This window comes from Enterococcus sp. AZ156 (genome assembly GCF_051714165.1).
GTDB lineage: Bacteria > Bacillota > Bacilli > Lactobacillales > Enterococcaceae > Enterococcus_B > Enterococcus_B pernyi.
The window spans coordinates 2,750,001-2,865,343 of the sequence record NZ_JBIORI010000001.1 but is presented as its reverse complement, the minus strand read 5'-3'; the positions used below and the strand labels follow the sequence as shown (position 1 = coordinate 2,865,343).

The 115,343-nt window shown below is 39.8% G+C and carries 78 protein-coding genes, 25 tRNA genes, 4 rRNA genes, 4 pseudogenes, 1 riboswitch and 1 other annotated feature (2 of these 113 cut by a window edge); of the genes and pseudogenes, 95 read left to right on the top strand and 16 right to left on the bottom strand.

The genetic code is table 11. The features are described from left to right. Nucleotides 1-112, top strand: the end of a protein-coding gene (gene mreD / locus IGJ95_RS13585) for a rod shape-determining protein MreD (protein ID WP_010734108.1). It extends 413 nt beyond the left edge of the window; the window shows 112 of its 525 coding nt (coding positions 414-525); its start codon lies off the left edge, out of view; it ends in the stop codon at nt 110-112. A gap of 362 nt (nt 113-474) precedes the next feature. After that, on the top strand, nt 475-1,977 hold the full coding sequence (locus IGJ95_RS13580; RefSeq protein WP_438762118.1) for a PcsB-like coiled-coil domain-containing protein: 1,503 nt from the start codon (nt 475-477) through the stop codon (nt 1,975-1,977). A gap of 123 nt (nt 1,978-2,100) precedes the next feature. Here IGJ95_RS13580 and IGJ95_RS13575 read toward each other — a convergent pair whose 3' ends face one another. After that, the gene (locus IGJ95_RS13575) at nt 2,101-3,900 is read right to left on the bottom strand and encodes a M3 family oligoendopeptidase (RefSeq protein ID WP_438762116.1); all 1,800 of its coding nucleotides are present in this window, start codon (nt 3,898-3,900) and stop codon (nt 2,101-2,103) included. A gap of 122 nt (nt 3,901-4,022) precedes the next feature. Between IGJ95_RS13575 and IGJ95_RS13570 the strand changes: the two genes are divergently transcribed. Beyond that, entirely contained in the window at nt 4,023-4,529 is a 507-nt protein-coding gene (locus IGJ95_RS13570) for a VanZ family protein (protein WP_066026615.1), read from the top strand. Nucleotides 4,530-4,577: 48 nt separating this feature from the next. Here IGJ95_RS13570 and IGJ95_RS13565 read toward each other — a convergent pair whose 3' ends face one another. After that, the gene (locus IGJ95_RS13565; protein ID WP_062806046.1) at nt 4,578-5,978 is read right to left on the bottom strand and encodes a L,D-transpeptidase family protein; all 1,401 of its coding nucleotides are present in this window, start codon (nt 5,976-5,978) and stop codon (nt 4,578-4,580) included. Nucleotides 5,979-6,275: 297 nt separating this feature from the next. Continuing rightward, nucleotides 6,276-7,250: an L-lactate dehydrogenase gene (locus tag IGJ95_RS13560; protein WP_019722338.1), complete on the bottom strand. Its 975-nt coding sequence runs from the start codon at nt 7,248-7,250 to the stop codon at nt 6,276-6,278. A gap of 346 nt (nt 7,251-7,596) precedes the next feature. Here IGJ95_RS13560 and pth point away from each other — a divergent pair, with 346 nt between their 5' ends. From pth to IGJ95_RS13325, 47 genes are all read left to right on the top strand, one after another. Then, nucleotides 7,597-8,157: an aminoacyl-tRNA hydrolase gene (gene pth, locus IGJ95_RS13555; protein WP_010734115.1), complete on the top strand. Its 561-nt coding sequence runs from the start codon at nt 7,597-7,599 to the stop codon at nt 8,155-8,157. A 17-nt stretch (nt 8,158-8,174) separates the two neighbouring features. Beyond that, on the top strand, nt 8,175-11,696 hold the full coding sequence (mfd, locus tag IGJ95_RS13550) for a transcription-repair coupling factor (RefSeq protein ID WP_438762113.1): 3,522 nt from the start codon (nt 8,175-8,177) through the stop codon (nt 11,694-11,696). Between the two features lie 15 nt (nt 11,697-11,711). Then, the gene (locus IGJ95_RS13545; RefSeq protein ID WP_169058313.1) at nt 11,712-13,310 is read left to right on the top strand and encodes a putative polysaccharide biosynthesis protein; all 1,599 of its coding nucleotides are present in this window, start codon (nt 11,712-11,714) and stop codon (nt 13,308-13,310) included. 9 nt (nt 13,311-13,319) lie between these two features. Then, nucleotides 13,320-13,595, top strand: a complete 276-nt coding sequence (locus tag IGJ95_RS13540) for an RNA-binding S4 domain-containing protein (RefSeq protein WP_019722335.1) — start codon at nt 13,320-13,322, stop codon at nt 13,593-13,595. 63 nt (nt 13,596-13,658) lie between these two features. After that, nucleotides 13,659-14,084: an FtsB family cell division protein gene (locus IGJ95_RS13535; RefSeq protein WP_169058314.1), complete on the top strand. Its 426-nt coding sequence runs from the start codon at nt 13,659-13,661 to the stop codon at nt 14,082-14,084. 46 nt (nt 14,085-14,130) lie between these two features. After that, on the top strand, nt 14,131-14,601 hold the full coding sequence (locus IGJ95_RS13530; RefSeq protein ID WP_010734120.1) for a S1 domain-containing RNA-binding protein: 471 nt from the start codon (nt 14,131-14,133) through the stop codon (nt 14,599-14,601). 78 nt (nt 14,602-14,679) lie between these two features. Then, complete coding sequence (tilS, locus tag IGJ95_RS13525; RefSeq protein WP_438762110.1) at nt 14,680-16,110, top strand: tRNA lysidine(34) synthetase TilS; 1,431 nt, start codon at nt 14,680-14,682, stop codon at nt 16,108-16,110. After that, entirely contained in the window at nt 16,110-16,655 is a 546-nt protein-coding gene (gene hpt, locus IGJ95_RS13520) for a hypoxanthine phosphoribosyltransferase (RefSeq protein ID WP_010734122.1), read from the top strand. Before tilS ends, hpt begins: the two co-directional genes overlap by 1 nt. A 90-nt stretch (nt 16,656-16,745) precedes the next feature. Next, on the top strand, nt 16,746-18,842 hold the full coding sequence (gene ftsH / locus IGJ95_RS13515) for an ATP-dependent zinc metalloprotease FtsH (RefSeq protein ID WP_010734123.1): 2,097 nt from the start codon (nt 16,746-16,748) through the stop codon (nt 18,840-18,842). Between the two features lie 153 nt (nt 18,843-18,995). Continuing rightward, entirely contained in the window at nt 18,996-19,883 is an 888-nt protein-coding gene (gene hslO, locus IGJ95_RS13510) for an Hsp33 family molecular chaperone HslO (protein ID WP_010734124.1), read from the top strand. After that, nucleotides 19,884-20,882 carry a tRNA dihydrouridine synthase DusB gene (dusB, locus tag IGJ95_RS13505; RefSeq protein WP_010734125.1) on the top strand — a complete coding sequence of 333 codons (999 nt, stop codon included), beginning with the start codon at nt 19,884-19,886 and terminating at the stop codon, nt 20,880-20,882. It abuts the gene before it with no gap. A gap of 115 nt (nt 20,883-20,997) precedes the next feature. Then, nucleotides 20,998-22,494 carry a lysine--tRNA ligase gene (gene lysS, locus IGJ95_RS13500; protein ID WP_010734126.1) on the top strand — a complete coding sequence of 499 codons (1,497 nt, stop codon included), beginning with the start codon at nt 20,998-21,000 and terminating at the stop codon, nt 22,492-22,494. A 965-nt stretch (nt 22,495-23,459) separates the two neighbouring features. Next, nucleotides 23,460-25,020: ribosomal RNA gene (locus tag IGJ95_RS13495) — 16S ribosomal RNA — on the top strand. A gap of 230 nt (nt 25,021-25,250) precedes the next feature. Next, nucleotides 25,251-28,165 (top strand): 23S ribosomal RNA (locus tag IGJ95_RS13490). Nucleotides 28,166-28,254: 89 nt separating this feature from the next. After that, a 5S ribosomal RNA gene (gene rrf, locus IGJ95_RS13485) occupies nt 28,255-28,370 on the top strand. Together the 16S, 23S and 5S rRNA genes with 25 tRNA genes alongside form the textbook arrangement of a ribosomal RNA operon. A gap of 12 nt (nt 28,371-28,382) precedes the next feature. Then, nucleotides 28,383-28,455, top strand: a tRNA-Val gene (locus IGJ95_RS13480). Nucleotides 28,456-28,458: 3 nt separating this feature from the next. After that, a tRNA-Lys gene (locus IGJ95_RS13475) sits at nt 28,459-28,531 on the top strand. Nucleotides 28,532-28,538: 7 nt separating this feature from the next. Continuing rightward, nucleotides 28,539-28,620: transfer RNA gene (locus IGJ95_RS13470), tRNA-Leu, on the top strand. Nucleotides 28,621-28,646: 26 nt separating this feature from the next. Then, a tRNA-Thr gene (locus IGJ95_RS13465) sits at nt 28,647-28,719 on the top strand. A gap of 10 nt (nt 28,720-28,729) precedes the next feature. After that, nucleotides 28,730-28,801: transfer RNA gene (locus tag IGJ95_RS13460), tRNA-Gly, on the top strand. A 17-nt stretch (nt 28,802-28,818) separates the two neighbouring features. Then, a tRNA-Leu gene (locus IGJ95_RS13455) sits at nt 28,819-28,904 on the top strand. 10 nt (nt 28,905-28,914) lie between these two features. Beyond that, nucleotides 28,915-28,988: transfer RNA gene (locus tag IGJ95_RS13450), tRNA-Arg, on the top strand. Between the two features lie 9 nt (nt 28,989-28,997). Further along, nucleotides 28,998-29,071 (top strand) — tRNA-Pro (locus tag IGJ95_RS13445). A 17-nt stretch (nt 29,072-29,088) separates the two neighbouring features. Next, nucleotides 29,089-29,161 (top strand) — tRNA-Ala (locus IGJ95_RS13440). 28 nt (nt 29,162-29,189) lie between these two features. Next, nucleotides 29,190-29,263, top strand: a tRNA-Met gene (locus IGJ95_RS13435). A 14-nt stretch (nt 29,264-29,277) separates the two neighbouring features. Beyond that, nucleotides 29,278-29,351, top strand: a tRNA-Ile gene (locus IGJ95_RS13430). A gap of 22 nt (nt 29,352-29,373) precedes the next feature. After that, nucleotides 29,374-29,463 (top strand) — tRNA-Ser (locus tag IGJ95_RS13425). 11 nt (nt 29,464-29,474) lie between these two features. Continuing rightward, a tRNA-Met gene (locus IGJ95_RS13420) sits at nt 29,475-29,548 on the top strand. A gap of 18 nt (nt 29,549-29,566) precedes the next feature. Continuing rightward, nucleotides 29,567-29,642, top strand: a tRNA-Asp gene (locus IGJ95_RS13415). A gap of 1 nt (nt 29,643) precedes the next feature. Further along, nucleotides 29,644-29,714 (top strand) — tRNA-Gly (locus IGJ95_RS13410). 12 nt (nt 29,715-29,726) lie between these two features. Continuing rightward, nucleotides 29,727-29,800: transfer RNA gene (locus IGJ95_RS13405), tRNA-Ile, on the top strand. Nucleotides 29,801-29,824: 24 nt separating this feature from the next. Beyond that, nucleotides 29,825-29,912: transfer RNA gene (locus IGJ95_RS13400), tRNA-Ser, on the top strand. 14 nt (nt 29,913-29,926) lie between these two features. Beyond that, nucleotides 29,927-29,998 (top strand) — tRNA-Glu (locus IGJ95_RS13395). Nucleotides 29,999-30,011: 13 nt separating this feature from the next. Next, nucleotides 30,012-30,101, top strand: a tRNA-Ser gene (locus IGJ95_RS13390). Between the two features lie 12 nt (nt 30,102-30,113). Beyond that, a tRNA-Met gene (locus tag IGJ95_RS13385) sits at nt 30,114-30,187 on the top strand. 18 nt (nt 30,188-30,205) lie between these two features. Beyond that, nucleotides 30,206-30,278: transfer RNA gene (locus tag IGJ95_RS13380), tRNA-Asp, on the top strand. 3 nt (nt 30,279-30,281) lie between these two features. Next, nucleotides 30,282-30,354 (top strand) — tRNA-Phe (locus IGJ95_RS13375). Between the two features lie 4 nt (nt 30,355-30,358). Then, nucleotides 30,359-30,429: transfer RNA gene (locus tag IGJ95_RS13370), tRNA-Gly, on the top strand. Between the two features lie 11 nt (nt 30,430-30,440). Then, nucleotides 30,441-30,514 (top strand) — tRNA-Ile (locus IGJ95_RS13365). Between the two features lie 20 nt (nt 30,515-30,534). Then, nucleotides 30,535-30,606: transfer RNA gene (locus tag IGJ95_RS13360), tRNA-Glu, on the top strand. Nucleotides 30,607-31,046: 440 nt separating this feature from the next. Beyond that, the gene (locus IGJ95_RS13355) at nt 31,047-33,836 is read left to right on the top strand and encodes a hypothetical protein (protein ID WP_153830589.1); all 2,790 of its coding nucleotides are present in this window, start codon (nt 31,047-31,049) and stop codon (nt 33,834-33,836) included. A 164-nt stretch (nt 33,837-34,000) separates the two neighbouring features. Continuing rightward, nucleotides 34,001-34,081: riboswitch (SMK box riboswitch) on the top strand. Further along, nucleotides 34,079-35,272, top strand: a complete 1,194-nt coding sequence (gene metK / locus IGJ95_RS13350; RefSeq protein WP_010734128.1) for a methionine adenosyltransferase — start codon at nt 34,079-34,081, stop codon at nt 35,270-35,272. It overlaps the preceding riboswitch by 3 nt. Nucleotides 35,273-35,457: 185 nt before the next feature. Then, nucleotides 35,458-36,936 carry an MDR family MFS transporter gene (locus IGJ95_RS13345; protein ID WP_065096702.1) on the top strand — a complete coding sequence of 493 codons (1,479 nt, stop codon included), beginning with the start codon at nt 35,458-35,460 and terminating at the stop codon, nt 36,934-36,936. A 57-nt stretch (nt 36,937-36,993) separates the two neighbouring features. Continuing rightward, a complete protein-coding gene (locus IGJ95_RS13340) occupies nt 36,994-37,785 on the top strand; it encodes an alpha/beta hydrolase (RefSeq protein WP_034689792.1) in 792 nt (263 codons plus the stop codon). 6 nt (nt 37,786-37,791) lie between these two features. Further along, nucleotides 37,792-38,328 (top strand): acyl-CoA thioesterase, encoded by a 537-nt coding sequence (locus IGJ95_RS13335; RefSeq protein ID WP_438762107.1) that lies wholly within the window; start codon nt 37,792-37,794, stop codon nt 38,326-38,328. 344 nt (nt 38,329-38,672) lie between these two features. After that, on the top strand, nt 38,673-40,385 hold the full coding sequence (locus IGJ95_RS13330) for an ABC transporter ATP-binding protein (protein ID WP_062806054.1): 1,713 nt from the start codon (nt 38,673-38,675) through the stop codon (nt 40,383-40,385). A gap of 2 nt (nt 40,386-40,387) precedes the next feature. Then, nucleotides 40,388-42,157, top strand: coding sequence for an ABC transporter ATP-binding protein (locus IGJ95_RS13325; protein WP_023520486.1), 1,770 nt, complete (start codon nt 40,388-40,390; stop codon nt 42,155-42,157). Between the two features lie 733 nt (nt 42,158-42,890). Here IGJ95_RS13325 and IGJ95_RS13320 read toward each other — a convergent pair. From IGJ95_RS13320 to IGJ95_RS13310, 3 genes are read right to left on the bottom strand one after another with little or no spacing between them, the layout of a single operon-like run. After that, nucleotides 42,891-43,466 carry a tRNA (mnm(5)s(2)U34)-methyltransferase gene (locus tag IGJ95_RS13320; RefSeq protein WP_034689785.1) on the bottom strand — a complete coding sequence of 192 codons (576 nt, stop codon included), beginning with the start codon at nt 43,464-43,466 and terminating at the stop codon, nt 42,891-42,893. Further along, nucleotides 43,460-44,422: a TIGR01212 family radical SAM protein gene (locus IGJ95_RS13315; protein ID WP_438762105.1), complete on the bottom strand. Its 963-nt coding sequence runs from the start codon at nt 44,420-44,422 to the stop codon at nt 43,460-43,462. Before IGJ95_RS13315 ends, IGJ95_RS13320 begins: the two co-directional genes overlap by 7 nt. After that, the gene (locus IGJ95_RS13310; protein ID WP_034689781.1) at nt 44,422-45,078 is read right to left on the bottom strand and encodes a phosphatase PAP2 family protein; all 657 of its coding nucleotides are present in this window, start codon (nt 45,076-45,078) and stop codon (nt 44,422-44,424) included. Before IGJ95_RS13310 ends, IGJ95_RS13315 begins: the two co-directional genes overlap by 1 nt. A 365-nt stretch (nt 45,079-45,443) precedes the next feature. Here IGJ95_RS13310 and IGJ95_RS13305 point away from each other — a divergent pair, with 365 nt between their 5' ends. The 13 genes from IGJ95_RS13305 (at nt 45,444) to IGJ95_RS13245 (ending at nt 64,579) form a co-directional block, all read left to right on the top strand. Then, entirely contained in the window at nt 45,444-47,471 is a 2,028-nt protein-coding gene (locus IGJ95_RS13305; protein ID WP_438762103.1) for a LysM peptidoglycan-binding domain-containing protein, read from the top strand. Between the two features lie 70 nt (nt 47,472-47,541). Then, nucleotides 47,542-47,754, top strand: a binding site (T-box leader). Between the two features lie 90 nt (nt 47,755-47,844). Next, a complete protein-coding gene (leuS, locus tag IGJ95_RS13300) occupies nt 47,845-50,259 on the top strand; it encodes a leucine--tRNA ligase (protein ID WP_438762101.1) in 2,415 nt (804 codons plus the stop codon). Between the two features lie 585 nt (nt 50,260-50,844). Then, entirely contained in the window at nt 50,845-53,697 is a 2,853-nt protein-coding gene (locus IGJ95_RS13295; protein WP_438762099.1) for a hypothetical protein, read from the top strand. Between the two features lie 159 nt (nt 53,698-53,856). Then, nucleotides 53,857-54,171, top strand: coding sequence for a PTS cellobiose transporter subunit IIB (locus IGJ95_RS13290; protein ID WP_010734143.1), 315 nt, complete (start codon nt 53,857-53,859; stop codon nt 54,169-54,171). A gap of 20 nt (nt 54,172-54,191) precedes the next feature. Beyond that, entirely contained in the window at nt 54,192-56,171 is a 1,980-nt protein-coding gene (locus tag IGJ95_RS13285; RefSeq protein WP_062806060.1) for a BglG family transcription antiterminator, read from the top strand. 12 nt (nt 56,172-56,183) lie between these two features. Beyond that, nucleotides 56,184-56,504 carry a PTS cellobiose transporter subunit IIA gene (locus IGJ95_RS13280; RefSeq protein WP_010734145.1) on the top strand — a complete coding sequence of 107 codons (321 nt, stop codon included), beginning with the start codon at nt 56,184-56,186 and terminating at the stop codon, nt 56,502-56,504. Between the two features lie 20 nt (nt 56,505-56,524). After that, on the top strand, nt 56,525-57,043 hold the full coding sequence (locus tag IGJ95_RS13275; RefSeq protein ID WP_010734146.1) for a hypothetical protein: 519 nt from the start codon (nt 56,525-56,527) through the stop codon (nt 57,041-57,043). Continuing rightward, a complete protein-coding gene (celB, locus tag IGJ95_RS13270) occupies nt 57,044-58,399 on the top strand; it encodes a PTS cellobiose transporter subunit IIC (RefSeq protein ID WP_010734147.1) in 1,356 nt (451 codons plus the stop codon). It begins immediately after the preceding gene. A gap of 488 nt (nt 58,400-58,887) precedes the next feature. After that, nucleotides 58,888-59,667 carry a cyclase family protein gene (locus IGJ95_RS13265; protein WP_062806061.1) on the top strand — a complete coding sequence of 260 codons (780 nt, stop codon included), beginning with the start codon at nt 58,888-58,890 and terminating at the stop codon, nt 59,665-59,667. A gap of 305 nt (nt 59,668-59,972) precedes the next feature. Then, nucleotides 59,973-60,419 (top strand): hypothetical protein, encoded by a 447-nt coding sequence (locus IGJ95_RS13260; protein ID WP_438762097.1) that lies wholly within the window; start codon nt 59,973-59,975, stop codon nt 60,417-60,419. 833 nt (nt 60,420-61,252) lie between these two features. Then, nucleotides 61,253-62,533 (top strand): hypothetical protein, encoded by a 1,281-nt coding sequence (locus IGJ95_RS13255; protein WP_438762095.1) that lies wholly within the window; start codon nt 61,253-61,255, stop codon nt 62,531-62,533. Nucleotides 62,534-62,597: 64 nt separating this feature from the next. Beyond that, nucleotides 62,598-63,509: a hypothetical protein gene (locus IGJ95_RS13250; RefSeq protein ID WP_438762093.1), complete on the top strand. Its 912-nt coding sequence runs from the start codon at nt 62,598-62,600 to the stop codon at nt 63,507-63,509. Between the two features lie 125 nt (nt 63,510-63,634). After that, complete coding sequence (locus IGJ95_RS13245; RefSeq protein ID WP_438762091.1) at nt 63,635-64,579, top strand: hypothetical protein; 945 nt, start codon at nt 63,635-63,637, stop codon at nt 64,577-64,579. A 181-nt stretch (nt 64,580-64,760) separates the two neighbouring features. On the opposite strand, the gene IGJ95_RS13240 is transcribed toward IGJ95_RS13245, so the two are convergent. Next, complete coding sequence (locus IGJ95_RS13240; RefSeq protein ID WP_438762089.1) at nt 64,761-66,263, bottom strand: UDP-N-acetylmuramoyl-L-alanyl-D-glutamate--L-lysine ligase; 1,503 nt, start codon at nt 66,261-66,263, stop codon at nt 64,761-64,763. 103 nt (nt 66,264-66,366) lie between these two features. Here IGJ95_RS13240 and IGJ95_RS13235 point away from each other — a divergent pair, with 103 nt between their 5' ends. From IGJ95_RS13235 to IGJ95_RS13175, 13 genes are all read left to right on the top strand, one after another. Beyond that, complete coding sequence (locus tag IGJ95_RS13235) at nt 66,367-67,527, top strand: hypothetical protein (protein ID WP_062806067.1); 1,161 nt, start codon at nt 66,367-66,369, stop codon at nt 67,525-67,527. 64 nt (nt 67,528-67,591) lie between these two features. Next, complete coding sequence (locus tag IGJ95_RS13230; protein ID WP_062806068.1) at nt 67,592-68,329, top strand: hypothetical protein; 738 nt, start codon at nt 67,592-67,594, stop codon at nt 68,327-68,329. A 122-nt stretch (nt 68,330-68,451) separates the two neighbouring features. Continuing rightward, complete coding sequence (locus tag IGJ95_RS13225; RefSeq protein WP_062806069.1) at nt 68,452-68,763, top strand: hypothetical protein; 312 nt, start codon at nt 68,452-68,454, stop codon at nt 68,761-68,763. 411 nt (nt 68,764-69,174) lie between these two features. Beyond that, on the top strand, nt 69,175-70,401 hold the full coding sequence (locus tag IGJ95_RS13220; RefSeq protein WP_438762087.1) for a hypothetical protein: 1,227 nt from the start codon (nt 69,175-69,177) through the stop codon (nt 70,399-70,401). 151 nt (nt 70,402-70,552) lie between these two features. Beyond that, entirely contained in the window at nt 70,553-72,202 is a 1,650-nt protein-coding gene (locus tag IGJ95_RS13215) for a putative polysaccharide biosynthesis protein (protein ID WP_010734149.1), read from the top strand. Nucleotides 72,203-72,233: 31 nt separating this feature from the next. Beyond that, nucleotides 72,234-72,953: a pseudouridine synthase gene (locus IGJ95_RS13210; RefSeq protein ID WP_023520477.1), complete on the top strand. Its 720-nt coding sequence runs from the start codon at nt 72,234-72,236 to the stop codon at nt 72,951-72,953. A 253-nt stretch (nt 72,954-73,206) separates the two neighbouring features. Further along, nucleotides 73,207-74,154, top strand: coding sequence for an ABC transporter permease (locus IGJ95_RS13205; RefSeq protein WP_010734151.1), 948 nt, complete (start codon nt 73,207-73,209; stop codon nt 74,152-74,154). A gap of 11 nt (nt 74,155-74,165) precedes the next feature. Then, nucleotides 74,166-75,086 (top strand): carbohydrate ABC transporter permease, encoded by a 921-nt coding sequence (locus IGJ95_RS13200; RefSeq protein ID WP_023520476.1) that lies wholly within the window; start codon nt 74,166-74,168, stop codon nt 75,084-75,086. Between the two features lie 25 nt (nt 75,087-75,111). Then, nucleotides 75,112-76,572, top strand: coding sequence for an ABC transporter substrate-binding protein (locus tag IGJ95_RS13195; RefSeq protein WP_010734153.1), 1,461 nt, complete (start codon nt 75,112-75,114; stop codon nt 76,570-76,572). A 254-nt stretch (nt 76,573-76,826) separates the two neighbouring features. Beyond that, a complete protein-coding gene (locus IGJ95_RS13190; RefSeq protein WP_062806072.1) occupies nt 76,827-77,441 on the top strand; it encodes a YesL family protein in 615 nt (204 codons plus the stop codon). Beyond that, nucleotides 77,434-79,179, top strand: coding sequence for a sensor histidine kinase (locus IGJ95_RS13185; RefSeq protein ID WP_169058574.1), 1,746 nt, complete (start codon nt 77,434-77,436; stop codon nt 79,177-79,179). Before IGJ95_RS13190 ends, IGJ95_RS13185 begins: the two co-directional genes overlap by 8 nt. Then, on the top strand, nt 79,169-80,623 hold the full coding sequence (locus tag IGJ95_RS13180) for a response regulator transcription factor (protein ID WP_077151944.1): 1,455 nt from the start codon (nt 79,169-79,171) through the stop codon (nt 80,621-80,623). Before IGJ95_RS13185 ends, IGJ95_RS13180 begins: the two co-directional genes overlap by 11 nt. A gap of 234 nt (nt 80,624-80,857) precedes the next feature. After that, complete coding sequence (locus IGJ95_RS13175; protein ID WP_248299565.1) at nt 80,858-80,932, top strand: putative holin-like toxin; 75 nt, start codon at nt 80,858-80,860, stop codon at nt 80,930-80,932. Nucleotides 80,933-81,217: 285 nt separating this feature from the next. Here the strand turns inward: IGJ95_RS13175 and IGJ95_RS13170 are convergent, their stop codons facing one another. Continuing rightward, nucleotides 81,218-83,371 (bottom strand): GH92 family glycosyl hydrolase, encoded by a 2,154-nt coding sequence (locus tag IGJ95_RS13170; protein ID WP_438762083.1) that lies wholly within the window; start codon nt 83,369-83,371, stop codon nt 81,218-81,220. Further along, nucleotides 83,352-84,419 (bottom strand): GntR family transcriptional regulator, encoded by a 1,068-nt coding sequence (locus IGJ95_RS13165; RefSeq protein ID WP_010734158.1) that lies wholly within the window; start codon nt 84,417-84,419, stop codon nt 83,352-83,354. Before IGJ95_RS13165 ends, IGJ95_RS13170 begins: the two co-directional genes overlap by 20 nt. 150 nt (nt 84,420-84,569) lie before the next feature. Here IGJ95_RS13165 and IGJ95_RS13160 point away from each other — a divergent pair, with 150 nt between their 5' ends. From IGJ95_RS13160 to IGJ95_RS13140, 5 genes and pseudogenes are all read left to right on the top strand, one after another. Further along, a complete protein-coding gene (locus IGJ95_RS13160) occupies nt 84,570-85,859 on the top strand; it encodes a glycoside hydrolase family 125 protein (RefSeq protein ID WP_438762081.1) in 1,290 nt (429 codons plus the stop codon). 14 nt (nt 85,860-85,873) lie between these two features. After that, on the top strand, nt 85,874-88,555 hold the full coding sequence (locus tag IGJ95_RS13155) for an alpha-mannosidase (protein WP_023520470.1): 2,682 nt from the start codon (nt 85,874-85,876) through the stop codon (nt 88,553-88,555). 3 nt (nt 88,556-88,558) lie between these two features. Then, entirely contained in the window at nt 88,559-89,431 is an 873-nt protein-coding gene (locus tag IGJ95_RS13150) for an ROK family protein (protein ID WP_153830602.1), read from the top strand. A gap of 186 nt (nt 89,432-89,617) precedes the next feature. Continuing rightward, on the top strand, nt 89,618-89,851 hold the full coding sequence (gene relB / locus IGJ95_RS13145) for a type II toxin-antitoxin system RelB family antitoxin (RefSeq protein WP_010734162.1): 234 nt from the start codon (nt 89,618-89,620) through the stop codon (nt 89,849-89,851). Then, nucleotides 89,841-90,111: pseudogene (locus tag IGJ95_RS13140) on the top strand (type II toxin-antitoxin system RelE family toxin). The gene relB and the pseudogene IGJ95_RS13140 overlap by 11 nt, the downstream one beginning before the upstream one ends. 42 nt (nt 90,112-90,153) lie before the next feature. On the opposite strand, the gene IGJ95_RS13135 reads toward IGJ95_RS13140, so the two are convergent. After that, entirely contained in the window at nt 90,154-90,615 is a 462-nt protein-coding gene (locus IGJ95_RS13135; protein ID WP_062806079.1) for a GyrI-like domain-containing protein, read from the bottom strand. 164 nt (nt 90,616-90,779) lie between these two features. Further along, complete coding sequence (locus IGJ95_RS13130; protein ID WP_023520467.1) at nt 90,780-91,634, bottom strand: RluA family pseudouridine synthase; 855 nt, start codon at nt 91,632-91,634, stop codon at nt 90,780-90,782. Nucleotides 91,635-91,843: 209 nt separating this feature from the next. On the opposite strand from IGJ95_RS13130, the gene IGJ95_RS13125 reads away from it, so the two are divergent. The 3 genes from IGJ95_RS13125 (at nt 91,844) to IGJ95_RS13115 (ending at nt 95,130) form a co-directional block, all read left to right on the top strand. Further along, nucleotides 91,844-94,018, top strand: coding sequence for a PBP1A family penicillin-binding protein (locus IGJ95_RS13125; RefSeq protein ID WP_023520466.1), 2,175 nt, complete (start codon nt 91,844-91,846; stop codon nt 94,016-94,018). 67 nt (nt 94,019-94,085) lie between these two features. Then, nucleotides 94,086-94,427, top strand: coding sequence for a YlbF family regulator (locus IGJ95_RS13120; RefSeq protein WP_010734167.1), 342 nt, complete (start codon nt 94,086-94,088; stop codon nt 94,425-94,427). A 172-nt stretch (nt 94,428-94,599) separates the two neighbouring features. Further along, nucleotides 94,600-95,130 carry a hypothetical protein gene (locus tag IGJ95_RS13115; RefSeq protein ID WP_023520465.1) on the top strand — a complete coding sequence of 177 codons (531 nt, stop codon included), beginning with the start codon at nt 94,600-94,602 and terminating at the stop codon, nt 95,128-95,130. Nucleotides 95,131-95,239: 109 nt separating this feature from the next. On the opposite strand, the gene IGJ95_RS13110 is transcribed toward IGJ95_RS13115, so the two are convergent. From IGJ95_RS13110 to IGJ95_RS13095, 4 genes are read right to left on the bottom strand one after another with little or no spacing between them, the layout of a single operon-like run. Then, nucleotides 95,240-95,926, bottom strand: a complete 687-nt coding sequence (locus IGJ95_RS13110; RefSeq protein WP_438762207.1) for a rhamnogalacturonan acetylesterase — start codon at nt 95,924-95,926, stop codon at nt 95,240-95,242. A 2-nt stretch (nt 95,927-95,928) separates the two neighbouring features. Beyond that, on the bottom strand, nt 95,929-97,332 hold the full coding sequence (gene uxaC / locus IGJ95_RS13105; RefSeq protein WP_010734170.1) for a glucuronate isomerase: 1,404 nt from the start codon (nt 97,330-97,332) through the stop codon (nt 95,929-95,931). 45 nt (nt 97,333-97,377) lie between these two features. Continuing rightward, the gene (locus IGJ95_RS13100; RefSeq protein ID WP_023520463.1) at nt 97,378-98,883 is read right to left on the bottom strand and encodes a UxaA family hydrolase; all 1,506 of its coding nucleotides are present in this window, start codon (nt 98,881-98,883) and stop codon (nt 97,378-97,380) included. A 5-nt stretch (nt 98,884-98,888) separates the two neighbouring features. Continuing rightward, complete coding sequence (locus IGJ95_RS13095; protein ID WP_041684313.1) at nt 98,889-100,301, bottom strand: tagaturonate reductase; 1,413 nt, start codon at nt 100,299-100,301, stop codon at nt 98,889-98,891. A 371-nt stretch (nt 100,302-100,672) separates the two neighbouring features. Here IGJ95_RS13095 and IGJ95_RS13090 point away from each other — a divergent pair, with 371 nt between their 5' ends. Beyond that, nucleotides 100,673-102,862: a helix-turn-helix domain-containing protein gene (locus IGJ95_RS13090; protein WP_010734173.1), complete on the top strand. Its 2,190-nt coding sequence runs from the start codon at nt 100,673-100,675 to the stop codon at nt 102,860-102,862. 165 nt (nt 102,863-103,027) lie between these two features. On the opposite strand, the gene IGJ95_RS13085 is transcribed toward IGJ95_RS13090, so the two are convergent. After that, the gene (locus IGJ95_RS13085) at nt 103,028-103,900 is read right to left on the bottom strand and encodes a carbohydrate ABC transporter permease (RefSeq protein WP_023520460.1); all 873 of its coding nucleotides are present in this window, start codon (nt 103,898-103,900) and stop codon (nt 103,028-103,030) included. 285 nt (nt 103,901-104,185) lie between these two features. Between IGJ95_RS13085 and IGJ95_RS13080 the strand changes: the two genes are divergently transcribed. The 10 genes and pseudogenes from IGJ95_RS13080 to IGJ95_RS13035 form a co-directional block, all read left to right on the top strand. Continuing rightward, entirely contained in the window at nt 104,186-105,157 is a 972-nt protein-coding gene (locus tag IGJ95_RS13080; RefSeq protein ID WP_062806086.1) for an ABC transporter permease, read from the top strand. Between the two features lie 15 nt (nt 105,158-105,172). Beyond that, nucleotides 105,173-105,736, top strand: a pseudogene (locus IGJ95_RS13075) (YesL family protein); the annotation flags it as partial. Between the two features lie 74 nt (nt 105,737-105,810). Beyond that, on the top strand, nt 105,811-107,319 hold the full coding sequence (locus IGJ95_RS13070; protein WP_062806088.1) for an extracellular solute-binding protein: 1,509 nt from the start codon (nt 105,811-105,813) through the stop codon (nt 107,317-107,319). A gap of 111 nt (nt 107,320-107,430) precedes the next feature. Further along, nucleotides 107,431-108,500: pseudogene (locus tag IGJ95_RS13065) on the top strand (glycoside hydrolase family 88/105 protein). After that, entirely contained in the window at nt 108,497-109,816 is a 1,320-nt protein-coding gene (locus IGJ95_RS13060) for a glycoside hydrolase family 28 protein (protein WP_324186897.1), read from the top strand. Before IGJ95_RS13065 ends, IGJ95_RS13060 begins: the two are co-directional and overlap by 4 nt. 5 nt (nt 109,817-109,821) lie before the next feature. Further along, nucleotides 109,822-110,703 carry an alpha/beta hydrolase family protein gene (locus tag IGJ95_RS13055; RefSeq protein WP_438762078.1) on the top strand — a complete coding sequence of 294 codons (882 nt, stop codon included), beginning with the start codon at nt 109,822-109,824 and terminating at the stop codon, nt 110,701-110,703. Continuing rightward, a complete protein-coding gene (locus IGJ95_RS13050) occupies nt 110,703-111,608 on the top strand; it encodes a pectinesterase family protein (protein WP_438762076.1) in 906 nt (301 codons plus the stop codon). Before IGJ95_RS13055 ends, IGJ95_RS13050 begins: the two co-directional genes overlap by 1 nt. Continuing rightward, complete coding sequence (locus IGJ95_RS13045) at nt 111,609-112,034, top strand: DUF4064 domain-containing protein (protein WP_153830608.1); 426 nt, start codon at nt 111,609-111,611, stop codon at nt 112,032-112,034. It begins immediately after the preceding gene. Then, nucleotides 112,021-113,583: pseudogene (locus tag IGJ95_RS13040) on the top strand (glycoside hydrolase family 43 protein). The gene IGJ95_RS13045 and the pseudogene IGJ95_RS13040 overlap by 14 nt, the downstream one beginning before the upstream one ends. A 595-nt stretch (nt 113,584-114,178) precedes the next feature. After that, nucleotides 114,179-115,343, top strand: a 16S ribosomal RNA gene (locus tag IGJ95_RS13035) (it continues 396 nt past the right edge of the window).

Here is a 115,343-nt window from a genome sequence, read left to right as displayed (position 1 = left end):
CTTTATCACTAAATATTTAGGCCCAACATTATTATTGAATATGGTATTGTTCGCTCTACTTGTATTCCCATTAAAGAAGCTATTCAAAGAAGGTCGGGACAGAGGTGTTTAGTCTCGAGAAATAAGGCGCCATCCACGGAAATTGTTTTTCAAATTTTTGTGGATGGCGCCTTATTGCCGAAGAAGTTACTTCTGTGCCCGCCATTTAATCTGTTTTAGGTGGTGCGAGAGGCCCAATGTCTCAGCCTTTTTTTATTTAATTTAAAACGGACATTATTTAATTGTTGAAAAATGTATTATGAAAATAACCATGTCATCTTACATTTCTGTCATTATAATCAGTTGTTTTGAAATGTTTTTGTAACATAACTATTATCTCATTGACATACAGCTATGGTACAATTTTGTTATCGTTAAGAAAGACTTAAATATTTTTAGATATTTATTAAATTAAGCCAGTCGGAGGAATGAAGAGTGAAAAAGAGTTTAATATCAGCAGTAATGGTAAGTTCAATGGCCTTGACTGCCGTAGCATCACCGATCGCAGCCGCGGCGGAAGATTTTGATTCTCAAATACAACAACAAGATCAAAAAATTGCGGAATTACAAAACCAACAAGCAAGTGCCCAATCTCAAATCGAGGCATTAGAAGGTCAAGTCGCTGACATCAATACAAAAGCTGAAACTTTATTAGCTAATCAAGCAACATTACGTCAAGAGTCTTCTCAATTGACACAAGAAATTGCTGATCTACAAGAACGTATCGAAAAACGTGAAGCAACGATCCAAGAGCAAGCACGTGAAACACAAGTTAAAGGTACAAGCTCTAACTACATCGATGCAGTATTGAATGCTGAGTCATTCTCAGATGCTATCGGACGCGTTCAAGCAATGTCATCAATTGTACGTGCGAACCAAGACTTAGTGAAACAACAAAAAGAAGACAAACAGGCAGTTGAAGATAAAAAAGCTGAAAATGAAGCGAAGCTACAAGAGTTAGCAGAAAACCAAGCGGCTTTAGAATCACAAAAAGGCGACTTACTATCAAAACAAGCTGATTTAAATGTCCTAAAAACTACTTTAGCGGCTGAACAAGCAACAGCAGAAGATAAAAAAGAAGACTTGAACCGCCAAAAAGCAGAAGCTGAAGCAGAGCAAGCACGTATTCGTGAACAAGCTCGTTTAGCAGAGCAAGCGCGTCAACAAGCAGCACAAGAACAAGCTGAAAGAGAAGCACGTGAACAAGCAGCAGTTGCCGCTGCAGCAGCACAAGAGCAAGAACAAGCTTCTTCTTCATCAGTACAAGAATCAACAGAAGTTTCTGAATCAGCTACTTCAGAATCATCATCAAGTGCTGAATCTTCAACAGAACAATCTTCAGTTCCTGAATCATCTACATCAACAGAAGATTCAACAACTGAAAGCAGTGTACCAGAATCTTCAACAGAAGAATCTACTACTACACCATCTGTTCCAGAAACAACAACACCATCAACGCCGGAGCCATCAACGCCGGAGCCATCAACACCAGCTCCATCAACGCCAGCTCCATCAACACCAGCTCCATCAACGCCGGAGCCATCAACACCGGCACCCTCAATTCCAGCGCCAACGGCTCCATCTACTAATGGAGCAGCGATTGTAGCTGAAGCGATGAAATACATTGGGACTCCTTATGTATGGGGTGGAAAAGATCCAAGTGGATTTGATTGTTCTGGATTTACACGCTATGTGTACCTACAAGTAACTGGTCGTGACATCGGTGGTTGGACTGTACCTCAAGAATCAGCAGGAGCTAGAATCTCAGTTTCTCAAGCAAAAGCTGGAGACTTATTATTCTGGGGAGCAGCTGGTGGCACCTACCACGTAGCAATTTCTTTAGGTGGCGGACAATACATCCACGCACCACAACCGGGCGAAAGTGTTAAAATTGGCTCAGTTCAATGGTATGCACCTGACTTTGCTGTAAGTATGTAATTTATGAAGAACTAACTCTAAAGTGAGTTAGTTCTTTTTTTACGAAACTAAAAAGGATCGAACAAACAGTTTTTGGTAACTGTCTGTTCGATCCTTTAAAATTTTCTTGCTTAGAAAGCATGATCAAATAAATTCTTCCGTCAATTCCATGAAGTTTTGGATATCTTCTAAGACCATGTTGATACCTGCTTGCCAAAAATCTGGTTTCGTTAAGTCTACACCTAAGTGTTTTTGAGCCAATTCTTCCGTTGTCATCGAAGCAGTATCGCGTAGTAAGTCGATATACTCTTGTTCAAAACTTGAACCTTGCTCGTTAGCATAGGCGTAAATACCTAAACTGAACAGGTAACCAAAGGTATAAGGGAAATTATAAAACGGTACATCATCAATAAAGAAATGTAGTTTTGCTGCCCAGAAATAAGGATGATAAGTAGATAATGCATTTGCATATCCTTCTTTTTGCGCTTCGATCATCATATCAGTGATCTCTTGTTCTGCGACTAGTCCTTTTTGTCGAGCAGTATAGAATTGATTTTCAAAGATAAAACGAGAATGGATATTCATGAACATAGCCAGAGCATTTTGTAGTTTCGTATCCAACAAATTGATTTTTTCTTCTTTTGTTGATGCCGCTTTAAGTGTTGCATCAGCTACGATCAATTCTGCAAAGGTACTTGCTGTTTCAGCAACATTCATCGCGTATTCACGATTCCACGCTGGAAGATCCCACATCGTACTACTATGGAAAGCGTGACCTAACTCATGGGCTAAAGTAGCGACTTCGTTGACTGAATTACTATAAGTCATGAAGATTCTAGATTCTTGTGTTTCAGGCAATTCGGTGCAGTAACCACCAGGTCGTTTGCCAGGACGATCCTCTGCTTCAATCCAACTTTTGTTAAAAGCGTCTTGAGCAAATTCAGCCATTTTAGGACTGAATTTATTGAAATTCTCAATGATAAATGCTGCCGCTTCATCAAAGGTAAAGGTTTTTTCTTTCATATCACCTAGAATGATCGGTGCATCTTGGTCTTGCCATTCCATTTTTTCTTTACCGAAAAGATTGGCTTTTCTTGTTAAGTAATCGACAAGGGGTTGTTTATTTTTTTGGATCGTCTCCCACATTATATCTAATGTTTCTTTTTTCAAGCGATTATATTCTAAAGGCTTTTGTAAGAAATCTGTTGTACCGTGTAGTTTATAGGTGGATAGACGGAACCCATCTAAATGATTCAAAGTGTCTGTAAATAAAGGTGCTTTTTCTTGCCAAGCAGTTTCCCAAGCTATAAATAATTGTTTGCGGACTTCTGGATCAGGATCACCCATCATTTTATTGAATGCTTGACCAGCAGATAATTCAATGATTTCTCCCTCTTGTTCAAATGGTACAGTCACGCTAGCGACAATCGTATCATAATGACTACTCCAGGCATTCAAACCATCCAAAGATAATGTATTGATAATGTGCTCCTCGTTTTCAGATAACAAGCGTGCGCCATCGCGACGAATTTCGTTCATGCGAAAAGCAATCGGAGCTAATTGATCTTGAGCAATCAAGTGTGTCCATTCATTGTCAGATATTTCTGCAAATTTTTTCGATAAGATCGTATCTGCTGCTTGCCAACGTGGTAATGAAGCATAGAGTTTACCAGACAAAATCTTTGCATCGGAATCTTTTACATTAGCAGATAATAAAGCAGTAATATAACTATTACATTGGCTGAAGCCATTGGTTACTTTTTCTTGAAGTGCCAAAATCGTCACAAGAGAATCGATATCTTCGGATGAAAATGACCATTGATTGATTTGTTCGTAATATGTTTCTATTTGTCGTTCTAATTGAGCCAAACGTTCATTTAATTCAGTTGAAGCACTTCCTCCAGGAAAGATAGAATCTAAATCCCAGTTAAGCGAATAAGTCATCAAAAAACCCCTCTCATATTTATGGTACTATCTCTAGTATAGCATTTAAAGAAGGAATAAGTCTTGGAGAAATTATTGTTGTTTTATGAAAAAAAAGCTATCATAGAAAGAAGAGGTGACTTATGGAGTTTTTAAAAAAACAAAGAAAAAATGGAAATTTTTATTTAGTGTTTGCATTAATGATCATGGCTATTTTATTTTATAGCTCCTCGCAAACCTATGGACAACAATCGCAACTTTCAAGAATTGATGCGTGGTTCCCAAACCAACCCTTTAAAGAAGCATTATCAGGTATCCAGTTTACTTATGGAGAAAGTGTTATCAGTATCGACCATTCTGGATACAGCAAATTCATTGAATTCTTTTTAAGAAAAGGCGCCCATTTTGGTACCTATTTTCTATTAGGAGGTAGTCTGTATCTAGGTGTATTCCCGAAAATGAAAATCTGGTGGTTAACGGGGGTTCTTGCTTGGTTATCTGCGACAGGATACGCCGGTCTAGATGAGTTCCATCAAATGTTGACAGGCGATCGTTCACCAATGTTCCAAGATGTCATGCTTGATTCGATGGGGGCATTGACTGCAGTTGTTATATGTATTTTATTTACTTTTATAAAGAAGAGAAAGTAAAAAAGAGAGCACAGTTGCGTGTCTGCAACTGTGCTCTAGTAGTTACGATTAAAAAATCAAAACAGGCGTACCTTTTTCAACCATTCCAAATAATTCTTTCATGACACCTGGTGGCGTATTGACACAACCATGAGAACCGCGAGTTCGCCATAAGTCGCCGCCATATTCTGGTTGCCAATCCGAATCGTGGATACCGATACCTGTCCAATCGACTGGCATCCAATAGTTCACTGGACTTTCATATGGTGTACCATCATCGTTCGTTCCTCTTAATACTGCATTTTCTTCTTTATTCCAGACATAAAAGACACCAGGAGGAGTAGGGGTAGAAGGTTTTCCTGAAACGATATCTGTTTCAAGTGCTACTTTCCCATCTTTGTAGAACCACATATGTTGATTCTCTAAATCGACTTCGATATACGTATCCTCAATCAATGGGTGGTCGGCAGTTGTACTACCTTGAACAATTGGTGAACGTGTGAAATCTTGTCCTGCTAAAATCGCTTCTGTTAATGCTGTTACTTCGCTATCTGTTTGGATCGTCCAACTGAACGTGCCAGCAGGAACAGTTACTTCGCCACGTTTGGTACTTTTGAATTTAGTATCATTCGTACTTGTATTGTATTTTTCGCCAAGTTCACTAACATATTGACGAACTTTTTCTGAATCAAGCGCAGGTTTTCCATCTTCATAGGTGAGCCATTCAACGATGAGTGAAGAAGGGATCGTAACTGTTTCACCATTGATACTGTAAGTTCCTTTTACTTTAGCGATATTATTCATTGTCGTTAACTGCTCAGTCAACTTTTTATCTGTAGATGTGACCGTTGGTTCTTTTTGGAACTCAGTCAGATCAATTGTATCTTTTCCATCATTGACAACAGTTGTCAATTCCTTCGTAACGGCTTCGACATCGACCGTGTTCCCTTTCACTTCAGGCTTGATTTTAAATGAGTCACCAGACTTTTCAATCGTTGCATCGGCAGTAGGCGTACGGTCTTTATTCAATTCAGTCAATTCCGTAGACAATGTCTCGATCGTTTGATCCAGTTGTTCCCGTTCCGCACTTAGTGGATCGATTTCTTGTTTTTCGGCCGCAGCTACATAGTTCATTCCCCAAGTCCAAGCATTTTGGTTTTTCAAGATGGAAGCTAGATCAGTTGAAAAATCCTTTTTATAACCAAGATCGGACTTTGCAATCTCTTTCCAAACCGTTCCGTTTTCTTTGATTGAAATCGTCTTATTGGAATAAGCTTCTTTTAGCTTGTCATTTGCTTGGTCGATAGTCAGGTTACTTACATTGATCGAATTGACTTCCGTTTTAGGAAGAAAACGATTCGTGTAATATGTACTACGGTAGGTGTAAAAGCCGATTAATACTAGAATCACACCGAGAACAGAAAGCAAACCAATACGCATTGATTTTTTTCGATGAGAAGATCTTGTCATATCTGCAACTCCTTAATAATAATAGTTATAGGGTGTAACGACTCTATCATAGCATAATTTACAGTAAAAGACGAAATGATGTCCCTCTTTATATAAAAATTAACATACTGCTTAGAAAAATAACGATAGTTAGGCAAGGATTTTATATACGGAAGTGTATAAAAAAACAGGAAATCCTAGAAAATGGAAGGTCGATTTTCAGGATTCCCTGTGAAGATGAGGTTGTTTTCGAAGACATTACTTCTGGAACAACGTGTATTCTTTTTTAGTGAGAACGATAGCGTCTCAAGTAATTAATTATTCAGCATCCAATTTAGCAAAAGCTTCATCTAAGATATCTTTTAATTGTTTTGCTGAAGCGGCCATACGATCTTGTTCGCTGTCGCTTAATGGAATTTCAATGACTTTTTGGATACCTTGACGGTTGATGACAGCAGGTGCACCGATATAGATATCGTTTAGTCCATATTCACCATTCATATAAACAGATAATGGAAGAACTGCATTTTCATCGTCTAAGATCGCGCGAGTGATACGTGCTAAAGCTACAGCGATACCGTAGAATGTTGCGCCTTTTTTCTCGATGATCGTATAAGCAGCGTCACGTACACCGAAGAATAAGTTGACCATTGCTTCTTCATCCACGTCTGGATTATTTTTCACCCATTCATAGATTTGTAAACCAGCAACATTGGCATGTGACCAAACTGGGAACTCAGAATCTCCATGTTCACCTAAAATATACGCATGGACGTTACGTGCATCAACGTCAACTAATTCAGCAAGTGCTTGACGGAAACGAGCAGAGTCAAGTGAAGTTCCTGAACCGATTACGCGCTCTTTAGGGAAACCTGAGAATTTCCAAGTAGAGTAAGTTAAAATATCAACTGGGTTAGCAGCAACTAAGAAAATACCATTGAAACCTGAGTCAACGATTTGTGTAACAACTTCACGGTTGATTTTTAAGTTTTTATTTACTAAATCTAAACGTGTTTCACCTGGTTTTTGTGGTGCACCAGCTGTGATAACGACTAAGTCTGCATCATGTGCATCTGCATAAGAAGCTGAGTAGATTTTTTTAGGTGAAGTAAATGCTAGAGCGTGTGATAAGTCGATCGCATCTCCTTCAGTTTTTGCTGTATTGATATCGATGATACCAACTTCTTGAGCGATATTTTGTGTAACTAAAGCGAAGGCATAGCTAGAACCTACAGCACCGTCTCCAACAAGTATTACTTTTTGATGATCTTTTTTTTCTGCGTTTGCAGTCATTTATATCAATCCTTCCATTGATTTGTTTTTCCCATGCCTATGCTAACATGGAAAAAGCCTGCTGTCACGCTATTTGGTTACAAAATATAACAGATAACAAGGTTGTACCATATGTAAAAGCTTACATGTGCGTTATTTCACTATTTAGCAAAACCAATGATTTCATTAGTTTTGAATTATAATTTTAATCATTTTTTCATTTATTAAGTTTCTCTTTTTAGCTGTAACAAAGGATTGTGTGTTATACTAATAGGAGCTAAAATAATAAAAAAATCGAGTCAAAGACTGGACCGCCTATGAGCAGTCCAGCCTTTTGTGCTGTTTATAAGATTGGATGAGCGCAGAAATGAAAATGATCGTAGGGCTTGGAAACCCAGGAACGAAATATGAACATACAAAGCATAACGTTGGATTTATGGTGGTGGATCGTTTGGCTGAAAAACACCAAGCGACCTTTAAGAAAAACACATTTGAAGCAGAAGTAGCTGAATTTTTCCACAAAGGTGAGAAAATTTTATTAGTCAAACCCCAAACATTTATGAATGAATCTGGCCGAGCGGTTGGTCCATTGATGACTTACTTTGGGATTTATCCAGAAGAGTTGGTGGTTGTTTATGATGACCTAGATTTAGCAATCGGTAAAATCCGTTTACGACAAAAAGGAAGTGCAGGGGGACATAATGGGATCAAGAGTATTATCTCTCATTTGGATAGTACGATCTTTGATCGAATAAAAGTTGGTATTGGTCGACCAGAAGGTAAAAAAACAGTCGTCCAACATGTTCTCAGTCCCTTTAGTAAAGAGACGCAACCCTTGATCGAACAAAGCATCGATCAATCAGTCGCTGCTGTTGAATTTCTATTGGATGGCCATTCTTTTATAGATACAATGAATCAATTTAATTAAGAAAGGAGAATGAAACGATGGATATGATCCAATTGATTGGCAAAGATGCTCAAGTGGCTGAATGGTCCATGAATCTTGAACAACGGATGTCTAGACAGTTGATTACAGGTTTAGCTGGATCTGCTAAGACGTTGTTGTTTGCACATGCGTTTAAAAAACTGGATAAAAATCTGATTATCCTGATGCCAAATTTATATTACGTCAACCAATTGGCAGAGGATCTGCAACACGTTCTGCCAGCTGAAAGTATCCACTTATTTCCAGTAGATGAAGTGCTTTCCGCAGAAATGGCTTTTTCTTCTCCTGAAGCTCGGGCTGAACGTGTAGCGACGTTGAATCGTTTGCAACAAGATGAGCCAGGAATCTATCTTCTTCCAGTGGCAGCATTGCACAAACGTCTTCCTGATAAAGAAACATGGAGCAATGCCCAATTACATTGGCAGATTGGCGACGAGATCGCCGTGGAATCATTACCGCAACAACTCGTCTTGATGGGGTATGAGCGGACAGAGATGGTCGCAAAACCTGGGGAATTTAGTATGCGAGGGAGTATTGTCGATATCTATCCTTTGACATTTGAATACCCTGTTCGTGTGGAATTATTTGATGTCGAAATTGATTCCATGAGATACTTCGAAGCCGATACGCAACGATCGATTGAAAAGATCGAAGAAGTGTGGTTGCCACCAACAAGTGAACAAATTTATTCTCAAGAGAATCTGCTTGACGGTATCAACAAAATAGAAAACCTCTTAGAAAAGAAATTAGCAACGACCGCAGAACCTACTGAACGACAATTTTTGCATGACTATTTCGGTCAGTTGATCTCGGAGTGGCAACGTAATGTCCCGACAGACCAAGCGAAGTTCTATGCGGATCTTTTGTATCCTGAACATTTATCGATTTTGGATTATTTTCCCCAAGATAGCTTGCTGATTGTGGACGATTACCAACGAATCATGGAAACGAATCGCGAAATGGAGAGAGAAGCAGCGGAATGGCATACACAAAAAATCAGTGAGTTACGCGTATTCTCTGAACAACAATTTGTGGCAGATGTACATGGGATCATCCAAAAAGAAAAATTTGCGACCACTTTTTTCTCTTTATTCCAAAAAGGAATGGGAAATCTCAGGTTCCAAGCACTTTACCAGTTCCAGTATCGCACGATGCAACAGTTCTTTGGACAAATGCCATTGCTGAAAACGGAAATGGATCGTTGGCGCAAACAAGAGCAGACAGTCGTCATCTTCATTCCAACGAAAGAACGTATCCGTAAGGCGGAACAAATGTTGCGTGACGAAGACATATTAGTGGTAGAAACAGAAGCAGACCAACTGATCAAAGGACAAGTCCAATTAGTCGAAGGCGCATTGATGACAGGTTTTGAGTTGCCGCAAGAAAAAATCGTAACGATCACGGAAAAAGAGATTTTTCAAAAGACAACAAAAAAACAGACACGTCGTCAAACGGTAACGAATGCAGAACGACTAAAAAGCTACAACGAATTAAAAGCTGGAGATTACGTTGTCCATGCGAATCATGGGATCGGGAAATATATCGGTATGGAAACCTTAGAGGTCGACGGTGTCCACCAAGATTATATGACGATCATTTATCAAAATGATGATAAGCTATTTATTCCTGTCACGCAGTTGAATTTGATCCAAAAATATGTAGCTTCGGAATCGAAAACACCACGAATCAACAAACTCGGTGGTAGTGAATGGACGAAAACGAAACGTAAGATCTCCTCAAAAATCGAAGATATTGCGGATGACTTGATCCAATTGTATGCGGTCAGAGAAGCAGAAAAAGGATACGCATTTGGTCCGGATGACTCTTATCAAAAAGAATTTGAGAATGCTTTTCCATATTCGGAAACAGATGACCAACTCCGAAGTGCGGCGGAAATCAAACGAGATATGGAAAAAGAAAAACCAATGGATCGTTTACTTGTGGGGGACGTCGGCTATGGGAAAACAGAAGTTGCGCTACGTGCCGCTTTTAAAGCAGTCAAAGAAAGTAAACAAGTGGCATTTCTTGTGCCGACAACAATCTTGGCGCAACAACATTACGAAACGATGTTGGAACGATTTGAGGGATTCCCAGTGAATGTTGGTTTGCTGAGTCGTTTCCGAACAAAGAAACAACAAAAAGAAACGATCGAAGAATTACGAACAGGACAACTAGATATTGTTGTGGGTACTCATCGTGTATTGTCAAAAGATATTGAATTTAGTGATTTAGGACTATTAATCGTTGATGAAGAACAACGTTTCGGTGTAAAACACAAAGAACGTTTGAAACAATTGCGTGCGCAAGTGGATGTGCTGACTTTGACAGCGACACCTATTCCGCGAACGCTGCATATGTCGATGCTAGGCGTACGGGATCTATCGGTGATTGAAACACCACCGGCGAATCGGTATCCGATCCAAACATATGTGATGGAAAAAAATCCAGGTGCGATCCGAGAAGCGATTCAGCGAGAGATGGGACGTGGGGGACAAGTTTTCTACTTATATAATCGTGTAGAAACGATTGAACGTAAAGTAGAAGAAATCCAAGCATTAGTTCCCGAAGCGAGAATCGCCTATGCGCATGGACAGATGACGGAAGTCCAACTAGAAAACACATTATTCGACTTTATCGAGGGACAGTATGATGTCTTAGTGACGACGACGATCATCGAAACTGGTGTGGATATTCCAAATGCAAACACACTCTTCGTAGAAAATGCCGATTATATGGGACTCTCTACGCTTTACCAATTACGAGGACGTGTCGGACGAAGCAATCGTGTCGCCTATGCTTATTTTATGTACGAACAGCAAAAAATCCTTAATGAAGTCAGCGAAAAGCGTCTTCAAGCAATCAAAGACTTTACGGAATTGGGTTCAGGATTTAAAATCGCGATGCGAGATTTATCGATCCGTGGTGCTGGTAACTTGCTAGGGGCGCAACAACATGGATTTATCGATGCTGTTGGTTTTGATATGTACTCTCAAATGTTGAGTGAGGCAGTCGCTCGTAAACAAGGTAAAAATCAGCAAATAGAAAAAACTTCTGTGGAGATCGATCTAGGCGTCGATGCCTATCTACCAGAAAGTTATGTGTCAGATCAACGCCAAAAAATCGAAATCTATAAACGGATTCGCGAATTGGATTCACAAGAGATGTTGGAAGAATTAGAAGCAGATCTACTGGATCGTTTTGGTGAATATCCTGAAGAAGTCGCGCATTTGTTGACGATTGGACAAATCAAAATGGATGGCGATCGTGCATTGCTAGAGATGATTTGTAAGCAACAACAAACCATCGTGTTCAAGTTGAGCAAAGTGGGAACAAAACGCTACACGGTTGAACAATTATTTGAAGCGCTGACTGCCACAAAATTAAAAGCAGGACTTGGTGTGGAAAAAGAACAAATGATGATTCGTTTGACCTTGCCACCTCAAACAACGACTGCTGTTTGGTTGCAAGAAATCCAACAATTTGTCAAAGCATTGCGCGAACAGAAATATGCGACTGCATAGGAAGGGGCTGAACCTTTGGATCATAAAGAAATGCGTCAAGTGATGCATGGGGCCTTTGTGTTGACGCTTGCCTCCTTTATAGCAAAAGTCCTCAGCGCACTCTATCGGATTCCATTGCAAAACTTAGTGGGCGATGAAGGTTTTTATGTTTATCAACAAGTTTATCCTATTTATGGTATTGCGATGACACTCGCTTTGTCGGGGCTACCCCAGTTTATCTCTAAATATGTAGCAGAAAAAAAAGACCCTTTCGAACAAAGACAAGCATTGAAAAATCTTTATCCCCTTGTTTTTTGGTCAGGCTTTTTACTCTGGCTCTTCGTATTTTCATTTAGTCACTGGATCGCTCTTATGATGGGGGATCAACAACTGATGCCGTTGATTCGGATCGTCTCCTTCACGTTTTTGTTGATGCCAGGACTATCTTATTATCGTGGGAATTTTCAAGGTCGATTTTTAATGGAGCCCACAGCGGTTTCGCAAGTCGTGGAACAAATTGTTCGTGTAGCAATCATTGTTTTTAGCGCAATTGCCTTTAAGCGATTAGGCTGGACAGTCTATCAAACAGGCACAGCGGCAATGAGTGGCGCAGTATTTGGTGGCGTATGTGCATATGGTGTACTGTACTATTATGAACAAAAAATCCATGGTGGTGCATTGAGCTTCCGCCACTTTCCGATTTTAAGAAGGCCAGCGAAATCACTCGTGCGCCGTTTCTTGATTGAAGGGGGATTAGTCTCCATTTATAGTGGTCTATTGATCTTCTTCCAATTGATTGATTCTTTTTTTGTTAAGAATGCGTTACAAATCTATGGTTTATCTGAGCAAGCATCTAAAATAGCTAAAGGAGTATATGATCGTGGGCAACCGTTAGTTCAATTAGGATTAGTTATTGCTACAGCTTTAAGTGCTACGTTCTTACCCGCATTGACACGCTACCTAACGAGTGCAGTCAAAGGACAATTTTATTCCACAGCAAAAATTTACTTGCGTCTGACGACTGCATTAGCATTGGCAGCTTCAGTAGGATTAGCTGTATTGTTGCCTTATATCAATTACGCATTGTTTAAAGATTATGCTGGGAATATGACACTAGTTCTATTTGTTTTTTCCATTGGACTAACTGCAATTATTCAAGCGTACCAAAGCATTGCTCAAAGTAAAAACTCTTTCCGCCCCTCACTAAAGGGTGCTGGTTTGGGCTTGCTTGCTAAAGCTTTAGCTACACCGCTTCTCACGAGTTATTTAGGAACAGTCGGTGCTAGTTTATCGACATTACTTGGACTATCAGTGACTTTATGGTATTTTGTCCGTACTGAAACTCCAGCAATCAATAGTTTTTGGCACGAACGAAAATTTGGTAAGAAGTTGATCCAATGTTTAGGTTGGATGGTCTTAGCGTTGTTTGTGTATTATGGCTTCTTAAACTTATTGTTTGGTCCAGTGAGCCATCGCTCGACTGCTCTTTTTGCCAGCCTAGGCGGTGTCATTATAGGCGTAGTCACATTTGTATATGCAGTGATCTGGACAAAATTATTTACGATCCGTGAATGGCTGTTACTGCCATTTGGTAAGAAAATCTTACGTTTGAAAAAAATAAAAAAAGAAAAGTGAGGACATGAGATGCGACTAGATAAATTTTTAAAAATCTCGCGAATCATCAAGCGCCGATCTGTCGCTAAGGAAGTGGCGGATAAAGGACGAATCAAAATCAATGGCAAACTAGCGAAATCTTCCAGTGATGTCAAGGTTGGAGACCAATTGGACATCCAATTTGGCAACAAGACGATGGAAATCAAGGTAGCAGAGTTGCATGAGTCAACAAAAAAAGAAGATGCACAAAAAATGTATGAAGTCTTGTCAGAAACACGAGTACAAAACACAAGCGAAATAGATTAGACAAGCATTCAGGATGTTGGTATAATAAAGAATGACAATCAAAAAAGATTGGAGCGAATACAGGTGGCAAACAAAAGCAATAAAATCGCTGCACTAGACACAGAGTATGCAAAGAAAAAATATGTCGAATTTCAACAACAACAACGCCAATTGATTTTTCGTAGACGCAGGTTAACAGCCATCTTTTTAGGTGCTTTGGTCATTTTCGCTGTAATAGGTTTCCAAATTTTTAATGATATGCAACGAATGAATCATTTAAATGAATTAAAAGTCGAAGCAGATACAGAGTTACAACAAATCAATAAAGATGTAGACCAACTCACAGAAGACGTGAAATTGCTTAAAGATGAAGATTACGTAGCAAAACTTGCTAGAAGCAAATTTTTCTATTCAAAAGAAGGGGAGCAAGTCTACCCGATACTTGAATCTACGACAGATAATTCAGCAGACACCGATGAACAAACAACGAGTTCAACAACTGCCCAATAAGCAGTAATATAAAAAAAGGGAAATAATTAGGAGGAACATTTTTTTTATGTCAATCGAGGTAGGAGCAAAACTGCAAGGAAAAGTTTCAGGAATCACAAATTTTGGCGCATTTATTGATTTAGGAGCTGGCAAAACAGGGTTAGTTCATATCAGTGAAGTATCAAACGGTTATATCAAGGATATTCATGATGTATTGAGCGTTGGTGATGAGGTAACAGTCAAAGTCATTACAGTCAATGATGATGGGAAAATCGGTTTATCTATCCGCAAAGCACAAGAGCAACCAGTAGAAACTAATGATGAAAATCGTCAAAAGAGATATCCACAAAAAGAAACTCGAGATAATCGAGGACGCGCACCGCAGAAAAAATCTTTTTCTCGCAGCCAACCTTCCAATACAAAAGAAGACTTCGATTCATTGATGAGCTCATTTTTAAAAGATAGCGATGATCGATTGACTTCCTTAAAACGCAACACAGAAGGAAAACGCGGAGGCCGTGGCGGTCGCCGTAGCTAAGCTAAGCGAAATTGAAGGGCAGGCAATTGTCACAGACTTTTGTCCGCTCTTTTTATTTTGTAAAAGGATGTGACACCAATGGATAAAAGAGCAAGTCAGTTTAAACAAGCATTTATAAAAAGAGGCTTACGCCGTCGCTATCTGTCTGAACATGCGAAAATACTAGTTGCTGTTTCCGGTGGGGTAGACTCGATGGTTTTACTCGATTGCTTAATGACCGCCCAAAAACAAATTGGCTTTCGGTTAGGGGTTGTCCATATCGATCATCGCTTACGGAGCGTTTCTGCGGATGAAGCAGCCTATCTTGCTGACTTTTGCGATAAAAACAATCTTACTTTCCACTTAAAAGTATGGGAGAATCCCGCGGAACAAGGAATTGAAACGGCTGCTCGAGCTTTTCGGTATGAGAAATTTGATGAGATCGTACGAGATTATCATTATGATACATTGATGACAGCGCATCATGGGGATGATCAAATGGAAACGATTTTGATGAAAATCATTCGTGGTGGGCAGCTAGGTACGTATGCGGGAATCAAGGAAACGCAACCTTTTGCTGGTGGGCGACTTATTCGACCGTTGTTGTCATTTAGTAAAGAACAATTGTATGCGTATGCGGAAGCAGAAGATTTACCTTTTTTTGAGGACCATACCAATCAGGAACTAACTGTCCAACGTAATCGACTGCGTCATTTAGTCGTACCACAATTGAAAAAAGAAAATACCCAAGCGATGGCTCATTTCCAAAAATTCTCGCAACAAATCCAATGGGCAGAACAATTTATCCGAAAAAATACTCATCAGATGATCACGGAACATCTTACGTATAGAGAAGAGCGCTTATCTATTCCGTGGAAGGTGATCGAAAGTTTGGAATCTTTTGAACGTTACTTCTTCTTTTACACGTTCTTTGATTACGTTTTTCCAATTACGAAAGTGACGATCAAAGAAAAACAGATTGACACGTTGTTACAACAATGTGAACAAGCCGCAGGACAATGGCAGATTGATCTGGGCAAACGCTGGGTGATCGAACGTTCCTATGAAGTACTTTATCTTTATGAAAGAAAAAAGGAACGATCAACCAACCACCAAAATACTCCGTTAAAAATCATACCGAATCAATCCATTCAGTTAGGAGAGTCGGAATGGTTAGGGATCTACACACCCGACCAACTTCCAGATTGGAAATTGGATGAAACAGGTGAAATCTTCACTCATGATCTATGGTTATCCGCCGAACAATCGCTTTGGGTCGATCGGCGAAAACCGGGAGATCGTATCCAATTGACGGAGACGTTGAACAAAAGAGTGTCAAGATATTTTATCGATAAAAAAATATCTGTTGCACAACGAAAAAATTCATGGGTTATTATAGATGAAGGGAGAAATCTATGGAGTCTAGTCCCTTTTGTCCATTCTTATTTGAGTATTGGTGTAGAAACTGATAAAATACACTACATACTTCTTTACAAATATCAAAAAGAAGCAATTGGAAGGAGAACCTGATGTTAGAAAAAGATATCGAGAGAGTATTGATCACGCAAGAAGAGATACAAGTTCGTTGTAAAGAACTAGGAAAAGAGTTAACTGAAAATTATCAAGATAAAAATCCGTTGGTTGTTGGTGTATTGAAAGGTGCTGTCCCATTCATGGCAGACATTATCCGTTCGATCGATGCTTACCTAGAATTGGATTTTATGGATGTTTCAAGTTACGGTAACGCAACTGTTTCATCAGGTGAAGTAAAAATCGTAAAAGACTTGGATACGAATGTGGAAGGCCGTGATTTATTGATCGTCGAAGACATCATTGATAGCGGAAGAACACTTGCTTATTTAGTCGATCTATTCAAATACCGTAAAGCAAACTCAGTCAAAATCGTGACACTCCTTGATAAGCCCGAAGGCAGAGTCGTAGATATCGAAGCGGATTACATTGGTTTCAATGTGCCAAACGAGTTTGTGGTAGGTTATGGATTAGATTATGCAGAAGCCTATCGAAATCTTCCATACATCGGTGTACTAAAACCGAGCGTTTATCAATCAAATTAATCATCTATCTCTCATAAATTATGTTACAATAGTATGGTCAGGATTGATAAAATATTTATCAAGTAAAAATAACGCATAGGGAGGACAACTATGAACAAAAAAAACAATGGCATGATGAAAAATGCCTTGTATTATGTCCTCGTAATCTTAGCGATGGTAATGGTCGTCTACTTTATTTTTGGTAACAATGGCCAACGGTCGTCAGATATCGAGTACTCAAAATTCACTGAACAATTACAAGAAGGCAAAATCAAAAACTTTGAGGTGCAACCTGCTAATGGTGTGTATAAGATCTCAGGTGAATACAAAGAACAACAGACAGTTGCAAATAGTGGTGGTCTATCGATTCTAGGTACTACTGAGACATCAACTACGCACTTCACTACGATTATTTTGCCAAACGATACAACATTGAGCCAAGTCACAGAGTTGGCAAAAGACAACAACGTAGCAACTACGATCAGAGAAGAATCAAGTAGCGGCGTATGGGTATCACTCCTATTAAGCTTCTTGCCAATCGTGATCATCGTCTTCTTCTTCTATATGATGATGGGACAACAAGGTGGTGGCGGAGGCGGCGGAGGCCGTGTGATGAACTTTGGGAAATCCAAAGCAAAAGAAGCCGACAAAAAAGCAAATCGCGTTCGTTTCTCTGATGTAGCGGGTGCGGAAGAAGAAAAACAAGAACTTGTCGAAGTCGTTGAGTTCCTAAAAGATCCAAGACGCTTCATTGAATTAGGCGCACGTATTCCAGCCGGAGTTCTCTTAGAAGGACCTCCAGGAACTGGTAAAACGTTGCTTGCCAAAGCAGTTGCTGGTGAAGCTGGCGTACCATTCTACTCTATTTCGGGTTCAGACTTTGTTGAAATGTTTGTTGGGGTCGGTGCAAGCCGAGTTCGTGACTTATTTGAAACTGCGAAAAAGAATGCTCCAGCAATCATCTTTATTGATGAAATCGATGCTGTCGGTCGTCAACGTGGCGCTGGTATGGGTGGCGGACACGATGAACGTGAACAAACACTGAACCAATTGCTTGTTGAAATGGATGGATTCGATGGAAATGAAGGCGTGATCGTGATTGCAGCGACAAACCGTTCAGACGTATTAGATCCAGCCTTGCTTCGTCCAGGACGTTTTGACCGTCAAATTTTAGTTGGTCGTCCAGATGTCAAAGGCCGTGAAGCGATTTTACGAGTTCACGCAAGAAACAAACCAATTGCTGACGATGTTGATTTGAAAGTCGTAGCACAACAAACACCAGGTTTTGCTGGTGCGGATTTAGAAAACGTCTTAAACGAAGCAGCATTAGTAGCTGCTCGTCGAAACAAGAAAAAAATCGATGCTTCTGATATCGATGAAGCAGAAGACCGCGTGATTGCTGGACCAGCCAAGAAAGACCGTGTCATCAGCAAACGCGAACGCGAAATGGTCGCTTACCATGAAGCAGGTCATACGATCGTTGGGCTTGTCTTGAGTCGTGCCCGTGTCGTTCATAAAGTAACAATCATCCCGCGTGGACGTGCTGGTGGATATATGATCGCTTTACCAAAAGAAGATCAATTCTTAATGACAAAAGAAGATATGTTTGAACAAATCGTTGGATTACTAGGTGGACGTACCGCAGAAGAAATCATCTTCAACGTTCAATCTACTGGTGCATCAAATGACTTTGAACAAGCAACAGCACTAGCAAGAAGTATGGTTACAGAGTATGGGATGAGTGATCGCTTAGGTCCTGTCCAATATGAAGGAAACCACCAAGTATTCGTAGGCCGTGACTATGGTCAAACGAAAGCATACTCAGAACAAGTTGCTTTTGAAATCGACCAAGAAGTACGCAAGATCTTGATGGAAGCACATCAAAAAGCACATGAAATCATCGAAGCACACCGTGCGCAACACAAACTGATCGCAGAAAAACTGCTTGAATTTGAAACATTGGATGCCAAAGCAATCAAATCTCTCTTTGAAAAAGGTGTAATGCCTGAAGGAGCAGAATCGGCAGACTTCCCTAGTGAAAAAGAAGCGCAAACGTTTGAAGAAGCAAAACGTGCACTAGAAGAAAAAGATGCGGAAAAACAAGCAGAAGAAAAACATGAGTTTGATGAAGCGAAAAAAGAGTTGAATGATGAGAATCAATCGACTTCAACGGATGAACAAAATCATTCAGATGATCAAAATAGATAAAGAAAGCAGCTGTGACGAAAGTCGCAGCTCTTTTTTTGTGTCTGACAATTAAAATAGAAACTTAGAATTTACAAATTCAAAAGTTGAAAAATTTGGAAGTTACTAGTATGATTCACTATGAGTTTTAAAATCGGGAAATGAGGTTACATACAAATGGAAGATTATTTAGTAAAGGCATTAGCCAATGACGGGTTTGTTCGAGCATATGCTGTTCGTGCAACCAATACTGTCGCAGAAGCGCAGCAACGCCATGATACTTGGCATACATCATCAGCAGCATTAGGCCGTGCATTAGTTGGCAGTCTGCTGCTAGGTGCGACAGTTAAAGGAGAAGACAAATTAACAGTACGCATCCAAGGCGATGGCCCTGCAGGTGGGATCGTTGTTGATGCGAATGGTAAAGGTGATGTCAAAGGGTACATCAAAAATCCACACCTGAGTTTACCGCTGAACGCAGAAGGAAAAATCGATGTACGTGGAGCAGTAGGGACACAAGGGATGTTCAGTGTGACAAAAGATCTAGGGTTAAAAGAACCTTTTTCAGGACAAACACCGATTGTATCTGGTGAACTAGCTGAAGATTTCACGTACTATTTAGCGATTTCAGAACAAATCCCTTCAGCTGTAGGGCTAAGCGTCTTAGTCAATACGGATGATACCATCAAAACAGCGGGTGGTTTTATGATCCAGATCATGCCAGGAGCAGACGAAGAAACGATTGTGAAAATCGAAGAGCAACTGAAAACAACACCACGTATTTCTACACTCTTAGATGAAGGGTTGACACCTGAAGAAATCTTGCATGGATTGTTAGGAACAGACGAATTGCAAGTACTAGAAAAAATGCCTGTGCAGTTTAAATGTGATTGTTCGAAAGAAAAGTTTGGCGAAGCAATCATTGCTTTAGGCGCAGCAGAAATCCAAGCAATGATCGATGAAGACCATGGCGCAGAAGCAGTTTGCTCATTTTGTAATAGTAAGTATACCTACACAGAAGATGACCTAGCAGCATTGAAGACAGAAGCCTTGGGAGGATTATAAGTGGATCACACATGGAAAATCGGGAACGTTGAAATACCGAATCGCGTTGTTGTAGCACCAATGGCAGGGATCACGAACGCCGCATTTCGTGTAACCGTCAAAGAATTTGGTGCAGGAATGGTCGTTTGCGAGATGATCAGTGACCAAGGTATTCATTTCCGCAACAAAAAAACATTGGAAATGCTGCATATCGACGAAACGGAGCATCCATTAAGTTTGCAAATATTTGGTGGGAACAAAGACACACTAGTAGAAGCAGCACAGTTTGTTGAGAAACATACTACAGCAGATATCATTGATATCAATATGGGATGCCCAGTCAATAAAATCATCAAAGCTGAAGCAGGTGCAAAATGGTTATTAGATCCTGATAAAGTCTATGAAATGGTTCATGCAGTTGCATCGGCAGTTGATGTGCCAGTTACTGTGAAAATGCGTATTGGTTGGGACGAAGAACATGTTTTTGCTGTCGAAAACGCATTAGCCGCTCAAGCAGCTGGAGCCGGTGCAGTAGCCATGCACGGACGAACACGTGTGCAAATGTATGAAGGAAAAGCCAATTGGGAAGTGTTAAAGGAAGTCAAAAAACATCTAACGATCCCTTTTATGGGGAACGGGGACGTCAAAACGCCAGAAGATGCAAAACGCATGTTGGAATACGTGGGTGCCGATGGCGTCATGATCGGCCGCGCTGCTTTAGGGAATCCTTGGATGATCCATCGGACACAACATTATTTAGAAACTGGAGAGCTGATTCCGGAACCAACCGCACGCGAAAAAATCGCTACTGCAAAATTACATCTAGAACGTTTAGTTGATTTAAAAGGAGAAACCATCGCCTGTCGTGAGTTTCGGACTCACGCTTCCTACTATCTAAAAGGTATCTCACGTGCAGCCAAGATCAAATTAGCGATCAATAAGACTGAGAAACAGCATGAAATCAATGAACTGCTTGACCAATTGGTTGAAAAAAGTGAAAAATTATCACTTCAATCTTAGGAAGTTATTCTAAGTTTTTTGCGAAATTCAAGCCGAAACACTAAGTTCGGCTTGCTTTTTTTGCGTTTCATTGGCATTATAAGGAAGAGAATAAGATGAGAATGGAGGAACTTTTGTGACTGAGGAACAACAAAATCAATTAGAAGATTTAAACGATCAAATGATTGTTCGTCGTGAAAAAATGGAGCAATTGAGAGAAAATGGGATCGATCCATTTGGTAAGCGATTTGAGCGTACACATAATTCCCAAGAATTGCACGAATTATTTGATCCACGTACAAAAGAAGAATTGGCGGAGATGGCATTGACAGCGAGTGTTGCTGGCCGTATGATGACACGCCGTGGAAAAGGTAAAGCTGGATTTGCCCATCTGCAAGACAGAGAAGGCCAAATCCAAATCTACGTACGCAAAGACCGAGTAGGTGAAGAAGCTTATGAAGTATTCAAACATGCTGACTTAGGAGATTTCTTTGGCGTAACTGGAGAAATCATGAAAACTGATACAGGTGAGGTATCGATCAAAGCCTCTGAAATCGTCATCTTATCAAAAGCACTTCGTCCATTACCAGATAAATATCATGGATTAACGAACATCGAGCAACGATACAGACAGCGTTACCTTGATTTAGTAAGTAATAGAGATAGTTTTGACCGCTTCATGAAACGCAGTCAAATCATTAGTGAGATCCGTCGCTATTTAGATGGGAACGGCTATATCGAAGTTGAAACACCAGTCTTGCATAATGAAGCCGGTGGAGCAGCAGCACGTCCGTTTATCACACATCACAATGCGTTAGATATGGATCTATATCTACGTATTGCGCTAGAACTTCATTTGAAACGTCTGATCGTTGGTGGTATGGAAAAAGTTTATGAGATCGGCCGTGTATTCCGTAATGAAGGAATCGATACGACCCATAACCCTGAGTTCACGATGCTTGAAGCATACACTGCATATACTGATTTTCAAGATGTGATGAACTTGACAGAAGGTATCATCCGTAATGCAGCTGAAAAAGTATTAGGAACAGCTAAAATCACTTATGCAGGTCAAGCAGTTGACTTAGAGAGTGATTTCAAACGTGTGCATATGGTCGATGCAATCAAAGAGCATACAGGTGTTGATTTCTGGAAAGAAATGACCTTAGAAGAAGCACTAGCGATTGCAAAAGAACACCAAGTTGAAGTGACAGAAGCAATGGGTGTTGGTCACGTCATCAATGAATTCTTTGAAGCGTTTGTGGAAGAAACCTTAGTGCAACCTACTTTTGTCTATGGACATCCAGTAGAAGTTTCTCCATTGGCGAAGAAAAATCCTGAAGACCCACGTTTTACTGACCGTTTCGAATTGTTCATCACAGGTAAAGAATTTGCTAATGCCTTTACTGAGCTGAATGATCCAATCGATCAAAGAGAACGTTTTGAAGCGCAAGAAAAAGAACGCGAGCTTGGAAACGATGAAGCACATGGTTTAGACGAAGACTTCTTAGAAGCGCTAGAATATGGTATGCCACCAACTGGCGGACTAGGTATCGGAATCGACCGTCTAGTCATGCTATTGACCGATGCTCAATCGATCCGTGACGTATTACTGTTCCCAACCATGCGTTAAATCTGAGACATAAATAGAAACAACCTGTTCAGGGAACCAAACCGACAATAGCCAGAAATGATTTTTATTTCTAGCTGCTGTCGGTTTATTTTTTAGAGAAAAAATAAGATAACTTTGCTTGAAATCTGGTTCTATATTTAAGACTTTATTGAAACTAATTTTTAAGTAAATGCGTATCAATGAACCAATTCAGAGAAAGTTATGGCAAGGGATAAGATAGCTATAAAAAAAGAAAACGGAACCATTAGAAATGGGTCTGCTTTATAGAAGTTTCAGCACAGTTGCAATGGCGAATGATTTATATAGATAAAGGTTTTCAATCTCTTTATACCATGTAAAAAACGAATGTTTATATCGCTTTTTATCATATTAATCGTATAACTAAAAAACTTGAAAAAACACAAAAAAATTCGTTGACCAATAAGATTTTAGTTGGTATATTATTATTTGTTCAAAAGTTAAGTTTCATAACTTCTGAATGATCATAAAAAAGTTCTTGACGTGTGGGGCAACACATGATAAGATAACCAAGTCGCTTGTGAACGACAATAGATAAACGTTGATTTCGCAAAGAAAAAAACAAAATTAACTGTTGACAAATAACAAACGATGAGTTATGATAAGTGAGTTGCTAAAACGACCTCGTGAAAAACGAGTTCAAAAAAACTTTTAAAAAATAGTTGACAATCATCCGAGAGTTTGCTAAGATATAAAAGTTGCTACGGCAATCACAAACGATAAGTTGAGGCAGTTGTGTTTCAATTATCACGTAGACCTTTGAAAACTGAACAAAGTAAGACAAACCAAATGTGTAGGGCGTCTTGATTCAATTCAAGACAACAAACATTTTTAACAAGCAAGCAATATGCTAGCAAACAATTGAGCTTAACAAATGAACTATATGATGTTCGAAAGTAAATTTCGAACTACAGTTCCACATCAGCTTTCGCTGTGAGGAACTAGCATATTATGAGAGTTTGATCCTGGCTCAGGACGAACGCTGGCGGCGTGCCTAATACATGCAAGTCGAACGCTTCTTTTCCCACCGGAGCTTGCTCCACCGGGAAAAGAGGAGTGGCGAACGGGTGAGTAACACGTGGGTAACCTGCCCATCAGAAGGGGATAACACTTGGAAACAGGTGCTAATACCGTATAACAATCGAAACCGCATGGTTTCGTTTTGAAAGGCGCTTTACGGTGCCGCTGATGGATGGACCCGCGGTGCATTAGCTAGTTGGTGAGGTAACGGCTCACCAAGGCCACGATGCATAGCCGACCTGAGAGGGTGATCGGCCACATTGGGACTGAGACACGGCCCAAACTCCTACGGGAGGCAGCAGTAGGGAATCTTCGGCAATGGACGAAAGTCTGACCGAGCAACGCCGCGTGAGTGAAGAAGGTTTTCGGATCGTAAAACTCTGTTGTTAGAGAAGAACAAGGGTGAGAGTAACTGTTCACCCCTTGACGGTATCTAACCAGAAAGCCACGGCTAACTACGTGCCAGCAGCCGCGGTAATACGTAGGTGGCAAGCGTTGTCCGGATTTATTGGGCGTAAAGCGAGCGCAGGCGGTTTCTTAAGTCTGATGTGAAAGCCCCCGGCTCAACCGGGGAGGGTCATTGGAAACTGGGAGACTTGAGTGCAGAAGAGGAGAGTGGAATTCCATGTGTAGCGGTGAAATGCGTAGATATATGGAGGAACACCAGTGGCGAAGGCGGCTCTCTGGTCTGTAACTGACGCTGAGGCTCGAAAGCGTGGGGAGCAAACAGGATTAGATACCCTGGTAGTCCACGCCGTAAACGATGAGTGCTAAGTGTTGGAGGGTTTCCGCCCTTCAGTGCTGCAGCTAACGCATTAAGCACTCCGCCTGGGGAGTACGACCGCAAGGTTGAAACTCAAAGGAATTGACGGGGGCCCGCACAAGCGGTGGAGCATGTGGTTTAATTCGAAGCAACGCGAAGAACCTTACCAGGTCTTGACATCCTTTGACCACTCTAGAGATAGAGCTTCCCCTTCGGGGGCAAAGTGACAGGTGGTGCATGGTTGTCGTCAGCTCGTGTCGTGAGATGTTGGGTTAAGTCCCGCAACGAGCGCAACCCTTATTGTTAGTTGCCATCATTTAGTTGGGCACTCTAGCAAGACTGCCGGTGACAAACCGGAGGAAGGTGGGGATGACGTCAAATCATCATGCCCCTTATGACCTGGGCTACACACGTGCTACAATGGGAAGTACAACGAGTCGCGAAGTCGCGAGGCTAAGCTAATCTCTTAAAGCTTCTCTCAGTTCGGATTGTAGGCTGCAACTCGCCTACATGAAGCCGGAATCGCTAGTAATCGCGGATCAGCACGCCGCGGTGAATACGTTCCCGGGCCTTGTACACACCGCCCGTCACACCACGAGAGTTTGTAACACCCGAAGTCGGTGAGGTAACCTTTTTGGAGCCAGCCGCCTAAGGTGGGATAGATGATTGGGGTGAAGTCGTAACAAGGTAGCCGTATCGGAAGGTGCGGCTGGATCACCTCCTTTCTAAGGAATATTACGGAGACTACACACGTTTGTCGATACTTTGTTCAGTTTTGAGAGGTCTACTCTCAAAATTTTGTTCATTGAAAACTGGATATTGAAGTAAAAATGTAAGTAATACAAACCGAGAACACCGCGTTGAATGAGTTTTTTAATAAGTTCAATTGCTTATTTTTCTTGATTGGACTTCTATCGCTAGAAGAAAGATCAAAACCCAACCGCAAGGTTGATAAGGTTAAGTGAATAAGGGCGCACGGTGGATGCCTTGGCACTAGGAGCCGATGAAGGACGGGACTAACACCGATATGCTTTGGGGAGCTGTACGTAAGCTATGATCCAGAGATTTCCGAATGGGGGAACCCAGCATCTTTTATAGGATGTTACGTATACGTGAATACATAGCGTATACGAGGTAGACGCAGAGAACTGAAACATCTAAGTACCTGCAGGAAGAGAAAGAAAATTCGATTCCCTGAGTAGCGGCGAGCGAAACGGGAAAAGCCCAAACCAATGAGCTTGCTCATTGGGGTTGTAGGACTCCAATATGGTAGTTCTTTCAGATAGTCGAATGACTTGGAAAAGTCAGTCAGAGAGGGTGAAAGCCCCGTAGATGAAATTTGGAAGGCACCTAGGAGGATCCTGAGTACGGCGGAACACGAGGAATTCCGTCGGAATCCGGGAGGACCATCTCCCAAGGCTAAATACTCCCTAGTGACCGATAGTGAACCAGTACCGTGAGGGAAAGGTGAAAAGCACCCCGGAAGGGGAGTGAAATAGAACCTGAAACCGTGTGCCTACAACAAGTCAAAGCCCGTTCATGGGTGATGGCGTGCCTTTTGTAGAATGAACCGGCGAGTTACGATTGCATGCGAGGTTAAGTTGAAGAGACGGAGCCGCAGCGAAAGCGAGTCTGAATAGGGCGTTTGAGTATGTAGTCGTAGACCCGAAACCATGTGATCTACCCATGTCCAGGTTGAAGGTGCGGTAAAACGCACTGGAGGACCGAACCCACGTACGTTGAAAAGTGCGGGGATGAGGTGTGGGTAGCGGAGAAATTCCAAACGAACTTGGAGATAGCTGGTTCTCTCCGAAATAGCTTTAGGGCTAGCCTCGGAATTGAGAATGATGGAGGTAGAGCACTGTTTGGACTAGGGGCCCATCTCGGGTTACCGAATTCAGATAAACTCCGAATGCCATTCATTCATATCCGGGAGTCAGACTGTGAGTGATAAGATCCATAGTCGAAAGGGAAACAGCCCAGACCACCAGCTAAGGTCCCAAAATATATGTTAAGTGGAAAAGGATGTGGGGTTGCACAGACAACTAGGATGTTGGCTTAGAAGCAGCCACCATTTAAAGAGTGCGTAATAGCTCACTAGTCGAGTGACCCTGCGCCGAAAATGTACCGGGGCTAAACATATTACCGAAGCTGTGGAGTACACCTTTAGGTGTATTGGTAGGAGAGCGTTCTAAGGGCGTTGAAGGTAGATCGTGAGGACTGCTGGAGCGCTTAGAAGTGAGAATGCCGGTATGAGTAGCGAAAGACAGGTGAGAATCCTGTCCACCGAATGACTAAGGTTTCCTGGGGAAGGCTCGTCCGCCCAGGGTTAGTCGGGACCTAAGCCGAGGCCGACAGGCGTAGGCGATGGACAACAGGTTGATATTCCTGTACTCGTTGTTTTTGTTTGAGCAATGGAGGGACGCAGGAGGCTAAGGAATGCAGACGATCGGAAATGTCTGTCCAAGCAGTAAGTCTTGATAGGAGTCAAATGCTTCTAACTTTAAGGACAAGCTGTGATGGGGAGGGAAATAATAGTACCGAAGTTCCTGACGTCACACTGCCGAGAAAAGCTTCTAGTGAGAAAACAACGACCCGTACCGCAAACCGACACAGGTAGTCGAGGAGAGAATCCTAAGGTGAGCGAGAGAACTCTCGTTAAGGAACTCGGCAAAATGACCCCGTAACTTCGGGAGAAGGGGTGCTGATCGTCAGATCAGCCGCAGTGAATAGGCCCAAGCGACTGTTTATCAAAAACACAGGTCTCTGCAAAATCGTAAGATGAAGTATAGGGGCTGACGCCTGCCCGGTGCTGGAAGGTTAAGAGGAGTGCTTAGCGTAAGCGAAGGTACGAATTGAAGCCCCAGTAAACGGCGGCCGTAACTATAACGGTCCTAAGGTAGCGAAATTCCTTGTCGGGTAAGTTCCGACCCGCACGAAAGGCGTAACGATTTGGGCACTGTCTCAACGAGAGACTCGGTGAAATTTTAGTACCTGTGAAGATGCAGGTTACCCGCGACAGGACGGAAAGACCCCATGGAGCTTTACTGTAGTTTGATATTGAGTGTCTGTACCGCATGTACAGGATAGGTAGGAGCCGTAGAAATCGGAACGCTAGTTTCGATGGAGGCGCTGGTGGGATACTACCCCTGCGTTATGGCCACTCTAACCCGCACCACTAATCGTGGTGGGAGACAGTGTCAGATGGGCAGTTTGACTGGGGCGGTCGCCTCCTAAAGAGTAACGGAGGCGCCCAAAGGTTCCCTCAGAATGGTTGGAAATCATTCGAAGAGTGTAAAGGCAGAAGGGAGCTTGACTGCGAGACCTACAAGTCGAGCAGGGACGAAAGTCGGGCTTAGTGATCCGGTGGTTCCGCATGGAAGGGCCATCGCTCAACGGATAAAAGCTACCCTGGGGATAACAGGCTTATCTCCCCCAAGAGTCCACATCGACGGGGAGGTTTGGCACCTCGATGTCGGCTCGTCGCATCCTGGGGCTGTAGTCGGTCCCAAGGGTTGGGCTGTTCGCCCATTAAAGCGGCACGCGAGCTGGGTTCAGAACGTCGTGAGACAGTTCGGTCCCTATCCGTCGCGGGCGTTGGAAATTTGAGAGGAGCTGTCCTTAGTACGAGAGGACCGGGATGGACTTACCGCTGGTGTACCAGTTGTTCTGCCAAGGGCATTGCTGGGTAGCTATGTAGGGAAGGGATAAACGCTGAAAGCATCTAAGTGTGAAGCCCACCTCAAGATGAGATTTCCCATTTCTTTAAGAAAGTAAGATCCCTGAGAGATGATCAGGTAGATAGGTCAGGAGTGGAAGTACAGTGATGTATGGAGCGGACTGATACTAATCGATCGAGGACTTAACCAAAATAAAATGAAAAACTCGGAGAGTTTCTTACTAATACTTCAAATCCAGTTTTGAGTGAACAAGATTTACTCAATATAGATAACACCAAGTGTGGTGGCGATGGCGAGAAGGATACACCTGTAACCATGCCGAACACAGAAGTTAAGCTTCTTAGCGCCGATTGTAGTGAGGGGTTGCCCCTTGTGAGAGTAGGACGCCGCCACGCTTTGTTATCTTTGGAGGTTTAGCTCAGCTGGGAGAGCATCTGCCTTACAAGCAGAGGGTCAGCGGTTCGATCCCGTTAACCTCCATATGAGCCGTTAGCTCAGTTGGTAGAGCATCTGACTTTTAATCAGAGGGTCACAGGTTCGAGCCCTGTACGGCTCATATTTTTGCGGGTGTGGCGGAATTGGCAGACGCACTAGATTTAGGATCTAGCGCCTTACGGCGTGGGGGTTCAAGTCCCTTCACCCGCATCATATGATTGTTTCTATTTTTTTACGCCGGCTTAGCTCAGTTGGTAGAGCATCTGATTTGTAATCAGAGGGTCGAGGGTTCAAGTCCTTTAGCCGGCATCGTAAATACGCGGAAATAGCTCAGTGGTAGAGCACCACCTTGCCAAGGTGGGGGTCGCGGGTTCGAACCCCGTTTTCCGCTTTGCCAATGTACTACGCGCCGGGGTGGCGGAACTGGCAGACGCACAGGACTTAAAATCCTGCGGTGAGTGATCACCGTACCGGTTCGATTCCGGTCCTCGGCATTACAAATATGCGCCCATAGCTCAATTGGATAGAGTGTTTGACTACGGATCAAAAGGTTAGGGGTTCGACTCCTCTTGGGCGCGTTAGTTTTACGGGAAGTAGCTCAGCTTGGTAGAGCACTTGGTTTGGGACCAAGGGGTCGCAGGTTCGAATCCTGTCTTCCCGATTAGTAAATAGTTTCAAGGGGCCTTAGCTCAGCTGGGAGAGCGCCTGCTTTGCACGCAGGAGGTCAGCGGTTCGATCCCGCTAGGCTCCATTTCATTTAAATAATGAATACTTTTTTTCGCGGTGTAGCTCAGCTGGCTAGAGCGTCCGGTTCATACCCGGGAGGTCGGGGGTTCGATCCCCTCCGCCGCGATTATTTAAGAGCCTGGACCTTTAGCTCAGTTGGTTAGAGCAGACGGCTCATAACCGTCCGGTCGTAGGTTCGAGTCCTACAAGGTCCATAGCGACGTTGTATTTCATATTGGAGGATTACCCAAGTCCGGCTGAAGGGAACGGTCTTGAAAACCGTCAGGCGGGTAAAACCGTGCAAGGGTTCGAATCCCTTATCCTCCTTTTCATATTATCGCGGGATGGAGCAGTCTGGTAGCTCGTCGGGCTCATAACCCGAAGGTCGTAGGTTCAAATCCTGCTCCCGCAATTAAAAACTAAAAACATTGGTTCCGTGGTGTAGGGGTTAACATGCCTGCCTGTCACGCAGGAGATCGCGGGTTCGATTCCCGTCGGGACCGCCACGCGGGTGTAGTTTAGTGGTAAAACCACAGCCTTCCAAGCTGTTGTCGCGAGTTCGATTCTCGTCACCCGCTTTTAGTTTTTATGGGCCTATAGCTCAGCTGGTTAGAGCGCACGCCTGATAAGCGTGAGGTCGATGGTTCGAGTCCATTTAGGCCCATTTATTCAAAATCTTAATGGTTTTGGGGAAGTACTCAAGTGGCTGAAGAGGCGCCCCTGCTAAGGGTGTAGGTCGGGAAACCGGCGCGAGGGTTCAAATCCCTCCTTCTCCGTTTCATTTTTATCTGGCCCGTTGGTCAAGCGGTTAAGACACCGCCCTTTCACGGCGGTAACACGGGTTCGAATCCCGTACGGGTCATTAGCTTTATATTGGAGGATTACCCAAGTCCGGCTGAAGGGAACGGTCTTGAAAACCGTCAGGCGGGTAAAACCGTGCAAGGGTTCGAATCCCTTATCCTCCTTTTTTATATTATCGCGGGATGGAGCAGTCTGGTAGCTCGTCGGGCTCATAACCCGAAGGTCGTAGGTTCAAATCCTGCTCCCGCAATTAAAAACTAAAAACATTGGTTCCGTGGTGTAGGGGTTAACATGCCTGCCTGTCACGCAGGAGATCGCGGGTTCGATTCCCGTCGGAACCGTTTGGCTCGGTAGCTCAGTTGGTAGAGCAATGGATTGAAGCTCCATGTGTCGGCAGTTCGATTCTGTCCCGCGCCATACTGCGGGTGTAGTTTAGTGGTAAAACCACAGCCTTCCAAGCTGTTGTCGCGAGTTCGATTCTCGTCACCCGCTTTAGTTTTTATGGGCCTATAGCTCAGCTGGTTAGAGCGCACGCCTGATAAGCGTGAGGTCGATGGTTCGAGTCCATTTAGGCCCATTATTTTCATATTTTTACCTGGCCCGTTGGTCAAGCGGTTAAGACACCGCCCTTTCACGGCGGTAACACGGGTTCGAATCCCGTACGGGTCATCGAAGATACTTTTGAGAGTATCTTTTTTTTTGCTCTTTTTTACTAAATTGGTTTGAATGATTTTTGTAGTGATCACCAAAAAAATAGATTTTTGGTCTAACTTTTGGGGGCGGTTCAGACTGCATAATCGACGTATTGCTCTTTTTTGGTATTCGACGAGAGCCATGAATGAGTTTGAACTGAATTTATGCCAAGTGAAAGCGAGTTGTTTTTATATTTTTTACTAAAAAAACTATTTAAATAGCTTGCTCATATCCGCTTACAGCACTTTGGTCATAGCTACTAGTTTGATATGAGGTGATTCTTATGGCGAGCTAAGATGTTATGAAAAAGCACTTTTTCGTGATTTCAAAATAAGTGGGAAAAATTTAAATGCGGAAATACTATACTCTTAGAGGTGGATGAGTATGTAAATAATAGAATCATTGGAGGTAGCATAGTGAATGAGGTAACTAGAGAAACGAGTGGAAATAAAAATGATTTTATAAAAAGATTAGACATGTTAGCGACGACATTATCATTAAACGAAGATAGAAAGTTAATTTCACTAGAAAAATATAGGTTGCTTTTTTCGACCTACAAAAAAATGATCGAGACCGATGTTGACCATTTTTTTTTAGAGAAACAAAAACAATCAAAAGTGGTTGAGTCATTGCAACGATCACAGGATTTTCTTACATACAAGAATCATACCTTGCTTTGGGAGGCTTTTGGAAAAATGAGGAGCGATGATCCAACTGATTTTATGCTTTTTTCCGTATTGACGAATCTAGTTGAAGATGAACATGTTTCTCCACAGTTTTTTGGATTGATTGTTTATAAGAAAGAAAATAAGTTGATTGTGGTCAAAGTAGATAGCGAAGAACAGTTCAGTAGTGGTCAAGTATCTTATGCGAAGATTCCAGTAGCAAAGGCAGAAATGCTAAGTAAAATCATTTATTTTGAACGGGACTCTTTAAATCCCAGACCATTTTCTTTACTTAAGGACATCGAGTTGCTCTCTGAGGGCTTCCAAGTAATCCCTGCTTTAACAATAGGAAGACAAGGAATGGATCATAGCAAAACGAAGGAAGTGGAAGATACATTAAAAGTCCTATTGTTTCATTGCAGAACCGATATCTTTTCATTGGATACTGCTGGAAAAGTAACGCCTGTATGGAATCCTTTTGTCAATCAGGCGAATCTAGAAATGCGAAAAAGATTTCTTGAAGCAGTAAAAGGAGAGAATAAAACGTGGAATGAAGTATTTGATCATGTTTTTGACTATTACTTATATCGGATAGGGGAGAAGAGGATAAATCCACTCTTACCGAGTAATAACCAACATGAATGGTGGAACAGAAGTATACAAAATATTTTTGCTAGGGACCCTTATATCCTTACAATGATCGCTACAAATGGAAAAGATCAAACCTCAAACGAAGCAATCCTAAAAAATAGACTTGAATGGGCAGTTCAGCCGACAGCGTTACTGTATGATCAAGTGCTTACTCAAGTCAAATTCAAAAAGTTAACAGAAACACTCTATCTTGATGGAATAATGATGCAGATGTATGAAGATCGGTTAACAATGATCAAAAGTCCTGTAGCAAAAGAAATGACAAAACGTATCCTTTCAAGGTTGGATGACCGATATGACGATATCAACAGCGAAATAAAACGGCGGATTATGATGCAAAGAAAGCAGTCCGATTTGAAAAGAGAAAGTCAATGGCAAAAGGTTCTACCAATGAACTTAGAACAAAAAGATCGGAGTAATTTTATTAAAAAAGAAGAATTGAAACAAAAGCAAAAACAGGATTTTAAAAGAAGGATGGACATGCTCGCTTTAACGTTATCGTTAAAAAGAAATGATGATAGTTTTCTTTTTCCAGAGGTTTATGAATTACTTTTTTCGACCTATATCAAAATGATCGAAACTGATAAAGATGGTTTTTTTATCGATGAAAAAAGGCAAGCAAATATTATTGCTTCTTTAAACCAATCAAACGAACTGAATCAACTAAAACAGGCAAATAGTATTCAAAGTATGTTGGAAAAATTACGAAATAATGATTCAACCGACTTTTTACTGATTCCAGCTTGTTTTAAGACGCTAGATCCGGTAAGAAATGGACACATATCAGGTTTGATTGTATATAAGAGAGAAAATGAGTTCATGGTGATGCAAGTAGATAAAGAAGAAACACTGAAAACTGGTGCTTTATCTTACGTTAAAATACCGATGGATAAAATCCAAGAGTTCAGCCGAGTGCTGTTCTCTGCGCGAGATTTTTATGAATTTAAACCCTATGGGATATTAAAACGAATCGAATCACTCTCACATAGATTCAAGGAGATCCCAACGATAAAACTCGCACCTCAAACAACAGGTAATTGTGGGATCATTGAAATGGAAGCTGCACTAAGAGTGGCATTGTTCTATTGTAAAAAAGATCTATTTGATTTACAGCTATCGGATCGAATAACGCCTAAATGGAATACGGAAGTGCAAGACCTCGCATCTTTAGAGATGAAACGTCGATTTGTTGAAGCCATGAAGGGAGATAATCAAGAATGGAACTTAAATTTTGACTATCTCTTTGGGTATTATATTTATCGAAAAAATCAATCGAAACAAAGTGAGGCAGGAAATGGAGATTTACATAAATACTCTCGCTACGGAGATATACGCATCTTATTTGGTAATGATCTTTATATTGATGAAATAATGAATAATGGGGGGAGAATCCCGCTTATTTTTGATTGCTTTCTGAAAGGAAAAATCATACAATCTGTGGGACCAACAGGTACATTATTAGGCAAAGAAATCTGCGTGATAGCAACCTCTGATTTATACAAAGAATTGCAAAGCAACGTCAATGAACTAAAAATGCTAGAAGAAAGACTGCCATATATCAAGATCCCAGTAGCAAAAGAAATGGCTAAATATTTTATTGCTTGCCTTGTAGAAAAGAATAAAGAAATAGAAAGTCACATTTGCGAACGGATTGGCATCGAATCCAAAACATGTTCCTATCAGGTAGAGAGTCAGTCAACCGTCGATTCGTTTGCTAAAGTTTCTCAATCCCAGCTGACGCCTGCTGGAGTCGCAACAGGTGCTTCGGCTCCTTTGACCAACCAATTTGCTACAATGATTCATCGCAGCAAACAGGCATCGGCGGTCAAAAATCAATGTTCCGTTAGTAAGAAAACCAAATGTAAAAAGCAAGTCACGGTGACAAAATAATCAAAAGGATAGGCAAACTAGTATAATAAAAGATAGGTAAAAAGCTTTTGCGTCAGCTTGCTAACTCAGTTGAGGTTAAATGTCGCTTATTATTGAAAGTTGCCATTTTTTTTCTAAAGAACTACGAAAAAACGAGCGTAAAATCTGTTTATCTGCTATACTTGACTCGTTGCAAGTTCCCGAGAGGATCCGTACGAACGGAGATGCCTTGTAACCGAATTTAACTAGGGGGAATCATAATTATGGTAGAAAGACATTTATTTACATCAGAATCTGTTTCAGAAGGACATCCGGATAAGGTCGCTGATCAAATCAGTGATGCGATTTTAGATGCGATCCTAGAACAAGACCCAAATGCAAGAGTAGCTTGTGAGACGTCTGTAACGACGGGGCTAGTTTTAGTATTTGGCGAAATCTCTACAACAGCATATGTGGATATCCAAAAAGTAGTACGTGAGACAGTCAAAGAGATTGGTTATACTCGTGCAAAGTTCGGCTTTGATGGTGACACTGTAGCAGTATTGGCAGCAATTGACGAGCAGTCACCAGATATCGCTCAAGGGGTGGATGAAGCACTTGAGATCCGTGACGAAAAAGAAAGAGATTTATTAGATGAAATCGGCGCTGGTGACCAAGGATTGATGTTTGGTTTTGCAGTGGACGAAACACCAGAATTGATGCCATTACCAATTGCCTTAAGTCATCGCTTAGTACGACGTTTAGCTGAATTGCGTAAATCAAAAGAATTAACATATTTGCGCCCAGATGCAAAATCACAAGTCACTGTAGAATATAATGACCAAGGACAACCAGAAAGAGTTGATACGATCGTTATTTCGACACAACATGATGATGCAGTTGATAATGCAACGATTCGTCAAGATGTCATTGAAAAAGTGATCAAAGAAGTTATTCCAGCAGAACTACTGGACGAACAAACAAAATATTATATTAACCCTACTGGACGTTTTGTGATCGGCGGACCTCAAGGAGATGCTGGATTGACAGGACGAAAAATCATTGTTGATACGTATGGTGGATATGCCCGTCATGGCGGCGGTGCTTTCTCTGGGAAGGATGCAACGAAAGTTGACCGTTCAGCAAGTTATGCGGCACGTTACATTGCGAAAAATATCGTAGCAGCAGGACTTGCTCGTAAAGTAGAAGTCCAATTGGCTTATGCAATCGGTGTCGCTCAACCTGTTTCGATCTCAATCAATACCTTTGGAACGGCAGAAGTGCCAGAAGAAGCGTTGATTGCTGCGGTAAGAGAAAACTTTGACTTACGTCCTGCGGGAATCATCGAAATGCTTGATTTGCGTCGTCCAATCTATAAACAAACAGCTGCATATGGTCATTTTGGACGTACAGATGTTGACTTGCCATGGGAAAAAACAGATAAAGTAGATGCATTAAAAGCTAGTTTAGCTAAATAATTTATGTTTGAATTGAATGTGTTCGCTGCGTGTGACACACATCAAATGTAGACCAGTAAGCCGGGATATTCGAAAGTAGCTTATGCTACTTTTAGAGTATTTTGGCTTTTTTAGCAGAGTCGAAGTTTATTAGGCAGATGATGCCATTTAAATAACGGAAGTTACGATAAGGAGTGGGCTTGAGAATGGAAAGAAAAACAAACGTGAAAGTCGTAACGATCTGCGTGTTCATCGCTACATTTATGACGGCGATTGAGGGGACAATCGTTACGACTGCAATGCCAACGATCGTTGGTTCACTGCACGGCATGGAAATGATGAACTGGGTGTTTTCGATTTATTTATTGACGAATGCCATGTTGACACCCATCTATGGGAAACTTGCAGATAAAGTTGGAAGAAAACCGATTTTTATTTTCGGTACGCTATTATTTATTATCGGTTCACTTTTTTGTGGGCTTTCTCAATCTATGCTTGGCTTGATTATTTCGCGGGCAATTCAAGGGATGGGTGCAGGAGCAATGATGCCAGTCGCATTGACGATCATTGGCGATTTATACACGATTGAAAAACGAGCAAAAGTGTTAGGGTTGAATAGTTCAGCTTGGGGAATCGCTAGTGTGTTTGGTCCATTAGCTGGTGGGTTTATTGTAGAAGCATTGAGTTGGCACTGGATTTTTTTCATCAATGTGCCGATCGGGTTATTACTGATGGTGCTGATTTGGCTCTATCTCAATGAACCAAAAACAACTCGTGAAGCGAAACCAATGGATCTTAAAGGTAGTTTTAGTTTGATGTTTACGTTGGTTTTGCTGTTACTAGGTTTTCAATTACTAGGTGATCAAGGGCTGACACCATTTGTGTTGGGATTATTAATAGGTAGTGTTTTATTCTTTTTCTTATTCCTGTTCGTCGAAAAACGAGCAGAAGATCCTGTCATCATGCTTCACCTATTCAAAAACCCGCTTTTTGTCGTTGTGAATGCAGCAGCAGCTTTAGCAAGTGGTTTTTTAATGGGGATCGATGTCTATATCCCAATGTGGATGCAAGGAGTATTAGGACTTAATGCGGCAATTGGTGGATTAGTTTTGGCACCACTTTCTCTTGTTTGGATGGTTGGTTCGTTCTTAGCAAGTAAGTGGATGACCCAGATGACCACCTATCGAGTGTTACGTATCGGGTTGTTCATCACCATTGTCGGTGGTGCAGGACTTTGGCTGATGCCATTTCAAAGTAATTTTTTATGGTTCTTCCTGATTTCAACGATCATCGGTGTCGGCTTAGGAATCACAATGACAACATCGACTGTCAGCGCACAAAACAGTGTGCCTTCAGAACAAATGGGTGTTGCCACTTCGTTTAATACGTTAGTCCGCACCATTGGGCAAACAGTGATGGTCGCAGTTTTTGGATTATTGATCAACCGAGTCACGCAAGCTGAACTTGCTGCCAAACAATTGACAGACGATCCGGACATCATGAACAAATTAGTCAATCCACAAACAGCAAAAATGATTGACGCAGAAATATTAACACCATTACGAGAAATTTTGTATCATGGGTTACACCAAGTCTATCTGGTAGGCTTATTATTAGTCATCATCGCGCTAGGGCTAACATTTTTAATTCGTCAAAAAAATGCTACAATAAAAGAATACAAGTAAATTTACAGATTGTTGTCAGAAAAACGATCTGAATAAAGTAAAGAAGGCGAAAAACATATGGCATTTATCCAAGCAAATGTTTATTCAAACGTATTAGAAATGGAAGTCAATCTAAATGTGATCTTACCTCAGACAACCAAAAAAGTGATTGGGACAAGTACGTCGGCAAATATGACGGATGTTCCAGTGCTTTACCTGTTACATGGTATGGGAGGTAATCATAGTGTTTGGCAACGGCGGACTTCCATTGAAAGATATGCGGCGGATTACGGGTTAGCCGTCATCATGCCATCAACGGATTTAGGTTGGTACACAGACACAACGTATGATATGAAGTACTGGACGTTTATCTCAGAAGAATTACCAGAAATCTGTCACGAATTGTTCCCACAACTGACAACGAAACGAGAAAAAACGTATGCAGCTGGTCTTTCAATGGGTGGATATGGTGCGTTGAAATTGGGGTTAGCAAAGCCCGAACGTTTCTCAGCTATTATTTCTCTCTCAGGTGCGGTGTCGGTTGGTAATCGAATGGACGATTTATTGATGATCCGTCAAGCCAAGTTCTGGGAAGGGATTTTTGGTCCACTAGATAGCATTCAAGGTTCAGTAAATGATCCAGCTTACCTTGTTGAAACCTTAGCAAAAAGTGACAAAGAACCACCACGTATGTATCTTGCTTGTGGTGAATCCGATTTTCTCTATCAAGCCAACCAAGAAATGGCAGAAATTTTAAAAGAAAACAACATCGATGTGACATTTGAACATGGTCCTGGGGAACATGATTGGATTTTTTGGGATCAATGGATCCAACGAGCGCTCGCTTGGTTGTTCAACAAAAGGAGCTGACACCGTATGGAAGAAACAAAGTATTGCAAAGACTCGATGGTTATCCAAACACATCGGATCTTTCCCTTTGATTTGAATCCATTTGGGTATCTTTTTGGAGGGAAACTAATGGCAATGATCGATGATGCAGCATCGATTTCGGTCACCCGTCATTGTCGCAGAGGGGCAGTCACTGCTTCTTTAGATAGTTTGAATTTTTTGAAGCCTTTGCATGAAAATCATTCCGTTTGCGTGGAATCTTATGTGTCCGGTGCCCATAAGAAATCAATGGAGGTTTTTGTGAAGATCATCGGTGAAAATTTAACGACAGGTGAACGCTATTTGGCTGCTACTTGCTTTACGACATTCGTTGCGGTTCCTTCACATATGAACCTTGAAAAAGAATTTACGGCGCCACATGTCATTCCTGAAACCGAGGAAGAGCAATTAGTTTGCAGTGGGTACGAGGAACGCCGTGCTACAAGACAGAAAGAAAGAACAGCCTATAAAGAATTTGCCGCTAGTTTATCTTTAGATCTCCCTTGGACAAGAGAACGAGAATAAGTCTACTTATGAATGGTAGAAGAAATGCAGAAGTGATCGATCAAGATCACTTCTTTTTTATTGTGGCGAGCAAGATAGGTGCTAAACGGATTGGAAATAAGCATAATAAAGAAGAATTCTATAACGTACCTTTTATAGTGAGAGGAAGATAAACTCAAGAAGAAAGAAGGTGTATTTAAAAACAGATACTTTAAAGTTTCTTTCTATTATAAAAGTAGTTCCAGCGTTAAAAAATTACAGGTTGATTTCTTTTTTCAAACATGGTAAATTGTTAGTCGGTCTATTTTTACGAATTATAAAATAGGACGATTTATTATAAAAAAAGAGAGGTGTAAGTCACAAATATGAAGCTTATTTTAAAACATGCAAAAAACTATCGATTAGCTGTTTTTGTTTCTTTGCTTTCTGTCGCACTTATGGTGACAGCTACGCTTTGGCAACCTAAGTTGTTGCAACAAGTATTAGAAGCAATCATTACAGAAGACAGCGATGAAATGCGCACGATTGGCATTTCTTTGATTAGTTTAGCACTCCTAGGTTTAGCAGCTGGAGTCACGAACACGATATTTTCTGCTAAAGTCGCACAGGGTGTCAGTGCAGATATCCGGGAGGAAGCGTTTCGCAAGATCCAGACCTTCTCATTTGGTAATATTGAACAGTTTTCTGCTGGAAATTTAGTGGTGCGCTTAACGAACGATATTACGCAGATCCAAAACTTAGTTATGATTTCTTTGCAATCTTTGTTCCGTATACCGTTTCTGTTTATTGGTGCATTTATTCTTGCGATGGCAACAATGCCTCAGTTGTGGTGGATCATCGTTCTTTTGATCGTTACTGTATTCTTGATCACAGCACTGTCCTTTACACGTATGGGCAAGCACTTTATGATCATCCAAAAACTGATCGATAAAGTTAATAGTATCGCAAAAGAAAATCTAATGGGGATTCGAGTAGTCAAATCGTTTGTCCAAGAAGAAAATCAGTTGAATGAATTTAGTAAAGTCAGTGAAGATTTAACGAAGCACAATATCATTGTTGGAACATTATTTTCAGTCATGATCCCCTCATTTATGTTAGCTGCGAACTTAGCTGTGGTGGGAGCAATCTTCTTCGTCAGTGATCTTGCAAAAGATGATCCAACCCTGATTGGTGGTATTGCTTCATTTATGAACTATTTGATGCAGATCATGATGGCGATCATCATCGGCGGTATGATGATGATGATGACCTCAAGAGCCGCTGTTTCCTTGAAACGGATCAAAGAGATCTTAGATACTGAACCAGATTTAACTTATCTAGATGTACCTGAACAAGAATTGACTGGTTCTGTTCGTTTTGAAAACGTGTCTTTCCGTTATCCTGGTGATGATGCAGATACACTCAAAAATATCACTTTTTCGATCGAGCCTGGTGAAATGGTTGGTATTGTTGGGGCAACTGGAGCAGGAAAGTCAACTTTAGCACAATTGATTCCACGCTTGTTCGATCCAACGGAAGGGAAAGTAGAAGTTGGTGGTGTTGATCTACGACAAGTGAATGAACATAGTTTAAGAAAAACCGTCTCGTTTGTTTTACAAAAAGCGATTCTTTTTTCAGGCACGATTGCCCAGAATCTACGTCAAGGGAACAAGAATGCAACAGAAAAGGATATGGAAAATGCTTCTTCTATCGCTCAAGCCAAAGAATTTATCGAGAAATTAGCTGATCGTTATGAAGCACCAGTCGAAGAACGTAGTAGTAACTTTTCTGGTGGACAAAAGCAACGTTTATCTATCACACGTGGTGTGATCGGTCAGCCAAAAATCCTGATTCTAGATGACAGTACCAGTGCATTAGATGCCCGTTCAGAAAAACTGGTTCGCGAAGCCCTTGATCGTGAGTTAAAAGACACGACAACGATCGTTATCGCTCAAAAGATTGCTTCTGTTGTCAAAGCAGACCGCATCTTGGTACTAGATGAAGGAAAACTAGTGGGTGAAGGAACGCATGAAGAACTCGTTGCAAACAATCAGGTATATCAAGAGATTTTTGAAACTCAAAAAGGAACGGAGGAGTAGCCATGACTGATTTGATTAAAGCAAGTAAGTTTTTCTATCATTATTTAAAGCGGTACAAGGTTTCCTTCTTCTTTATCTTTATTACTGTGATTGCAGCAACTTACTTACAAGTAAAAGCACCTCAATATATCGGGGAAGCTTTCCAAGAATTAGCAAATTATATTACTGCTTTGATGCAAGGTGTTGATGATAAAAGCAATTTCCTTTCGATTATTTGGAAGCTTTTGATGTTTTATGTTTTAGCCAGTGCGGCAAATTTTATTTACAGTATTTTATTTACACAAGTGGTCGGGAAATCAACGAACCGGATGCGTATTGGTCTATTCAATAAATTAGAAAAATTAACGATCCGCTTTTTTGATTCCCATCAAGATGGGGAGATTCTTAGTCGCTTCACTAGTGATTTGGATAATATCCAAAATAGTTTGAACCAAGCACTTCTTCAAGTGATCACGAATGCGGTTCTATTAGTTGGTATCTTGATCATGATGTTCCGCCAAAATGTCCAACTTGCTTGGGCGACGATTGCTTCTACACCGGTCGCGATTTTGATTGCTGTCCTAGTCATTCAAAAAGCCCGCAAATATGTCGACATCCAACAAGATGAAGTCGGTAAATTGAATGGTTATATGGATGAAAAGATCAGTGGGCAACGCGTGATCATCACGAATGGTCTGCAAGAAGAAACAATCGAAGGTTTCTTAGCTCATAATCAAACTGTTCGTGAAGCAACATTTAAAGGACAAGCATACTCAGGGTTACTTTTCCCAATGATGCAAGGTATGTCTTTAGTCAACACAGCGATCGTGATCTTCTTTGGTGGCTGGTTAGCGTTGAATGGTGATTTGGAACGTTCAGTAGCGCTAGGATTAGTAGTTACTTTCGTCCAATATTCCCAACAATATTATCAACCATTGATGCAAATTTCTTCTGGCTACAGTATGATCCAGTTAGCGATCACTGGAGCGCGAAGACTGAATGAAATGTTTGCTGAAAAAGATGAAGTGAAACCACAAAACGGCAAACCGTTTGCGGGGATCGAAAAGGGCTTATCATTGACGAATGTTGATTTTGGCTATAGTCCAGAGAAATTAGTCTTAAATGATGTTTCCATTGATGTGAATAAAGGCGAGATGGTTGCTTTAGTAGGCCCAACTGGTTCAGGTAAGACAACGATCATGAACTTGTTGAATCGCTTCTATGATGTGAACGGTGGCTCTGTGAGCATTGACGGAACAGATATCCGCGAGTATGATTTAGACGAATTGCGTCGACATGTCGGCATCGTTCTACAAGAATCCGTTCTATTTTCTGGTACGATCCGAGACAATATTGTCTTTGGTAAACCAGATGCAACGGATGAAGAAGTAGTTAGCGCAGCGAAACAAGCAAATATCCATGACTTTATCCAGACGCTCGAACATGGCTATGATACCCACGTCTCTGAGGAAAATAATTTGTTCAGTACGGGGCAAAAGCAATTGATCAGTATCGCGCGAACAATCATCACGAATCCAGACTTATTGATTTTAGATGAAGCAACAAGTAACGTGGATACAGTAACTGAAGCAAGAATCCAAAAAGCAATGGATGAAGCGATCAAAGGTCGGACAAGTTTCGTGATCGCCCATCGCTTGAAGACGATCCTGAACGCTGATCGCATCGTTGTTTTACGTGATGGCAAAGTGATCGAAGAAGGAAACCATCATCAATTATTAGCAGAAGATGGCTTCTATGCAGAGTTGTATCATAATCAGTTTGTGTTTGAATAGGTGGTGGGAGAGAACGAATGTCTCACTCCCGTCATTGTGTAACGAATGTTCAAATGGAAGTCGAAAAACACCAAATCAAGAAGCCCTTGGTTTGGTGTTTTTCATGTCATGCAGTCTGATTGGCGTGTTTGGATGAATCCAAACATGAACCTTGAAAAATTAGCAAGGCTCCCGTACTTATGTAACAAAAGTTATGGTAAATAGTTTTCAGTTATTAGAAAGTGAATCTATGATTTCTTATTAAGTCAGGTCAATGATTTTAGAAATCATCACTATGCAAAATAAAAAGAACTTAGTCAAGTATTCCTCATGATAATCGTTTGATCAATAGAAGTGACGATGAATTTCTATTCTAAATACACAGACACACTGGAATATTAATTGTATTATAGTATAATTTATTCAACAAAGAACAGGTTCATATTACGACCAAAACCCACTAGCTGGCGGGCTAGTGGGTTTTGTCTAAGCGTGTTACATAGAACATAGTCAGGAGAACATCATGGGTATTTTAGAAATCCTAATAGCCATCATCAGTTTTATTTTGGCAGTAGGCGTAACAATATTGATCATTCGTATGCTAAAACAGTATTTCACCAAATCATAGCTCAAATGTGATCAAGTGAGGGGCATTAAGAAAATAGAATTCTAATTGGTCGTTAGGTTCTGCTAAAAAATGAAAAAACTCTTTATCTTCTCAGTTTTATCATACTAGAAGACAAGGAGTTTTTTATTAGTTGTGGCGTTTCTTTTTTTCGATACAATACAAGATTGGAGGATTATTTTTTTGATTGATAAATTGATAATTCAAAACATTGAATTGTTCTTGAGGCAACGCTTGGCAAAAGCTTTGTACCATATCTAGTTCTGCTTCGCCACCTTGATGGCCATAATAAACGACGATGATCATGCGACCTTGTGGAACTAAACGTTTCAAGATTTCTTCCATCGCTGTTTTTGTCGTTTCAGGTAGGGTGATGACGGATTTATCACTTTTTGGTAAATAGCCTAAGTTGAAAATACCGGCTTTGATCGGCTGTTGTTCAGCAATGACTTCACCAATGGTTTCATGGCCTTGTAAAAACAGGGTCGCCCGCTCCAATAAGCCATTCTCTGACAATTTCTGTTGTGTGGACGCCAATGCTTGCTGTTGAATATCAAAACTATATACTTGACCGGTTTTTCCGACTTTTTCTGCCAGAAATAAAGTGTCATGCCCATTGCCCATCGTGGCATCAATCACATGATCTCCTGGTTGGATGATTTCCTCCAATAGCGTATGACTATAATGAAGTGCCGTTTTCAACATCCGCTTTTGACTCCTTCTCGAATATTGTATTTTCCTTGATAGCTATTGCGACGAATCATTTCTTCATCGATCGCATTCAAGACTTCCCATTTTTTCAAACTCCACATCGGACCGACCAATGAATACCAAGGCGCATCACCAGTTAAACGATGGATGATGATCTCTTGTGGGATCATTTCTAATTGGTCACAAATGACAGATACATAATCGGCTCGACTCATCAATTGCAGTCTGCCCTCGTGATAGTCACGTAACATCTTTGTTTTACGCATCAAGTGCATCAAATGTAGTTTGATTCCTTGGATATCAGAATCTAAGATCGTGCGACGAACATTTTCTCGCATCATTTCTAATGATTCTCCTGGCAATCCGTTGATCAGATGTGTACATACACGTATGTTGTGCTTCCGTAATTTAGCAACACCGTCTAGGTACGTTTGATAATCATGTGCCCGATTGATCAGGACGGAGGTTTCTTCATAAGTCGTTTGTAAGCCCAATTCTACCCATAAGTATAAACGTTGATTCAATTCAGCTAAGTAATCCACAACTTCATCGGGTAAGCAATCTGGTCTGGTACCAATTGATAAACCCACGACACCTGGTAGGTTGATGACCTGTTCAAATCGTTCACGAATGACTTCGACTGGCGCATGGGTATTTGTGAAATTTTGAAAGTAAACGATGTATTGATTCACTTGTGGCCATTTTTTGTGCATCATATCGATTTCTTTTTGGAGTTGGATCGGTAGTGGCTCTTCTGGAGCAACGATCATATCACCAGAGCCAGAAACACTACAAAAGGTACAACCACCGTGGGCAACTGTTCCGTCACGATTGGGACAATCAAAGCCACCATCGATCGGTACTTTAAAAATTTTTCCACCAAATTCATGACGTAACGCATAATTCCAAGAATGGTAACGTTTATTTCCTTCAGCATAAGGAAATTCCATTAAAATCCCTTCTTCCTATTTGATTGTGTAAATGGCAAGCGTTGTTGGACATACCAAGGATAAGTCAAGCATAACCAAAACAGGCTCAAGCTATATCCACCGAGGATATCACTAGGATAATGGACACCCAGATAGACACGACTAGCGCCAATACTCAGAATCAGTAAACCTAACAATACTTGGATCATCCATGCCCAATCTCTTGTCTTGATCAAGGATGGCATCAAAAAAATCAGTGTGCCATACAAGATCATACTCGTTGCAGCGTGTCCACTTGGAAAACTATACGTCGTTTCGACAACTAAATGTTGAAGACTTGGACGGTCACGCATCACTAAAAGCTTGATCAGTGGATTTAAGATCCCAGCAATTAGCACAAAATTGAGGGTAAACCAATAAAGTTCTTTTCTTTTTTTCTTGAACCATAACCAAAGAGCAACTAATCCAAATACTAAAATGACAGTTATTGCATTTCCAAATGTCGTGATCAACCGCTGAAATGGATTCCAATCAGGATAAGGAATACGAATCCAATGGGTCAGCGTTTGGTCAAAACTAGACAATAGATCCACACGAAATAAGACAAGTAGACTCAACGCTAGAAAAAGCAAGAAGCAACTTGCGGCTGAGATTTGGAAGATTCTTTTATTTTTCATTTAACTCCTCCTTCATGCCCAATCATTATAGCATTTATTATAAGAACGAAAAACAAGAGTTTTCTATTCCTGTTCACTTGGATCAATGAATAAAAATATATTGTTATGCAAGTTGTAATGTAATAGCAACCCTCAAGTAATATAACCGACATATTTAATTTGAAAAATAGGTGGTCATATATAATTTAATAACTCGGAATCGTTTGATTAAAGGGTTAACAAAAGCGTCAAATCAAAAAATTACGAAAGATTACATAAAGATTACAAAACAACGTAATAGTCTTAAATAACTTTTAATAAATATTAAGAGAAGTTATAATTATTGATAAGGCTAGATAAAAGTAATTAAATATGGGGGATAGTATATGCAAAAGGAATTAGTAGGACGAAAAGAACGCAGACGTCTGGAACAAGCGAAGCGTTACCGTAAAGTAAAGCGAAGTGCGGCAATCGTCGGAACCGCAATGGTGGGCTGTTCAGCTGTAGCACCAGTATTACAATCAGTCGCTGTCAATGCGGATGAAACACCGATCCAAATGAACTCTCGGATCAATACCGCTGCATTTATCACAGAAATTGCAACATTTGCACAACCAATCGCAAACGCGAATGATTTGTATGCTTCAGTAATGATCGCTCAAGCAGTTGTCGAAAGTGGTTGGGGTGGCAGTACATTATCACGTGCACCTTATCATAACTTATTTGGGATCAAAGGAAGCTACCAAGGACAAACTGTTTATATGGACACGCTTGAATTCTTGAACAACCAATGGGTGACGAAAAAAGAACCTTTCCGTCAATATCCTTCTTTCGCAGAGTCTTTTAGTGACAATGCCTATGTACTTAGAAATACTTCATTTGGTAATGGCTACTACTATGCAGGTGCTTGGAAGAGTAATACTCGTTCTTATACGGATGCTACTGCCCATTTGACAGGACGCTATGCGACGGACCCAAGTTATGCGACAAAATTAAACAATCTTATCATGACGTATGGCTTGACTAAATATGACACACCAGCAACTGGAAATGCAGGCGGTGGTGCGACTACTGGCGGCGGCAATACGATTAATACAGGTAACACAGGAAGTACAAATACAGGAAGCACGAATACAGGAAATACTGGTGGAAGTACGACTACTGGTTCAACGACGTACACAGTAAAATCTGGTGATTCTGTTTGGGGCATCTCAAATGCTCATGGCATCTCAATGGCACAATTGATTGAATGGAATAATATTAAAAATAATTTTGTTTATCCAGGACAAAAATTGACGATCAAAGGTGGTACAGCTGGCGGATCTTCAACAACAAATTCAGGAAACAATACAGCTTCTGCAGGTAGCAGTTCTGCTGGAACAACAACAAACAATTCGTCCGGTACGCGTTATACAGTCAAAGCAGGTGACTCTGTTTGGGGTATCTCGAATGCTCACGGCATCTCAATGGCACAATTGATTCAATGGAATAATATAAAGAATAATTTTGTTTATCCAGGACAAAGCTTGATCGTTTCTAATGGTGGGTCTGCTTCTGTAAATACACCATCGACACCAAGCACATCACCATCAACACCATCAACACCAAGTACAGGTGCTTCAGTTTCTGGTGCAAAATATACGGTCAAAGCAGGTGATTCTGTCTGGGGTGTCTCTCATGCCCACGGTATCTCAATGGCCCAGTTGATCCAATGGAACAACATCAAGAACAACTTTATTTACCCAGGACAACAGTTGGTTGTTTCAAATGGTGGCGCATCAAGCACTGTATCAACGAGTCCAGCACCTTCAACAACGACGAATAATCCAACGACTTCAAACACAGCAAGCCAAGGATCAGGCACCTACACGGTCAAAGCAGGTGAATCGGTGTGGAGCGTCGCAAATAAAAATGGGATCTCGATGAACCAATTGATCGAATGGAACAATATCAAAAATAACTTCATCTATCCAGGTCAAAAACTGATCGTAAAAGGTGGTAGTACAGCAGCACCAACATCTACACCGACAACAACGCCGGCAGCTGCGCCAAGCACACCGAATACGTCAGCAGCAACGAACACATCAACGTCTGGTGATACGATCTATACGGTCAAAGCAGGTGAATCTGTTTGGGGTGTAGCTGATAAACACGGCATCACGATGGATCAACTGATTGAATGGAACAATATCAAAAATAATTTCATTTATCCAGGCCAAAAAGTGGTCGTGAAAAAAGGAAATACAACAGCAGCACCTACGTCTAATGATGGCAAACGTTACACGGTCAAAGCAGGTGAATCCGTTTGGGGTGTAGCTGATAGCCATGGCATCTCAATGGCGCAATTGATCGAGTGGAACAACATCAAAAATAACTTTATCTACCCAGGACAAAGTTTGATCGTTGCAAAATAATCGATCTGACTGAAATAATAGTTGATTGATTCAATAATATTTGTTACTATGAAGCTACTAAAAATTTAGTTGATCAACGTTTGAAAAGGAAGTAGTAAAAAGTCGAAAGTTTTAGAGAGCACATGGTTGGTGAAAATGTGTACGGACGCTTTTGAACTCGCCTTTGAGTTGCACCTGCTGAACAGTTCTCCCAGTAAGCAGAGGCGGTGACGACCGTTACAACGTTCAAGGCCTTGTTTAGTAAGGCAAAATTAGGTGGTACCACGTAGATTACGTCCTATAAAAAGAGCAATCTTTTTATAGGATTTTTTTGTTTTTCAAGGCCAGATGCTAAAAGAAAAACAGATCATTACATCAAAATAGGGGGTTCAAGATGAGCTATAATCACAAAGAAATTGAAAAAAAATGGCAAAAATATTGGGCAAAAAATAACACCTTCAATACGCATGATGAACCAGGCAAACCAAAATTCTATGCGTTGGATATGTTTCCATATCCATCAGGACAAGGTCTACATGTTGGGCATCCAGAAGGCTATACTGCAACAGATATCTTAGCACGTTTCAAACGTAGTCAAGGTTTCAACGTGTTACATCCAATGGGGTGGGATGCATTTGGACTACCAGCAGAACAATACGCATTGGATACAGGGAATGACCCTGCAGAATTTACGCAAAAAAATATTGAAACCTTCCGTCGCCAAATCAATTCACTTGGTTTTAGTTACGATTGGAATCGTGAAGTCAACACAACAGACCCTGAGTACTACAAATGGACACAATGGATCTTTACAAAATTATATGAAAAAGGGTTAGCCTATGAAGCAGAAGTAGCAGTGAACTGGGTACCTGAACTAGGTACAGTGATCTCAAACGAAGAAGTGATCGACGGCAAAAGTGAACGTGGTGGCTATGATGTCATACGCAAACCAATGCGTCAATGGATGCTGAAAATCACCGCTTATGCAGATCGTTTGATCGATGACCTAGAGCTTGTGGATTGGCCCGAAAGCATCAAAGAAATGCAACGTAACTGGATCGGTCGTTCAGTCGGAGCAAATGTCACGTTTAAAGTGGCTGGCACAGACAAAGAATATACGGTCTTTACCACACGTCCAGATACGTTATTTGGGGCAACCTACTCTGTGCTAGCACCAGAGCTAGACTTAGTTCGTGAGATCACAACTCCAGAACAAAAAGAAGCAGTCGAAGCGTATATCGCAGAAACAGCGAAAAAATCAGATCTTAAACGAACAGATCTTGCCAAAGAAAAAACCGGCGTATTTACAGGGGCGTATGCGATCAACCCAGTAAATGGCAAGGAAATCCCTATCTGGATCGCTGATTATGTGTTAGCTTCTTATGGAACAGGTGCGATCATGGCAGTACCGGCACATGATGAACGTGATTACGAGTTTGCACAAACGTTTGATCTAGAAATCTCACCAGTCATCGAAGGTGGCGATACTTCAACAGCTGCCTACACAGAAGATGGTGTGCATATCAATTCTGATTTCTTGAACGGATTGAACAAAGAAGAAGCCATCGAGGCGATGAATCAATGGTTGGAAGAACATGGCGTTGGGAAAAAAGAAGTCAGCTATCGCTTGCGTGATTGGTTATTTTCTCGTCAACGTTATTGGGGAGAACCAATCCCGATCATCCATTGGGAAGACGGCACAATGACAACAGTAGCAGAAGAAGAATTACCACTACGTTTACCAAAAACAAGCAATATCCAACCAAGTGGCACAGGGGAGTCACCATTAGCAAACATTGACGAGTGGGTCAATGTCGTTGATCCTGAAACAGGTAAAAAAGGCCGTCGTGAAACGAATACGATGCCACAATGGGCAGGAAGCTCATGGTATTACCTACGCTATATCGATCCACATAATAAAAAAGAATTAGCTAACTATGAAAAACTAGAACGATGGTTACCAGTAGATATTTATATCGGTGGGGCAGAACATGCGGTACTTCACCTATTGTATGCTCGCTTCTGGCATAAATTCCTTTACGATATTGGCGTGGTACCAACAAAAGAGCCTTTTGAAAAATTGTTCAATCAAGGAATGATCCTTGGAGAAAACAACGAAAAAATGTCTAAATCTCGTGGCAATGTTGTCAATCCTGACGATGTCGTAGAAGCATATGGTGCGGATACGTTACGTCTCTACGAAATGTTCATGGGCCCATTAGACGCATCGATTGCTTGGAGTGAAAATGGCTTAGAAGGTAGCCGTAAATTCTTAGATCGTGTTTGGCGTTTGATCGTGGACGAAAACAATAAAATGCGTGATCGTATCACGACACTGAATGACGGTAAACTTGATAAAGTATATCACCAAACAGTAAAAAAAGTCACAGAAGATTACGAAAATCTACATTTCAATACAGCGATTTCTCAATTGATGGTCTTTGTCAATGAAGCATATAAAGTCGATGCCTTACCTTATGAATATATCGAAGGATTCGTACAATTACTTGCGCCGATCGCGCCACATATCGGTGAAGAGCTATGGGCGATCCTAGGCAATGAACAAGATCTTTCTTATGCACCATGGCCGACTTATGATGAAGCTGCTTTGATTGAAGATGAAGTAGAAGTCGTCTTCCAAATCAATGGAAAAGTTCGTGCAAAAGCCAGTGTCGCACGTGACTTATCAAAAGAAGAACTAGAAAAAACAGCGATGGACGATGAGAGTATCAAAGAACAACTAGAAGGAAAAACAATCAGAAAAGTGATCGTGGTTCCAAATAAATTAGTCAACATCGTCGCAAATTAATAAGTAAGCACCAATAGAAAAAAAGTAAAAACGAGATGCCACATTCTCATGGAAATCATTTGGATTTCATGAGAATGTGGTTTTTTTTTATAAATTTCCATCGGAGGGAAATTTTATTATCAGTGATGATTTCATATTTTTACTCTATGTAATAGTTATCCCTTTTTGTTCAAGGAATAGTAATTAATCTAGTGTAGACAAGTAAAAGGTAAAGTTGAAAAAAATAGTTATCAACTGGGGTTCACGTCTTGGGTGTTTTTTTACCTTGCTAACGGTAAAAAAAGATTTTATTAGTATTTTGAAATTATGGATAATGTTTGTATGGCATTTGCGTTATTGTTTTTTGAGTTTTTTTCATTTTTTTAGCGGGTTTGCACCATTGATTCCACATAAAAATCCTGCATAAACTCGCAATGATTTTTGCGAAGGTGCCTGAGCTAACTACATACCTTTTATTTATAGCTGAACTTTGCAGAAAACTTACGATCGAGTGCTCGTTTAAGACGATTACTTATCTCAATCAGCTTATCCAAAAGGATAGATGATTACATGCATTGTCAAAAAATAAGAGAGGGGAGAGAATTTTTGAAAGCAAAAAAAATACGGATTATCGCTACCTCATTCCTATTGTTTCAACAGGCATTGCTACCTTCAGTGGTAATGGCAATAGAAAACGAGTCGATAGCTAATACAGAGCTCATGGAAGAGCAACCAGAAAGCCACTTGTCTGAAGCGACCACCGAAGTGGTCGAAGAACAAGAACAAATGATTCACGAAGAGCTACCAGAAGTACCGAACGAACCTGAACCACAAGCAGAAGTGACAGAGGAGTCCCTAGAGACAGTGGAACCACAAGCAGTGCCTCCACTTGATGAAAGTCTTTTATCTGGCTATTTGGGGCGATTGAATTTGACTACAGAAAATGTTAGAGAGTTGACTAATCACGGTAGAAGTTCATATCTAGAAAATATCTTACAAAATACAATTAATCGAACAATCGATTTAAATACAGCTGCAGGTTCATCCACAACATTCGCAGTTACTGTACCGACTCACTCTTTAGTTGAAAGAATCAATGGCAATAATGGATGGATTTCGTCAATTGCGACTGACAGTCCTGCAGGAATGCCGGACGAATTTTACACACAGATGTACTACGGCAATCATTCGACCCACCAAAATACTTATAATTTGAATAATATAGTATCAAGTAATTCAGCTATTGAGGTTTCTGCAACAGTGATAAAGAATGCTAACTATACTGCAACCATCAATTTCACAGTTACACGAACACAAACAGGGAATACAGCGATATCATTAGATATTCGTGGAAATGTAGTGCTAGGTTCAACGGTTGTCGCAACGCAGTTTCCGAATATTGCTACACCAAGGAAAGTGATGGAGCTCAATTATACAGGGGAAACAATTGCACACTTGACTATCAATCCGGTTGCTTCAGTGGGTGTTTATGAAAATGTGACTGTTCAGGCGACGAGAAATCAGAGTCTTCCTCAATCAGTCATTCAAGGCTGGTTCCATACATTACCGAGTACAGGTAGTTGGAGTTATTCCACGCTTAGTTTGGCAGGCGGCTGGTATCCTGGTTACAGTAATAGAATACCAGTGTATCTTCATGATAACCATTCAACTGCAAACCCTAGCCAATTTTGGACAAATGTGACGGTTGTTGATACCGAAGCTCCTACTGGAACACCAAAAGGGACGGGGACGTCCATTGAAGCGAATCGACATCGCGATTTCACTCAAGAAGAGCTCCGATCCGCACTAAATACACTTAGTGATAATTGGACATATCCAGAAAACATAAAGGTGACTTATGAACGGAACTTATCCGAGTTAAGACCAGGTACATCTTATCAAGATGGCTTTACCATTACGGATGAATCGTTAAATGCTGGCGATGTTTCACCAATAAGAATCTCTATTGTTGATACATTAGCCCCAACAGGAACAGTACAAACAGAGACAATCGATCTTTCTGAAGTGACAACAGAGATTCCTTCGCGAACAGATCTCATGCAGTTTTTAAATGATGATCTTGATGATAACTGGACCTTACCAGAAAATATCATTATTCAACTCGTTGACGAAAATGGTACAGTGATAAACTTACAAAATTTAGAATCATCAGATGCTATCCAGACAGGTTATATTCGTTTAGAAGATGAGCGAGGAAATCAATCAAACTTACAAGAAGTCAAATTTACACTAGACAACGAAGGACCGACAGGAAATGTCGTAACCCAACCTGTCGATTTCCAAGCACGAAGAAAAGATGAATTGACGAGAGACGATCTATTACAGTTCTTTACTGAAGATCCATTGGATAATACGACGGCCTCAGATCAAATCGATCTTTCTTTGCGGAATGATTTAGGAGAAATTGTGAGTGTCGTCAATGTCGCACCTTCAATGACCGTCTATGATGCAAAAGTCCGTTTACAAGATATCCGAGGCAATCAGACGGAATATCCTGTGAACTATCGAGTGATCGATACGCAAGCACCGACAGGAAGCGTCAAAGGAACTTGGACCGAGTTTGAAGCCGATCGTCATCGAGATTTTACTCAAGAAGAGTTGCGGTTGTTGATCTATGATTTAGCGGATAATTGGTCAGAGTTAGAAAATATTCAATTGAAAAGTCAGTATCCCTTGTATAGTTTACCTCCGAATACTGAATACAATACCTATTACATGGATCTCACAGCAACAGATGAAGCTGGGAATGAATATGTCTTTAAAAATATCATGCCACGGATAGTAGATACCACAGCACCCGACGGAACATTAAAAGATCCATTGGTGTTCACAAAAGGACAAACAGTACCAGATGCTCGTGAATTTCTAGATGGGGATCCAACGGATAATTGGTCATTGTCACCAGATATTCAAGTCGAAGTTGCGTATGAAAATAATGCCGTATTTGCAGATTTAGCGGTAGGCGATCATGGTGTAACGATCACCTTAACAGACCAAGCGGGCAATGTTCGGACACTGAACAGTCAAGTCACGATTCTAGAAGATACGTCCGAGTACATTGATGTGACGATTCCTGTGAACGTATCCTTTGCAGAAAGTAAAGAAAGCAATGGTATCGTCTCACCAACATATCAGATCCAAAACAATGCGGAACGAGCAGTCCAAGTGTCAGTGAGTTCGGTCGTTAGTCAATCCGCTACGGAAAAACTAACAGAAATCGATCTTGGGGTAAAAAACAATTTGAATGACAATCAAATCATGTTGATCTCATCAGGAAAAAACCTCAATAACCGCAGAGAATTAGGAACGATCGAAGGGCATAGTACTTCTTTCTCCTTCTCATTATTTGGCACAGTTGGTGAAAACTTTGATTTTGAAGGCTTGGATGATCCCTTGAATCCAATCTACAGTATGCGTTTGAATTTCCATGCGCAGTAATTGATAAGAAGAAGTTGCACAACTGTGTGACTTCTTTTTTGTATGTAATCTTATAACTATTTTCCTAAACGCTACGGAAAAATCTATTTTGAAAAGAAAGCGATTTCATTTTATAGTGAATGTAAGAAATCCAATTAAAAAATTAGAGGAGTGATCGTAATGAAAAAAGCATTGATTATTTGTGCCGCAGGAATGTCTTCTTCGATGATGGCATCAAAAACAACAGAATATTTTAAAGGAAAAGGGGAAGAAGTATTTGTTGATGCGGTTTCTGCAACTGAAGGGGACAACCAAATCAAGACAAGTGATTTCGATTTGTTCTTGATCAGTCCTCAAACCACAATGTACTTGGATAAATTTGTTAAACTAGGAAAAACAGTAGGGAAACCGGTCGTAAGTATACCATTCCAAGCGTATGTTCCTATCCCTACAGGTATCCAAAAATTAGCGGAGCTGATTGAGGAAAATATATAGACGAATAGGGGAAGATAATAATGAAACAAACAGAAAAAGAGTTATTGCGGCAATTGATTGATCATCAAGGAGAATACCTCACGAGCCAGTACCTCGCTTCTGAATTATTATTATCTGACCGTACGATTCGAAACTATTTAAAAACATTGAATGAAGTGATCGAAAACAATGGCGGAAGACTCATCGCCAAGCAAGGGCAAGGGTATCAACTAGAGATCATCAACAAGCTTGCTTTTGCCCTGTTTTTAAAGCAACGAGAAGTAACTGTCGAATATGGTGATCAGGTGACTGAGTTTTATGGTTCAGAAGATCGAAAAAAGTACATTTTAAATAAACTACTTTTGGAAGATCGCGCAATCGTGATCGATGATTTGGCAGAAGAGTTATATATCAGCCGTTCGAGTTTAGTGAATGATATCCAAGAAATCAAAGAGAAGATCGCCGAATATTCGTTGAAAATTGTGTCGAAACATAAGCAGGGAATGTGGATCGAGGGTCAAGAACAGGACAAGCGACATGTGATCATGGATACCTTTTTTGGAAATAAGTATACCAATTCTTTAAAAGAATATCTCGGTAACAGTCAATTTTTCAAGGAAATCAATTTTGAAGAATTAGTGATCGTCATCTTGGACGAGATTCGTGAATCCAAATTGAAGGTGTCCGATTTTGTGATACAAAATTTAGCGTTACATTTAGCATTGGCAATCAAGCGAATGCGAGCTGGTTTTGAGATACAAGTACCTGAAATCACTGGAGAAGAAATCCATGAGACCGAATATCAAGCAGCTAAGAAGATAACCAGACGGATCGAGTCTATAATGAATGTTCGTTTCCCAAAAGATGAAATTGCTTATTTAGCGTTACATTTGATGGCTAAATCGAATCAAAACCATAAAAGGGAGAATCAGAAGTTAGTGACAGAGTTAATGTCAGTTCTTAAAGAGTTAGCTCAGGTTCTGGGGCAGTCCATCGTCGAGGATTATCAATTCAGGAATGGCTTACTCAATCATTTAGAACCGATGCTGGTTCGCTTAGAGCGAGGAATCGCTCTGGAAAATCCTTTAACAAAAGAAATCAAAAAAGAAGATCCGAGAGCATTTGAATTAACCAAACACTATTTTGGTCAAATGCCTTCGCTGAAAGGTTATAAAATCAATGAGGATGAATGGGCGTATTTAGCGCTTCATTTAATGGCAGCAATTGAAAAAAATAAGGTAGATTGTAAACTACAGGCATTGATCATTTGTGCGACTGGCTATGGAAGTGCGCAATTGCTAAAAAATCGAGTGTTGAGTGAATTTGGAAAAAATATTGCAGTGAATCAAGTGAAAGGCTATTACGAAATCGATGAACAGTCGTTAGAAAATGTTGATTTGATCATTTCTTCCATTGATTTATCAACGATGTTTTTCAAAGTCCCTGTTCTTCATGTCAGTGTTTTCTTGAATGATCAAGATGTTCAAAAAATCCGTAAAGTGATTGAAGAACATCGCCCAAGTTGTTTCGTGAAGCCCCAAGAATCTGTCTCACTCATGAAAGAAAAGAGGGCATTTTACGAAGAGCAGATTTCAAAAAAATGGTTTAAAGTCTATTCTTCAGCACCAACAAAAGATCAAGTGATCGCTGAATTGTTGGCACTTTTACAAGAAGATGAAACGGAGAATTATACGTCTGAGATGTCTCACCAAATCGAACGTCGTGAGAAAATGGGGCAAATCATTTTCAGTGAACAAGTAGTTGTCCCGCATCCAGCGATCCCAGTGGGAGTTACTGCTAAAATTGCAGTGGGGATCATTCCTGATGGGATGGCATGGGATGAACAAGGGGCGCTCCATTTTGTCTTTCTAGTCTCTCCTTCTTGTATCGAGAATGAAGGAATCACTGTTGTAACGAAGGCAATCGTAAAATTTATTGATCGATTGGATCTACAGCAGCTGATTTTAGCTGAACCAACGTTTGAAAATTTTAATCAACAATTTATGAAAATGATTTACTAAGGAGGCGTCTTGATGACGGAGAAAATGACGAGTGAAGAGCTCCAAGTGACCGCATTTGATATTATTTTTCACAGTGGCAATGCACGAACATTGATCCACGAAGCATTTGCTTTGTTACGAGCAGAAAGCTTCACAGAAGCTGAAGGAAAGCTAAATGAAGCGAATCAGGAGATTCTAGAAGCCCATAGATCACAAACGCATTTATTGAAAGAATATGCAAGTGGGCAAAAGATCGAAATGGAAATCATCATGGTCCATGCGCAAGATCATCTGATGACGACGATGACTTTGTTGGAAGTGGCAAAAGAGATGAGTTACTTATATCAAAAATAAACAAGAACGGAGGTGGGAAAATGAGTGAAGCTGAGAAAAAACAACGGGAGTTAGAGAAAAAAGCATTTAGTTTGAAAGTCTTATATTTTAATCGCTATCTGATTATTCGCTATTTGACAGCTGGTTTCTTTTTTGCCAATCTTTACTGGCTGGTTTCCTTACTCCTTGCGAGTAGCAAGATGTTTTGGGTACCATTAGGGCTATTATTCTTTCTTTTACCAGTCGTCGCAGAACAAGTGGCACTCTATCGTACACATAAAAATAATGCAACGGTTACTCGAAATTATTTCCGATTGCAAGCGGTAACCAATGTATTTCTCCTATTAGCAGTATTTTCACCAGGATATTCTCAATTGTTTCCTTTTATGGCGGATGGTTCAAATGGACAAGCATTGATTCTGTTTGTGATTGCTAGTGGGCTACTGATCTGTCTTTTTTGTCAGCGACGCTTGAATAAAATCCATGCAAATACGGATCGTCACTATCAACGAATCAAAGAGTATGAACGTGTAGTACATTTTGGAAAGGGGAGTAAATAGATGTTTGATTTTCTACAGAAATATTTGATGGGACCGATGGGGAAAGTGGCACAATTCAAGATCGTACGCGCAGTAATGGCTGCTGGGATGGCGTCGATTCCTTTTACGATCGTAGGTTCGATGTTTTTAGTTTTGAATATTTTACCGTTACCATTTCCGTTTTTAGAAGGATTTTTCAATGCAACTTTCTTTAAAGTCAGCGACTTGTATATGATCGTCAATACGATGACGATGGGGATATTATCTATTTATTTTGCTATTGTATTTGCTTATGAATTAACGTCGATCGAAAGAGATGAACAAGCACTGAATGTCAATCCTTTAACTGGCGCGCTATTATCTGTTTTTGCTTTCTTCATGTGTATCCCAGAGTTGATCATTTCAGACGGAAAAATCAGCTTGATCTCTAGTATGACCGATGCAGAAACTGTGGTTAGTGGGGTACGTATGGGCGCATTTGTCGAACGTCTGGGTACGTCAGGCATTTTTACCGCCATCATCATGTCTTACATTGCAGTTGAGTTGTATTGTATGTGTGTGAAACGTAACTGGGTCATCAAGATGCCAGATGTTGTACCACCTGGGGTTTCACGTTCCTTTACCGCATTGATCCCAACGTTTGTGATTGCCTTTGTGGTGATGATTGTCAACGGCACATTAGTTGCGTTAGGAACAGATATTTTCAAAATGATCGCTATTCCATTTGGATTTGTAACAGAATTGACGAATACGTGGATAGGGATCATGATCATTTATTTCTTGATCCACGCATTATGGATCGTAGGGATTCATGGGGCGAACATTATTACCTCATTCTTGACACCAATCGTTTTAGCGAACATGGCAGCGAATGCCCAAGGTGCAAATTATCCTTTAGCCGGCGAATTTAATAACTCTTATGTAACGGTTGGTGGTTCTGGGGCGACATTAGGATTAATTATCTTTATTGCTTTTATGGCAAAATCCGATCAGTTAAAAGTATTAGGAAAAGCTTCATTAGTACCAGGGATTTTCAATATCAATGAACCAATCATTTTCGGGATGCCGATCGTTTATAACCCTTACTTGGCAGTACCGTTTTTCTTAGCACCAATGGCATCCGCATCATTAGCATACTTTGCTATCAAATTAGAAATCGTTCGACCAATGTTAGCCCAAATGCCTTGGCCTTCACCGGTAGGGATCGGCGCCTTTGTTGGTAGTGGAGGTGACTGGAAAGCCGCTGTCTTAGCCGTCTTATGTGCGATTCTCGGCTTTATCATCTGGTTGCCATTCATCAAGTTTTATGATAATAAATTATTGACTGAAGAACAAGAAAAAGCCGCAGAATTAGCAAGAGAAGGTTCAGTGGCATAGTGATTCAAAAGAAAACTCAGTTGCCATTCGTTAGAGATGGTAACTGAGTTTTTTAGTGAGTTGTTATGAAAAAAGAAAAGCCTATATATGTTGAATAATGAGAAAATTGGGGGAAGCTTGTAAAAATAACCTTGTATACAAAAAAATAGATATCTATTAGTCAATAGAACCTACGAAGTTACTTCTAGAGGGAGAACACTATCAAAGTAAGGCAAGGGAATATTAGAAAACAGTTGCTCCCCCTCTTAAAGCAAGCCGCGACATTTCAATTGCCAAGATAGTAAAAAGTGCAACATTCTAAAAATAAGGGGAATAGCCTGGTTCATATATGGACAGTCATAAAAAGATGTAAAAATGGTCGATGGCAACTCAATGATGCTTGATATTTATATCAAATAACAGAAAAAAAAGGACAAATATGTGGGAAATCCTCCGTATACTAGACATAAGTATGAAATAAAGAGGTTTAGAAAAAGGAGGACAAGTAAATGAAATTGATTGATTTAAGTATCACGATTGAAAATGGAGTGCCAAGTGATCCGCAAGAAATGATTCCGGTGATCAACTATTTAGACCACGAGAAAAGCGTGCCGGATATGTTACGCTTTTTTGAAACGGCAAAAAAGGAAGACTTTCCTAATGGCTTAGCTTGGGCGATGGAAAGTGTCCAGCTCACTACGCATACTGGTACTCATATGGATGCACCTTATCATTATCATCCAACGATGGATGATGGACAGCCAGCTTGGACCATTGAAGAGGTGCCCCTTGATTGGTGTTATGGGGAAGGTGTCATGCTTGATTTTTCGGATAAACCAAATGGCTATCAGTTGACGGTCACTGACTTTCAACACGCCTTGAAAAATATCAACTATACACTCAAAGAAAAAGATATCGTGCTGATCCAGACAGGTGCTGCGCCGTTTTGGGGGACGCCAAACTATTTGATCAGTGGATGTGGAGTCGGACGAGAAGCAACCCTTTGGCTATTAGAACAAGGAATCTGTTTAGTTGGTACGGATGCTTGGTCGTGGGATCGACCATTACCGTTTATTGCGGAAGAATTTAAACAGACTCGCGATCCCTCGATTATTTGGGAAGGTCATTTTGCTGGAATCGAAAAGAAATACTGTCATATTGAAAAATTGACGAACTTAGATCAACTGCCATCCACTGGTTTCAAGCTAAGCTGTTTCCCAACAAAAATCAAAAAAGCAAGTGCAGGTTGGACACGAGTGGTCGCGATCATGGAAGAAGATCAATCTTGATTTGAAAAAAGAATGAAGGGATTTAGACATCCAGCGTCTGCCTATAGAGGGGGCGCTGAATGTTCAGATCTGTAAATGGAAGTACTGCGGACAAGAACAAGTAGGGAAAGCTGAGACAAAGCCAGTTTATGGAGGGATAGATCAATGGATTCAGAAAAAGATATCTTGCTTTATGGCTTATATAAGAAACGTGAATTTTTTTTGCCGATGTAAAGAGTAATAAAGTTGATCTACAAGGCTATCCAACCTTATCTGGTGAATCAGAACATGCACATATCATTGATTATTATAATAATAGGCTACATATGGCGGTAGTTGAACGAAAAAGATCAGGAAGGTTACGGACTTTTGAGCAATGGCGTCTATTTATAGAAGAATTATTTTTTGTGTTATTCCGATTTTGGAATGAACATCCGCTTTGGAAACAATATCTTCAGTGTATGAACTGGAATCCTAAGAACTGTTTATGGGCAACGTTCAATTATCCGATCTTTCATGAGAATCTTCGACTAGAAGGCATCGTGTTATATTTTCAAAATGAAGCAGGCGAGACAATCAGTTGTAATGACCACATTACTAGAGGCTGTAAAAATGGCATCGATATGGCCATGTACTATCCCAACATTCTCATTTATTTCGTGTTGGATGGCATAAAAATGAAAGAAATCATGCAAAAAAATCGCCAAAAAAATACAAAAGTGAGTATACCTGTAAAGAATTACGCTATATTTTCCGACATTGGTATCAATTAAAGGAGAAAGTTGTATTTTTCTTAAATCGAAAAATTGTAAAAGCCCCTTGGATTGAAGGCAATCACATTCGCCAATGGCAAAAGTATCGCGAGCATCGCAAGAAGAAGGGGAAAAGAGAAATCGCTAAATCTGTGGACGATTTAACCATGATGCTTTACCAAAAGAGAAGAAGAAAAATGAATTAAAATCTTTCAAAGCACTACTTTTAGAAGTAAATGAGAAAGGACAAATCCAGAAAAAAATGGAAAAATCAATCGGTAGACAGCGAGCGTTCACCTTGTGATGTATTTAGATGATTCGGGCATATATTGGCTGTTACGGAAAAATATTTGGTCAGTGAAGGTGATCCATAGAGTGATTAGGTGTCACTGGGGACAGGAGAGAAATGAATGATAACAAATGAATTAAAAATTATATTTTTTGGGAAGAACAGCGAGTATCAACGGCTATTTGAGTCCAATGAATCGGAACGATTCCAACCGGGTAAAGACTATCAAGTACAAATGTTTGACGCGTGTAATAATGAAATAGAGAAGTTGATCATTCAGTTTGTTAAGGGAAATAAACTACTAACATTACAAGACTGGGAGGATTTTTCTGATAACTTGCCTTTGTTACTATTTCCCCAAAATGAAAAAAAATTGCTTTATTTTTCTGAATACTATGAGTCAATGAACCGCTCTCCTGAGAATCACTTAACAAACGTTTTTGAAGGAGCCATCCAAGCAGGAAATCTTCAGACAGATGGTCAAAGATTATTTTATACCAATGCTGTTGGAAATGAGATTACAATCAATCTACTGAAAGAACATGGGTACAAGACAGTTCTAGACATGGCAATGAATCATCAAACCACGATTTTATTTTCTTTAAGTCATTTCAATCAAAGGGCTATCGACGATTACAATTTTTTCAATCGCTCTGAAACAGCTATTTTGCGCGAATCGATTCACTATATCTATCGAGAATTTTCGCAATTAAAAAATTTTAAAGACAAGATTTTTTTTATAAACAACGTAGAAATTGTCCCCCCACCTTGGGTTGAGGGGAATTATCTCAAAAATTGGCAAGCTTACATCAAGCAAGCAATGGATGCGGAAAAGTCAGAAATAAAAACGAATCAAGAACCCATAAACAATGGGAAAATAGTACTTTTTGGACATGAGAACGCCTGTGAAACGTTAGCTAAAATTCCTGAAATTGAGGAGAAGCTCGTCAACAAGGACTATAAGGCGCATATGTTTGACGCGTGTAATAAAGCAATCGAAAAGTTGATGATGGAACACGTTGAGAAAGGGAACCTGATTACAAGGAAAGATTGGGAGACTTTTTCTAATGAATTGCCTTCACTGTTGGAATCACAAGGCGAAAAGTTAGCACATGTCCCCGAGTATCTTCGAGTGATGGGATTAGAGAGGGGAAATCAAATAAATCGATTAAATAAAATAATGGGAGTGTTTTTTACCAAACAATCACCAGGTAATTTAAATACAGATGGAAAAAAACTATATTATGAATTTTTCTGTTATAAAGATCATAAAATGAAAGCGCCTGTAAAAGGACTTGAAATACAAGCTTACGAGATCGCAGTGGAGATGGCTATAAAAGAGAATGTCCCGATTTATATTTCCTTAGATGGTATTGACATGCGTGGGATATATTCAAAAATTCCAAAACACAATGTGGAGCTACGCCCCAAGAAGTTCCGTAAAAACGATTTTTTATTGCGTGCACTCCGACAAATTTACCAGAATCATTCAGAACTAGGGGAGAAAGTTCTTTTCTTTGAAAACGGAAAAAAGGTAGATCCCCCATGGATCAAGGGGGCATTTGTTCAAGATTGGCAAAGATATTTTGAGCGCAAAAAAATTAAACTGGAACAGAAAAACATTCCCTCTTCCCTGACAAAAATAAACCGAATGGATAAATTAATGCAGATAATTCATGACGAGAATGTCATACAAACGGTCAGAAAAATGAGAAAAGATATGCGTCCAGCCTTTCGTGAAAAAGTAGAAATGTTTGACAAGCAAGCAAGTGCGCTAAATGAACAGAGGATCAGACAACAAGCTCAAACAAAAGTAAGGAGACATTCCGTTCAAGCAGAAAAGTAAGAGGAACATCAATTTCTATAGGTACTTGTAAAATAATTTAAGGGTAAGAAAGTGGGATAGCGGAATGGATACAGATAAAATGTATATTTTATTATTTGGGATGGATGATCAACGAATACTATTTTACCAAGATGTCATTTCGAGAAAAGTGAAACTGAAAAGATTTCCTAGTCTGACAGAATCAAGTTCATCAGCATATGTCATTGAACGCTATAATAAAGAGGTACATGAATTGATCGTTAGTAAAGTGTCGGAAAAAAAGCTAGAGACCGTAGAAGAACTGCAAGAATTTGAGAAAGAGTGGCCTAGCTTATTATCAGAAGAGTATAAGCATCTACCCCATTGGAAAAGATACTGGCTGTCTATGCAATGGAACCCTAAGAATCGTTTGTTGAATATATTTAAAAAAGTAGTAACTGAAAGAAAATTATTCGTGGAAAAGGGGGCACTCTACTATCGCAACAAGTATAAAGATAAAAAAAGTTTTAATAAGCATATCGAAAGATGGTGTAAAAACGGTATCGATATAGCCATCTACTGTCCTAATGTTAGGATATATTTTGTACTGGATAAACTGAATATGCACAATATCTCTAAAAAAAATTGTTACGGACATTACGAAAGTGATTATACATGTAAAGAACTGCGTTATATTTTTCGGCACTGGGATGAGTTAAAAGAAAAAGTCGTTTTTTTTGAAAATAAAAAAATCGTGAAAGCACCTTGGATCAGAGGAAAGTATGTCAAGGAGTGGCAGAAATATAGTGAAATACGAAAGCGGCGTTTCACATGGAATCTCAACAAGCAAGCGTGTAAGTCGATGGAAAATATCAAATCAAGTACATTCCTTACAAGAGAGAGGGCACATGAACATAAAAACTTGCAATCGTTACTTAAAGAAGCAATAGGAAAGCAAAATAATGTCTCAGAGCAAAAGAGAGCATCTGCACGTAGGCAAAGGGCCTTGACGATATAGTTTTTAAAATACTATATTTTTTAGATACATAAGAAAGAGGAAATATCAATTCGAATATTCTTTCAATCAAAAAAGCCAGTGCTGAGTGGACAAGAGAGCGCTATTTTAAAAGAGGAGGAATGGTCATGCCATTAGATGGAGATAAAGTATTATTGATTGGTTTGGATGTTTCATGTGAACGACTATTTAAGGAGTTGAATGAAGGGAAATATAGATTTAAAGGAGAATTAAAAGAAAAGGATCATCGAGCCTATATGATTGATACTTATAATAATGAAGTGAAAAGAATCATTTATGATAAAGTCAGAAAGGATGAACTGGTAACAAGGAAACAATGGCAACAATTTGCTAATGGCGGCATAAATGACTATGTAAGATCAGACAACTTACCGTTGTGGAAAGAGTTTATGGCTGCATCTAAAGAAAACCCTAAGAATCAATTGACCAATAGTTTTTCCGGTGCAATCCAAGCTGGCAACATAGAAATAGAGGGTATACAACGGGACAAAAGTGGGAATAAAATTGGGATAGAAGGGACAGAGCTATACTACATAGACAAGCATGAAGATAGAGTACTCATCAAAGAATTAGATGAAAATGGAGGGAAAATCGGGATAGACATGCTAAAATGCTATCCCACTATAAAAGCTTATATCATCTTAGATGGTATACAGATGAAAGATATAGCAAATAGACGGATGTATCCTATGGGACAACTTCGTAAAATGTTGCGCTATGCTTATCGATCATGGCCGATCATAAAAGATCAGGTGACTTTTATGTCAAAAAGTCGGATTATACCACCACCTTGGCATGAAGGCGACTTTGTCAAAGATTGGCAAGTTTATATCGAAAATCGGGAAAATAAAGTGTCTAAAGGAATGGAGGTATCTTCTTTCCTAGCGGGTATACACAGTCCTGAACAAAAGAAAATGTGTACAAATGGCACTCAGGTACTTCGTAAAATGACGATAGGACTTGCTAAACGAGCAGATGAATTAAATGAGCAGAAGAAACGAGAGTCGTCTCGAATAAAGATGCAACGAGCTCCAACTGAATCGGAAAGATAAAGCGTATACTGGATATTGCCTGAGATTTTTAGAAGATTATCTATGAGTTGATGTGGCAAGATAAAAAATCATTTCAAAGATATTGGAATAAACAGCTAAAAAAGCCAACTCATAAGGAGTTGGCTTTTTTAGCTAGAGTTATCTGTCTAAGTTAAAGCGTTCTGTACTTCTTTAGAAAGCTTCATTGTTCGATCAAGCGTTTTGCTATGTCATAGTCACCTTCATAAGGTTCATCGACACCACCGACTTTTTGATACGCATCGACACCTTTACCAGCAATCACAACAGAGTCTTCTGGATGGCTTTCTGCTAATGCTAGTTGGATCGCAGTCGGACGGTCCATTTCGTAATGGACAGCAAGCTCTTTATTTGTGATTGCTTCATGGATTTCTTCTGCAATTTTTTGCGGATCTTCAAAAGCAGGGTCATCTGCGGTCAAGAAAACGACATCGGCTGTTTCTGACAAGACTTCTCCAAAGTCTTTTCTGCGGGAAATCGCTTTGTTTCCTGGACTTCCTAGAACGACGATCACACGGCCATTAGGATGCTCACTCTTAGCAAATGCTAATAATGTTTTTAAACTTAAATAGTTATGGGCATAGTCAACATATATATGGGAGCCGTTTTTATGGGTCAACTGATCCATGCGTCCGGGAACCCTAGCTTCTCTTAGTCCTTGTTGGGCATCTGAAATCGAAGCACCCGCTAATGTAGCTGCAATGATTGCGCTAGCTGCATTTTCTTGATTAAAGCCACCAGCTAATTTGATCGTATATTCTGCTTCAACAGGTAATTCAGAACCATGTGTGATCAATTCGAACGCTTGCGTTTGATTTTCTAAACTTTTCACTTGAACGTCTGTAGTATCTGCTCGTCCGTAAGTGATGGCAGGAATACCGTGGACTTGTCCTGTTTCCACTAATAAATCAAAGTAATCACTTTCACGATTTAAAATCACTTTTTTTGAATTTAAGATCAGTTGACGTTTGCAATAAAAGTAATCATCAAACGTCGGGTGTTCGATCGGACTGATATGATCGGGTGAAATATTTAGGAAAATCCCGACATCTAAAGTGAGTCCATAAACACGTTGCGTTTTGTAGGCTTGAGAAGAAACCTCCATGACAAGATGTGTCATACCGTTTTCTACTGCTTCAGCCATCATGCGATACAAGTCGAGTGATTCCGGTGTTGTCAGATTAGATTTGAAAAAAGACTTGCCGTCTAATGTGGTATTCATTGTTGAAAACAGGGCAGTTTTATAGTTAGTCGTATGGTCTAGAATGGCCTTGGTAAAGTATGCAGCGGTGGTTTTACCTTTAGTCCCAGTAAATCCGATGACTAGCATCTTGTTTTGTGGATAATCATAAAAAGCCATGGAAAGAATTGCCATTGCTTTGCGAATATCGGTCACGATTATGCCACAAGCTTCGTTCTCATAAGGTTCTTCAGCCACGTAGTAATTAAGCCCTTGAGCAATTGCGGCAGTTAAATACTCTTCTTTAAAATTTAATCCTTTACAAAAAAATAATGTCTCAGCATCGACCTGACGTGAGTCATAACTTAATTTCTTGAATACTCTATTTTCTGGAGCATACAGATGCCACCCCTGTGGTGATACAAATTCTTTTAACAGATTTTCTTTTAACAATAAGTTGCGGATATCTTCTAAGGAGAAGCTCATTGAATCATCCCTCACTTTGTATTTATTTGGTTTATTATAGCATATTTTTTGTTACGTATTTTCGTGAACAGACGATTTAAGTAAAAATGAAAGAAGGTAGAATATGGAAAGTGGACAGAAACAAATGATTTTATTTTTTGGATTGTCGACAACAAGAGCTGACTATTTTGAACGAATGACCGCAGGGAAACTCTACTTAAAAAATATGACAGTTGCAGAAGATGAAACTTTGCTACAGTATTCATTTGATCGCTATATCAGTTATTTACGGGATATGTTAAGGACAAAAGGATCAAAATTAACAACACCAGAACAATGGGAGAAGTTTTCCTATGAATGGCCTGAATATATCAAGCATGAATATAGAGATTGGCCACTATGGAAAGATTATTACTATCACACACAACAAAACTATAAAAATTGGTTTGCTCGTCTTTATAAAGGAACAGTTGCTCAGCGTTATTTTTTTGTAAAAGCCTATTCTAAAAATTATCGGCCAAATGAGTTTAGTGTATTGAAAATCCCTGACAACAAAGAATTAGGGAGATATATCTACAGTGAATTAGCTAAAGATCCTAACGTAGATTTAGGTGAACATCGATATGCATATGTCAAAAAAGGTAAAATGTATTCACCAGTATTCCACACTGTCAGGGGATCAAAAATTGGCATCGATATTGCAAAAACAAATCCAAATGTCACTATCTATTTTTTATTAGACGGACTTGATATGAAACGAGTATTAACTAAACCTCGAATAAAAATGCCGACTATCAACGTAACCAATCATGAACTTCGTTATATCTATCGCAATTGGTCACAGTTGGAAAGAAAAATTATTTTCTTTAACGATGGAAAAGAAGTTGATCCACCGTGGCACACATCAGAGTACAAGAAGATGTGGCAAGCGTACAAACCTAAAAGTTTTCAAAATAATAATTGGTTACGAAAAAAATGGGCCATTTTTCGCCAGAAAAAAGTTGGTACCCAACAGAAAGTAGCGAACAATAAATACAACGAATATAGCAACGTGCAGGGACGTTTCTTCGTTGATATCCAACAACAGCTAAAGCAAGATAAGACAAAATTCTCCGAAGATAGAGATAAGAAAAACCGGCCATTACAGGAAACAAGACAACCCGATAATCGGATGTTCGTTAAAAAAACAATCTGTAGAGTAGAAAAAATAGCGTATTGGAGAAATGAGTCAGTAGCAAGCAAGGCTAATCGGCAAAGAGCAAAAAAAGAATTTTTACGTAGTTAATGACAAATCAGGGCAACTTTACGAAAGAATCACTGATGTTAATAAAAAGAGAGAAGGTCTAAAAATGAATCCTGAAGAGACAAGCGGATTTAAAGAGCAGTTATCAAAGAAAAATAGTCTATCTAAAGAGAAACCAGAGCAAGCTGAACGTACCAGAGATGTTGAATCTTTACATTCAAAACATCATATAGAGGATAGTTCAATGTATAGTATAGAATCTGACTCAATCTATTATAGTCTAGAAGATAGCTATAGTTCACAAGATCATTTGATACCTAGGGGACAAGCCAAACAAGCGGATCAAGTCAGTGGGAAACAACCGGGAATGATGACCAGGATGGGGAGAAATCTACTAGGTGGTCAAATTTTAAATGAAACAGCTTTAAATAAGGTAAAGCTTAATAAAACTATCCCTTTAAATAATGTTCAACAATTCTCGAAGGAAAGGTTCGGTGGAGGCAAATTAGCCCAAGGTTCAGTAGAGCGAGCCAAAAAAACAGACAACAGTGTAACAACCTCTCCACAATCTACATCAAAACGACGAAGAATTTTGTCATACATAGCTGAAAAAATCCAAAAAATAGGCAGGACAACAAAGAGGAAAGAACCTAGAACAGCTGAAGATCATTCGTTACCGAAGCCAAAAACGATTCAAAAAAATGAGAAGCATTCCACTAAGAGATTAAATGATCTTCCAACATACTTCACACGTAAAATCCGTTCGGCAAATGAAGCTGCAAAAACGGCAAATAACTTATTTTCAAAAAAAGAAAAGACGGTGGTTTCTAAAGAACGAGGATGAATCGTTGGATCTCAGCTTTAACGTTTTAGTAGAAAAAACGTTAAAGGACAGAAACAAACGAGGTCTGTCTAACAGTATCTGAAAAGGCGAGTCTTAAATAAAAAAGAAAGAAGGAATAGAAAATGATTGATGAAGAAATACGTGAAGTAGGAGAAAAGTTATTTAACAAAAAGGATCTATCGAAAGAGGAGAAGCTTATAGCCTTTAAATATATAGTTTCACATTATAATATTCCAGAAGATGATGTAATAGCCAGACTAGAAAACAAATTTGTACGCAAAGAAGACTCATTTAATGAGGCGATAGATCAACCTCATCGTGAACAAAGATTCAGACCCATAAAGCTAATCGGTCGAGCGATTCAGTCACTGTGCAGAAGAACATGGGGAATGATAAGAGGCGGTCGACAGTCCGATGGAATCGCTTTAAATTAAGAAACAAGTCGTCACTACAAACAACAATGAACAACGATCAAAAGAAGAAATCAGCCGAAGCGACTCGACTACAAGTAGGACAAAACATGCTAACATATTTAATGATGTAAAGGTTACAGGTGATTCGTTACATAGTCCACAAAGGACCAAAAAGTCTATTTTGACTGCGAAAGAGAGTCCGATATACTTCACACGTAAAATTCGTTCGGCGAATGAAGTGGCACAGGCAGTAAATACCTCATTAACTAAAAAGGTGGGCCACCCGGTTTCAAAAGAACGAAGATAAACGTTTGGTCGGAGCGTGAAAGTCTCAGTAAAACAAAACATTAAAAGGAGGGTAAGGAAAACAATTTAACTTTTTTCAATTTAAAACTTGTTATTTAAATAAAAAATGGAAGAAGGAATAGAACAATGAATCCAGAAATCACAAAGTATCTGCGACAAGCAGGAGAAAAAAATCCATCTGTATTAGCTGATTTGATACAACATGTAGAAACTAACCCGGAGATGCAAGCATCGTTAGCTAAAGAGGGAGAACCGACTAAAGGAGCAGCAGCGTTAGAGCATGTGTTAAATAAGATAGATCGTAAATTTGCAGAAAAATTTCCAGATATCACAAAGTATCTGCGACAAGCAGGAGAAAAAGATCCATCTGTATTAGCTGATTTGATACAACATGTTGTAGAAACTAACCCGGAGATGCAAGCATCGTTAGCTAAAGAGGGAGAACCGACTAAAGGAGCAGCAACGTTAGAGCATGTGTTAAATAAGATAGATCGTAAATTTGCAGAAAAATCCCCTTCTAGCCGTCCAGCTATCACAAAGTATCTGCGACAAGCAGGAGAAAAAAATCCATCTGTATTAGCTGATTTGATACAACATGTAGAAACTAACCCGGAGATGCAAGCATCGTTAGCTAAAGAGGGAGAACCGACTAAAGGAGCAGCAGCGTTAGAGCATGTGTTAAATAAGATAGATCGTAAATTTGCAGAAAAATTTCCAGATATCACAAAGTATCTGCGACAAGCAGGAGAAAAAGATCCATCTGTATTAGCTGATTTGATACAACATGTTGTAGAAACTAACCCGGAGATGCAAGCATCGTTAGCTAAAGAGGGAGAACCGACTAAAGGAGCAGCAACGTTAGAGCATGTGTTAAATAAGATAGATCGTAAATTTGCAGAAAAATCCCCTTCTAGCCGTCCAGCTATCACAAAGTATCTGCGACAAGCAGGAGAAAAAAATCCATCTGTATTAGCTGATTTGATACAACATGTAGAAACTAACCCGGAGATGCAAGCATCGTTAGCTAAAGAGGGAGAACCGACTAAAGGAGCAGCAGCGTTAGAGCATGTGTTAAATAAGATAGATCGTAAATTTGCAGAAGAACTAATTCCTAGCAAGCGTTCATCTCAAAAGACTGTACCTACAAGCAAAATGTTTCCTATAAAATCAACGAATGATGGAAAGACAAGAGACGCTATAGTTACCTCTGATCAAAATAGTAGAAAATTATATCCTAAATTCGAAACAGAAGGTTTTAATAGAAAATGTGATTATGCAAAAAAATGTGCAACTGTTGTAAATAGCAACTTAGAAAAAAATGAAAAAGCGATGATTTCGAAAGAACGAAGATAGAGAACCAGATCATCCTGTGATTGAAATAAAACAGTGATTACGTAAAAACTGCAACCGCTACAAAATAAAAAAAGCCGATAAAAAGATTGCTACTTTGTGGATTTACACTTAAAATATGAGTAATGTTTTGAAGAAAGTTGGAATCTGATCAATGACTAATCAAAGAAAACCAGCAGTAGAAAATTTGACAGTTCAAGAGAAAATGGCTAGAGGTTCTGCTTGGATGACTGCAAGTAATATGATCTCTCGATTACTGGGCGCAGTCTATATTATTCCTTGGTATGCTTGGATGGGCGAAAATGCAAAGGCTGCCAATGGATTATTCAATATGGGGTACAATATTTATGCGTTATTCTTAATGATTTCAACTGCGGGGATTCCAGCTGCCATTGCGAAACAAACCGCACGTTACAATTCATTGAATGAATACGGGACGTCTCACCGGTTGTTTCTACGAGCAATGCAAATGATGGCTGTTTTAGGGGTGTTTTTTGCAGGATTTATGTATTTTGCTTCGCCTTGGTTAGCTCGTGCCTCTGGTGGTGGGGAAGAATTGATTCCAATCATGCGCTCATTAAGTGCAGCACTATTAGTATTTCCTTGTATGAGTGTTATTCGAGGATACTTCCAAGGGAATCAGGAAATGATGCCTTATGCACTTTCGCAAATCGTTGAGCAGATTGCGCGCGTATTTTATCTGTTGCTTTCTACATTCATCATCATGAAAGTCCTGTCAGGGGACTACGTAACTGCGGTGACCCAATCGACTTTTGCAGCATTTATTGGGATGATCGTCAGCTTGGCTGTCTTATTATATTTTTTGAAGAAACATCAAGCGTATACAGCAGCTCGTGTGCAGTACAGTGAAAACCAAGTGACCATTGCCACGAAAGAATTATTGTTGGATACGATCAAAGAAGCGATTCCTTTTATCATCGTAGGATCAGGGATCACGATTTTTAAATTAGTCGATCAATTTACATTTATTAAAATCATGTCGGATACCACTGAATATTCCAATGCCCAATTATTGGATCTTTTTTCAATTTTCAGTGCGAATCCTGACAAGTTGACAATGGTCGTCATTGCTTTAGCGACGTCGATTGCTGCGACAGGTTTACCTTTGATCACGGAAGCGGTAACGATCAAGGATCGTCGTGGACTAGCAAAATTAACAAGCAGTAATTTACAGTTGTTTTCCTTTATTATGTTTCCTGCAACCTGTGGTGTGATGCTCTTGGCATACCCTTTGAATACTTTATTTTATACACCAGATCAATTAGGAAGCCAAGTATTGATCCAAGCAAGTTTTGTCGGTCTTTTTCTAGGACTTTATATGCTTGTATCGAATATGCTTCAAGGGATGTTTGAAAACAAAGCGGCGATCCAATACTTACTGGTTGGGTTTCTCGTAAAATTAGTCTTGCAGTATCCAGCAATCCGTATTTTTGAAGTATATGGACCATTGCTCGCAACGATGATTGGTTTTATCGTTTCTTGTTCACTGATACTAAAGAAAATCCATCAAGTGGCTCGCTTCAATCGGAAATTTGTATGGCGTCGCACCTTATTGATTTTTATTCTTACTCTGTTGATGCTCCTTGCAGCAGGGCTGACGAAAATGATTTTCGGGATGTTCTTGAGCCAAGACAGTAAGTTCCAATCACTAATATTAATTGTTTTAGTCGCCGGAGTGGGTGGTTTGGTTTATACGTATCTGGCACTGAAGCTTCGTCTCGCAGATAAGTTATTAGGACGTCAAGGGATGATTCGTTTACGCCGACGGTTACGTATCAAATAAGACAGGCATTGCTTGAAAAGGGGACAATCACATGCGTTTAGATAAATTTTTAGCTGACATCGGTCTTGGCAGCCGCAAAGAAGTCAAAGGGCTGATCAAAAAAGGCTTGATCACAGTCAATGGAAACTGTATTAAAAGTGATAAATATCAAGTGAAAGAAACCGAAGACACGGTGATGTATCTAGATGAATCCTTACATTATCAAAAAGATTTTTATTATATCTTGAATAAACCAGCTGGCGTAGTTTCAGCAACTCAAGATAATCATGATCAAACCGTCATCGACTTACTTTCTGATGAAGATTTTCGGGAAGATCTATTTCCAGTCGGTCGGTTAGATAAAGATACAGAAGGATTGTTGATCCTGACCAATGATGGACAGTTTTCACATCAATTACTCTCTCCTAAAAAACACGTAGAAAAAGAATACTTGGCAGAGGTCAAAGGTGTGATGACGAAAGCAGATGTGTCAGCATTTGCAGAAGGATTACTCATTGATGGAGATGAACAGACACTGCCTGCAAAACTGTTCATTGACTCAGTCGATGAAGAAACAATCACTTCTCGTATCCGCTTGATCTTACATGAAGGGAAATTCCATCAAGTCAAACGGATGGTAAAAGCCGTTGGTAAAGAAGTCACTTACTTGAAACGGATACGTATGGGGAATTTTCTTCTGCCAGAAGATTTAGCTTTAGGAGAGTATCGCCAAATGACACCAGATGAATTGGCACAAGTAAGAAGTAAATAGAGCATGAAAACACAGCTTATAGGATTGGAGTATACTACTCAATCCTGTAAGTTTTTTTGTTTATTTATTGAAATCATGATAGATGGCAACCTAAAACAGCTATTTTTCGTTTTTCTGTCTCACACCTCAGATCAAAATGATTCTTTTACAATCTTCTCTATAATTTGTTTCATTTTCCCTATGATTTGTTCATTTATTATATCTTTTGAAAGCGCTATAATGACAGTGCGAATGAGGTGAAAGGAGTTTTTATATGAGAAAAAGGAAGGGGTTAAAAGGTTTTTTTGGGAATTTATGGCGCTATAAGGCGCTTGTTTTAATGGCGATCCCTGGGATGATCTGGATGATTTTTTTCTTTTACATCCCGGTATTAGCGAATGTCGTTGCGTTTAAAAATTTCCATATTTCTGCGGATGGCTTTCTTGCCAGTTTAAGAGAGAGTCCATGGGTTGGATTGGAGAATTTCAAGTTTTTATTTTCTTCTGATCAAGCGTTTCTGATTACCAAAAATACGATTTTATATAATGTGACATTTATTTTACTGAATCTTTTGATATCTGTCGTGTTTGCAATCATTATGAGTGAATTGCGAAATAAACGATTGGTAAAAGTATACCAGACCATGTCATTGCTTCCCTATTTCCTTTCTTGGGTCATCATTAGTTACTTTGTCTATGCGTTTTTAAGTCCAGATAAAGGGATCTTCAATCAATGGTTGGCAGCAAGTGGGAGAGAAACAATCAATTGGTATAATGATCCTAAATATTGGCCATTTATTCTAGTCTTTATTGGAACATGGAAAGGGATCGGCTATAACAGTATCATTTATTTTGCCTCAGTTATGGGAATCGATCCGACGTATTACGAGGCAGCGATGGTAGATGGCGCAAGCAAGTGGCAACAAATCAAACATGTGACGATTCCACAATTGGTCCCTCTGATGACGATCTTGACGATATTAGCAGTTGGAAATATTTTCCGAGCGGACTTTGGTTTGTTCTATAATATCCCAAGAAATTCCGGAGCGCTTTATGAAGTGACACAAGTTTTAGATACTTATATCTATAATGGGCTGACATCCACTGGCGACTTTGGTATGACGGCCGCAGCTGGGCTGTATCAATCAGTCGTCGGCTTTGTTTTATTAATGATCACCAATACGATTGCTCGTCGTTTTGACAGCGAATCGGCATTGTTCTAAGGAGGAGAAAAATGAATAAAAAGAAAGTTCAACGAGTAGAGATCCGCTCGTTTAGTCAAACCACCAACTTTTTCTCCAATATTTTGATTGCACTTTTTGCTTTTTCTTGTGTGTTACCATTTATTTTTGTAATTGCGATCTCTTTTACAGATGAATCCATTTTGTCCACACAAGGGTATAGTTTCTGGCCTAAAACATTTAGTACATTTGGGTATACTTTTTTGTTTGACCAGATGCAAAACAAAATTTTTCAGGCTCTTTTCGTCACTGTTCTTGTGACAGTAGTAGGAACGTTGATCAATAGTACAGCAACTTCTTTATATGCTTATGCTATTTCTCGATCCAACTTTCCATTTCGTCGTTTCTTTACAGTCTTTTGTTTGATCACGATGTTGTTCTCACCAGGGATGGTTGCGAACTACTTAGTGATGACGAATTTATTACAACTGAAAGATACGATTTGGGCATTGATTTTACCGATGGCAGTCAGTCCGTTCAATATTATCGTGATGCGAACATTCTTTAAACGTTCGGTGTCTGATTCGATCATTGAATCTGCTAGGATAGATGGGGCGAGTGAACTTCGGATTTTTGTACAAATCGTCTTACCTTTAGCGATTCCAGGAATTGCGACAATCAGTTTATTTGCAGCTTTAGGTTATTGGAATGACTGGTTCAATGCGTTACTGTATATTCAAAACGATAATCTCGTTCCATTGCAATATTTATTGATGAAGATTCAAAGCAATATCCAATATCTTACTCAAAATGCTGGAGCAGGTAGTCAGTTAGCCGGCGGTCTTGCTTCTGTTCCTGGAGAGTCTGCTCGTATGGCAATCGTTGTTATCTCAACATTACCGATTGCGATCAGCTATCCTTTTTTCCAAAAACATTTTGTTAAAGGGTTAACGATTGGCGGCGTCAAAGAATAAAGCACTAAAATAGGAGGAAAAAGATATGAAGTTATGGAAAAAATTAGCTTTTACAGGATTCTCAGCACTAACAGCAATCAGTTTAGCAGCTTGTGGGGGCGGTTCAGGTGACAAGGACGATGCAGCGGCCAGTGATACGACGACATTACAAATGTACCAGATCGGTGACAAACCAGATAACCTTGATCAGCTGATGGAAGTCGCAAATAAACGTATTGAAGAAAAAATTGGTGTAAAAGTCAATATCAATTATATTGGTTGGGGCGACTATGAGAAGAAAATGAACGTCATCATCTCATCCGGTGAAAATTACGATATCGCTTTTGCCAACAATTACGTATCAAATGCACAAAAAGGCGCGTTTGCAGACTTGACTGAATTAGCGCCTAAATATGGAAAAGAAGCGTATGATTCTTTGGATGAAGCATATATCAAAGGCAATCTGGTCAACGGGAAATTATATGCCTTCCCTGTAAACGCCAATGTCTTTGCACAACAAGTGTTGACTTTCAATAAGCCATTATTAGATAAATACAATTTATCGATTGATGGTATTGAAACGTATGCAGATGCAGAAAAAGTTTTACAAGAATTCCATAAAAAAGAACCGAATACAGCGGCTTTTGCCATTGGGCAAGGATTTAAAGTACAAGGGGATTTCGATTATCCATTAGGGAATACTTTGCCATTTGCGGTTGATTTGAATGGCGACAAAACAAAGATCATTAATCAATATGACAACGAAAATTACATCGAACTGTTACGGACGATGCATAGTTGGTATGATCAAGGATTGATCCCTAGTGATGCAGCGACTAGTAACAAAGATTATCCGTTAGAAGGTAATACATGGTTGATGCGTGGAGAAACACAAGGACCATACGATTACGGCGATACGATTTTAACAAATGCTGCAAATCAAGAATTAGTATCGAAACCAATTACTGTTCCTTTGAAATCAACAGGACAAGCGCAAATGGCAAATTTTGTTGTCTCTAATACATCAAAAAACAAAGAGAAATCAGTAGAGTTCTTAGCGTTATTGAATAGCGATCCTGAATTGCTTAACGGCTTGGTTTGGGGAATCGAAGGAGAGGCATGGGAAAAAGTTGGCGATGACAAAGTAAAATTATTAGACGGCTATCAGCCAAAAACACACATGTCTGCTTGGAATACTGGAAACAATAAGATTCTTTATACACAAGATACGATTACCGATGAAATGATCGCTAAAAGAGATCAATCGATTGCAGAAGCTGAAACTTCTCCAATCTTAGGCTTCAGTTTTAATACAGACAGCGTAAAAACTGAATTGAGTAATATCTCAAATGTCATGAATCAATACCTTGATGGATTGAACACTGGAACTGTCGATCCAGATGAAACCTTACCAAAACTAATGGATGCCTTAGATAAAGCTGGATACGACAAAGTACTGACAGAAATGCAAAAACAATATGATACATTCCGACAAGAGAACAATTAATCAATACTGAAGTTATGATGGAAGTATCTAGCTCCGAGAAATAAGGCGGAATCCACGGAAATTGCTCTTGCATTTTTGTGGATTCCGCCTTATTTACGAAGAAGCTACTTCTGGACTATCGGTTATCTAGCTGATAACCGAAGTATTGCTCCTCGAAGACCATTTATTTGGTTTTAAAGGTTCCAATATGCTCAATGTTACAGTATGTTTTTGTATAATAGGATATGATGAAGAATAAAAGGGGGGGAAGTCCTGTGTTAGGTAGAGCATTGGAAACAGTATTCATACGCGTATGGGTCATCATGAAATTGACATTGTATTTTTGGGGCTTAGCTGTATGTGGCGGAGTCGTTTTAGGAATCGGACCAGCTTGGAAAGTTGTCAATGAACAGTTTTATCTCCATGGTTTCGAATATAAAGACATCACGATCAGCGAAAGTTGGCAGATGTTCAAACAATCCTTCGTAAGAGGAAATCAATTATTTGGTCTTTTTTCGGCTTGTCTTTTTTTGCTTAGTTATAACTTGTATTTATCTGTACAGATCCAAGGGATTCTTTTCTTAGTGGTTGATTTTATTATACTGTTCAGCATGTTGTACGTTTATGCGACGTATCAATATAGCATGATCCTGGATAGTGGCTATCAAATGACCTTAAGAAATCTATTGAAGTTGAGTTTGATTTCCAGTTTCGCAAGTTTTTCAACTTTCTTAAAAATCATCCTTGGTAGTGGTTTGATTCTTTGGGTGACGTGGAATTATAAAGGGTTGATTTTATTTGGATTGATTGGGTTACTTACAGTTTGGAACGGAACGATCACCAAACAATGGCGGGAAAATCTGGACTTGCAGTTGGAAACATATGAATAGGTTAGATTTCATCTTTTCAAAAGGAACGTTGTTGAACCGCTTATTGCGTAAATATGCCATCATGATGATTGCTCTGACGATGATTGCAACGATCATCATCAGTGTGCATACATTCATCCAAAGACAAATTCAAGCACAACAAGTAGTGAATGACGCAGTTCAAAGTACGTTGCGAACGCTTAGTGATAAAACAACGTTAAGTAAAGTGATCAAAGATCAATTTGTAGGGGATTCAGATAAAATCGAGAATACCACCACTTATTTAACTAAACCGATCGATCAATATTTGATGTATGCGTACGACCGACAACGACAATCTGCTGATTTTCTTTCATTCCCTAACGTAGTTCGTGATATGTATGTCAATTATGAAGAGGTAAGTAGTGTGTACCTTGTGTTCAACCAATTACCAGAATATTTTGAGTCCACTAGAGAGAACAAAGGCGGGATAGTCAAGAAGGGAACGCCACAATTAAAACAGGCTTTTTATATCAAAATGACGATTACACAAGGTGGCGCAGAAATTGGCAGTATGTTTGTAGGGTTTGATAAAGATGAACTTGATGCAGCGCTGACGAATTTAAATACGTTTAATGGATTATCTCTTTACATGATTTCCGGAACGAGTAATCGGTTGTATACATTTCATGATCGAGCACTGGGCAAAGAACGAATCTTTAAGCAGGAAAAGTTGATCAATCAGACCCTACAAGCGGATTCTACATTACCAGTGGAGAAATTAGAAAAATCGAATTTTATCCAATCGCAAGAGGTGTCCGACGATTATCGTATTTTAGCCACATTAGATAAGCGTACGGTTCGCCAAGTAACAGAAAAAAGCTTAGCACCGTTAATTATTGGCGTCATTTTATTGGATGGTTTATTGCTTTTATTTTTATACAAGACGTTCAAACGTTATTCTCAACAAATCGATCGTGTCATGGAAGCCATGGATGAAGTGGCTAGAGGGAATTTAGATACTCGTGTGGATACTAGTATCACTGAATACGAGCTAAAAGACCTATCAGTCGGAATCAATGAGATGCTAGGCAGTATCAATCAATATGTGGAAGATATCTACAAATTAGAAATCAAACAACAAGATGCGCACATGCGCGCATTACAAGCACAAATCAATCCGCATTTTCTATACAATACATTGGAATATATTCGAATGTATGCCATCAGTGAAGGTAGTGAAGAACTAGCAGATGTTGTCTATGCTTTCTCTGCATTATTACGTAATAACACCAACCAGGAAAAGACGATTCATTTAAAAGAAGAATTGGATTTTTGTGAGAAGTATGTGTACCTCTATCAAATGCGTTATCCTAGCCGTATCGCCTATCATTTCACGATTGAATCATCATTGGAAGAGATTGAAGTACCGAAATTTATCATCCAACCATTAGTAGAAAATTATTTTAAACATGGCGTTGATTTTACTCGTTTTGATAACGCATTGAGTGTAAAAGTATTTGAAGAAAATGGACTTGTTCATCTTTTGATTCGTGATAATGGCAAAGGAATCACGGAAGAGCGATTAGCTGAAATCAGCGCACAGTTGGCGCAAAGCAAAGTAGAACTCAGTGGATCGATCGGCTTACAAAATGTCAATGAACGGTTGCGTGCTAGTTTTGGACCGAGTTATCAGATGACCCTAGCTAGAAATGCAACTGGTGGATTAACGATCCATATTACTTTTAAAATAAAAAGGGGAGCTGCTGATGACTTATAATGTACTACTAGTTGATGATGAATATATGATCTTAGCTGGCTTACAAAAAATCATCAATTGGCAAAATTTAGGATTTAACGTTGTTGCTACTGCAGAAAATGCTATGCAGGGACTATCGATTTTAGAGACGCAGCCAATTGATCTAGTTGTCACAGACGTAACGATGCCTGAGATGAATGGATTAGAATTTATTGAAGCTGCTCAAAAAGAACATCTTTTTGAATTTATGATCTTATCGGGCTATCAAGAATTTGATTATCTAAAAAGCGGGATGCAGTTAGGCGCTGTTAATTATTTGATGAAACCAGTCAATAAAGCAGAACTGATTACTAGTCTTGAAACCGTCAAGAAACGCTTGGATCATCGAAGACAACAAAAAAATCAACAAGAAGTGTACCAAGAAATTCTATTTAGCCAATGGTTGAATGATGAATTGGATGAACCTAGTGAAGAAGAACTTTTAGAAAAACTAGGCAAGCGTCAGCGACGTGTCTTACTTGCACAAGTACCTAGGCAGGCTGAAACGACAATCAGTCAGTGGCTGACAAAAAGAAAAGAACCTTTTTATTACCAACGGAATTATGGAGAACTTGTTTTATTTGTTTTGTTGCTTCAGGAGGAGGCAGTAGAATTGTTTAGCCATTTCGTTGAACAGTCGCTGATGTGTGAGAATTGGCTGATCAGTATTGGGGATGAATCTTGTGATCCGGAAACGATACCGCAAAGCTTCCAGCATGCTAAAGATAATTTACAACTACATCAATTCTATGGGGATCAAAATCAACGTATTTTCTATGCCGAACAAGCAGAAATTAAACAATCAATTGATTTTGTATCATTTAGTCGTGTGTTGAAAAGTGGTCAGTTAGCGCTCGCACAACAAATGATCTCTGACTTTTTCGAGCAATTCCAACAGGCGGTCATGTCGCCTGAAGATATCCGTCATTTCAGTTTTTTATTATTTATGGATATCTATCGTGAGCTGATCCGTTTAGAAGATGATGAATACTTAACAGGCATCCAAAAAATCAATCAAGCAAAATCTGTCCAAGAGTTGCATCAACTCCTACTATCTTTATTGGAAAATCAGCATAATCAAAAATATAGTCAAAATGTCGAAAAAGTTCTTCAAATCTTACATGAGAAATATAAAGAACCTTTAACCTTGAAAGAAGTCGCAGAACATTTGCATCTGAATGTCATGTATCTAGGACAACTGTTTAAAAAAGAAACTAAAAAAAGCTTCTCTGCGTACTTGAATCACTTAAGAATGGAACAAGCAAAATGGTTGCTGATCCATAGTAATCAAAATATCAATGAGATCTCTAATGAAATCGGCTATAATAATACGACCTATTTTTCAAAATTATTCAAAAAAATCGTTGGACAGTCGCCTTCAGAATACCGAGAAAATCAAAGTCAAACAGAAGGAAGTTTCATCTGAAAAAAACAGAGATCGTGAGATTTAACATCTCATTATCTCTGTTTTTATATGATTGAATAAGTGAAAACAATCATATAAAAAAACAAAAAATATAAAATATTTGATGGGTTCTATGTTAAAATGGACCATGTAGATTGTTTATGATGGTAGCTACTCAGGGGGTGATGCTTATGAGCATTTTCCTACTTCAACGAAGGGAGTAGCCTTTTGTCTGTTGCGGAAGCACTGGCATTGATGATCCAGTTCGGATCGTTGATGCTTGCGCTTGTTGGCATTATGCTGACAATCAGCAAAAAAGATAAAAAATAAACCCGTCATAAACTTTTAGCAGAAGTTGACGGGTTTATTTTAGCTCAAAACATGCTACCACAAAACGGCTACATTGGAGCGATGTTAGCGCATCGCTTCTTTTCTTTAGTATAGCATCTCAACGAGTCATCTGTAAACAACGAGTCATGAGTGAAATCAATCATTCAATAAAGTCCTAATGGAGTCGCACATTCTCTAAAATTAGTGCTGAAGACGATGGCAAATGGAATTAACTAAAGAGTAAGCTTCCTTAACCACGCTTCTTTTCTAGCTGAACCACTGATATTATTCTTGGCGACTTAAAGAATAAGGCAAACTATCCTCTGAATAAGTTTTAGTATGAGGAACAATGCCTAAATGGTAGTTGATCGTGCCACCGTTTAGTAAATCTTTATGAGTAAAATATAGCTTTTCATAAGTGTAGCCATCTCGACTTACATGGTGAATAAACTGTTGTTGGGGCTGGTTAGGCGTAGCATGGATAGTCAATTGATTGCCGTTTGAAAGTGTTAAGATCACTTGATCAAACAGTGGGATACCAATGACATACTCACCGGTTCCAGGTGTAACTGGGTAAAAACCTAAACTGTTAAAGATATACCAAGCGGCCATACTGCCATTATCCTCGTCGCCAGGATAGCCAGTAGGTGATGCATCGAAAAGTTGCGTAAGCAACTGTTTGATCAAAGGTTGTGCCATTTCGGGTTTCCCAAGGTAATGGAAAAGATAAGGGTAGTGAAAACTTGGTTGATTAGAGATGGCTAATTGTCCAAATTCAGTTGCTGCCATCTCACTCATTTCATGGATTTCAAACCCATAACCACCGACTTCAAACTTAGGCGGTTGATTACATAATTCAACTAATTTGTTCTCAAAAGCTTGTTTTCCACCATGCGCTTCGATCAGACCTGCAAAGTCATGGAAAACAGCAAAACTGCTTTGCCATGCACTTCCTTCTGCGTAATCTGTGCCCCAAGAGATAGAGGAGAAATCAGGACGGAATTTTCCTGAGCAGTCTTTTGAACGCATAAAACCAGTTTCTGTATCAAAAACATTGCGATAGTTCATGGATTGTTGCTGATAGTGATGAGTTGTTTCAACATCAGCTAGTGTTTGAGCAACTTGACTGATACAAAAATCACTGTAGGCATAATCAAGTGTGTGATTGATCGATTCATGGTAATGGTTTGGCACGTAGCCATACTTTAAATAATCGATTGTCCCTTGGCGACCATAATTTTGTTGATCACTTTGAACTGTCGCTCCTTTTTTCATGGCTTCTAAAAATTCCGGCATATTCTGACTGCCGATACCTTTGATGGCAGCATCAGCGATCGCTGCATCGATCAATGTTCCAGGCATGAGACCTCGTTCATCTGGAGAAAGCCATTTAGGTAAGAAGCCAGTTTCTCGATAACTGTTTAAAAAACCTTCCAACATCTCTTCATATTTTTCGACCGCAATCAATGAAAAGAGTGGGTAAACCGTTTTGTACGTATCCCAAAACCCATTATTTGTATAAAGAATCCCATTTTTTACTGTACAACTAGTGGTATCATAATGGATTTTTTTTCCTTCTGGATCAATTTCGTAAAAAGTTTGTGGGAATAGGAATGTCCGATATAAATTGTGATAGAACGTTTGCATTTGTTTTTGATCATGATGGTTGATTTTGATTCGATCAAAGTAGTTTTGCCATTGCTCCTGACTGTCTAAAAGATAGTCTTTTTCTTGTTTTTCTTGCTCTTGTTTCAAATTGTGGTGAGCTTGTTCATTACTAATGAATGACGTCCCTAGCCGAATCGTCTGTTGCTTGATATGACCAAAATAAAGAGCTACGGTGTCTGCTTGTTCGCTAGAATACTCGAGTTCACTAGTTGTCAGAGGCTGTTCGAAGCCCAAAACAAAATAAAAAGTGAAATTCGGATCTTCTGCGCCCGCAAAATGAGTGACTTGGCCTTCTAGTGTGTAGGCATCTTTTGCAGTAAGACGGAAACGGCCAGGAAACGCTAGTAATAAACCGCTATCATTTTGTTGGTAAGTGATGGAAAGGATGCCACCATACATACTAGGGATCAATGTCGATTGAATACCGTAACGCAATTGGTCAATGGAAAGGTGGGTGGGACAAAAAGTACATTCTTCTGGGCGATACGAACTTTGGGCATGGAACACCGTGGGTTCTTGTAATACTCCACTGAACGGAGTCATCAAAAAGTGGCTGAAATCCCCCATCCAAGGACTAGGTTGATGAGTCAAACGATAACCTTGGAAAATCCGGTCATCGGGGTGAAACCACCAACTACCTCTTTGTTCATTTGTCTGTGGGGCAAAATAGTTCATACCAAAAGGAACGCCTGTATAAGGCAGGCAATTCCCATTAGAAAAGTTGGCTTGATTCGCAGTGCCATGACGTGTATCAATTTGTTGAATGTCCATGTGTATACTCCTTTGTCGATAGTCGTTGGATCAAAGTAACAGGATGTTTGATGTCAGCCGGTTTTTCTTTTGTTTGTAACCACTGGATCATCGCTTTGCCCGCCAATTCGCCTAATTGGAGAAAATCTTGGGCAATCGTTGTTAAAGGCGGATCAACCAAAGCAGCAGCTTGGATATCATCGAACCCGATGACGGAAAAATCATTGGGAATGGTGTAACCCAATTGTTTTAACGTAGTCATTGCTTGAATTGCAACTAAGTCATTCTCACAAACAAATGCTGTAACGTTATGTGTATGAATATAGTTAGCTAATTCATTAGTGGTCGCCATTGGATCATTTAATGCAGTATGGAACGATAACTCTGCTTTATTCAGTGCTTCAAGATAACCGAGATAGCGTTGTCTCACGGATTGTGGATGGGATAAATCACCAAAAAGATAAGCGATTTTTTTGTGACCTTGTTCAATCAATTGATTGGTTGCTAAAGAACCACCTTGAAAGTTATCCGATAAGACAGTTGGAAAAGGTAACTCATATATTTTTTTATCTAGCATGAGTACTGGAAAGTCTTTTAAGGAAAGCTCAAAAAGCAAGTCAAGATGTTGATCTATTTCAAAAGCATAATAAATCAAGCCATCAAATTCTTGCATCAAATCATTGGCTGTCTTTGTTTCTAAAAAATCTAAAGTCGTCATCATGACCTCGAATTGATGTTCTTGCATGATTGGATTCAAGCCCTGAGTAAAGTCACCCACGGATAAATCAGACAAGTAAGGCAAAAGAAATAAGATTCTTTTATGAGTAGAGAGACTACGTGAAGGAACACCTTTTTTGGGAGCTTTAACAAAACTTCCTTTTCCGCGTACACGATAAATCAATCCTAGTTGTTCTAATTCTGTCAATGCCCGTTTGGACGTGATCCGACTAACATTGTATTGTTGGGATAGTTCTTTTTCAGTGGGAACTTGACTGTCGACAGGTAAAGTTCCATCATGTATTGCTTTTTCTAGCGCTAAAAATATTGTTTTATATAATGGTTGCTCCATAATTACACCTCTTAATGATATATCATAATTAAATCATAGCATAATACTTGAAAAAGTAAATAGAAAAAAGTTCATTGAAAGCGTAGACATTTATAGTGCGAGCAGGTATAATTCATAATGACATATCAAATAAAAGGGAGTTTATATAATATGGCTTATAAAGATATACCTAATTCAGTGAAGCAATTTATGGATGACATCATACAAAAATGTGGAGAAGAGCATGCAGATTGGGCTAAGAATTTTTCTTCGGCTTTTGCGAATACGTTGTTGACCACAGTCAAACGGCAAGAGGATGGGACAACTTTTCTACTCACAGGAGATATCCCTGCAATGTGGTTACGTGATTCCACCGCGCAGGTTCGTCCTTATTTAGTAATTGCGAAAGAGGATGAAGATTTAGCTGACATGATCAGTGGGTTAGTCAAAAAGCAATTTTACTATATCACGATCGATCCATATGCAAATGCGTTCAATGAACAAGCAAATGGCGCAGGGCATCAAACCGATCAGACTCAAATGAACGATTGGATCTGGGAAAGAAAATATGAAATCGATTCTTTATGCTACCCTGTTCAACTAGCTTATTTACTTTACAAGAATACCGGACGTACAGATCAATTTGACCACTCATTTATTGAGGGGATTCAAAAAATCTTCGAAGTTTTTCAAGTAGAACAAGACCATCGACAATCGCCTTACACCTTTACAAGAGACACCACAAGAAAAGAAGATACGTTAGTCAACGAGGGACGTGGATCGGCGATTGCGCCCACGGGTATGACTTGGTCAGGATTTCGTCCGAGCGATGATGCCTGTCAATATGGCTATCTTGTCCCATCCAATATGTTTGCTGTAGTTATTCTAGGATATGTGGAAGAGATTTTCACCTCAATTCTTGAAGACCAAGAAATCGTTACAAAAGCAAACGGCTTAAAAACAGCCATCCAAGAGGGGATTGCCACCTATGGAAAAATCGAAAATCAACAAGGTGAAACGATTTATGCGTATGAAGTAGACGGCTTAGGGAATGCCTCATTAATGGACGATAGCAATGTGCCTAATTTGATTTCAGCACCTTATTTGGGTTATTGCTCCAGTACAGATGAACACTATATAAATACGCGAAACACTTTGTTAAGTAAAGAGAACCCTTACTTTTATGAAGGGAAGTATGCAAAAGGAATTGGTTCTTCGCATACGCCCGAGAATTATATTTGGCCAATCGCCCTAGCGATGGAAGGAATGACGACAGAAGACAAACAAGAAAAAGAACGAATCCTTGATTTACTAGTAGCGACCGATGCAGGGACACACTTGATGCATGAAGGTTTTGATGTGAACAATCCGCAAAACTACACAAGAGAATGGTTTTCTTGGGCAAACATGATGTTTTGTGAATTAGTCATGGATTACTTTGATATCCGAGTGGAAAAATAAGGAGGAGAATAGATATGAAGAAAAAAGTGTATATCATTTCTCATAGCCATTGGGATCGTGAGTGGTACATGGCATATGAGCAACATCACATGCGATTAGTGGAGTTAATGGATGATTTGTTGGAGCTGTTTGAAACCGATCCAGACTTCAACAGCTTTCATTTAGATGGACAGACCATTATTTTAGATGACTATCTACAAGTACGTCCTGAAAAAAGAGAAGCAATCCAACAAGCCATCGATGTAGGAAAATTACGGATTGGACCATTTTATATTTTACAGGATGATTTTTTAATTAGCTCAGAGTCAAATGTTCGGAATATGTTGATCGGTATGGAAGAAAGTCGCAAATGGGGAACGCCGGTCATGCTAGGTTATTTCCCTGATACTTTTGGCAATATGGGACAAACGCCACAAATGATGAAGCAAGTAGGACTAGAAGCTGCTGCGTTTGGTCGTGGGGTGAAACCGATAGGCTTTGATAATCAAGTACTAGAAGCTGAGAACTATTCGTCACAATATTCTGAGATGTGGTGGAAAGGCCCTGATCAAACGGAGATCTTTGGGTTATTGTTTGCCAACTGGTACAGTAACGGGAATGAGATTCCAGCTGAGAAAGAAGCTGCGATTCGTTTTTGGGATCAGAAGTTAGCAGATGCCGAGCAATATGCGTCAACCAACCATTTATTGATGATGAATGGAGTGGATCATCAACCTGTACAAAAAGATATATCAAAGGCAATTCGATTAGCCAATGAATTGTATCCTGACTATGAATTCATTCATTCCAATTTTACTGATTATCTAGAAACGGTACAACAGGATCTTCCTCAGGATCTTGGCTCAGTTGAAGGAGAATTGACGAGTCAAGAAACCGATGGCTGGTATACGTTAGCCAATACAGCTTCTGCGAGAGTTTACCTCAAACAGTGGAACACAAAAGTACAACGTCAACTTGAAAATGTCACAGAACCTTTAGCAACGATGGCATATGAAGTGACAGGAAGGTATCCGCACGATCAATTAGATTACGCTTGGAAAACACTGATGCAAAATCATCCTCATGATAGCATTTGCGGATGCTCAGTTGACTCCGTTCATCGAGAAATGATTCCGCGTTTTGAAAAAGCCAATGAAGTGGGGAGATTTTTAGCACAAGAAGCATTGGATCAACTGGCAACAGCTATTGATACCAGTGGATTTTCGAAGCAAAGCTATCCTTTTGTTATTTTCAATACAGCAGGAATGCCCAAAACAGGGTCAGCCGTAATCACTTTAGAGTTGGAACGAAAACGATTTGCAGAAGGTATTCCAGAGGAGCTATATCAAGAATTGGCGGAACAACCTAAGAAATACTACCATGTTGAAACGTCTGAAAAAAAACAGATCCCAGCTTTGGTTTCTGAAGAAGTTGTATCATTTGGCTATGATTTACCGAAAGATCGCTTTAGAGTGCCATATATGGCAAGATATGTCACGATTGAGCTACCAATTGATGAAATGCCTGCATTTTCATGGGAAACATTCGCTTTAGTTGAAGGAGCAACGGATGAAAAACAAGAGTCGATGATTACTCAAGCAGGACGCTGTATTGAAAATCAATTCGTGCATGTATCCATTGAGCAAAATGGGACATTGACCTTATTGGATAAAACGAGCGGGCAAGAATTTGAAGAGTTATTGACATTTGAAGACGTCGGTGACATCGGTAACGAATATATCTTCAAGCAACCAGAGAATGAACAAGCGATTCTTTCAAAAGACCAACCAAGAAGTACTGTTGAGATCATCAAGGATACATCTAAAATCGCTCAAATCAAACTAACTCAAACCATTGACATCCCTATTTCTGCAGATGATCGGTTAGAAAAAGAGCAACAAATGGTACGAGAGTTCCGCTTTAGGCAAGCCCAACGCTCAAAAGAAACAAAGCCACTGACAATCACAACACTGATTACGTTGCGTGCAGAGAGCAAAAAGATCGATTTTACAACAACCATCGACAATCAGATGAAAGATCATCGCTTACGTGTCTTATTCCCAACGAAGTTACATGTGGAACAACACGAAGCAGATAGTATTTTTGAAGTTGTAGCTCGTCCAAACCAAGTCTCTGCAAGTTGGGAGAACCCGACCAATCCCCAGCATCAACATGCCTTTGTCCAATTAGGCGATGCAACCCAAGGGATAACGATTGGTAATTTTGGTTTGAATGAATATGAAATCTTGGATGGAAAAACCATTGCGGTGACATTACTGCGTTGCGTCGGTGAGATGGGCGACTGGGGTTATTTCCCAACACCGGAAGCACAGTGTTTAGGTGTTCACCAATTCGATTACAGTTTAGAGGTCCATACAGGAGAAGATAAATTCGCCACCTACAAGCATGCTTATGCAGCTCAAATTCCATTTTCGACAAAGCAATTGTCCAATCAAGTAGGCAAACTATCACCGAAAAACCAATATTTATCAATTGAAGGGGAAACGTTTGCAATTACTGCTTTGAAACGAAGCAAACTTAATGATAAACTAGTAGCGAGAGGATTCAATATGTCTAGTCATTTAGAATCGTTGCATTTGACGAAAAATGGCAAAAAAGGCAAACGGTTGAATCTCCTTGAAGAAGAATGTCAAGAGACGATTGACGAAATGCTCCAGCCTTATGAGATTCGGACAGTCGGCTTTGAGGAGGAATAATTGATGTATGGTGGAATAGAAGCAGGTGGAACAAAATTTATTTGTGCAGTATCAGATCAGGGAGAAATCATTGAAAAAATCAGTGTACTGACAACTTTACCGGAGGAAACATTGGCGTTAGTGTTTGATTTCTTTGATCGCTTTGAATTAGAAGCAATTGGAATCGGTTCCTTTGGTCCAATCGGTATTGATCCAACGAATGATCGCTATGGCTATGTCTTAGCTACGCCTAAACAAGGATGGCGAGATTTTGATTTCTTAGGAAGCATCAAACAACGATACGACGTTCCTTTGGCATGGACAACCGACGTCAATGCTGCGGCATATGGTGAATTGTTAAAAGGGGCGGCGCAAGGGAAAAACAGTTGCATCTACTTGACTGTCGGCACAGGTATTGGTGGCGGTGTTGTGTTGAATAGCGATATTCTTTCTGGAAGTGCGCATCCGGAAATGGGACACATCATGGTCAAACGTCATCCAGAAGACGACTACGAAGGAACTTGTCCTTTCCATAAAGACTGTTTAGAAGGATTAGCGGCTGGACCATCGATCGAAGCACGTACAGGAATCAAGGGACAAAATTTACCTGAGGATCATCCTGTCTGGGATATCCAAGCATATTATCTTGCACAAGCATTAGTCAATTATACATTGACATTAGCGCCAGAAAAAATCATTTTAGGTGGTGGTGTCATGAATCAAGCACACTTACTACAAAAAGTGAGAGAACAATTTATGACATTGATGGCTGGTTACATGGAAACGCCGCCAGTAGAGGAGTATATTGTTCAATGGGGCATGCCAAATGAAAGTGGGATCATCGGCAGTTTATTATTGGCGGAAAAGGCACATCGAGAAGGAAATGAATTTGCATAAATCTAAGAAGAAAATAGCGACTTTTAATTTTTAGATGGAAACTTGAATAAAAATAGGTATAGAGAACGACTGTCATTATTGGTAGCCGTTCTTTTTTATTCTATATATTACGTACTAACGTTGTATTGACAAAAGAATGTATTTTTTATTACGATGTTGTTACAAATTAGAGCGGAGGGGTAGATTATGGGGCAATCCACAATTACCTTTAGAATTCCAGATGATGAAAACAAACTAGTAGCAGAATATGCTAAAGTACATAACTCATCATTGAAGGAACTTTACAGGACGTCAGTACTTGATAAAATCGAAGATGAGATTGATTTAAAATTATTAAAAGATGCAATGGCACTTTCTAAAAAGAAAAAAGAGAAGGGAATTTCTCAGTCTGGCATGGAGAAGTTCTTAGCTGAAGTATAAAGTTATCTATATGCCTCAAGCGCAGAAACAGTTAAGAAAGATGGATCGAAATCAGGCAAGAATAATCGTTGCTTGGATTAGAAAAAATTTGGAAGGAACCAGCACCCCCTCGACAACACGGTAAAGGATTGACTGGAAATCAAGGTGGTGAGTGGCGGTACCGCATTGGGAATTATCGCATACTAGCAAATATAATTGACTCTGAAATTATAATTGAACTATTTGCTATTGGTCATAGAAGCATTATGTACAAGAAATAATTGTTGCAAATGAGACTGGTTTGGAGCAACATGAATCCGAACTTAATTGATTGGAAAAACAACTTGTGTCAATAATTGGTTTTCCGGTGTATCAAGCGGATTACTTAGATAGTAATCATAATAAACGCCTGTACTTTCCAAATGATTTTCTTGGAGATAAACCAGCATTGCCTCGTATGTTGCCTCAAGTGTGGCGTAAGAACCTTGATGTGTGGCGATAACGGCTTTTCCACCATACGTTTGACTCATATACACCTCATCACTTGCAGAAATAGCTGTATTGATAGGAATCCCTAACTCAATGTCAAAGATGGTAAAGTCTTCGTTGCTATTCAGATAAGCGCAGTAGGGGGCGCCAATCAGTTGGGCACCTTGTTCAGCAACAGCGTGCATCAATTTTTCATAGCCAGTATCTATTGCAACGGTCATGTTCTCCATAGTAACAGCAGTCGCTTTGGTTGCTACAGCAATTTGTGACGAAAGGTTAGTTATTTCAATATTCATATGAATGATCTCCTTGATATTTTTTATATACATACTAATGTAAGTCTAGCATGTATGCGCTTACTGTCAATTCATATTTTTGATAGAAACAGAAAAAAACTGAGAATTGGGCTCGTATTAAGTTCCCAATTCTCAGTTTTTTGTTTATGACTATTTTCAAGTGTTTACCATAGTCCCGGCAATGCTTGTGCAATGATTTTTTCTTGTGTAAATGGATGGGGCATATGGAGTTCTAACGCATGGAGCATCAAACGTTTCGCTGACTTCGTTTGATAGAGCGGGTCACCAACAATGGGGTGGCCTTGATTTGCTAAATGTACACGGATTTGGTGGGTTCGTCCTGTATCCAAGACACAATAGACCTTTGTTTTATCTGCCGAAAATTCGGCGACTTGGACATGTGTGATGGCTGGTTGCCCATTTCTTGGATCAACCACTCGTTTGCGACGATCATGACGATCTCTGCCGATTTTGTCTGTAATTGTTACATCTTGAGAAAGTTTACCCCAAACAACGGCTTGATAACGGCGGTAGATTTTTTTCTGTTCCAACATTCTACCTAAAATAGGTAAAATAAAAGGATTTTTAGCAAATAGAACAGCTCCACTCGTTTCCTTGTCTAATCGATGAACGACATATGGACGTTGCTTTTTTTGATTTAAGTAAGCAGCCAGATGATTCAATAACGTATTCGTTTCTGTTGGTTCATTCGGATGCGTTTTGATACCGACTGGTTTGTTGACGATGATCAAGTGCTCATCTTCATACAACACGCTGACTTTTGTTGCTTCCCCCAATTGGATCTCTTGGTAACTATAGTCAGTTTCCTCAAAGTGCAAAGTGATTTGATCTCCAGCTTTTGCTTCGTGATGGAATAAAACAGGTTCGCGATTCAATAAGACGTTTTTACGTATACGTAAAAAGTGTCGGACTTTTCTTGGTACAAGCCACTCATTTTCTAATAATTCTCGAATCGTCATGGTTGGATGAGATTCAGGTAACGTGATTGTGATGTCCACATGCTCACACCTTTCATTGAAATTCAGATTCATTGTAACATTTTTAACAGATATTTAAGAAAAAAATGGAAAAATTCCTTCACTTCATATGCTAAACTATCCACAATGTGAATAAACAAAGCGTACACCTACATCTCAAGCAGGACGTCACGCATAATTAGTTATGTTAAAATGAGAAGAATGAGATCAATAGACAGGAGAAGAAGTGAATGGATTTTCAGAGCATGTTAAGAAGAATAAAAACTGCGCTCATCAGTTTTTGGCGATGGATTAAGCCTTACCTCGGACAATTCCATCGATGGCGTAAGCGCATTTGGAAAAAATATCATATCAACAAGTTGATTTTACTGATCGGACTGATCTTCGTATTGATCACGAGTATTTATCTATTTGTATTAGCAAAACAAGCGAATGTTGAAACACTGAAATCTGGTTTGAGTCAGTCGACCGTGATTTATGATAAAAACAACGAAGAGGCGGGGACGTTGTATGCACAAAAAGGGTCTTATGTGGAGTTAGATGCGATTTCTCCACTGATCCAAGATGCCGTTATCTCGACCGAAGACCGGAATTTTTATCAACATCCTGGTTTTGATATCAAAGGGATTGCCAGAGCAGCAGTAAGGATGATCACATCTGGTGGTACAGGCGGGGGTGGCGGAAGTACCATTACCCAACAGTTAGCCAAAAATGCGTATCTTACACTAGATCAAACGTTTGACAGAAAAGCGAAAGAACTTTTTCTAGCGATTGAGATCGAGAAGAAGTACAGCAAAGAAGAAATTTTAACGATGTATCTGAACAATGCCTATTTTGGTAATGGGGTTTGGGGTGTACAAGATGCATCAAGACGCTATTTTGGAGTGGATGCTAACAATGTCACGCTGTCTGAAGCTGCTACGTTAGCGGGGATGTTGAAGGGTCCTGGTATCTACAACCCAATCGATCATCCAGAAAATGCCAATAATCGGAAAAATACGGTGTTAAGCGTGATGGCAGACAATGGTAAAATCAGTGAAGAACAAGCAACTGCTGAGTCTCAGACGGACATCACACACTATTTGAATGATACGTATACTGGTTCGGAGTCTGGTTATCGTTATCCTTATTATTTTGATGCAGTGATTGATGAAGCTGTTAGTGAATATGGCTTAGATGAAGCAGATGTCATGAACAAAGGCTATAAAATCTATACGTCATTGAATCAGAATTATCAGCAACAACTAGAAGCGACTTATCAAAATGATGCGTTATTCCCTCCAAATGCGACAGATGGTGCCATGGTCCAATCAGGTTCAGTTGCACTAGATCCGAAAACAGGAGGGGTTGCAGCGCTCGTTGGTCGACGTGGGGAACATGTCTTTAGAGGATTCAACTTTGCAACGCAGATGAAACGCTCACCTGGTTCATCAATCAAACCACTCAGTGTGTTTGCACCTGCGTTAGAAGCTGGCTATACACCGTCAAGTATTCTTGAAGATAAACCACAATCTTATTATGATGCACACAACTTTGATGGGACCTATCAAGGGGAAGTACCGATGTATCAAGCAGTTGCTCAAAGCTTGAATTTACCAGCTGTGTGGCTACTTCATGAGATCGGTCTTCAAAAAGGCTTTGATAAGACAAAAGAATTTGGCTTACCTTTAGCTGATTCAGACAAGTATTATGGGTTAGCGTTAGGTGGTTTGAAAAATGGGGTATCTCCTATGACTATGGCGGGGGCTTATGGTTCATTTGCCAATAATGGGAAGATGTATACACCGCATTTGATCACCAAGATCGTTGACTCTACTGGAGCAGTCATCGTTGATAATACCAATAGTAAACCAAAGCAGGTCATTTCCGAAGAAACGGCGAATCAAATGACCAGCATGTTACTAGGTACGTTCTCTAATGGAACGGGTGTTGCAGCGAATCCATATGGTTATACGGTGGCAGGGAAAACAGGAACGACAGAAACGAATTTTGATGCTACAAAAGCGAATGACCAATGGATCGTTGGATATACACCAGATGTAGTCATATCTACTTGGTTGGGATTTGAAGAAACGAGTGAACTTCACTATTTAGAAGGTACAAGTGGCAATGTGGTGGGGAAAGTCTTCAAATCAGCAGCAGAAGGCATCTTGCCTTACACCGAGCAAACAAGATTCAATGTTGCGGATGCCTATGCTACCGGCGGTCAAGTCGTCCCAGCAGATCAAGTACCAGATAATTCACAAACCAATGAAGAGAACCAGGGGAACTGGCAAGACAATTTAGATCGTTATGGCGAACAAGCAAAAGATGGCCTAAGGAATTTTGGCGATATGCTGAGAGAAGGCGTACAAGGTATCGGTGATGCAACACGAGATCTATGGCGTCGATTCCAAGGAGAGTAGGCACTTTGAAAACAAATCACCTCATGTTACAATAGAGTTTATTAAATAGAAGAAAAGAGGCCGTCGTATGTCAAATATTTATGATAGTGCAAATCAAATCGAACGTGAGATTCGTGAACTAAAAGAATTCAAAGAGCTAGAAGAAGCTTATGCAAAAGTAAAAGCGAATGAAGAAGCACACCAACTGTTCAAAGATTTCCAAGCGATGCAGATCGAATTACAAGAAAAACAAATGAGCGGACAAGAATTCAGCGATGAAGATGCTGCCAGAGCGCAAGAAATGGCAATGAAAATCCAAACAGAAGAAGTCATCAATGACTTGATGCAAAAAGAACAAGGGTTCAGCACGATCATCAACGATTTAAACCGTATCATCATGACACCAGTACGCGACTTGTACAGCGAATAGTCACCAACAAAATAACTTTCTGGCATGAAATCTCTAAAGGATTTCATGCCAGTTTTTTTATGAAAAACAATTTTTTCTTTCAGAAGAAAAAGTGATGGACAGGCAAGGATCATCCTTTGTTATCATTAAGTTGCAGAAAGGCACCGATAAACAAACGAGAGGATGTGAACCTATGCCAAAGAAAATGACGATCGAAATTACCGCACCTATTAAAGAATTGAATGTTACGAAACCTTTTGACTTAGCCCTTTTCAATCAATTTATCCTACATAAACGAACAAAAGAGTTACTACAGACACTAAAAAAATTGAAACATCAGCTTGTCGAAGATTCATGGGCCTATGATAAAAATTTTCGTTGGGTATCCACAAAAACGCATTTCGAGCATTATCAAAACAGTTTGATCTGGGCAGAAAAACTGGATCGAGTCATATATCAGCGGTTAACAGAAAAACAAAAGAATCACACGCCTTTTGCTCTTCTTTCATTTATGGTAACTCATCGCTATATTCACGAATATGCACGTTATACAGTGAAAGACCAACGAATGATCTTCCAAGAAATCCGCCAAAGTCTACAAGTAGAAAACAAAGATCTTTTTATGTTTGAAAAATTAAAAGAGGGCGTCAGCTTGGCAATTACGGCTAGAAGACCTTCATTAGCGGAAAAACAAAAGAATAATGATCGAACACAAAGCCTTTGATCGTATCATTGAGTCCTAATTTAATAGACAAAACAAAAACTTAAAGCATATTGTATGCTTTAAGTTTTTGCTTTGTCTGGGTAAAATTGTAAATCCTTTGAATCAAGTTTTAGATATGAGGAGTATCAAGATAATTTACTAATGGAAGATCAGTTTCTTTTAGTAGTTCAACGACGAGTTGAGCGACTAAAGCAGCGCCTTCTGGACTAAAATGAGTGTTGTCACAAAGTCCTGAGGGATAATTTTCATAAGTATCAACTGGTAAATGCAAGTAGAACTTTTTTGTTTCTTCTTGCGTATACTGTTGAAGAGTTGCTTGTGAACGAGTGAAAACATCCAAAATGGGGTAGTTATTTTTTTCTGCGAATTGCCTCATTGCTTTTGGATATTCTCCTAAGCAGTTCGGATCTAATTGCCCATTTTTCAAGTAAAGGCGTCGCGTGACAGGGGTCAAGAAAATTGGCTGTACATTTGAGGATAAGGCTGTTTGTGCATAGATAGCAAGTGCATCTATATACCCACCATATGGTTCTGTTCCTTTTGCTTCAGTGATTTTTTGGTCGTTGTGGCCAAACTGGATCAGCCAAAAGTCCCCCGCTTGAAATTCTTCTTTCAAGCGAGTGAATCGTCCTTCTTCAATGAATGATTTTGAACTACGGCCATTTTTTGCTTGATTGTTTACCCGAATCTTAGGCTGGAAGTATTTACCAAGAACTTCTCCCCAGCCGGTTTCTGGTCGAGCAGTCATGTGTTTGATCGAAGCAGTGGAGTCGCCTGCGATATGGATCGTTTGCATAGTCATTCTTCTTCCTCAAAAAAACCGAAATAGTTTCGCGCATTTGTATAACAGATATCTTCCACTAAGGTTCCTAAAAGATGGATGTCTTCGGGCGCTTCACCTCGTTCCACGATTTCACCGATCAGCTCACAGAGAACGCGTCGGAAATACTCGTGTCGTGTATAAGAGAGAAAGCTGCGAGAATCCGTCAACATACCGACGAAATTTCCTAAAACACCGCCATCAGCAAGTTGTGTCATCTGTTCACGCATGCCTGCTCGGGTATCGTTATACCACCAACCAGAACCGAGTTGAAGTTTTCCGGCGGTTTCCTTTTGAAAGCAACCCATCAGAGCAAGAAGTAAGGGATAATCATTTGGATTGAGTGAATAAAGGATTGTCTTTGGTAATTGACTGGTTTGATCGGCATGATCCAATAACTGTTGCAGGTGGCTGGTTAGTGGTTGATCGTTGATTCCGTCATAACCAGTATCTGGCCCTAAGCGTGTGAATGCTTGGGTATTGCAGTTACGATAAGCATGGAGATGCAACTGCATCGTCCAACCATGCGCATGATATAAAGTGATCAGCCGGTTGAGTGTTTCCGTTCGATAAGCATCAATTTCTGTTTGTGTCAGTGTTTCTTTCGTCAATGCTTTCTGGAAAATCTGTTCAAGCTCATTTTCCGAAGCTGTATGATAGGACAAGCGATCTAATCCATGATCCGATAGGCGACAGCCATGCTGATGGAAATAGTCGATCCTTTGACTCAATGCGGTGATCAAAGAAGTGTAATCAGCGATTGGTTTGCCAATTACGTGAGACAATTTTGACAACCATTCAGAAAATCCCTCGTGGGTGAGATTTAACGCAGCATCGGGACGGAATGCTGGTAATACTTTGAGATCAGGTTCTTCTTTTGCCAATAATTCGTGATAAACTAATTCGTCGATGGGGTCATCTGTTGTGCAAATGACAGTCACCTTCGCATTTTTCGCCATCTCTCGTCGCCGAAACGCTGGTTCAGCTAAACGTTTATTTGCTTGTTCCCAAATGTTAAGGGCATTTTCTTCATTGATCAGTAAATCGATTTGGAAGAAACGTTTCAATTCAAGATGTGTCCAAGTATACAAAGGATTGCCTATGATTTTCGGCACCGTTTGACACCAAGCATAAAATTTTTCGTAATCTGAGGCGTGACCAGTGATTTTTTCTTCAGGAACCCCGCAAGCTCGCATCAAACGCCATTTGTAATGATCGCCACTCAACCAGGCTTCTGTCAAATTAGTGAAAGGTTTGTTCTCATAAATTTCTTTTGGTGATAGATGACAGTGATAGTCGATGATCGGCATTTTTTCAGCAGATGAATGGTACAGTTTTTTTGACCATTGATTGGTTAATAAAAAATCATCAGATAAAAACATTTACTTCACTTCTTTCAATTTCAGATTAGGTAGTGATAAGAAAAATCAAAGTGTGACACCATTTTTAAAAATAGCTAGTTCTCTTACGTCGTTGGCTTCATTTTTTGTCTCTTCTCCGCTCGCAACACGGATGATCTTATCGATAAATAAAGGTAAGACCTCTGCCATGGATTGAGTCAATAATTCACCAGCATCAAAGTCCATCCAATGTTGTTTTCGTTCGAATAAAGGTGTGTTAGTTGATACTTTCAGCGTGGGAACGTAAGAACCAAAAGGTGTTCCTCTACCTGTGGTGAACAAGACGAGTTGACAATCAGCAGAAGCTAACGCAGATGCGGCAACAAGGTCATTACCGGGTGCCTCCAGTAAACTCAGCCCAGTTTTACGTACTTTATCACCATAGGCTAACACATCGACTACCGTTGAATTTCCTGCTTTTTGGGTGCAACCAAGTGACTTGTCTTCTAAGGTAGAGATACCGCCTGCTTTGTTTCCAGGAGAAGGATTTTCATAGACTGGTTCATTATAAGAGAGAAAATATTGTTTGAAATCATTGATCAAACGAACGATCGATTCAAAGACTTCTTGATTTTCTGCTCGTGCCATCAGTACTTGTTCGGCACCAAACATTTCAGGCACTTCCGTCAAGATCGTGCTACCTCCTTGTGAAATCAAATAGTCAGAAAAGGCACCTAGCAATGGATTGGCAGTAATCCCTGACAATCCATCCGAACCACCACATTTCAAACCGATCGTTAGTTTATCCAGAGGAACAGGAACACGGAAATCTCTTCGTGCGATTTCTGCTAATTCTTCAAGTAATGATACGCCATGTGCTATTTCATCAGTGACATCTTGGGCAGTTAAAAATTTTACTCGTTGTTTGTTATATTTATTTAAACTAGCTTTTAATTCTTGTATCGTATTATTTTCACAACCTAATCCAAATACAAGCACACCGCCAGCATTCGGGTGATGGATGGCATCAGCTAAGATCTTTTTCGTATTCTCATGGTCCTTACCTAGTTGAGAACAACCATAAGGATGTTTTAAAATTGTGAGATGATCGAAAGGATTGTCATCTGCATGTCGTTTTTTAAACTCTTGGATGATCAATTCAGCAATTCCATTGACACAGCCAACGGTTGGAACGATAAAGAGATCATTGCGAATCCCAGCTTGTCCGTCTTCACGAAGATAGCCTTGAAAGGTGCGATTTTCTTGTGGATAGACGATGGGGCGTGATTTTGGTTGGTATTGGTAGCTTTCCTCACCAGAAAGATTTGTTTTGATATTATGCGTATGTATCCATTGCCCCGCTTTGACATCCGTCAAGAGATGACCAATCGGATAGCCATACTTGATCACATCAGCCCCTGCGCTCAAATCAGACAAAGCAATTTTATGGCCTAAGGGGATTTCTTCAAAGGTAGTTAACGTAACATCATCGAAGCGAAGTGTTGTATTCGTTGGAATCGTGGTAGTAGCTACGACAACGCTGTCCTGTGGGTGTAATTGGATGATTCGAGTGGAGAAATCTGGATCAGTCATTTTTTTCATCCTTTCAATTCATGTAATACGTTACGAATGCCTTTTTGATCGATCTCTTTCACGTAAAGTGAAACTGTTTCTGTTAAATCAGGAAGTACGGATAGATCTTCGCCCCAAAGCGTTGGATTTTTCAATAGTTGAAGGACAGCAGTCTCTGGCTCAGCCCAAGCTTCAGCGAAGCTAGCGAGTACCATAGGGTCATCGTTTACCTGGATTTTCGAATGATCGGAACGATAAAGCAAGATCAAGGCAGCAAATGAGACAGTCAGGTAGGAAGGGAGCGCTTCCCTTTTTTCAATGTATTTTTTTAGAATAGGTAGTAATCGTGTTTGAAATTTGGCAACACTGTTCAAAGCAATCGCATGTAATTGATGATGTGCAAAAGGATTTAAGAACCGTTCGTTGATTTGTCTAGCGTACGCCAGCAATTCTTCTTCGGGTAAGCGTAACATTGGGATCAATTCACTAGTCACTAATGTGTTGATGTAATCGGATAGCAGAGGATCTTTCAAGACTTCTTCGACTGTTGAGACGTTTGACAGTAGACCAATCGGCACCATTGCAGTATGAGGACCGTTGAGTAGATGGACTTTTCGCTCACGATAAGGCGTCAAATCATCAGTCAAAACAACATTCAGACCTGCTTTTTTCAATGGTAAGCGTTCATTCAATTCCTCTGGTGCTTCGATCACCCACAACATAAATGGTTCAGCTTTGACCAACAGTTGATCGTCATATCCCAATCGTTGGTGCAATTCATCGATTTCATCTCTCGGGAATCCAGGAACGATCCGATCCACCAAACTGCAATAAAAATGATTTTCTTGGTGTAGCCAATCGACAAATTTTGTTTCAAGCTGCCAATTTTTTGCATACTGTAAAACGAATTTTTTTAAAAGCTCTGCATTGCGATCAATCAATTCGCATGGGATGATCGTAAGTCCGTTTTTATTCATTTTGAATCGATGATACAAAAAGGCAGTCAATTTTGCGGGGAAGCTTGTTGGAGGGATATCATTTCGAGTATCGGCTTCATGATAACTAATACCAGCTTCTGTCGTATTAGAAAAAACAAAGGCTAATTCATCGATTTCTGCCAATGCGAGGAATTCTTGCCATTGCTCGTAAGGGTTGAGCGTACGGTCGATCACAGTGATCGGCTCTGTCGTATCGATGACTTTGCCATCAATTAACCCTTGAAGTAGAACCGTATAGAGCTGATCTTGTTCAGCCAGCTTGTCACTTAAGCCGTGAGCTAGTGGCTGGACGATTGCAACATTTCCTTGATAGAGTCCTTGATTGTTTAACTGCTGAAGTTGCCAATCAACGAATCCTCTCATAAAATTTCCTTCACCAAACTGTAGACAAGTAATTGTAGCTTGGTTTTTAGGGTATTGCTTTTTAGTTAATCTTTCCATCGAATGATTTCCTTTCTGTGAGACAAAAATTTTATGATAAAAATCTCTGGAACGAAACGAGAATTATCAATGTTTGTTATTTTTATGACGGTTTCATGCTTCTTTTTGACAGATTTTATGTTTTTTTTATAGCTAAATCTATTTTTGATTTTCATGCTAGGTTCAATCTTTTAGTAGCGCATTCATCGTAATATGAATGAAAGGTTTAGTCAATATAGCTTGCTATCGTTAGGTTTTGCTCTTTCAAAAAAACTTATATTTTTAAATAGTAGTATGTTAATCTGAAAGAGTGAAGATACTCATTGCTTTAGAAGATAATCAATTTTACATAAAATGTAAGCCTTTTAATTCTGGAGGGGGGAGAAAGCTAAATGAGGAACAAAATGTTGTTTTATCAAATGTTTATGCCGCTTTTTATTATCGGTGTGGTACTGGTCGTTGGCTTTAGTTTGTTTATCTATACCAACACCTATGAATCGATTGAAGAGAACTACTTATTAGATAAACAAAATCTATTGAAACAAATCAAAACAAATGTAGAATGGAAGTTTCGGACGATTGAATACTCTTTCGCTACATACGGCTCCACTAAAAACTTCTCCGAAATATTTCAATCTCCTTTGAATCATACCGACTACACTATTTATTCCGAAGTACGAAAAGAACTTAATTTTATTGAAACGATCGCAATGGAGGAAAATGCGTTCAAGTTAGTCAGCCTAGAAGGCGGTTGGGGTGTCGTGAATGGGTCGCTGAATCAACTATCACCACAAGAAGTGACTGATTTAAAAGCCCAGTACGTCCATCAGGATCAACAAGTTTTTTGGACGAAACAACCAGATGGAATTGAAATGGTTGTTGCATTACCTAAAGCAGTCAGTGAAAAGTATGCGCTAGGTTTTGCTTCGATCGACCATCAGGCACTGAAACGAATCATTGAACGAAGCAATGAAGACCGCTTAACGATCTATTATGGAGCAGAGATACTTTTTACTGATGCTGAATCATCAAGAGAAGGGATGATAACAGTCCAAAATATCGAAGCGAATGTACCAACAGTGGTTCAAAGAAATGGTCGGAATTTCATCTTGCTCCAATCTGATTACAATCAATGGCAGTATCAATTAGAGATCGATCCTGCAACTATAGGTACGACTGTCCGAAACTTGCAAATCGGATTAGCTACTGTATCCTTTACTTTGATCATTTTAGTAGGGGGCTTGTCCTATATCTTTTCTGAGCGATATGTTCGTCCTATCAGCCAGATTCAAGACCGATTGAATCTTCATTCGGAAGGCTTATCTGGAAAGAAACTAGAGAACGTTGTTCAGTCAGTGAGCCAAGTAATTGGTGAAAATGAACTATTGAGTGCAAATTTGATTACTCAGAAACCACAACTAGAAACATTATTTGTCTTGAGTCTCTTTAGAAATCGTGTGGAAAAACGGGAGTTGGATCAACGGTTACGGCAGTTCAACTACGACTCGCAAAATGAATGTTACTATACAGCAATCGTGCAGATCGATCTTTTAGAAGACAGCCATGGAGGAGAACGAGATTTATTGCTATTGGCTATCAACCAAATGATTGCTGAGATCGTTCCTAAAGAAGAACGAATGATTCCTATCGTGCTAAACGAAGAAATGCAAGCAACGATTTATCGAATTCCTAAAGAAGAAGCATTCGCGAATAAAAAAGTAATGGATCACTGTCGTCAGATCCAAAAAATGATTCAAGAATATCTCAAATTGACTGTTAGCATTGGGATCAGTGAATGTTTTACTACGCTCAATGACAGTAAGCAATCTGTCGACCAAGCGAAAGAAGCCTTATACCATCGGGTAAACACTGGACCAAACTCAATTGTGTTCTACCATGAAATCATCTCAGAGCAGCAGGAGAAGACATTGATCAAATATCCGATGAAACAACAAAATCGTTTATTTGAAGCCATCCGTTCAGGAGACGAACACGTCAGTCACCTTCTTCACGAATTGATCATTGAGATGTTCACTCAAAATAAAAATCGATTGAATCGAGAAGTTGTAGCTATTCGGTTAGTCAATGAATTTGTTCAGTTGGGACAACTATTGGGTGTGAATATTACGCAGTTTGAAGAATTGAAGCAAATATATGTTAAGGTATTACATACTTATCATTCTCAAGAACTTGAACAATTGCTGTTAGAACAATTTGTTCAACCAATCACAAAAAGTGCTCAAGAAATCACGGAGCAAGAGTTTAAATCGTTATCAGAAAAAATGATCCATATCATCTATAGCGAATACGATCGTGATCTATCACTAGACATGGTGGCAGACCGTCTGCACTATAATCCTAACTATTTGAGTAATGTGTTCAAGAAAGAAACCGGTGAAAACTTTGGAGATTTCATTCAGAACTACCGCTTAGAGATCGCTAAGAAATGGTTGAAAGAAACGACGTTATCCGTGAAAGAAATTGCAGAAAGACTCAAATATCGTAACTCACAAAACTTTATTCGCTTTTTCAAAAAGAAAGAATCCGTCACTCCTGGTGAGTACCGTAAGAAAAACCGTTGAGGACAACTTAGTGAACGCCGATCATTAAAGTCCTACATAAGTTATTTAGGAAAAATAGTTGTTTCGATTGCGAGAAATAGCACGATCTTTGAAAAATGAATTTTTCTTAGATCGTGCTATTTGAATGAATAATTATTTTTACGCGTATCTTTAAGTGTGAAAGGGTCAACCTTTGACAGAGCCGACCAATGCCCCTTTCACAAAGTACTTTTGAACAAACGGATAAGCAACCAACATTGGCACTGTAGCAATTACAATGACGGCCATTTTGATCGTCTGTGCCGGCGGGATGATATCGACAGCACTACTTTCTGCTTGCATTCCACTTGACACGATCACAATTTGACGTAACAAGATTTGGATCGGCCATTTTGAGGAATCGTTAATGTATAAAATCGCCGTCATATAAGTATTCCAATAGGTCACAGCATAAAAAAGTGAAATCGTCGCAATAGAAGGTAAAGCAAGAGGCAACATAATTTTGAAAAAGACCCCAAAATCAGTACAGCCATCCATTTTGGCAGATTCTTCTAAACTATTAGGTAAAGCTTGAAAAAAGTTACGCATGATGATCATGTTCATGGCGTTGACAGTTACAGGTAGGATCATCGACCAGTACGAATTGATCAACCCCAAAGAGCGCACCACTAAGAATGTCGGGATCATTCCACCACTAAAGAGCATGGAGAAGACAACCATAAAGTTAAAAAAGCCTCGCCCAAAAAGATATTTACGTGATAATCCATAGGCCATCAATGAAGTCACGCACATGCTGACGACTGTCCCAAGCCCAGTAACACCAATAGAAACAGCTAAAGCTCGAAAAATCGTTGGTGTAGATAAGATGTAACGATAGGCATCTAAAGAAAACGTAGTCGGGAAAAGGATGAATTTTTTTGCTACGACTTCTTGTGTAGAAGCAAATGAAGTGGCGATGATATTTAAAAACGGTACGATACAGATCAAAGCTAATAATAGTAGAAAAATAGAATTAAAAATCGTAAAGCTTTTTTCTCCAAGCGAAACCTTTTTTTTCATTTAGAGAGAACCCTCCTTTAAACCATAAGTATTTTTGTACCTCCAATCTATCATCTGCTTGAAATTACGTACATAATCATTTTTTAGGGAGGGTAAATCAGGAGGTTTCATATAGATGGAACGGGCATTTCCTAAAAAATCAAACAGATGAAGCAGAAAAGTGATTAATCAAGTGATGATCGCCAGTTACCTACGTCAGTGAAAATGATTATATACGGAATCACTTTTCTTCCTTTATGCTGTGGATAGCGATTAAAGTCACACAATGTTTAACAAGGAGGGCTTATGGAGAGTGTAAAAAGAGAGCTAGGTTCAATTACTTTATCAAAAAAGGAAGAACGAACAAAAAGAAGAAGGAAGACGATTGCTGGAATCAAAACGAATAAATTTTTGTACTTGATGATTCTTCCAGGAATCCTTTATTTCATTGTTTTCAGATATTTACCTATGGGTGGCTTAGTGATTGCGTTCCAAGACTATCAACCCTATCTGGGGATTCTGGGGAGTCCTTGGGTTGGTTTCAAGCACTTTATTCGTTTATTTACTGAACCAACATTTTTTATGTTGTTGAGGAATACGCTGATTTTGTTTGGACTGAATATTTTTGTCTTTTTCCCAATGCCGATCATTCTGTCGCTTCTATTGAATGAAGTAACCAGCAAGCGATTCAAGAATAGTATCCAAACAATCATTTACATTCCACATTTCATGTCTTGGGTCATCATCGTCTCGATCACCTATGTTTTTTTAAATGTGGACGGTGGAGTCATCAATGAATTTTTGGCCAGTATTGGGTTAGATAAAATAAGTTTTTTGACATCACCTGATTGGACACGAACAGTCTACATTGGACAGGTGATTTGGAAAGAACTCGGTTGGTCAACAATCATTTACCTTTCTGCGATTACCGCAGTAGATACGCAATTATATGAAGCAGCCGAAATGGATGGCGCAGGACGTTTACGTAAGACATGGCATGTGACATTACCTGCGATCCGTCCAGTGATCATTACCTTGTTGATTTTGAAAATAGGTCAAACACTTGACCTAGGATTTGAGCATATGTACTTACTACTCAATTCATTGAATCGCAGTGTGGCAGAGATTTTTGATACATATATCTATACTGCTGGATTGAAAAATGGACAATTAAGTTTTAGTACTTCAATGGGCTTGTTCAAAGGTGTAGTAGGCTTGTTTATGGTCATACTTGCGAACAAGGTAGCAAAAAAACTGGGTGAAGACGGTGTGTACTAGAAAAGGAGCAAACAGATGTTGCAAAAGTTAGAGAGTACAAATAAAAAATTAATCAGACTCCTACAACTCATTTACTTAAATTTTTTGTGGGGAATATTAGTTGTTTTGGGTCTCGGACTATTCACTTTTGGTCCAGCGTCTTACGCAATGGTCTCAGTAATCCGGAAGTGGTTACGCTCATCTGAGGATTTTCCACTGACACAGACGTACTTTCACTATTTTAAAGAAAACTACAAAGAAACGTTGTTGATCAGTTGGTTGTATTTTTCAGTTGCTTTCGTCTTATACGTAGATCTTGCCTATATCCAAAATTGGTATTTACGCGTTGTGATTTTGGTCATTAGCTTTTTTTACGTGTTATCTGCACTATATATTTTCCCAATTATGGCCCATTACCAATGGCAAGGGATGTTTTATAAAATCAAAATGGCTTTTTTATTCGGTTTTTCTCAGTTACATTATTCACTCGTTTTACTGTTGATCATTATTGGTAGTTACGCGATAATTATTCGCTTGATGCCGGGTATGTTGACGTTCATGGGGAGTAGCTTCTTCTTTTTTGCCATCACTTGGACAGCGGTGTAACTATTTGATCGTCTTAAAAAGAAAGAAGTAGCAATAGATAAAAATACATTCAGTGAAGGAGAACAATTATGAAGAAAAAAACGTTAGTAACAGCAGGGATCGGTTTACTCAGCATACTTGCTTTGTCAGCTTGTGGCAATGATTCAAGTGACACATCCGCAGATACAGAGGATGGGAAAACGCGAATCACGTGGTTGAACATTTTACATACAGCTTCACCACCTAATGATACGATCGTTGATAAAATCGAGGAGAAAACCAATACAGAATTGACGTTTAACTGGATTCCTGATGCGTCAAAAGAGGAACGGTTGACCACTGCATTAGCTTCAAATGAGCTGGGAGATATCGTGACACTACAAATTGCTATGCTAAAAAATTCCTCTGTACGAAATGCATTGAAGTCCGGTGTTTTCTGGGATGTGTCTGATTATTTAGCTGACTATAAAAATTTAAGTAAAATATCAGAGGATCGAATCGAAGCGGCAAGTATCGATGGTGCATTGTATGGCGTACCTATGCAAAAAGACTATGCTCGTGCAGGTTTAGTTATCCGGAAAGATTGGTTAGATAATCTAGGCTTAGAAGTACCAGATACATTGGATGAACTTTATGGAGTAGCAAAACAATTCACAGAAAATGATCCAGACGGCAATGGTGTCGATGATACGGTTGGTTTTGGCGATCGCGCGCCAAGTGATATCCGTTATACAAGCTTCAAATTATTCACTTCGTATTACGGCGCACCAAATGGTTGGAAAGTAGAGAGCAACGGGAAATTTACTCCCGAATTTGATACAGATGAATATAAGAAAGCGATGGATTTTTCTAGAGATTTATTTGAAAACGGTTACTTAGCGCAAGACTTTGCAGTGACTCAAAAGACAGACCAACAGGAACAATTTGCACAAGGTAAGACAGGGATATATACCGGGATGATCGATATCAAAAACCTAAAAAATATGGGGAAAGATATTCAACCAGAGATGGAGCTTGTGCCAGTAAATAAAATATCAGATGGTGAAGATGGGGATTATCATGTGTGGTCAGAAGGAAATGGCGTAGGGGGATTATTGGCATTTCCTAAATCCTCGGTCAAAGATGAAGCACAATTGAAGAAATTACTTCAGTTTGTCGATGATTTATTAGAAGAAGATATGTATAAATTGATGACAGGTGGTATTGAAGGAACACATTACCAATTGCAAGACGATGGCGCAATCGAATATATCGACATGGATCTTTGGCAACAGGAAGTGCAACCATTGTCTAGTTCAAGACCCAGTGAAGTCACATTTTCGTTTAAAGATGCTGATCCAGAGAAAGAATTATCCAATCAATTAGTCAAGGAAAATGAACAGTTTGTTGTGTTAGATCCAACGGTTCCATTAGATTCAGAGAAAAACAATGAAGTCGGTTCAGAAATCGAAAAAATCATGATCGATGCAACTGTCCAATATATTATGGGACAAATAGATGAAGATGGATTCAAACAAGCAATCAGCAATTGGCGTGCCCAAGGTGGCGATCAAATTGCTGAAGAATACGAAGAGGCTTATAAAGCTGCACAGCAATAGTAGATATATCAAGAAAGGGCTGTAACCATTCCAACCGCAGCCCTTTCTCTCTTAAAATGATTGATTGGAGGAAGAAGATTGAATTGGTCAGAGAAATTAGCAGATAGTATTATGGCGCGTACACCCTATTTGTATCTAGATAAAGGATATAAACAGAAATGGTCTTATGATTATGGCGTTGTTTTGAAAGGATTTCAGTTGTTATGGCTGAAAACAAAGGAGAAGAAGTACTTAGACTTCATCCAAACAAACATTGATTACTTCGTACAAGAAGATGGATCGATCAAAGGCTATGAATTAGAAGAATACAATATCGACCATATCAATACCGGAAAACTGTTCTTTATACTCTATAAAGAAACAGGAGATGAGAAATATCGCAAAGCAGCAGAAACTTGCGCCAAACAATTGTTGAATCACCCACGAACATCTGAAGGTGTATTTTGGCATAAGGCAATCTATCCTTGGCAAATATGGTTAGATGGATTGTACATGGGAGCGCCTTTTTATGCGGAATATATCCAAACCTTTACGTCGAAAAAAGACTATCAAGATGTTTTATGTCAATTCGAGATCAGTTATCAGCGATTGTTCGACTCAAAAACGAATTTATTGTTCCATGCGTGGGATGAAAAAAGGTTCAACCTTGGGCGGATACAGAAACGGGATTATCTCATCATTTTTGGAGCCGCTCAATTGGTTGGTATTTGATGGCGTGTGTTGATACTTACGAGTTGTTGCATAAAGAAGTGGATTGTCGATTATTGGGGCGGATTCTGACATCCACATTAGAAGCATTGTTACCTTATCAATCAGAAACTGGCACCTGGTACCAAGTAACAACCGAAACGAATCGTAAAGGGAATTATCTAGAAGCTTCAGGAAGCAGCATGTTCGTTTATGCGATGGCAAAGGGGATTCGCATAGGAATATTGGAGAAGGAAGTGTGGTTTCCTCAGTTGAAAAAATCTTATCAAGGCTTATTTGATGAATTTGTTTTGGAAACAAAAGAAGGCTGGTTGAATCTGAATAAAAATTGCCAAGTTGCAGGTTTAGGCGGGGCGGACCAAAGAGATGGTTCTTATGCCTACTATATTAGTGAGCCAATCGTATGTAATGATCAAAAAGGTGTTGGGGCTTTTTTGCAAGCCTTAGTAGAAGTGGAAGGTGTATCTAGGTGATAAATATTTTAAGCTTAGGTGCCTCAGTCGATATACTCAACACGACGGTGATCCAACAAGCCATTGATCAAGTAGCAGAAGCAGGTGGGGGAAGAGTAACCATTCCAAGTGGGCAGTTTTTAACGGGGCCATTGTGCTTGAAAAGTAATGTGGAGTTGTATCTTTCTCCTGGAGCAGTATTGAAATTTACAGATGACCCAGCCCAGTATTCAGCCATTTTATCCAGCTGGGAGGGGGTACCTAAAAAGGTCTATGCTTCATGTATCTATGCGCAACATGCAGAAAATATTGCTGTCACTGGTTTAGGGAAATTAGATGGTAGTGGTCCTAACTGGTGGCGCATTTTTCGAGAGGAGCATGAAACACTTGAGTACCCGCGACCAAAATTGCTTGGTTTTGATCATTGTCGACGAGTAACGATTCGTGATATCCAGTTGGTCGACTCACCAAGTTGGACGATCCATCCGAATCATTGCCAAGATGTGACTATCGATCACGTAGTCATTTGTAATCCTGCTGATTCGCCGAACACAGACGGTATTGATCCAGAGTCTTGTCATAATGTGCATATCAGTAATTGCCATATTGATGTGGGCGATGACTGTATTGCGATCAAAGCAGGGACAGAGGATGCCGTTAATAAAGTGCCTTGTCAAAATATCACGATCACTAATTGTACGATGGTACACGGTCATGGTGGCGTAGTTTTGGGCAGTGAAATGAGTGGCGGGATTCGGAATGTAACGATTTCGAACTGTGTATTCCAACAAACCGATCGTGGAATTCGATTAAAGACACGCCGAGGTCGAGGTGGAATGATCGAAGATGTCCGAGTAACTAATTTGATCATGGACCAAGTACTGTGTCCGTTTGTCATCAATCTTTATTATTTTTGCGGGCCTCGTGGCAAAGATCCTTATGTCTGGGACAAGGAAGTGTATCCAATCGATGAGCGAACGCCACAAGTTCGACGTGTTCATTTTTCATCGATCACTGCTCGAAATGTTCATGCTTCCGCGGGATTTATTTATGGTCTAGCAGAACAAGCGGTTCAAGACATTTCTTTCGATCATGTCGATATATCAATGGCAAAAGATGCAAAAGCGGGCGTACCAGCTATGATGACAGGTTTAGAACCCATGCGCCAACAAGGATTTTATGTGCGGTTTGGTAAGCATATTTCTTTCCAGCAGATCACGATCGATCATCATGAAGGACCAGCAATCATGATTGAAGATTCGGAAGATATCGAAATTAAACGTATGCGATCGACAGAGTTGGATAAAAAGAATGTATCTATTGTAGAAGGAACTTAAATAAAATGGAGTTGATCGAGTACTTAGGGAAAGACGCACGTTGCTTGAGACCGAGTGGTAGCTGTTTATCACAAAAAATCATTGATGATCAAGTAATTGAGTATTATCAATTGATATTAAATGATCTTGAACCTGTTTCTGCCATTTATGTTTATCCAGTAAAAAAGAAGGAACCTTTGCCTGCTGTGATCTATCTGCATTCACATGGGGGTGATTTTTCACTAGGAAAAAGTGAATTACTAGCAGGTGCATCCTATTTTGTAGAATCTTCGTTTGCAAAGGCCTTGACGAGTATGGGGTATGGTATATGGGCGATTGATGCTTGGGGATTTGAAGAACGCGGCGGAATTGCTGAAAGTGAACTTTTTAAGCGATTCTTATTAACAGGACGAACACTTTGGGGAATGCGGATCTTTGATGTGATAAGCTTGATCGACTACTTGGAAACACGAGAAGATATTGACACACAACGTATCGCAACGATCGGGTTATCTATGGGTGGACTATTAAGTTGGTGGACAAGTGCATTGGATGAACGTGTGAAAGTATGTATTGACCTAGCTAGCCAAGTAGAGGTTGAAACACTCTTGAAACATCAAATGTTAGACTACCACGGTTACTATTATTATGTTCCTGATTTATTGACGAAGTATACGACCCTAGCTATTCAGCAAAAAATTGCTCCTCGTAAACGCCTCACTATAGTAGGAAAAAACGATCGAATGTGTCCAACAGAAGGCGTCTATCGCTTGAATAAACAGCTAGATTTGTATTATCAACAATTGGGAGTGCCAACGAATTTTCAAGGATACTCTTTAAATGGTGGACACTTTGAAACACGTGATATGCGAATGAAGTGGCAAGCATTTTTAAAGGAGTACCTATAATGAAGACAGAAATCGTGATCGACCCGATTCCAAGAAAAGCAGACTATCAGACCATTCAAGCAGGAATTGCTCATCTTAGCTCATTGCCGAATTACGTAAAAAAGACCATGATCATTCGAGAAGGGGTCTATCATGAATATATCGAATGTCGGCTGTCAAATTTCCAAATGTTTGAACAAGGAGAAGTAAAGATTGTTGGATGCCGTTTTGCGAAACAAACACTTTCATCTGGTGAAGCAAGAGAAACATTTCGAACCGCGACACTATTTCTTGAAGGAGAAAATATTCGTCTCGAAAATATACAAATCATCAATAACGCTGGTGCAGGAGAACAAGTAGGTCAAGCAGTCGCGCTATTCAATTATGCCCATCAAGTCCAGTTGATCAATTGTCGGTTGTGCGGGCAACAAGATACATTATGCACAGGACCGTTGCCTCCGATTCAAAAAGATGGTCGCCCATTTTTTACCCCAGTGTTAAAGGAGCGTAAGTATTGTCGGCAATCTTATGAACGATGTTGGATCGAAGGGACGGTAGACTTTATTTTCGGTGGGGCAGATGCGTTGTTTTACCGCTGTTTCATCCACAGTTTGGTTAGTTCTTCTAATGGTTATATCACAGCCGCTTCAACGGTAAAAGAACAAGAACGAGGTTTTCTTTTTTTTAGGTGTGCAATCATTGCAGATTATGAGGCACCTTCTATCTATTTAGGTCGACCTTGGCGTCCGTATGCTCAGGTGACATTTGAAGAGTGTGATGTAGGAGCGCATGTCTACCAAAGTGGCTGGCATGACTGGGATGAGAAACAAAACAGACAAACAGCACGCTTTTATGAAAAAAATAATAGGTATCAAAGGGGAATTTGTCGCGAAGCATGGGTTACTGTGGAAACGGAGGTCGATTAGATGACGAAAAAATGGGAAATAACTTTTGGCTTGATCGGTGGGTCTACCGCTTTGTTGTTTTTTGGTGGGATTGCTGTGACCTTCAATCAAATGTCTCTTTCAAATTTCCGAGAAACATACCAAGCTCTCTCATTAGAGGGCCTTGGTAGTGTAAAAGAAACCTTTGAGTCACTACGGAGCATGACGGGGGTGTTTAACGTTAGCCTATTCCTCTCATTGGTTGGGCTGTGTCTGGCTCTTTATCTATCGTTGAAGGGAAAAGCAAGTCCGATGGCGGCACTCATTTATTTGATTTCAGGAGTCCTGCTGTTGTTCGGTACACAATTCATTGCGTACCCTTTTGTCTTTTTCTATCTATTAGCAGCGGGTTCAAGTATGTATCGCCAAAAAATAGAGCAAAGGTGGAGATCAAATGTTTCAAAGTAAAGTAGTCAATCCAATCATTCGAGGATTTAATCCGGACCCGAATATTTTGAAAGTGGGTAGTTCTTATTATGTGATCGTTTCTTCTTTTGAGTGGTTACCAGGTATTCGTGTATATGAATCGACAGATCTGATTAATTGGGAACATAAAACAGATATTTTAACTGATCAAGTATCGTTAAAGGGTCATCCAATCAATGGAAGTATCTGGGCGCCACAAATCAGTTACTCAGCTGGGCGATTTTATCTTATTTATACAGAGGTTAAAAGCGTAACACGTCCTTTTAAAGACACCCACAATTACATGATGATCGCAGAGGATATCAATGGACCTTGGGAAAGTCCAATCTATCTAAATAGTAGTGGTTTTGATCCCTCGCTTTTTCATGATCCACGTACAGGTAGTAAATGGCTTTTGAATGAAATCTGGGATTTTCGACTAACTACACCTAATAAATCAGCAGGGATCGTCATTCAAGAATATGATGCAAAACAAAAACAACTAGTCGGGTCGATTCACACGATCTTTACAGGAACCGAACTCGCAAAGACCGAAGCACCTCATCTTTACTATGTCAATGATTACTATTATTTGCTGACTGCTGAAGGTGGTACTGGTAGTGGACATGCTGTTACCGTGTGTCGTAGTCGTGATTTGTTAGGACCATACAAAGTCGATCCCCAAAATCCAATGTTGACAGTAAGTGGTTATCCAAGCTCAAGTTTACAATGTGCGGGACATGCAAGTTTAGTTCAAACAGAATTCGACAGATGGTATATAGTCCATCTTTGTACTCGCCCTATCGAAGGTGTTGCTATCTTAGGTAGAGAAACAGCTATTCAAGAAGTGTATTGGACGGAAGACTATTGGTTGCGGATAAAAGAAGGAGGAAATGAACCAAGAGAGATCGTCACCATTCCAACACAAGAGAAAGTGATCCAAAAGATCAATTCTTGTTTTTTTGATGATTTTGCAGGTGAAATGAAAAAAAGTTGGAACGCTCGTCGTTGTTTACCAAACACAACTTGGTGCGATTTGACTAGCCGATATGGCTATCTAAGAATGCTCGCAGGAGAATCACTGCAGTCAACGTTTGACCAACACTTATTAGCGATACGGCAAACAACGTTTTCATTTATTGCACAAACTAAGATGGAATATGAGCCAAAGCACTTCAACCAAATGGCTGGGCTGCTTCTTTTTCTAAATGAAGAAAATTATTATTATTGCTGTGTGACCTAGGATGAAAAGATAGGGAAGTGTCTCCGATTACTTAGTGCAGTTGACGGTCATGTTACGATTAGGCCTGAAATTTATCCGCTAAGAGGAAGAGAGACAGTGATTAAAGTAGTTGTTGAAAAGACTTTTGGACAATTTTATGTGAAACGTTCGCAAGACTGGAAAAAAATCGGTGCTGAAATTGATGTGCAGACACTAACAGGTGGTTTTACAGGAAACTTTGTTGGTATTGGTGTGCATGATTTAAACGTAAGAGGAGGGAGCTATGCTGATTTTGATTATTTCAACTATCAGGAAATAGAAATGGAATGAAATAAATAAAAAAAGATTAGGTGCAGTGAAAGTTAAATTTTACCTTGACCAATCTTTTTTTTAATGATAGTATAGTCAACGTTGCTGAAACATGAAAACAATCATGAAATTTGTTTAAAAGTTTTATTGACAATCATAATTCCATGTGATAATATAACGAAGTTGGTTATGAGAGATGAGTTTTTAGATGTTGATTTTATTAAGAAATAAACAAAAAAACATGTTGACAAATAACAAACGGTGAGTTATGATAAGTGAGTTGCTAAAACGACCTCGTGAAAAACGAGTTCAAAAAACTTTTAAAAAATAGTTGACAATCATTCGAGAGTTTGCTAAGATATAAAAGTTGCTACGGCAATCACAAACGATAAGTTGAGGCAGTTGTGTTTCAATTATCACGTAGACCTTTGAAAACTGAACAAAGTAAGACAAACCAAATGTGTAGGGCGTCTTGATTCAATTCAAGACAACAAACATTTTTAACAAGCAAGCAATATGCTAGCAAACAATTGAGCTTAACAAATGAACTATATGATGTTCGAAAGTAAATTTCGGACTACAGTTCCACATCAGCTTTCGCTGTGAGGAACTAGCATATTATGAGAGTTTGATCCTGGCTCAGGACGAACGCTGGCGGCGTGCCTAATACATGCAAGTCGAACGCTTCTTTTCCCACCGGAGCTTGCTCCACCGGGAAAAGAGGAGTGGCGAACGGGTGAGTAACACGTGGGTAACCTGCCCATCAGAAGGGGATAACACTTGGAAACAGGTGCTAATACCGTATAACAATCGAAACCGCATGGTTTCGTTTTGAAAGGCGCTTTACGGTGCCGCTGATGGATGGACCCGCGGTGCATTAGCTAGTTGGTGAGGTAACGGCTCACCAAGGCCACGATGCATAGCCGACCTGAGAGGGTGATCGGCCACATTGGGACTGAGACACGGCCCAAACTCCTACGGGAGGCAGCAGTAGGGAATCTTCGGCAATGGACGAAAGTCTGACCGAGCAACGCCGCGTGAGTGAAGAAGGTTTTCGGATCGTAAAACTCTGTTGTTAGAGAAGAACAAGGGTGAGAGTAACTGTTCACCCCTTGACGGTATCTAACCAGAAAGCCACGGCTAACTACGTGCCAGCAGCCGCGGTAATACGTAGGTGGCAAGCGTTGTCCGGATTTATTGGGCGTAAAGCGAGCGCAGGCGGTTTCTTAAGTCTGATGTGAAAGCCCCCGGCTCAACCGGGGAGGGTCATTGGAAACTGGGAGACTTGAGTGCAGAAGAGGAGAGTGGAATTCCATGTGTAGCGGTGAAATGCGTAGATATATGGAGGAACACCAGTGGCGAAGGCGGCTCTCTGGTCTGTAACTGACGCTGAGGCTCGAAAGCGTGGGGAGCAAACAGGATTAGATACCCTGGTAGTCCACGCCGTAAACGATGAGTGCTAAGTGTTGGAGGGTTTCCGCCCTTCAGTGCTGCAGCTAACGCATTAAGCACTCCGCCTGGGGAGTACGACCGCAAGGTTGAAACTCAAAGGAATTGACGGGGGCCCGCACAAGCGGTGGAGCATGTGGTTTAATTCGAAGCAACGCGAAGAACCTTACCAGGTCTTGACATCCTTTGACCACTCTAGAGATAGAGCTTCCCCTTCGGGGGCAAAGTGACAGGTGGTGCATGGTTGTCGTCAGCTCGTGTCGTGAGATGTTGGGTTAAGTCCCGCAACGAGCGCAACCCTTATTGTTAGTTGCCATCATTTAGTTGGGCAC

What these genes read in the sequence shown, in the direction of transcription:
- IGJ95_RS13280 (WP_010734145.1), top strand. Translation starts at nt 56,184, where the DNA reads ATGACGGAGAAAATGACGAGTGAAGAGCTCCAAGTGACCGCATTTGAT.
- IGJ95_RS13560 (WP_019722338.1), bottom strand. Translation starts at nt 7,250, where the DNA reads ATGACTGCAAACGCAGAAAAAAAAGATCATCAAAAAGTAATACTTGTT.
- pth (WP_010734115.1), top strand. Translation starts at nt 7,597, where the DNA reads ATGAAAATGATCGTAGGGCTTGGAAACCCAGGAACGAAATATGAACAT.
- IGJ95_RS13160 (WP_438762081.1), top strand. Translation starts at nt 84,570, where the DNA reads ATGGCTTATAAAGATATACCTAATTCAGTGAAGCAATTTATGGATGAC.
- leuS (WP_438762101.1), top strand. Translation starts at nt 47,845, where the DNA reads ATGAGCTATAATCACAAAGAAATTGAAAAAAAATGGCAAAAATATTGG.
- IGJ95_RS13230 (WP_062806068.1), top strand. Translation starts at nt 67,592, where the DNA reads ATGAATCCTGAAGAGACAAGCGGATTTAAAGAGCAGTTATCAAAGAAA.
- IGJ95_RS13330 (WP_062806054.1), top strand. Translation starts at nt 38,673, where the DNA reads ATGAAGCTTATTTTAAAACATGCAAAAAACTATCGATTAGCTGTTTTT.
- IGJ95_RS13110 (WP_438762207.1), bottom strand. Translation starts at nt 95,926, where the DNA reads ATGCAAACGATCCATATCGCAGGCGACTCCACTGCTTCGATCAAACAC.
- IGJ95_RS13200 (WP_023520476.1), top strand. Translation starts at nt 74,166, where the DNA reads ATGAATAAAAAGAAAGTTCAACGAGTAGAGATCCGCTCGTTTAGTCAA.
- IGJ95_RS13245 (WP_438762091.1), top strand. Translation starts at nt 63,635, where the DNA reads ATGCCATTAGATGGAGATAAAGTATTATTGATTGGTTTGGATGTTTCA.
- IGJ95_RS13565 (WP_062806046.1), bottom strand. Translation starts at nt 5,978, where the DNA reads ATGACAAGATCTTCTCATCGAAAAAAATCAATGCGTATTGGTTTGCTT.
- IGJ95_RS13340 (WP_034689792.1), top strand. Translation starts at nt 36,994, where the DNA reads ATGGCATTTATCCAAGCAAATGTTTATTCAAACGTATTAGAAATGGAA.
- IGJ95_RS13115 (WP_023520465.1), top strand. Translation starts at nt 94,600, where the DNA reads ATGCCAAAGAAAATGACGATCGAAATTACCGCACCTATTAAAGAATTG.
- IGJ95_RS13285 (WP_062806060.1), top strand. Translation starts at nt 54,192, where the DNA reads ATGAAACAAACAGAAAAAGAGTTATTGCGGCAATTGATTGATCATCAA.
- IGJ95_RS13215 (WP_010734149.1), top strand. Translation starts at nt 70,553, where the DNA reads ATGACTAATCAAAGAAAACCAGCAGTAGAAAATTTGACAGTTCAAGAG.
- celB (WP_010734147.1), top strand. Translation starts at nt 57,044, where the DNA reads ATGTTTGATTTTCTACAGAAATATTTGATGGGACCGATGGGGAAAGTG.
- IGJ95_RS13335 (WP_438762107.1), top strand. Translation starts at nt 37,792, where the DNA reads ATGGAAGAAACAAAGTATTGCAAAGACTCGATGGTTATCCAAACACAT.
- IGJ95_RS13165 (WP_010734158.1), bottom strand. Translation starts at nt 84,419, where the DNA reads ATGGAGCAACCATTATATAAAACAATATTTTTAGCGCTAGAAAAAGCA.
- relB (WP_010734162.1), top strand. Translation starts at nt 89,618, where the DNA reads ATGGGGCAATCCACAATTACCTTTAGAATTCCAGATGATGAAAACAAA.
- IGJ95_RS13045 (WP_153830608.1), top strand. Translation starts at nt 111,609, where the DNA reads ATGACGAAAAAATGGGAAATAACTTTTGGCTTGATCGGTGGGTCTACC.
- IGJ95_RS13070 (WP_062806088.1), top strand. Translation starts at nt 105,811, where the DNA reads ATGAAGAAAAAAACGTTAGTAACAGCAGGGATCGGTTTACTCAGCATA.
- IGJ95_RS13090 (WP_010734173.1), top strand. Translation starts at nt 100,673, where the DNA reads ATGAGGAACAAAATGTTGTTTTATCAAATGTTTATGCCGCTTTTTATT.
- IGJ95_RS13055 (WP_438762078.1), top strand. Translation starts at nt 109,822, where the DNA reads ATGGAGTTGATCGAGTACTTAGGGAAAGACGCACGTTGCTTGAGACCG.
- IGJ95_RS13345 (WP_065096702.1), top strand. Translation starts at nt 35,458, where the DNA reads ATGGAAAGAAAAACAAACGTGAAAGTCGTAACGATCTGCGTGTTCATC.
- IGJ95_RS13085 (WP_023520460.1), bottom strand. Translation starts at nt 103,900, where the DNA reads ATGAAAAAAAAGGTTTCGCTTGGAGAAAAAAGCTTTACGATTTTTAAT.
- metK (WP_010734128.1), top strand. Translation starts at nt 34,079, where the DNA reads ATGGTAGAAAGACATTTATTTACATCAGAATCTGTTTCAGAAGGACAT.
- ftsH (WP_010734123.1), top strand. Translation starts at nt 16,746, where the DNA reads ATGAACAAAAAAAACAATGGCATGATGAAAAATGCCTTGTATTATGTC.
- hslO (WP_010734124.1), top strand. Translation starts at nt 18,996, where the DNA reads ATGGAAGATTATTTAGTAAAGGCATTAGCCAATGACGGGTTTGTTCGA.
- IGJ95_RS13305 (WP_438762103.1), top strand. Translation starts at nt 45,444, where the DNA reads ATGCAAAAGGAATTAGTAGGACGAAAAGAACGCAGACGTCTGGAACAA.
- IGJ95_RS13125 (WP_023520466.1), top strand. Translation starts at nt 91,844, where the DNA reads ATGGATTTTCAGAGCATGTTAAGAAGAATAAAAACTGCGCTCATCAGT.
- IGJ95_RS13320 (WP_034689785.1), bottom strand. Translation starts at nt 43,466, where the DNA reads ATGTTGAAAACGGCACTTCATTATAGTCATACGCTATTGGAGGAAATC.
- IGJ95_RS13575 (WP_438762116.1), bottom strand. Translation starts at nt 3,900, where the DNA reads ATGACTTATTCGCTTAACTGGGATTTAGATTCTATCTTTCCTGGAGGA.
- IGJ95_RS13250 (WP_438762093.1), top strand. Translation starts at nt 62,598, where the DNA reads ATGGATACAGATAAAATGTATATTTTATTATTTGGGATGGATGATCAA.
- hpt (WP_010734122.1), top strand. Translation starts at nt 16,110, where the DNA reads ATGTTAGAAAAAGATATCGAGAGAGTATTGATCACGCAAGAAGAGATA.
- mfd (WP_438762113.1), top strand. Translation starts at nt 8,175, where the DNA reads ATGGATATGATCCAATTGATTGGCAAAGATGCTCAAGTGGCTGAATGG.
- IGJ95_RS13170 (WP_438762083.1), bottom strand. Translation starts at nt 83,371, where the DNA reads ATGGACATTCAACAAATTGATACACGTCATGGCACTGCGAATCAAGCC.
- IGJ95_RS13095 (WP_041684313.1), bottom strand. Translation starts at nt 100,301, where the DNA reads ATGGAAAGATTAACTAAAAAGCAATACCCTAAAAACCAAGCTACAATT.
- IGJ95_RS13155 (WP_023520470.1), top strand. Translation starts at nt 85,874, where the DNA reads ATGAAGAAAAAAGTGTATATCATTTCTCATAGCCATTGGGATCGTGAG.
- IGJ95_RS13235 (WP_062806067.1), top strand. Translation starts at nt 66,367, where the DNA reads ATGGAAAGTGGACAGAAACAAATGATTTTATTTTTTGGATTGTCGACA.
- IGJ95_RS13080 (WP_062806086.1), top strand. Translation starts at nt 104,186, where the DNA reads ATGGAGAGTGTAAAAAGAGAGCTAGGTTCAATTACTTTATCAAAAAAG.
- IGJ95_RS13315 (WP_438762105.1), bottom strand. Translation starts at nt 44,422, where the DNA reads ATGGAATTTCCTTATGCTGAAGGAAATAAACGTTACCATTCTTGGAAT.
- IGJ95_RS13540 (WP_019722335.1), top strand. Translation starts at nt 13,320, where the DNA reads ATGCGACTAGATAAATTTTTAAAAATCTCGCGAATCATCAAGCGCCGA.
- IGJ95_RS13120 (WP_010734167.1), top strand. Translation starts at nt 94,086, where the DNA reads ATGTCAAATATTTATGATAGTGCAAATCAAATCGAACGTGAGATTCGT.
- uxaC (WP_010734170.1), bottom strand. Translation starts at nt 97,332, where the DNA reads ATGTTTTTATCTGATGATTTTTTATTAACCAATCAATGGTCAAAAAAA.
- IGJ95_RS13210 (WP_023520477.1), top strand. Translation starts at nt 72,234, where the DNA reads ATGCGTTTAGATAAATTTTTAGCTGACATCGGTCTTGGCAGCCGCAAA.
- IGJ95_RS13150 (WP_153830602.1), top strand. Translation starts at nt 88,559, where the DNA reads ATGTATGGTGGAATAGAAGCAGGTGGAACAAAATTTATTTGTGCAGTA.
- IGJ95_RS13530 (WP_010734120.1), top strand. Translation starts at nt 14,131, where the DNA reads ATGTCAATCGAGGTAGGAGCAAAACTGCAAGGAAAAGTTTCAGGAATC.
- IGJ95_RS13240 (WP_438762089.1), bottom strand. Translation starts at nt 66,263, where the DNA reads ATGAGCTTCTCCTTAGAAGATATCCGCAACTTATTGTTAAAAGAAAAT.
- IGJ95_RS13260 (WP_438762097.1), top strand. Translation starts at nt 59,973, where the DNA reads ATGGCGGTAGTTGAACGAAAAAGATCAGGAAGGTTACGGACTTTTGAG.
- IGJ95_RS13225 (WP_062806069.1), top strand. Translation starts at nt 68,452, where the DNA reads ATGATTGATGAAGAAATACGTGAAGTAGGAGAAAAGTTATTTAACAAA.
- IGJ95_RS13310 (WP_034689781.1), bottom strand. Translation starts at nt 45,078, where the DNA reads ATGAAAAATAAAAGAATCTTCCAAATCTCAGCCGCAAGTTGCTTCTTG.
- IGJ95_RS13325 (WP_023520486.1), top strand. Translation starts at nt 40,388, where the DNA reads ATGACTGATTTGATTAAAGCAAGTAAGTTTTTCTATCATTATTTAAAG.
- IGJ95_RS13050 (WP_438762076.1), top strand. Translation starts at nt 110,703, where the DNA reads ATGAAGACAGAAATCGTGATCGACCCGATTCCAAGAAAAGCAGACTAT.
- IGJ95_RS13220 (WP_438762087.1), top strand. Translation starts at nt 69,175, where the DNA reads ATGAATCCAGAAATCACAAAGTATCTGCGACAAGCAGGAGAAAAAAAT.
- IGJ95_RS13570 (WP_066026615.1), top strand. Translation starts at nt 4,023, where the DNA reads ATGGAGTTTTTAAAAAAACAAAGAAAAAATGGAAATTTTTATTTAGTG.
- IGJ95_RS13100 (WP_023520463.1), bottom strand. Translation starts at nt 98,883, where the DNA reads ATGACTGATCCAGATTTCTCCACTCGAATCATCCAATTACACCCACAG.
- IGJ95_RS13135 (WP_062806079.1), bottom strand. Translation starts at nt 90,615, where the DNA reads ATGAATATTGAAATAACTAACCTTTCGTCACAAATTGCTGTAGCAACC.
- IGJ95_RS13275 (WP_010734146.1), top strand. Translation starts at nt 56,525, where the DNA reads ATGAGTGAAGCTGAGAAAAAACAACGGGAGTTAGAGAAAAAAGCATTT.
- IGJ95_RS13185 (WP_169058574.1), top strand. Translation starts at nt 77,434, where the DNA reads ATGAATAGGTTAGATTTCATCTTTTCAAAAGGAACGTTGTTGAACCGC.
- IGJ95_RS13180 (WP_077151944.1), top strand. Translation starts at nt 79,169, where the DNA reads ATGACTTATAATGTACTACTAGTTGATGATGAATATATGATCTTAGCT.
- IGJ95_RS13290 (WP_010734143.1), top strand. Translation starts at nt 53,857, where the DNA reads ATGAAAAAAGCATTGATTATTTGTGCCGCAGGAATGTCTTCTTCGATG.
- IGJ95_RS13205 (WP_010734151.1), top strand. Translation starts at nt 73,207, where the DNA reads ATGAGAAAAAGGAAGGGGTTAAAAGGTTTTTTTGGGAATTTATGGCGC.
- IGJ95_RS13195 (WP_010734153.1), top strand. Translation starts at nt 75,112, where the DNA reads ATGAAGTTATGGAAAAAATTAGCTTTTACAGGATTCTCAGCACTAACA.
- IGJ95_RS13255 (WP_438762095.1), top strand. Translation starts at nt 61,253, where the DNA reads ATGGCAATGAATCATCAAACCACGATTTTATTTTCTTTAAGTCATTTC.
- tilS (WP_438762110.1), top strand. Translation starts at nt 14,680, where the DNA reads ATGGATAAAAGAGCAAGTCAGTTTAAACAAGCATTTATAAAAAGAGGC.
- IGJ95_RS13265 (WP_062806061.1), top strand. Translation starts at nt 58,888, where the DNA reads ATGAAATTGATTGATTTAAGTATCACGATTGAAAATGGAGTGCCAAGT.